The organism is Candidatus Pelagadaptatus aseana (assembly GCF_040362265.1).
In the GTDB taxonomy this organism is placed as follows: domain Bacteria; phylum Pseudomonadota; class Gammaproteobacteria; order Pseudomonadales; family Cellvibrionaceae; genus Pelagadaptatus; species Pelagadaptatus aseana.
The window spans coordinates 323,348-438,690 of record NZ_BAABNJ010000002.1 but is presented as its reverse complement, the minus strand read 5'-3'; the positions used below and the strand labels follow the sequence as shown (position 1 = coordinate 438,690).

The following is a 115,343-nucleotide window of genomic DNA, read 5'->3' as shown; positions in this document are numbered from 1 at the left end:
TGCGGAGGACAGCAAACGACAGGCAATATTGGTGTAATAAACCTGGCCATCGTCCTCGTCTTCGAGCTTGTGCAAGCAGCACTTGCCGCACCCATCGCAGAGACTTTCCCACTCTTGCGCGGACATCTGGTCAAGAGTTTTGGTCTGCCAAAAAGGTTTTGCTGCCACAGCGGTCAGAACAGATTGATTTTGGTATTGTGGGCGTTGATGCGGCGCATTTCATCGTCTTTTGGCGGCGGCATCTGTAAGTAAAAGCCTGGATCCTCCAACTGTTCCAGCACCCGAGCTGCATCGGCCCTACCCAGCTTTTTCTCTGGCGTGAGCAACATGGTCATAACATGTTGCGGCTTGCCGAACTTGTCCAACAGAGCCTCTGGCACCTTGTCTAAACCCTCTTCCTTTTTTACGTAGAGATACATCTCATCTTCGTTAGGGCTTTTAAAAATATCGCAAATAACTTTCATAGCTTTCATTACTTCTTGATCACACTGTTTATCTCGGTGGCCAACGCATCCCCCATCAAAACCTGACGCCAGCCTTTGAGGTTATCCGGAAAACTCAAGCAGGATTGCTCAAGCGCAGCACGCACCATGAATTCAATGTCTTTTTTACGCAGTAATATCTCTGGCGGAACCCCCAGATCTTCAGCAAACTGCTGTTGCACTTTCTTCAAAGATTTGACCAGATCACCGGATTCCGGTGACAAAGGCCGTGGCAGCCGGTGAGGACAAAATTCCTGGGGTAATCGGTAGGCTTGATCAATAATTTCCAGCAACTCGTTACCATCGCTGTTGATAGTCCTCGGGGGCATCCCCTCGAGACGCTTCAAGTCTTTAATTTCTGTCGGTCGCAACCGCGCCATATCCCACAGAGTGCGCTCTTTGATCAGACGATTGCGTGGGATATTGCGATCACGGGCCTCACACTCTCGCCAGGAGGCCAGCATCTGCAAACAAGCCAGCTGTTGTCTGTTGAGCTTCCAGGCAGATTTTATCTTGGTGTAGTAGGTTTCCGGGTCCGGCTCTTGTTTGGCCGCGGTGATCACGCCCGCACACTCCTCCAAAACCCAGGTAAGACGCTGCTGCTCGGTCAATTTTTTTACCAGCAGGCCATAGATTACCGGCAGATAAGCCACATCCAGCGCGGCATAACTCATTTGGGAAACACTCAATGGACGCTGCAGCCAATCCGAGCGAGTTTCACTCTTGGCCACTTCAATACCGAGACTGGCTTCAACCAGACGGGCGTAGCCCATGGAAAACCCCAGCCCTGCAAACGCCGCGGCTATCTGTGTATCAAAAACAGGGGCAGGAACAACCCCAAGAAAAGATTGGAACACCTCCAGATCTTCCGAACAGGAGTGCATGACCTTGGTCACCCGCTCATCGCAAAGCAGGCGGGAAAAAGGCCCCAAATCATCAATAGCCAATGGATCAATCAGATAGCATCCCTGACCATCGCCCACCTGAAATAATGCCGCATTGGGGAAAAATGTGGTGGTACGCATAAACTCAGTATCCACCGCGATGGCCGCCTGCTGGCACCATTGGTCGCACAGTCGTGACAATTCGGCACCATCATCAATCCAGACGGGCTCGGTCGCGATCAAATTTTCTGTCTGCGCCATTACACCGCCCGCCTTGATGATAGTGCGTGAGCCAGAGTACCACCATCAATGTATTCCAGCTCTCCCCCGAGCGGAACGCCATGGGCAATTCGGCTGACATCAACCCCAAGGTGCTTGGCCTGCTCTGCTATGTAGTGCGCCGTGGCCTCACCTTCAACCGTCGGATTGGTGGCCAGAATAACCTCTTTGATTTCACCTTCCTGCAACCTGGCCAATAACACGTCGATGCCAATATCCGCCGGGCCAATACCATCAATAGGGGAAAGATGCCCCAACAGCACAAAATACAATCCCTGGTAGGTGCCGGCCTGCTCCAAAGCCAGCACATCGGACGGGTTTTCAACCACGCACAGCAAGCTATGGTCGCGGCGAGTATTGGCGCATAGACCACAGACTGGCTGCTCGGTCAAAGTCCGACAGCGGCTGCAACGCTCCACCCCGGCCACGGCTTTAGCCAAACTCTGGGACAGTCTTTGTGCCCCCTCACGGTCATGTTCCAAAAGCTGCAACGCCATGCGCTGCGCAGATTTTGGCCCAACACCGGGCAGGCATCTTAAGGCCGACATCAATTCATCAATCAGGGGACTAAACATGAACTACTCAGGTTTCGACATCACAAAAATTATTTAGAAAGGCATTTTAAAACCGGGAGGCATCTGCATACCCGCCGTCAGGCTGCCCATTTTTTCCTGAGTATTGGCCTCTACTTTGCGCACCGCATCGTTGACTGCAGCGGCCAGTAGGTCTTCCAAAATTTCTTTGTCTTCACTCAGCAAGCTGTCATCAATGGCAACACTGCGAACATCGTGACGGCCAGTCATAACCACTTTAACCATGCCCGCACCGGACTCACCCTGAACTTCAGCATTGGCCAATTCTTCCTGCATTTTCTGCATATTGGCCTGCATTTCCTGGGCCTGCTTCATCAAATCACCAAGACCGTTCATAACTACCTCTACTTCTCAACATTACATGAACCTCATATGTGTCATCCCGAACGCACGTGAGGGATCTTTCGCTTTGTTCTGGATGATAACCACACAATCCTTTACAGCGGTTCGACACTGTCCGTATCCAACTGACCATCAAACTCCGACAGTAATTGCTGCACAACCGGGTCATTCTCCAGTGATGCCAGTGCATCAGCATGGCGCTGCTGCTTAAGACGAATGGCATAACTCGCCGGGGTTTCCCCCTGCACTTGCCCAAGCTGGATTACCACCCGCACCGGTTGTTGAAAATAATCACTCAGCATATCCGACAAACGCTGTTGGTGGGACTCGTCATACAGGGTACTGCTGCCCTCATCCAACAGAAAATGCAGTTCACCTTCCTGACACCCCACCAACTGACAGTTAGACGCCGTGCTCTGCAACAACCCCCCGACACCAAGTCCCGCATACACCTGAATCCAGTTTTCCGGATTGAGTTCAGCCAGATCGATTTTGGCCACACTGACTGCGGCCGAGTGATGAGCTACTGGCGGTTCGGGCTTATCGGCTGAAGGACTGTTTTTTGACTCCAGACTAACATCCGCTGGTGTAACTTCCGGACTCACCGCTACAGGCTGCTCGCTAGCCGCTTCAACTTTCGGGGCAACTTCCTCTTCCCGGACAGCAGGTTTGATATCCCGAGCGGGCTGAAGCCCCAGCGAAGCCTTTAACTCATCGAGAGCCATAACCGGTTCGGCAACCGAAGCCTCAACACCTGTTGCAGGCTCTGCAGTTATGGGGGCTGGTTGAGCCGAAGCCGAACTGCGGGTGGCAGCAGGGGCTGCCCCTACTGCCGCTTCAGGCTTTTTTACCGGAGCAGGCTCCTCTTGTTCGGCGTACCCACCCCCGGTCTGTACTGGCGGCACAGGTGTCGATGCAGCAAGAGGTTCAGTTGGCACACTGTGAACGCCCTGAGGACGAAAAGCCAACATTCTCAGCAGCACCATCTCAAAGCCAGTGCGGCCATCAGGCGACAAAGGCAAATCTCTGCGTCCCAGCAATCCGGTTTGATAAAACAGCTGCACATCTTCCGGTGCCAGTGTCTGCGCCAGAGACAGTATCTGTTGTTGATCCCCTCGATGATTGTCGATGGCCTCAGGCAATGTCTGGGCAATGGCAATTCGATGCAGCACCGACAGCAGATCCGCCAGTGCCGCACTGTAATCCGGAGCGTGTTCTGACAGGTGAGCCACCGCATCGAGAACCTTCTTGCCATCGTGAGCTGCCAGCGCATTCAATACTTCAAACACCAGATTCTGATCGATGGTACCGAGCATGGCCACCACCTCGCTCTCGGCAACCTTGCCGCCGCCAAAGGCAATGGCCTGATCGGTCAGGCTCATGGCATCACGCATACTGCCATCGGCAGCACGGCCCAGCTGCCATAATGCCGACTCTTCGAAAGGCACCATCTCCTGCTCCAGCACGTATTTGAGATGGCCAACAATTCGCTCGGGCTCCATATTTTTCAAATGGAACTGTAAACAACGGGACAGGATGGTAACCGGCAACTTCTGAGGATCCGTGGTTGCCAGCAGGAATTTTACATGCGGAGGCGGTTCTTCCAGAGTTTTCAACAGAGCGTTAAAACTGTGCGCCGACAACATGTGCACTTCATCGATCAGATAAACCTTATAGCGTCCTCTGGTAGGCGCATACTGGACGTTCTCCAGTAATTCACGGGTGTCTTCAACCTTGGTTCTGGAAGCCGCATCCACTTCAATCAAATCGACAAAACGGCCTTCGTTGATCTCGACACAGGCCGAGCACTGACCACAGGGTTCAGAGCTGACACCGGTTTCACAGTTGAGGCACCGAGCCAGAATACGGGCAATGGTGGTTTTTCCGACACCGCGGGTACCGGTAAACAGGTAGGCATGGTGTAAACGGTTGTGATCCAGAGCGTTGACCAGCGCCTGAAGAACGTGCTGCTGCCCGACCAGCTCGCGAAAGCTGCGCGGCCGCCATTTGCGGGCAAGAACCTGATAACTCATGAAGGTGTAATCACTCGTAAAGTATCGAAATAGAAGTAACGATTAAAAGAATACGGAAATCTACGCGAAACGAGGATTATATAACAGGAGAAAAGAAGAATTCAGCCGAAACATCTGAAAAGAAAGACTGGTGGCGACCCTGCCAGCCACACCCCGGCACATGAACTCACTGTTACCGTTGCTCCCTTCCGGGCCTGGCGGGGTTCACAGCTAATCATTGCGAGGGGACCAGCAAGGTCACCATTGAAACTTGAATCCGCCAGCGCGGAATCAAGGAGGCGCGATTATTCCTGTTTCAATAACGATTTTCAACACGAAACCACAAAAACAGTGGATTATTTTGCTTTATAGGCCAAACCCGCTAGAATCGATCCTCCAAATAACTCGAGAAGCCTTGCATTAGCTTTTGAATTTATTTGATTTTTTCAATTTTTAAGCTATTTAAGTAAGTTGAAAAACAATTATAACGACAGAGGAAAGAGAGCATGAACCACAAACTCCTCACCCAAGGCCTGCTGGCCGCCAGCATTGCACTGGCAGCATCAGCTCAGGCTGCGGATGTTCGCATTAATGGATTTGCCTCTATTGCGGCAGGTAAATCCTTCAGTCAGGATACGTCAACCGGCACCCTGAATAATGGCGACAAAAGCACCTATCGCATTGACCCCACCAACGTCTCCAATGCCAACTCCGGTTACGACGACGATGTTAACTTCAATCCTGATTCCAACTATGGCATTCAGTTCAGTAGTGACCTCGGCAATGGCCTGTCTGTAACTGCACAGCTTACCGGTAAAGGCAGTAACGATTACGAAGCCGAGCTTGAGTGGGCATATGCCAGCTACGAATTAAATGATGAATGGACTGTACAAGGCGGTCGCATGCGCCTCCCTCTCTATCATTACTCAGATTTTCTCGATGTAGGCTATGCCTACCACTGGTTGCGCGCACCGGTAGACGTTTATGCGGAAGGTATCAGCATCTATCAGGGCCTGGCATTGCGCTATAACACCACTCTGGGCAACTGGGACTTCAGCTCCTCCCTGCATTACGGTAACGGTGGCAACGACGACTCCGATATCGGTGATTTGTATCTCGATGATTACTTCGGCCTGGTAATCAATGCCACTTATGACTGGTTGCAACTGCGTATTTCACAACATCGTGTTGAGCATTATGTTGATGGCCTCGCAGACATAGCTCCAGCAGCCAAGGCTGCTCAGTATGGTGCCAATACATTTTTAGCTACCGACGATGATCCAGCAGATATTATCTTTACCACAGCCGCAGCCTTTGCCCACTTTGACCAACTCTTCTTGGGCGCTGAGTTTACGGATCTGCAAATGCCTGACGATGAAAAACTTCTGGTAAGTGCCAACGCGCCATTCCAGACTGAAGAGCGTCAAGCTTACATGCTGACAGCAGGATATCGTATGGGCTCATTGACACCCCATGTGACCTATACCGAGCGTGTTGTTACCTTTGGCGATTCGCAACAACTCGGAGCAGCCAATAAAGAATTAGCATCCAGCTCGATCATTGTTGGCCTGCGCTGGGATTTCCACCCTGCCGCTGCCATCAAATTTGAATATGCTGACCGTTCTGACGATTCTGACGACGAGGTCAAAACTCTCCTGGGTAATTCCAACGAAGTCAGCAACTTCGCCATTGGCCTTGACGTAATTTTCTAATCACAGGAGAAAGCAACGATGAAAAAATCGAGTTTGAAAAAAATCCTTGCCGCCTCCCTGGCCGGAGCCAGTCTGCTGGTTTCTGTGTCTGCCTGGTCCGGTGTAGCCGTTATTGTTAACGCCAACAACAGCAACACCCTGTCGGCGGCCGACGTGACCCGTATCTTTCTGGGTAAAAAGAAAACTTTTCCAGATGGTTCCGAAGCCATCCCGATTGATCAGGCAGAAGGTTCGGCAACCCGTAGCGCTTTTATCAGCACCGCTCTGAAAAAGAACGACCAGCAGATCAAAGCGTACTGGGCTCAGCTTCTGTTCACCGGCAAAGGCACCCCGCCAAAAGAGGTGGGTGGCAGCGCCGAAGTGAAGAAACTGGTCGCAGAAAACCCGGCTCTGATTGGCTACATTGACTCTGGCGATGTAGACAGCAGCGTTAAAGTCGTTCACGAATTTTAATTCGTTACTGCAATGACTACAAAAAGGCACCTTCGGGTGCCTTTTTTATTTCTTGTAACAATCTCATCACGATATATTGCAGAGAGATCCCTCACCTTCGTTTATTGCCATGGACGGCATGTATGCCTGAAATGCAGGAGCATTTTCAGGTCGGGATGACAGGAGACGTTAGGGATGACAATGCATGGAAGGATGGACAATTTAAAAGTTATTTGCCAAATAACTTTTAGCCAGACGAGCCGCATTGCTGTCACCCGCAGCCACTTCCTGCAAAATAGATTGCGCCTTCACCGTATCACCGAGCTTGTGGTAGACCGTACCCAGCTTGTAGTTGGCATCCGCGACCTTATTGTGCTCAGGCCACTCACTCACCATCCGCGCGAACCACTCGCGAGACTTCTCGAGATCCCCCTTCAGCAGAGCCAATTCCCCCAGCCAGTACAAACTGTTTGCGGCGTAGCGCCCCTTGGGAAATTGCTGCAGGTATTGGTTCAGTGCCACCTCAGCTTTAGCGTAATCTTTCTGCTTGAGAATTAAATCGATGGCTGCACGATACTGTTGCGACTCTTGCGTACCGCTGGGCTCTGACGGCAACGACTGAGCCGAAGAGGTAACCGGAGTAGAGGTTGCAGTATTCACAGCAGAAGACTGTGTGGCAGATGCAGCCAGAGATTTACTCGCGTCGGAGAAAGCTCCTCCTGCAACTGCACTCAATCGCTTGTCCAGACTCAGATAATCATCCAGCCGCTGCTGCTTCAGACGCTTGATCTCATAGGTCTGCTCTTCAACCAGCCCTCGCAACTGAGACACTTCCTGCTGCAACATCTGCATCTGATAAAACATTTCTGCAGTACCACCAGCTGGCGCAGATGCAGTATCAGGTGACGCTTGCAGCGGCATCGCAGATACAACCGGATCCGAAATCAGTCGGTTATTGGATTCAACCACTTCCACCTGAGCGTTTACGCCAGGCACAACGAAAACCGCAGCCATAATGGCTGCGGATAAAAGGCTTTGCTTTTTCTTCATCTGGAGTTTACTTCAGTTCCACACGACGATTCATTTCGTGACTGGAAGAGCTGGCCAGACGCTCTTCGCCGTAGCTGATGGTTTCCAGATTAGAGGAATCAACACCTTGCAGAACCAGAAAATCACGTACGGCTTTGGCTCGACGCTCACCCAATGCCATGTTGTACTCACGGGTACCGCGCTCATCGGCATGGCCTTCCAGACGTACGGAACGAGGAGAAGCTTTCAACTGAGCAGCGTGAGCAGTCAGTGCGGCACGGGCCTCGGGCTTTAATACAGACTGATCAAAGTCAAAGTAGAAAACGGTATCCAGCTTGGCCATGGAATCATCCATAGAGGAGCCGCTTACCGCAGAGGAATCAACTGAAGAAGCAGTCGCTGAAGAATCAGTCGCCGCAGTGTCAGTGGTAGAAGTGCTGGAACAGCCAGCCAGTGCTGCCATAACAACAGCCAAACCCATACTTTGCTTCAATGCTTTGGTGAACATTATTCACTCCTGGTTATTAATAAAAACTTTCCAATTGCGGGCAACCCGCAACCCTAAAAAACACCGTACTTAGAAATAAGGTGACCAACTTGGTTCCCTCACATCCCCTTGTTTTGAGGGAAGCCGGAATTTAACGCCGGCATCCAGAGAAACTGCACCAAGTATACCTTTACCACGGTATTTCGTCGCATACATCAGCATAGCACCATTTGGCGCAATGGAAGGCGACTCATCAAGATGGGTTTCTGTCAGCACTCTTATCATGCCCGTTTTCATATCCTGTGCGGCAATATGAAAAACACCGTTAAGCCGATGCACCATCACCAGATGCTTACCATCCGGGGACAGTCTTGGACGAGCGTTATAGTCACCCTCAAAGGTTAAGCGTTCTGTACGCCCACTGGCAAGTGTAACTTGATAAATTTGCGGCTTTCCGCCTCTATCTGACGTAAAAATTACGCCTTTTCCATCCAAAGTCCAATTTGGCTCTGTATCAATGGCAAAGTGCCGGGTGATTCGGCTGAACTTTCTTGTCGCCAGATCCAACACATAGATTTCCGGGTTGCCGTCTTTTGATAACACCAACGCCATCTTTGATCCATCGGGTGACCAGGCGGGTGCACCATTAAGCCCCTTAAAATTGGTCAACTGCTCTCTTACACCAGAGGCCAGCTCTTGCCGAAAAATAGCCGGCCGGCCGGTTTCAAAAGACACATAAGCCACCTGCCTGCCATCCGGCGACCAGGCCGGTGACATAATAGGGTGTTTGGATTTCAACAGGACTCTTGGTCTGGCACCATCGGCATCCGCCATCATTAAGCGGTAACGCTCACTGGAGAAAGCCTCCACGTAAACAATCTTGGTAGAAAACGCACCGCGGATACCGGTAATGGTTTCGTACACGACGTCACTGACAAAATGGGCCATGTCACGTAACTGGGACAGCTCACCATCAACTCGCTTACGCAACAATTTCACCTGCGACAACACATCAAACAGCTCAAAGGTCAGTTGATACTCACCTTCCGGTGTTTGCTCCATATTCGCCAACAGCAAATATTCCGAACCGAGCATGCGCCAGTCGCGATAATAAACATCGGCTTCACGTCGTGGAAACGACAACATGTCACGTTTGGGAATGGTGCTGAATTGACCACTTCGCTGCAGATCACTCTCCACAATGCTATCCAGATTTTCCGGTAACGCCGCACCATCCCAACCAAAAGGCGCAATAGCAATACGTGTTGGGTTATCGACCCCCTGAGTAATCTCAATGGTCAACTCAGCTCTAAGCTGCGAGCTCAAGGTAAAGCACACCAAAACAAGTAACAGCTGCCACAGGCGAAACAATGGTAAATTCATAAGGCAATCAACATTTATTATCTGAATTCAAACTGGGTTAAAGCCGCAAATCCTGAGGATTAAACTTTAAGCGCAACTGACGAAAATAGCGATCAAACACATCCGCTGGAACATCACGCAACACCTCAAAGCGCCCGGCTTTTTTAACGGCCTGCTCGGCAGAGCGATCAAAAGCAGCATTACCACTGCTCTTCACCACTGCGACGTGAATCACTTCGCCGGTAGGAATCAACTGGATACTGAGCTCGCACACCATGCCTTTGCGCGCCGAAGGTGGACGACTCCAATTCTGCTCAATCATTGCTGCAATCAGACCGATGTAACTCTGGGCCTGTTGAGCCTGAGTTTCCGCCTGAAGCATGGCCTCCTCTTCGGCCAAGGCTTCAGCAAAGGCAGCTTCCTGAGCGATGCGTTGCTGCTCTGCCAGCTGCTGTTGTTCTAGCGCTCGCTGCTCTGCCAATTGTTGTTGGCGCGCAGCCTCAGCTGCGGCTTTTTCTTTGGCGGCCTTTTCTGCAGCCAGCTTCTTCTGTCGCGCCAACTCTTCGGTTCGCTTGCGTTTTTGCTCAGCAACGGCCCTCTGCTTTTGTTTTTCTCGATCGGCTCTCTGCTTGTCTCGAATGGCTTGCTGCCTTCTCTTTTCCGCCATATTAACCGTTTTCTTTTTCGGCGCAGGTTTTTCAGCTTTTGGCTTTATCTCGACCAGCTTTGCTTCGACGTATCGCGGCACCACTTGCGTCTGCTTGGGCGGCGCAGATTCCCAACCCCAAGCCACAACCACTAGCAGCACTACGTGCAATGCCACACTGATCAAAACCGCCGAACCATAGCCAGAAGCTGATGCAGAATAACGTTCCATGGGGTCGGTTGCAGTTACCATCAGATTTTTGGCGGCTCAGTCACCAGACCAACCGAAGGCGCCCCGGCAGACTGAAGCTGACTCATCAGCGTCACCACAACGCCGTAATCAACCTGGGTGTCGCCCCAGACCAGCACCGGGGTATTGGGCTTGGCCCGCAAAACCTTGGTTACCGTTTCAGAGATCTCACTCAATGGTCGGGCTTTGTTCTCATCTTTACCAAGATTGATGTAGTAGGTACCGTCTGCTTTTACAGAAACAATTAACGGCTCCTCCTCTTTATTGTCCATTGGCGCTGATGGAGCATCGGGTAAGTCCACCTTAACCCCCTGCATCAGCAAAGGCGCTGTCACCATAAACACCACCAGCAATACCAGCATCACATCAAGGTAGGGAACCACATTGATTTCCGCCATGGGCTTCTTTTTTACCTTGCGCTTGTACATCAAATCGCCCCTACCACTCAGGATTGCTTGGCGTGAACCTGACGATGCAGGATGGCCGAAAACTCTTCGGCAAAGGTTTCATAACGGCTGTATAAAGCATCTGCCCGCGCCGAAAAACGGTTGTAGGCCAATACCGCCGGAATAGCCGCAAACAACCCCATGGCCGTTGCAATCAGAGCTTCGGAAATACCTGGTGCCACGGTTGCCAGGGTTGCCTGCTGAGCATTGGCCAGACCACGGAAGGAATTCATAATCCCCCAAACGGTTCCGAACAAACCAATATAGGGGCTCACAGAAGCAACACTGGCCAGAAACGGCAAATTGGCTTCCAGCTTTTCCTCTTCCCGGTTCAAAGCAACCCGCATGGCTCGCTGGGTCCCCTCCATCACGGCATCGGGATCGGCGTTAACCTGCTGACGCAGGCGGGTAAACTCTTTAAAACCCGCCCTGAAAATATTTTCGGCGCCATCCACATCACCGGACACCGATCGACTGTTGGACTGACGGTACAATTGGTTGAGGTCACCGCCAGACCAGAAAGCACTTTCAAAGGCACTGAAATTGGATTTGGCCTGACTCTGGTAACGACCACGTTGAATGATCATCACCCAGGAAACAATCGACGCCAGAAATAATATCAGCATCACGGCCTGCACCAGCAGGCTGGCATTCATAATCAGACTGACAATCGAAAGAGAAGAATGTTCGGGCATTTTATTTCCTTTATGGTTGCTCTGGCATGCTCACTGAAAATACAGCCACTGCTTAAGCGTTTGCATGAGGCACAAAGCACCTCATCAATAACATCAAAATAAGTCTGGGTTATTACTGCTGGTCATCCATCACAGCGGCAACGGATTCTCTGACACTTTGGGGCAGAGGCGCGGGTTTCATCCCATCACTGTGAACACAAGCCACTTTGATTTCCCCCTCACACAACAGTTCCCTGTCACGCCAGATCTTTTGCTGAAATACCAGATAACTGCGAGCCAACTTACTGACCACAGCAGTAGCCGTCAAGCTGTCATCCAATAAAGCCGGCCGGCGATAATTGATATTGGCTGAATGCACCACCATCAATTTATCCTCTTCCATAAAAGCGGGTTTGTCGTAGCCCAGCGAGCGCATCAGTTCCGTGCGAGCGCGCTCCATATATTTGAGATAATTAACGTAGTAAACGATACCACCGGCATCGGTATCTTCGATGTACACCCGAACGGGCATGGAGAAATCAGAATCACTCATAATCGGAAAGTCGTCAGCATCAGATAAAACCGGGCAATAAACATCAACCGGTTATTTAGGGGCCTCAATACCAAAATGGTCGTAAGCCAGTTGGGTCACGATTCTACCGCGAGGTGTTCGCGACAAATACCCCTGCTGAATCAGGTAAGGCTCCAGAACATCTTCGATGGTATCTCGCTCTTCACTGATTGATGCCGCCAGACTTTCAACCCCCACTGGCCCGCCACCATAATTTTCGATCATGGCCAGAAGCAGACGCCTGTCCATGTGATCAAAACCTTTCTCATCCACATTGAGCATATTCAAAGCCTGATCCGCTGTGGCGGCAGTAATCTTTGCCCCCGCTTTAACCTCGGCATAATCGCGCACCCGACGCAGCAGTCGATTGGCAATTCGTGGCGTTCCCCGGGAGCGACGAGCTATTTCAAAAGCACCGCCCTCATCACAACTCATACCCTGCAACCCAGCCGAGCGGGAAACAATGCTGGTCAAATCGGCAACATTATAAAACTCGAGCCGCTGCACAATGCCGAAGCGATCGCGCAACGGGGATGTCAGCAAACCAGCACGAGTAGTAGCGCCCACCAGGGTAAAAGGCGGTAAATCCAGCTTTATTGAACGGGCGGCAGGCCCTTCACCGATCATGATATCCAGCTGAAAATCCTCCATGGCTGGGTATAGCACTTCTTCGACGTGAGGACTCAAGCGGTGAATTTCATCGATAAACAAAACATCCCCTGGCTCGAGATTGGTCATCAGGGCAGCCAGATCACCGGCCTTCTCCAGAACCGGACCGGAAGTGGTTTTAATATCAACGCCCATCTCATGAGCAATAATATTGGCGAGTGTGGTTTTACCCAGACCGGGAGGCCCGAACACCAAAGTATGATCCAAGGCTTCATCACGCCCTCTGGCAGCCTGAATAAAGATATCCATCTGCTCTCTGACGGCTGGCTGCCCGACGTAATCTGCCAGGGACTGAGGCCGCACCGCGCGATCCTGCACATCCTCCATAACGCGCGCCTCACCGGAAATAATGCGTTCTTGTGCCACCAGAGCGTCTTTTTCAATCATGACTTGCGATTACCTTACTGTTATCAGGCCGGAACGAGGCTTTTTAATGCCAGACGAATCAAATCTTCACTGCGGGTAACGTCATTATCTTTTAATACCCGGGCAATGACCTTGGCCGCCTCCACGGGTTTATAGCCCAGAGTTACCAGCGCGCTCTCTGCTTCCGCCGCAAAATCTACTGCGGGCTCATCCACCTTGGCCCCACTGGCCCGCTCCATAGCCGCCAGAGGCGAAGCGGCACTCTGCCACTCTTTCAGCTTGTCACGTAACTCTACGATCAAGCGCTCTGCGGTTTTCTTACCGACACCCGGCACCTTCACCAGAGCAGCCACATTATTATCCATCACACAGGTGACCAACTGATCGCTGTCCATTCCGGACATGATACCCAACGCCATTTTGGGGCCGACACCACTGACTTTAATCAGTGTCCGGAACAATTGGCGATCTTTTTTGGAAGAAAAACCGAACAGGGTCTGGGCTGTTTCACTGACGGCAAAATGGGTCAGCAGGGTCACCTGACCTCCCAGCTCTGGCAGCTGAAACAGCGTCGTCATGGGCACCAACACTTCGTAGCCCACGCCATTCACATCCACCAGTATTTCCGGTGCATTTTTCTCAAGGAGCTGCCCTTGGATTCTTCCGATCATAATGATTTCTCTTGTAATACCATCACACCATTCGCCCACGACGAAAGGTTCTGGCCTTGGCCACCTTTAGCAAATGCTGCTGACTGTTGGCGTGACACAGCGCCACCCCCAAAGCATCCGCTGCATCTTCCTGCGGCGTTGCCGGCAATTTCAACAGCGTTTTAACCATGTGCTGCATCTGGTGTTTTTCTGCGCCACCATTACCCACCACGGACTGCTTTACCTTGCGGGCTTCGTATTCGAATACGGGTAAATCCTGATTGACCGCCGCCACTACAGCCGCCCCCCGGGCCTGCCCCAGCTTTAACGCAGAGCCGGCGCTCTTGGCCATAAACACCTGTTCAACCGCCACCTCTTGAGGACAATATTCCTCGATAATCTCGGTAACAGAATCGAAAATGACTTTTAAGCGCTCCGGCAGAGACACTTCAGGAATGCGGATAACGCCACTGGCAACATACTCGTACTTGCTGCCGACACAATTGATAATACCGAAACCGGTTTTCAGTGAACCGGGATCAATCCCCAAAACCAAAGCCATCTATTTCACTCGCATGCCTGCTGATACCGCCTGAGTTTGCCCGTGTTCGCCCAGGAAAAGACCTGTTTTTTTATCCAGTACTTGAAGTTTAACCAAAAGAGGCCGGAGTAGCAAAGCCACTCCGGCCTCTTTTATAAAAGATCTGCGCCGCTGAAAACTTAAGCGACAGGCTCTTTCTTCTTGATGCGGATATTCAGTTCATTGAGCTGCTCTTTGTCCACCTGCCCCGGGGCGTCGGTCATGACACAGGCCGCGGTCTGGGTTTTCGGGAAGGCAATGACATCGCGAATGGAGCTCGAACCGGTCATCAGCATGATCAGACGATCCAGGCCGAAGGCCAAACCACCGTGTGGCGGCGCACCGTATTGCAAAGCATCCAACAGGAAGCCGAACTTCTCACGTTGCTCTTCTTCGCTGATACCCAGAACTTCAAATACAGCCTGCTGCATATCCTGATTGTGGATACGCACAGAACCGCCGCCCAGCTCGGTGCCATTCAGCACCATATCGTAAGCCAGAGACAGGGCTTCAGCCGGCTTGGCTTTCAGCTCTTCAGGGGTGCAGGCCGGTGCGGTAAACGGATGATGCAGAGCCGTCAGTTTGCCGTCGTCCAACTCTTCGAACATTGGGAAATCCACAACCCACAGTGGCGCCCACTCGCAGGTGTAAAGATCCAGGTCTTCACCCAGCTTGCAGCGCAACGCACCCAGCGCTTCACTGACCACCTTGGACTTGTCGGCACCGAAGAACACGATATCGCCATTGGCGGCACCGGTGCGCTCCATGATACCCATGGTCGCCTCTTCACCCAGAAACTTGATGATGGGCGACTGCAGACCTTCGATGCCCTTTTCAATTTCGTTGACCTTGATCCAGGCCAGACCTTTGGCACCGTAGATACCCACAAATTTGGTGTAGTCGTCGATTTGCTTACGGGAGATGGTCGCACCGCCGGTGACTTTCATTGCGGTTACGCGGCACTTTGGATCATTGGCCGGACCGGCGAAGACCTTGAAGTCGATGTCCTTGAGCAAATCCTTAATCTCAACCAGCTCTAGCGGAATACGCAGATCCGGCTTGTCGGAACCGTACTTTTCCATCGCCTCGGAGTAAGGCATACGCGGGAATTCACCCAGATCCACGCCCTTCAACTCAGAGAACAGCTTCTCAACCATGCCTTCGGTAACGGCCATAATCTGCTCGTCGTTCATAAACGAGGTTTCAATATCGATCTGGGTAAATTCCGGCTGACGATCTGCGCGCAAGTCTTCATCGCGGAAACACTTGGCGATCTGGTAGTAGCGGTCAAAGCCGGACACCATCAACAGCTGTTTGAACAACTGGGGAGACTGCGGCAGTGCAAAGAATTTGCCGTCGTGGGTGCGAGAAGGCACCAGGTAGTCACGAGCACCCTCGGGAGTGGCACGGGTCAGAATCGGGGTCTCAATATCGAGAAAACCGTTATCGTCCAGATAGTTGCGAATCTGGTTGGTCACCTTGGAACGGAAGCGCAGATTGTTCTGCATTTCCTGACGGCGCAGATCCACGTAACGGTACTTAAGACGCACATCCTCGCCCACATTATCGTCGTGCAGCGGGAAGGGAACAGTTTCCGCTTCGTTGAGAATATCCAGCTCAAGGCCGTAAACTTCAACCTCACCGGTAGCCATATTCGGGTTGACCGTGGCTTCACTGCGAGCGCGAACGCGACCTTTCACCTGCAACACATATTCACTGCGAACCTTGTCAGCCAATTCGAAGTTATCCTGAGCATCGGGATCAAATACCACCTGGACGATACCGTCACGGTCACGCAGGTCGATAAAGATAACCCCGCCGTGGTCACGACGACGATCCACCCAGCCACACAGGGTTACTTCCTGATCAATAAACGAAGCGTTCAGGGCACCACAGTACTCAGTGCGCATATTCTGTTCCTATTTTGTCTTTAAAGTTAATTCAACGAATGTCTCGGGCCGACCTTGTCCAGACGAGCAGTGATTCTTCAAGAACCTCAAGAATCAAAAGCGACAACCGATATAAGAGACAAGAGTCCCAACAATCAAAAGCCGGGCATTATACCCCAGCCAACCAAGCGGGATAAACCATCGCAGGGCCATTCTGGCGACTAATTGACCACGAAATTGCTATGCTTTAACCAACGCCAAGCCCAGAAGGAACCAGGATGCGAATCAGCAACCCTTTCGACATAGATACCGAGCTGGCAGAAGACTTTGCCACGGATTTCAATCAGCACTACGAACAGTGCGAATCTCTGCTGTTGCAACTGGAAAGCTCGCCTGCCGATGAAGAACTGATGCGCAGTCTGTTTCGCAGCGTTCACACCATCAAAGGCAATATGGGTTTAATCGGCCTGGTTGAGCTGGTGCCCATGCTGCAGGCGGTCGAAGATATTCTGGAACTGCTCAGATCCGGTCTGTTTTACTATGACGACCTGCTCAGCGATCTGATTCTGCTGTCTCTGGATAAAACCAAGTTATTGGTGGACGAAAACCTGTTCGACAGCCAGTGCGACATCACCCAGGAAGAGTTCGATCGCATTTGTGCCGCTATTGAGCGCATCTCCACCGTCGATCGCAGTGAGCGCAAGGTTGCCATGCAAAGCGCCCTGCATCAGCTTGATCCGAATATTCAACTGGACACGCCCCGAGAAGCCAAAGAGCATCAGGCAGAAACCGAAGAGTTTCTCGATTTTCTTGAGTCCCAAGGCATCGCGGTATCCAATGACATTCACTTTATCAGCCAACTGACTCCTGCCATTGAAGAGCGCTCAGCGTTTTGGACGGGGCACAGCTACCGGATAGCCCGTCTGTGCCTTCTGATCAACGAAGCGGGCGGCAACCCTGTTGATCCAGCCCAATTGGTCATGGCCACCCTGATGCACGACATCAGCATGGCCTTTCTGCCAATCAACCTGCTGCATAAAGAACTGCCCTACAGCGCCAATGATAAAAAAACCATGCACACCCATGTGCGCCTGAGTCATGAACTCTTGGCGAAAATGAAACTCTGGGAAGAAGCCGAAGAAATTGTGTTGCAACACCACGAGCGCTGTGATGGATCAGGCTACCCCAAGGGTCTGAAATCCGACGAGATCAGCCCCGGGGCCAAAATTCTGGCCATAGCCGATACGTTTGATGCCTGCTGCTATGCCCGCGCCTACAAGACCGAACAAAAACGACCGCTGGTACGAGCCATTCTGGAAATCAACCGCCACGCCGGCGGCGAGTTCGATGAGCACTGGGTTGAAGTCTTTAATCAAGTAATCAAAACCCATTTTGTTTCTCACTGACTGCCAACATCAAAAAAAACCTATAAAACAAGGTGTTTTTTCAGGTTTTCTATTGCTCACCCCCAATGAATCCTTTATATATATCGCCAGCTGCTCACTAAACACCCAGCCAGCTGCCTTGATGATCAGGTCGCACCCCCAAAATAACAATTTTAAAAAACAGGAAGAACACCATGGCCACTCGCAAAACACCTGCAAAGAAAGCCCCCGCCAAGAAAAAAGCCGCAGCCAAAGCTGCCCCAGCCAAGAAAGTTAAAGCCGTTCAGGAACGCTACACCAAGACTCAGATTGTCAGCCAAATTGCCGACAACACCGAACTGACCAAAAAACAGGTTCAGAGCGTGCTGGACGAACTCAATGACATCATTGAAGGCCACATCAAAAAGCGCTCCTGTGGTGAATTCGTTCTGCCCGGCATGATGAAAATCACCACCGTGAAAAAGCCTGCCCGACGTGCCCGCAAAGGCATCAACCCGTTCACCGGTGAAGAAACCACCTTCGCAGCCAAGCCCGCCTCTACTCAGGTTAAGGTTCGCCCGCTGAAAAAAATGAAAGACATGGCCCTGTAATGCCGACATCAGCATCGCAAAACAAAAGGCTCGCCTTCGGCGGGCCTTTTTTTATGCCAGATTGAGCATTTCCAACAACTGTTTTGGCAATTGAGCAAAACACCCCTGCTCCAGTTTTGTTCTATAAATAGCAGCTGACTTGAATAAATATAATTAGATCGAGGAACTTGCCATGATTCGCCTGCATGACATGATTGAGCGCGCAGCCCGCCTTAATCCCACCGGTATTGCCACCCACTATCAGACCCGCAGCCACAGCTGGAGTGAAACCCTTGAGCGCATCAGCCGTCTGGCAGCCGGTTTTGCATCATTCAAACCCGACGATGGCGATCGAGTGGCGATCCTCAGCCTCAACAATGACCGCTATTACGAGGCCATGTTTGCCACCTTCTGGGCCTCACTCTGCGTCGTCCCCATGAATACCCGCTGGGCACTGCCAGAAAACACCTATGCGCTGACAGACTCCGGCAGCCGAATCCTGTTATTTGATGACGCGTTTACCGAGCAGGCCAAACAACTCAATGAAGCCACTGAGCAGCTGATAGCACTGATTTATATCGGTGAGGGCAACTGTCCGGAATGGGCAACAGACTACGAACAGCTTATTGCCAGCAACCAGCCCCTTGCCCCCTCGAGTCGCGGTGGCGAAGCCATGGCAGGAATATTTTATACCGGCGGCACCACCGGATTCCCCAAAGGTGTTATGCAGTCCCATAGTGCCATCTGGAGCAGTGCTCTGGGCGCTTCAGAGCAGATTGGCATGCGTCGCGAGCAAAGCTATTTGCACACCGCTCCGATGTTCCATATGGCCGATCTATGCGGCAGCATGGGCGCCACTCTGGGTGCCGCTACTCACGTGGTACTGCAAGGCTTTGAACCCGGCGAAGTGTTAAAAACCATCAGCGAGCAGCAAATCACCCACACCCTGCTGGTTCCGGCCATGATCAAAATGACCCTGAATCATCCCGATGCCAGCACCGCCGATGTTTCGTCCCTGCAGACCATCATCTACGGCGCCTCACCCATGCCCGCAGAAACCCTCAAGCAGTGCATGCAAACCTGGCCCGAAGTCGGACTGGTTCAGGCCTACGGCCAGACCGAAATGGCGCCCATCGTGTCGCTGCTGTCGGCAGCAGACCACCGCACAGGAGGCGAGATTTTAAAGTCCGCTGGCCGACCCTCCAGCGTCACCGATGTTCGCATTGTCGATGAAGAGGGCAACGACTGTCCCATTAACCAGTCCGGCGAGATCGTTGCCCGCGGCCCCCACTGCATGCTCGGTTACTGGAACAAACCCGAAGAAACCGCAAAAGCCCTGCAGGACGGCTGGGTCTTCACCGGCGATGCCGGCATGCTCAATGAAGACGGCTATTTGTTTATCGTCGATCGGGTCAAGGATATGGTCATTACCGGTGGCGAGAACGTCTTTACCACCGAAGTGGAGAACGCCATTATCGGCCACGAAGCGGTGCAGGATGTGGCGGTTATTGGCATCCCACACGAGGAATGGGGCGAAGCTGTTCACGCGATTGTGATTTTGCACCCGGGCAAAGACGTCAGCGAAGCGGATCTGATTGCACACTGTCGCCAGCAAATTGCCGGTTACAAACTGCCCAAATCCATTACCTTCCGTGAAGAACCGCTGCCACTGTCAGGGGCGGGTAAAGTGCTCAAGACCGAGCTCAGAAAACCCTACTGGGGCGACAAGGCCCGTCAGGTGAACTGACCGGTTGAAGCCTGTCACCCTGAACACAGCCCTGTCATTCCGAATTCACCCTGTCATCCCGAACGCAAGTGAGGGATGACAACTTTTCAAGGAATGGCAAATTTTAGTAATCACAGGGTTTTGAAATATCAGATTACAACAACGGCTGAGCCATCAAAGCATAACTGGCGACAAGACCCACAAACCACACCAGGGAACGCAGAGTGCCCTTGTCCATCAGGTACAGTGCGATATACACTACTCGACTGACCAGAAAAATCGAACACCACATCTGCATGGTAGCCACATCGGCATCGGACCACAGCGCCAGCAGCGCACCGGCGGCAAACACCGGAAAGGCCTCGATGGTATTTTCATGGGCCGCTTTGGCACGGGCGCCAAAGCCTTCCAGGCTGGCCTGCTGACCACGAGGATTGCTGTTGTCATAGCCGCCAACAGCTCGCGCCTGAGCAAAAGCCAGCGGCATTTTGGAAATAAAAATCAATAAAGCGGCAGCAATCACGCTACCCACCACAAACTCCATATATCCCCCAAACGTATCAATGGTTGTTGGTATTATTCTGCGGCCACAAACATATCGCTGGCCAGTGCACTGCGCAAGCGCGACACCCGGCTGGCCAAATCTTCGTCCGAATAGGCCTTGGCATCTACCACCCCCCAAATGGGTTTGGGCCAGGCGGCATCGTCTTTGGTACGGGCTACGTGATGAATATGCAGCTGTGGCACCATATTACCCAGCGCGGCGATATTCATTTTGTCGGGTACAAACAGATCGGCCATAACTTCAGCCAGATAACAGGACTCCTTCATCAACTGCTCGCGGTCAATCAGAGACATGTGAAACACTTCACGCAACCCCTCTCGCTTGGGTACCAGAATGCACCACGGGTAGTTGGCGTCTTTGCTCAGCAACACCAGACACAAGGGAAACTCTCCCAGTACGACGGTGTCAGCCGCCAACTGTGAATCCAGCTCAAAGGCTTTCTGGACATCTAACTCAGACATGCTCAACTCCTGTTTTTGCTTTTATTTTGGGCAGATTAAAGAGGCTGTTTGATGGTTTTCGGCTTTCCCCAGCCCCACTTCCACCGTAGAATAGCGGCCTTAATTTTTTCTGGGGGCCCTGCCCCTATTACACCCCCATTCTAGCCCAGAGGCCAGACTTATCATGCGCGCAAGTCGTTTTCTTATTGCCACATTAAAAGAAACCCCATCCGATGCGGAGGTAATCAGCCATCAGCTGATGCTGCGCGCCGGCCTGATACGCAAACTGGCGTCCGGTCTCTACACCTGGTTACCGCTGGGCCTGAAAGTACTGCGCAAAGTAGAAAATATTATCCGCGAGGAAATGAACGCCGCCGAGGCACAGGAAGTGTTGATGCCGGTGGTACAACCTTCCGAGCTGTGGCACGAATCCGGCCGCTGGGAGCAATATGGCCCGGAACTGCTGCGCATCAAGGATCGCAAGGATACCGATTTCTGTCTGGGCCCAACCCACGAGGAAGTGATCACCGACCTGATTCGCAACGAAGTCAACAGCTATAAACAGCTGCCTGCCAACTTCTATCAGATCCAGACCAAGTTCCGCGATGAGATCCGTCCACGCTTTGGCATCATGCGCTCCCGTGAATTTATCATGAAGGACGCCTATTCATTCCACCTGGGTCAGGCCTGCCTGCAGGAAACCTATGAGCGCATGCACACCGCCTACTGCAATATCTTCACCCGCATTGGTCTGGACTTCCGTCCCGTACTGGCCGATACCGGCTCCATCGGCGGTTCCAGCTCCCACGAATTCCACGTATTGGCCCAGAGCGGCGAAGACGACATTGCCTTCAGTAGCAACAGCGACTTTGCCGCCAACGTAGAACTGGCTGCCGCGCTGGCCCCCGAAGGCGAACGTCCGGCACCGACTCAGGCCATGAGTGAGGTGGCCACCCCCGGTCAGCACACCATTGAAGAAGTCTCCAAATGCCTGGACGTCTCCCCAGCTCAGGTTCTCAAAACCCTGATCGTTCTGGGTGTAGCCGAAGAAGAAGGCGGCGAGCAGCCGTTGATCGCGCTGGTGGTTCGTGGTGATCACGAGCTTAACGAGATCAAAGCCGAGAAAATCGACGGCATTGCCGCGCCACTGGAATTTGCCTCCTCCGAACAAATCAAAGCCACCATTGGCTGTGATATCGGCTCGATCGGCCCGATTGGACTGAACATCCGCACCATCGTTGACCACAGTGCCGCCCACGTAGCGGACTTTGCCTGTGGTGCCAACAAAGACGGTTTCCATATCGAAGGCGTTAACTGGGGTCGCGATGTTGAACTGACCGAAACCGCCGATATCCGCAATGTTGTCGTGGGTGACCCAAGCCCCTGCGGTCAGGGCAGCATCGAAATCAAGCGGGGTATTGAAGTGGGTCATATCTTCCAGCTGGGCACCAAGTACAGCTCAGCCATGAAGGCATCGGTACTGGATGAAAACGGCAAGGATCAGGTAATGACCATGGGCTGTTACGGCATTGGCGTGACCCGCATTGTGGCCGCTGCCATCGAACAGAATCATGATGACAACGGCATTATCTGGCCCGCCGCGATTGCCCCTTTCCAGGTCGCTGTGGTGCCCATCAACCTCAATAAGTCCGAAGCGGTTCGCCAAGAATGCGAAAAGCTCTACGCCGAACTGACCGCCGCGGGCATTGACGTGCTGTATATGGACGAAGAAAAAGCCCGTCTGGGCGTGATGCTGGCCAATACCGAACTGATGGGCATCCCCCATCGCGTTGTGATTGGCGATCGCGGACTGGAAAAAGGCATGGCCGAGTACAAAGGTCGCGCTGACGAAGAGAAACAGGAACTGCCGGTTGCCGGACTGCTAGACTTTATCAAAGCACAAGTTTCCTGAGCCAACCCACTACACGTCATTGCGATGAGCGAAACGAAGAAGCAATCTGGTCACCAAACTGCCAAGTTCTGGAGATTGCCGCGTCGTTTTGCGACTCGCAATGACAGCATCATTAAATCAAAGGCGCCTATTCTGTGGCTTTTGTGTACCCTGCTCGCCATCACTTGCCACCCCTCTTCAGCCAATACCAACCCCGTCATCGACGATGAATTGCGCCAGCTGTTAAAAGATACCATCGCCCAAAGCGACAGCTTTGAAGACAAATACGACGCCGAAGTCTGGCTGGTATCCAAGCGGGAACCCCTCAAGCGTTTTATCAAAGACCCCAAAGAACGAATGGATCTGCTGCGTAAGATCCATCGCGCCGCCACCCAGGCAGACCTGTAACCGGAAATCGTGCTGGCTGTGATTGAAGTGGAAAGCGGCTTTAACCGCTTTGCCGTATCCCGGGTAGGTGCTCAGGGCATGATGCAGGTCATGCCCTTCTGGAAGCATGAAATTGGGCGACCGGAAGACAATCTGATCGATACCGATACCAATCTTCAATATGGCTGTACCATACTCAAGCACTATATGAAGCGTTCCAATGGTCGCTTAATGGACGCACTGGCCCGCTACAACGGCAGTTATGGCAAATACTGGTACCCACGCCGGGTCATGGACGCCTGGGAAAAGCACTGGCGCTAAACCAACTACAAACAACAATAACAAATGAAACCCGAAGTCAGCGTTACCATCACTCAAACCCTGTTACGCGCCATGGAAGCCGCCAATATTGAAGGCATCGATTCACTGCTGAGCGAGTTTGACCTTACCCCGGAATTTCTCAGCAATCCGGAAAATCGCGTCAGCTTCGAAATACAGAGCGCCATCTGGCAGCATGCGTTCAGCCAACGAGGTCCTGAATTCGCCATCACCTTTGCCGAGACCACCCAGATAGCCAGCTTTCACCTGATTGGCTACATCGCCATCAACAGTCAAACCATTGATGATGCACTGGCGGCCGCTGAGCAATTCCAGATGGCTGCAGGCCAAGGCGGCACATTGTCGCGAGAAAATCACAGCACAGGTATCGCCATCTGTTATCGACCCATAAACCCGGAACAGGTGACCACTGCCGAGCGCTGTCTGGCCATGCTGGCGGCCAATATACAACTCGGCCGCAGCCTGATTGGCGCCGATTATCGTCCCACGCGGGTTAACCTGACACTGGCAGAACCCGAGTCAGCGGACACCATCGAACGCTTCTTCCAATGTCCTGTGCATTACAGCCAACCTCAGGATCAAATGGTTCTGGACCAGAAGCTACTGCAACAACCCCTGCCCCACGCCAGTGTCGAATTGCTGAATGTCATGAAACTCCGAGCCGAGAAGGTGCTGGCAGGATTGGACAGCGACAACACCATGGCGGGCCGGGTCGCACAATTAATCAGCGCTTCCCTGCTTGGTCAGGAGCCGGACAAGAACACCATTGCCGGGCAGTTGCATATCAGCCCGCGCACTCTGCAGCGCAAACTGGCCAACGAACAAACCACCTATCAGCAGGTGCTGGATAACACCCGACACCAGCTGGCGTTGGATTATTTGAGTCAGCCTGAATTGAATATTACCGATATCGCCTATTTGCTCGGCTTTACCGAACCCAGCGCCTTTTATCGCGCGTTTAAAAAGTGGCAGGGGGTAACCCCGGGCAATTACCGGGATCAGCTTTAAATAAAAACCATTAATTGCGGTCAACAAAGCCGAAACCTGTTGAGTTGCCCCAGCAGGTTTCGTAGACTGCCAATCAGTTTATCGCGTCTTGTCGGGGTGCTCTGATATTCACTACCAGAGCTGAGATGGGCAATCTGGAAAAGCCCAAACCCGTAGTACCTGAACAGGTTAATACCTGCGTAGGAAACAAGCAGTTCTCACACTCGGACTCTGGCCCTTGTAACTAGCTACTTTTAATCCGGTAAAACCCGGTAAAAGTCACTAACTATAAACACCAGAAATCCGATTCTCGTCAGGGCGCATGTTATTCACTTTCTCCGGAGTGTAACCACATGCCCAAGTCCGACGCCCTCAAGCACCTCAGCAGCACCGCCAGTGTAGACGAACTGTCCACTCAGCCGCTGCCAAATTCCAAAAAATTCTACGTTGAAGGCAGCCGCCCGGATATCCGCGTGGCCATGCGCGAGGTGACTCAATCGCCCACGCATTTGCAAGACGGCTCTCTGGAAGAAAACCCGCCGGTTCGCATCTATGACACCTCCGGCCCCTACACCGATCCAGCCATTGCCATCGATGTGCGCAAAGGTTTGGCGCCCATGCGCGCCGACTGGATTTCCGAACGCGAGGACACGGTAGAGCTGGATCGCTTCACCTCTGAATATACCCGTCTGCGTGACCAGAACATCACACTGGACAATCTGCGCTTCAACCACATTCGTAAACCCCGTCGCGCCCTGCCCGGTCAAAATGTCACCCAGCTGCACTATGCACGCCAAGGCATCATTACCCCGGAGATGGAGTACATCGCCATCCGCGAAAATCTGGCGCTGGAAGAAAAGGCAATGGAAGAAGCCGCCAAGCAGCAGCATCCGGGCCAGAACTTCGGTGCCAATACCCCGAAATTCATTACCCCGGAATTTGTTCGCAGTGAAGTGGCCGCCGGTCGCGCGGTAATCCCGGCCAACATCAATCACCCGGAATCCGAGCCCATGATCATTGGCCGCAACTTTCTGGTGAAGATCAACGCCAATATCGGCAACAGCGCCGTGACCTCCTCCATCGAAGAAGAAGTAGAGAAAATGGTCTGGTCGACCCGCTGGGGTGGCGATACCGTGATGGACCTGTCCACCGGTGACAACATCCACGAAACCCGTGAGTGGATCGTTCGCAATTCCCCGGTACCCATTGGCACGGTGCCCATTTATCAGGCGCTGGAAAAGGTCAATGGTGTGGCCGAAGATCTGACCTGGGAGATCTTCCGCGACACATTGATTGAACAGTGTGAACAGGGCGTTGACTACTTCACCATTCACGCTGGCGTATTGCTGCGTTACGTGCCCATGACCGCCAAGCGCATTACCGGCATCGTTTCTCGTGGTGGCTCAATCATGGCCAAGTGGTGCCTGGCACACCACAAGGAAAATTTCCTCTACACCCACTTTGAAGACATCTGTGAAATTCTCAAAGCCTATGACGTCACCTTTTCTCTGGGCGACGGCCTGCGTCCCGGCTGTGTCGCTGACGCCAACGATGAAGCTCAGTTTGCCGAACTGCGCACCCTGGGTGAACTGACCAAGATTGCCTGGAAACACGACGTGCAGGTGTTTATTGAAGGCCCGGGTCACGTCCCCATGCACATGGTCAAAGAGAATATGGACGAGCAGCTCAAGCACTGTCACGAAGCGCCTTTCTACACCTTGGGGCCACTGGTGACCGACATTTCCCCCGGCTACGACCACTTTGCTTCGGGTATCGGTGCGGCGATGATCGGCTGGTACGGTTGCGCCATGCTCTGCTATGTGACCCCCAAAGAACATCTGGGTCTGCCCAACCGCGATGACGTAAAAGAAGGCATTATCACCTACAAGATCGCTGCCCACGCCGCGGATCTGGCCAAGGGTCACCCGGCCTCACAAATCCGCGATAACGCCCTGTCCAAGGCGCGGTTTGAATTCCGCTGGGAAGACCAGTTCAACCTGAGCCTCGACCCGGACCGCGCCCGTGAATTCCACGATGAAACCCTGCCCAAGGATGCCGCCAAGGTGGCTCACTTCTGCTCCATGTGCGGTCCCAAGTTCTGCTCCATGAAGATCACCCAGGAAGTGCGCGACTATGCTGCGGCCAACCCCGAATCGGTCAGTCCGGAAGTCATCGATGCGGCCGAAGGCATGGCCGAGATGTCGGAAAAATTCAAAGCCGAGGGCAGTGAAATTTATAAAGAAGTCTGAATGACATGAGTTCCACAGCATCAACCCCGGATCGTCCCATTGAGTCCATCGATCATGCCTCAATGAATATTGGCATTGTCGGTGCCGGCATTATGGGGCGCCTACTTGGGTGGCAGCTGCAAACCAGCGGCTATCAGGTCACCCTGTTTGATAAGGACCCGATCGATTGCGGTACCGCGGCGGCCTACACCGCCGCCGGCATGCTCGCCCCCTACAGCGAGCTCGAAAGCGCCGAAGATGTGGTCTATCAACTGGGGCAACGCAGTCTGGTATTGTGGCCACAATGGATCGAGCAACTTGAGGCGCAACACTATTTTCATCAGGCTGGCAGCCTGGTAGTTGCCCACCCTCAGGACACCGCCGACCTCGAGCACTTCAACCAGACACTGAAACACAAGCTGCCGGATCATCAAGACATTGCCTATCTGAACCAGCAACAGCTGCGTGAACTGGAGCCCGAGCTGGCCAGCCATTTCCAATCAGCGACCTCGTTGCAGGGCGAATCCTGGGTGTACACCAAAGAAATCATGGCCACCCTGGCCCACCGGCTCATGTCCGCCGGTGCCAACTGGTATGCAGAAACAACCGTGAGCCATGTAGAACCCGGCAGCATTACCACCGATTGCGGTTCATACCAGTTTGACTGCGTCATCGATTGTCGCGGCCTCGGCGCCAAACCCGATATTGCCAAATTGCGTGGCGTGCGCGGTGAAGTCATTCACGTGCAGGCGCCCGAGGTTAATCTCAAACGCATGGTGCGATTGATGCATCCACGCTATCGGCTGTATCTGGTTCCCCGGGACAACCACCACTACATTCTTGGCGCCACCCAGATTGAGAGCGAAGACACCAGCGGCATCAGTGTCCGCTCAGCTCTGGAATTGCTATCGGCCCTTTACGCCATCCACCCGGGGTTTGCCGAAGCCCGGGTGGTAGAAACTCTAACCAACTGTCGTCCGGCGCTGCTTGATAACCTGCCCGCCATCCACAAGCAGGATGGCCTGATTCAGGTTAATGGCCTCTATCGGCACGGCTATTTGTTGGCCCCGGCTCTGGCAGAGCAGGTTGTGGCCACTCTTGAAGGCAGCGGAAAAACGGCTCCGGATTTTTCCGAGATTTTTCACACGCTGTAACCGAACATCAGGAAATGCATTTGTGATTACGATACAACTCAACGGCGAAGCCAAACAAATTTCCGAGGCACAACCTCTGGATCAGGTGCTGAACGAACTGACCGGTTTGCCAGAGAATTTTGCCATCGCCGTTAACGAAGATTTTGTACCCCGCAGTCAATATCAGGCCATCGAGATAACAGAAGGCGACCACATTGAACTGCTTGTTCCCATGCAAGGAGGTTAGCCCGTGTGGAACCTTGCCGACAAAGAGATTGAGAGCCGCTTATTTATCGGCTCGGCGCTCTACCCTTCTCCCCAGATTATGACCGATGCCATCAAGGCCTCCGGTTCCGATGTGGTTACGGTGTCTCTGAGACGCCAGTCTCAGGACAGCGGTAACCAGAATATCTTCTGGGATTGCATAAAAGAACTGGATATCAATATCCTGCCCAATACCGCCGGCTGCCACTCCGTCAAAGAAGCCGTCACTACCGCCCAAATGGCCCGAGAACTGTTTGGCACCCACTGGATCAAGCTGGAAGTGATTGGCGATGAATACAGCCTGCAACCGGATCCCTTTGCCCTGCTGGAGGCAACCCGGGAATTAATCAGTCAGGGATTTGAAGTCTTCCCCTATTGCACCGACGATCTGGTGCTGTGTGAAAAGCTGGCAGAAGCCGGATGCCGCATCCTGATGCCCTGGGGCGCTCCCATTGGCACCGGCAAGGGACTGATCAATCCCTACGCCCTGAAAACCCTGCGCCAACGCATGCCTGACCTGACCCTGGTGGTCGATGCCGGTATCGGCGCCCCCTCCCACGCCGCTCTGGCACTGGAAATGGGCTACGATGCCGTATTGTTGAACACCGCCGTTGCCCAATCGCCGGACCCGGTTACCATGGCCCGTGGCTTCAAAGCCGCCGTGGCAGCTGGTCGCTACGCCTACGAAGCCGGCATCATGCCGGAAAAAGATCTGGCGCAACCCAGTACCCCAACCCTTGGTACCCCTTTCTGGCACCAGCACTCATAGATCACAGGCCATGACCACCTACAAGCCCGATGCCCGCTACCCGATTCAGACCCACTCGTTTGTTTCGAGAAAGACCAAACCCGTGGTACTGGCCATTGGCGGCAGTGACAGTGCCGGACTCGCCGGCATCCAGATGGACAGCCGCAGCTGTCACGCCATGGGCGTTCACTGCGCCACCGCCATTACCGCCGTGACGGCACAGAACAATCAATCCCTGATTGCCATCAACCCGGTAGACTCGGACATATTGGAACAGCAAATCGACGCTGCTCTGGCGCTCAAGCCCCAGGCCATAAAAATCGGTTTGCTGGCCAGCGTCAGCCAGGTGCAGATGCTGATTCGAAAACTGCCGCTGTTATCACTGCCGGTGGTATTTGATCCCGTGATCAAGACCAGCAGTGACGCGGAATTATTGAATGGCGAACTGATCGCATTCATCAAATCCCAGCTGATCCCCCTGTGTACCGTGGTGACACCGAACCTGCCGGAAGCCGAGCAACTGCTGGATCACCCCCCAAGTGCCCAAGCACTAAAATCCCTCGGGAGTCAGTGGGCCATAATCACCGGTGGCCACAGTCAGGATCAACAGGCGACTGAAGAGTGTTGTGGCCCCAATCATCAGTTTTGTTTGAGCCATTCGAAACTAGACAGTCGTCACCTGCGTGGCAGTGGTTGCGCCTTCGCCGCAACCCTGGCAGCCACACTTGCTCTGGGGTATGAAGTTCGCGACGGTCTGGTTATTACCAAAATGGCCCTGCAGCAAGGCATAGAACAGGCCAGCGGTGTCAACGACCAGAAAGGTTGCGTGGATGTGTCACAATTTCCCCACAGCCACTGGCCAGTCTTCAGTGACCAAGCCGCTTTAACCAACGCCAACGCCAGCGCACTCCAATTTCCTCCCTGCACAGGTAACGGCGAGCCGGACACGCTCGGACTCTACCCCATCGTCGACAGCGCCGACTGGCTGGCACGACTGCTGCCTCAGGGTATCACTACCGCACAACTTCGGGTTAAACACCTTGAAGGACAAGCTCTGGCCGACGAGATCGAACGGGCCGTGGCCATCGGCAAGCAATACAACTGCCGCCTGTTTATCAATGACTACTGGCAGCTGGCCATCGAAAAAGGCGCCTATGGCGTGCATCTGGGACAGGAAGATCTGGAGGTCGCCGACCTTGCAGCGATACATCAGGCAGGTCTGCGTCTGGGCCTGAGCAATCACTGCCACTTTGAAGTGGTGCGGGCACTGGCCGTCAAACCCTCCTATATCGCCTGCGGCCCCACCTTCGCCACCACCACCAAAGATATGCCCTGGGTCCCACACGGGCTTGAAGGTCTGCGGTATTGGGTTAACGCTTTGCCGGACTATCCATTGGTATCCATTGCCGGCATCAACGATCACAACATCCAAGATATTGCCGCCACCGGCGTTTCCGGTATTGCCATGATTACCGCCATCACTCTGGATGACAATCCCGAACAAAAAACTTCCGAGTTGATGGCGTTGATTAACGAGGCTCGCCTATGACTGATTTGAGCGAGCGGCAACAGCTGCGCTATCAGCGCCACTGCCAGTTACCGGGTTTTGGTGAAGCCGGCCAGCAGCGATTGCAACAATCCCATATCCTGATTATCGGCATGGGTGGACTGGGTTGCCCGGCCGCTTTGTATCTGGCGGCTGCCGGTGTCGGCAAACTGACTCTGGTGGATGGCGATCAGGTCAGTCTCTCCAACCTGCAGCGACAGGTTCTGTTTACCGAAGCAGACATCGGCCGCAGCAAAGTCGTTGCCGCCGCAGAGCGGCTGTCGGCGTTAAATTCCGACATCACCATTGAAGTCGTTGCATCCCACCTGACTCTGGACAACGCCCCGGCCCTGATCGAAGACTGTGATCTGGTGCTCGATTGCACCGACAATTTTCACAGCCGCTACCTGATCAACGACCTTTGTCACTTCTTTCAAACCCCTTGGCTTTACAGCAGTGTGCTGGGGTTCAATGGCCAACTGGCACTGTTTGATCCGGCTCATTCCTGTTTCCGCTGCCTGTTCCCCGAATTAAGCGAAGTGCCAGATTGCAATCAGGCCGGAGTACTGGGTGTCGTCCCGGGCACTCTGGGTAGCTTTCAAGCCTCTGAGGCCATTAACTATCTGGCGAATCTTAAGCCATACGACACCAATCGCCTGCAACAATATTCGGCTCTGGAAAACACTCTGCGCAGCATCAAACTGCACCAGTCCGACGAATGCCCCCTGTGCAGCCAGCAACAAACCTATAAAGATCTGATTGATGACTATCAACCGAGCTGCCAGTTGGTACCAGACGACCAGCTGATCTCCCCACAGCAACTCACACAATTTATCGCAACCCACCAGCCGCAACTGATTGATGTGCGATCCCCGGATGAACATCATCGGCACAATATTGGCGGTCGTAATATCCCCTTACCCCTTATGGATAAGACGGATGACCTGAATCCAGATACATGGTACCTTCTCTATTGTCAGAGCGGCGTACGCAGTCAAAAAGCCTTGCAGATATTGCTGGAGAAAGGTTATTCCCAGCTTCGATCCCTGCAAGGGGGTTTAGATGCCCTCCAAAAAGAACAATAAAAATAGATAGAGGGTTGGGTGAGGCGTCTCACTCAATTGGGATGCTATGGCATGGTCATACAGACAGCTGTGCGCTAAACAAATCACACTACTGCTCGTCACTTTGTTGATCTCACACGCTTCACAGGCAGATAGCTGCAGGGAAACCCGTGCAGAAAACGGCTCCGTGGATTTGCAGTGCCTGAATCAGGAAGCCTTTCTGGAACTTCAGGGTAACTGGTTACTGCAATTTGAAGCGGTCAACGGCGTCTACCAATACAACAATCTGGCACCGGTTCCGAAAGTCTGGGGACTGCTCCCAGGCAATGATGGCAAACATGCCAAAGGCAAAGGCACCTACCAACTGACCCTGATCAACCCGCCGCAAGATCAACAGCTCAGCCTGCTGCTGCCAAGGTTGTTTGCCGCACGTGATGTGCGCCTGCAATACCCGGACGGCTCTGAAAAGATCCTGTTACAGGCTGGTGATGTCGACGACACCAACAATTTTTTCCAGACCCCGGTTAAACACTACCCACTGCTGCTACCCTATCTGACATCAGGCACCAAACTGATTGTGACTCTGGGCAGTTACGAAGCCCATTTATCCGGTTTCAGGCAGGCCCCGACTCTGGCCCACGCAGCCCCACTCTACCATAAACAGTTCACCCAAAAGCTGGCCACCGCAGCCACGGCGACGTTACTGGTCATGTTCGCCATCACCAACCTGTTTCTCTGGGGCACCAAAAGTCAGGAAAAACTTGTGGTATTGCTAGCGATTGCGGGGATCTGTCTGAGCATCCGCCAAATCAATAACGCCGGTCTGGTCTATGATCTGTTGCCAAATCTGAGCATTGCCATCGATGCCTACGCTCATTGGCTGTCCTACCTGATTGGTACCATCAGTGCTCTGAGCTACATCTACACGCTGCATCGCGAGCGTATCCCCATGTGGCTGATCCGCACCATCATCGGAGTGCCAACCGCAGCGGTAGTCATTCTGCTCTACGGTGGCCTGGCAGCCATTGAGAGCATTGCCAACTTTCTCTACCCGGCCATTGTGGTACTGATCAGCACTTTTCTGGCCTACCAGATCCGCGCTTACTCACGGGACTCACTGGACGACATGCTGACACTTGGCAGTATGTTGCTGATCGTGGCCTGCCTGACCTTCGACATCGTCCACTACCACATGTACGGGGTAGACCTGATGATCCCTCTGGTGACTGTGGCCTGGATTATATTTATCGCCACCCAGACTTACCTGCTGTCACATCGGTATGCACTGACCTTCAGGAAAAACCTGAAACTCAATAATGAACTCACCGAGCTGAACATCAATCTCGAGCACCGAATTTCCGAACGCACGACCGAACTGGCCAGGAAAAATGAAGAGCTGGAGATCATGTCCAAAACCGATGCCCTGACCGGATTGGCCAACCGCTGGGTCGTGCGAGAGTTTGTCGACAGCGAGTTCACCCGGATGAAGCGCCGCTACAACTACTTATCGGCGGTGCTGCTCGACATCGATTTTTTCAAACAGGTAAACGATAAACACGGTCATTTAGCCGGCGATTTGGTGTTGCAAAAGATAGCCAGCTTACTGCAAAAGTCCGTCAGAAAAATGGATTTGGTGGCCCGCTGGGGCGGTGAAGAGTTTTGCATTATCTTTCCCTGCATTGACCAACAGGAGGCATTTCAAATCATGGAGCGCATCCGCAAATCGATTCAACGTACCACCACCGTGATCGACGACAATCTGTCTATCCATGTCACGGCCAGTGCTGGCATCGCCACCACCGACAAAGCCATCGCCTTTGATGAGCTACTTCACCACGCCGATGTGGCGCTCTACGAAGCCAAAGAACTTGGGCGCAACCAGACCCGGTTAAGTCAAGGGCAAACAGAATCACCGACATCACAACTGGAACTGGTATGACATTCTCGCGAGAACAATGGATTGAGAAGCTGCAATTACAGCCGCACGTTGAAGGGGGCTATTATCGGCGTACCTTTGAATCCAGCCATCGGCCGGTTCAAGCCACGCCAAATGGCTCGCGCTATGCCATGACCTCCATTTTCTATCTGCTGAGCGCGGACTCACCCGTGGGACACTTCCACCGCAACCAATCGGATATCATGCATGTTTTCCACTCCGGTGCCTCAATCACCTATTTCCTGATTTATCCGGATGGTGAATTACAGGTACGAACCCTCGGCAGCGACATAGACTCCGGTGAAGAGCTGCAATTTGTTGCCCCCGGGGGCGTCTGGAAGGCATCAACACTTAACCCCGGCCACGACTATGGGCTGCTCTCAGAAGTGGTCGTGCCCGGTTTTGACTTCGCTGACATGACACTCGGACAGGCCGCAATTCTGCAACGACGATTTCCCCAGCACTCTGAGCTGATACAGCGCTATTGCAAAAGCTGAGGTTGTTACAACCCCAAGCTATTCTCTGCTAACCGTTGGCGCACTGACGTACAAAGCGCACTCCAACAGTGCACTTTTTGACCTGCACAATATCCAGCGGTCGCCCCCATGCTATTTCAGATCACTGAAAAAGCCTTCACGTTTGAGACAAAACTGACATATTTCTGCGCGACTATAGCAACCGTTTCAAGTTGGCAAAACTATTGCTCTATAGAAAGTAAGTACGGCAGCCAAATCATCACTCGATGCGGGAGACCAGCACATGAGCGCACTGGAGAATCACTTACACAGCATTTCGAGCACGGAGTTTGAACCCCAGGGGCTGGCCTTTTTTGATCTGGATCGCACTCTGATCGCAGGGTTCTCGATCTTGGCGCTGGCGCTGGAGACGGCACGATTCGGCCTCAAGCAGGGTGAATTCAGGCAGACCACCAAGGTTATCAAGGACACCCTCAAGGCCCATATCGACGGCTCCAACAATTACGACCGTCTGGTGCGACGACTGGCCAAGGCACTGACCGGTGTTTCTGAAGAAACCCTCTATATGCTGGGACAAAAAGCCTACGAAAACACCCTGGCCAAGAGTCTCTACAACGAGGCCATTACCCTGATAGAAACCCATCGCCGCGCGGGCCACAAGTTGATTCTGGTCAGTGCCGCCAGTGACTATCAGGTTTCTCACATTGCCAGCGTACTGGGTTTTGATGACATCTGTTGTACCCACCTGGAGGTTCAGGAAGGCCACTTCACCGGTCAGGTGATCGCCCCCCTGTGCTATGGCAAAGGCAAGCTGATGGCCGCCCGCCGTATCGCCAAGAAATACGATACCGATCTCGAACAAGCCTGGTTTTATTCAGACTCCAAAGACGATATGCCCCTGCTGACCCAGGTTGGTTATCCCGTGGCAACCAACCCCTCGGAAAAACTCAAGGTGCATGCCCGCAATAAAGGATGGCCGATACTCAACTTCAAAAGCCGGGGTCTGCCAGATCTGGAAAGCTTGATCCGGACGGTCCTGACCACCGAAGCCATTATCGCCACCACCGCATGGGGTTTTATCAGTAAGCGTCTTGGCATTGAAAAAGACCGCCGGGCCAATGACATTACCCGGCTGGCGGGTGATATTGGCTGCAGCCTGGCGGGTATGAATCTGGAAGTCGAGGGCATTGAACACCTGTATCAGAATCGCCCCGCCATTTTTGTCTTCAACCATCAGAGCATGCTCGACACACTGGTATTGGCGCATCTGCTGCGCCGGGATGTGGTGGCCTACTGTAAGGCTGAAATGAGCAAAGTACCGGTCATAGGCCCCTTATTGCGACAGACGGATACCATCTTCGTCGATCGCGAGGGCGGGGATCAAAGGGAGATTTTTCAACGCTCGCTGGCGGTTTTAAAATCCGGCCGTTCACTGGTGATTGCCCCGGAAGGGACCCGCAGTACTCTGGGCGATATCCAACCCTTTAAGCAAGGGGCTTTTCTGTTGGCAAAAAAAGCCGGAGTCCCCATCGTTCCGATCGTTCTCCATAATGTAAAGGATGCCATGCCCAAGGGTGGCCTATTGATACGCCCTGCCGACATCAAGGTCACTGTGCTGCCACCGGTGGCACCGGAATCGCTGAAAAACGTCCGGCATACCTGTGCCGATATTGAACGCCAATATACCGAAGTGCTTGGACACTCCAAACAGGCCTGCCTGCCCAAAGGGCTGAATAAAGTTGCCGCCGAGAGCAGCGAAGGCACACAAGAACTCGACACTCCGGCGGTGGCCTGATAAGACTCTTCGATAGTCCCTTTTGGTATCTGTTATTTGGCAAGCCATCGCTCTACACTGGCAAGCTAGAAAACACGGATGCCAAAAGGAGAATAACAATGGCCACTGCAACCGAGATCAAAACAGACGGTTTTCAGAGCTTTGCTGAGTTTTACCCCTTCTATTTGCAGGAGCACTCAGACAAGACCTGCCGCCGCCTGCACTTTATTGGCAGCACTCTGGTGCTGGCATTGATCGCCTATGTCATTTTTACCAGCCAGCCTATTCTGCTTTGGGCCCTGCCTGTGATCGGCTATGGTTTCGCCTGGGTGGGCCACTTCATGTTCGAGAAAAACAAGCCAGCCACGTTTAAATACCCCATCTACAGCCTGATGGCTGACTGGGTGATGTATAAGGATATCCTGACGCGCAAAATCGAGTGGTAAGCTAATCAGCTGCGTTCAAATCTGCAGACGAAAAACCGCCTCAACGGGATCTGACCGAAGAGGCGGCCATATTCTTCATTTGCCACGACTCAAGCTGCGCCTGTAGCAGGGGATCCCGCCCCTCTAGAGCCAATGTCAGGAAAGCAAAATCGTCATAACCAAAGAACAGCTCACCATCCCAGACCATACTGGGAATACCAAATACGCCTAGCGCCACAGCCGATTCGGTTTGCTGCCTCAAGCTTTTCTTCGCCTCTTCAGACTGTGCAGCTGTTACAAGTTCTGCACCCTCAAGACCAATATCCTCTGCGAGCCGAGCAAGCACCTCAGCATCGCTGACATGTAATCGATCCACCCATACGGCCCTGAAAATTCGGTCAATTAACTGCCAGCGTTTATCCTCTGGAAAATCCAGCGAGGACATTCTCAGCGCCAACAGTGGATCAAACGGGTGATGCACCGGAGGTGACATAGGCACGCCCAGCAATGTGCATTTACGCAGTATATTTTTCAGCATCCAGTCGCGTTTGGCCGGAATTTCAGCCGGCCCAACATTGCCATGGGTATTTAATAACCCGGCAAATAAGATCGGAACCGGTCGAATAGTGACATCATGCTTCTCAATCAACTTATGCAATTGCGTCCATGCCAGATAGGCGTTGTTGGATACGTAATCAAAGTAAAAGGTAATTTCACGCATGGAGTATTCCTGACTGAGCATCTGCTTGGTATTGGCCCCAGTATATATTGCCAGATTGACTCGATAAGGCCGGAAAGCTGAACGGATTGTGCGGGTGGGTGGACAATGGGTTGTTTGGTAAACGATAAGAGTCCGGTTGAATAGGTAAAGCGGGATTTTTCTGGAGCTACAGGAGGGATGGACTCATAAAACGCTCGGGCGTTTTATGACCCTGCGGGCGCCGTTCGGCGGTCTAAATTGCTGCGCAATTTGTCGAACCGGAGGAATTTTTTAAATCTCTCTCGGCTGCGCCGTTAAACGAAAAAGCCCGGCTGACTAGGTAAAGCGGGATTTTTCTGGAGCTACAGGAGGGATGGACTCATAAAACGCTCGGGCGTTTTATGACCCTGCGGGCGCCGTTCGGCGGTCTAAATTGCTGCGCAATTTGTCGAACCGGAGGGATTTGTTAAATCTCTCTCGGCTGCGCCGTTAAACGAAAAAGCCCGGCTGATAGCCGGGCTTTTTCGTTTAAATGATGGCGGAGAAGGAGGGATTCGAACCCTCGATACCGTTTCCGATATATACCCTTAGCAGGGGCACGCCTTCAGCCACTCGGCCACTTCTCCGCAAATTGTTGTGAGAAATTCAATTAAATACTCTCTGACAACGGGGCGGGATAATACCACAAATATCTGAAAATCAAAGAGTTAGACGCAATTAATATTACATTCCCGGAAACAAAACGGCCCGCTGATTAGCGGGCCGTAAACAACTGATTAGAAATCAATCGTCTTGATGATCTTCGCTACCTTTTTCGCGCTGAATGCGCTGGTAGATCTCTTCGCGATGAACAGCGACATCTTTGGGGGCATTGACGCCAATGCGCACCTGGTTGCCCTTCACACCCAATACAGTGATGGTTACATCATCGCCAACCATCAGAGTTTCGCCAATTCGGCGAGTCAAAATAAGCATCGTATTTCTCCAGTAGACTCATCCCGTGAAAACAGACCTCATACTTCAGGTCCTCGGTATCTTCCCCTAACCCTTACCGTAAAAGGTATTGTACAGACCCCCCTATGAGGGATTTGTTCAACACCAGGAAAAATAAACCCGGAAATGTCTTTCCATTGATAAATATTATTATTCCACGATCCAGAGTATAGATCGCACTTTTATAAGCGACCAGCTGGCCGCCGATTACTCGGCGTCCAGATCAAAGGCCTTATGGAGACTACGTACGGCAAGCTCCAGATATTTTTCTTCAATGATCACACAGATCTTAATCTCGGAAGTGGTGATCATCTGAATATTGATGTTATCCGCTGCCAGGGCTTCGAACATTTTCGAAGCAACACCTGCGTGGGATCGCATACCCACACCCACAACAGACACCTTGGCAACACCATCGTCGGTCAAGACACCCGCAGCGCCGACTTCTTCGGCGACTTTTTCCAGAATGGCCTTAGCCTTTTCCATATCGTTACGATGGGTGGTAAAGGTCAGATCAGTTGTATTGTCATCAGAGATGTTCTGGACAATCACGTCCACTTCCACATTGGCGGCACCGATAGGCGCCAAAACGCGAGCTGCCACACCGGGAAGATCGGGAACACCTTTGATGGTCAATTTGGCTTCATCGCGGTTGAAAGCAATACCGGATACCAGTGGCTGTTCCATATCGGAATAATCCTCATCAAGAGTAATCAATGTTCCAGGGCCTTCCTGGAAACTGTGTAATACACGCAGCGGAACATTGTATTTGCCCGCAAATTCAACGGAGCGGATCTGCAGGACTTTAGAGCCCTGACTGGCCATCTCCAACATTTCTTCAAACGTAATTTTGTCCAGGCGACGAGCACCCTCACAAACCCGCGGGTCCGTGGTGTAAACACCGTCCACGTCAGTGTAGATCTGACACTCGTCGGCTTTAAGGGCCGCAGCCAATGCCACACCGGTGGTGTCGGAACCGCCACGTCCCAAGGTGGTGATATTGCCGTTTTCATCAACCCCCTGAAAACCAGCAACCACAACCACGCGTCCAGCATCCAGATCGGAGCGCATATTGCTGACATCGATATCCTGAATACGGGCTTTCATGTGGGAGTTATCGGTCAGGATTTTTACCTGGGAGCCGGTATAGGATCGGGCATCACAGCCGCGCTTTTTCAACGCCATACACAACAGGGCAATGGTCACCTGCTCACCGGTAGAGACCAACACGTCCATTTCACGGGGATCAGGTTTTTCCTGAATCTCATGAGCCAGACCGATCAATCGGTTGGTTTCTCCGCTCATGGCCGAAACCGCCACAACGATGTCGTGACCCTGCGCCCGGAAACCAGCAACTTTTTCAGCTACAGCTTCGATGCGCTCGATGGTGCCGACGGAAGTTCCGCCGTATTTTTGTACAAAAAGACTCATACCTGCTCTAAAATCCGGGTTTTATCCCCCGTTTAGGGGGGCTGAAAATCAGCGGCCAATTAAACACTAAATTGGCGCGAAAGTTAATGGTTAGTATTCTCGCCGGTTATCGCGCTAACGCGACGACACTCATCAGGCCAGTTGTTCGCCGACCCATGCTGCAACAGTGTCCAATGCACCAGGTAAGGCCGCCAAATCGGTACCGGCACCCTTGGCCTTGTCTGGTTTGCCACCGCCTTTACCACCAACCAGTGGCGCAAAGTATTTGATCAGATCACCGGCTTTCAGCTTGGCCTGCACGTCACTGGATACCGCGGCAATCAGATTGATCTTCTCGCCGGCGGGGCTGGCCAGCAGTACCACGCAATCCCCCAGTTTGTCTTTCAACTGAGCCACTGAATTGTCCAGAGACTTCATGTCAGCGCCATCCAACTGAGCCGCCAATACCTTGATGCCGGCAACGTCTTTGGCCTGATTAATCAGATCACCACTGGCGGCACTGGCCAGCTTGGCCTTGAGTTGCACCAGCTCTTTTTCCTGCTGTTTGCTCTGGGTAACCAACTGGCCAACTTTGTCGGCCAACAGCTCAGGGCGAGTTTTCAGCATGGCAGCCACTTGTTCCAACAGAGCCTGTTGCTCATCTGCCAGTGCCAGCGCCTTACTGCCCGTTACCGCTTCAATACGACGCACACCAGAAGCCACCCCGGCTTCGGAGGTAATGCGAATCTGACCGATATCACCGGTGCGCTCGGCGTGGGTACCACCACAGAGTTCAACCGAGAAGCCATCCCCCATGGACAACACGCGCACTTCGTCGCCATATTTTTCACCAAACAGCGCCATCGCGCCCTTGGCCTTGGCGGTTTCCATATCACAGACGGCGGTTTCGACTTCGGTATTGGCCATAATCTGCTGATTCACCATGGCTTCAATCTGTTTGATCTGTTCTGGCTTCACCGCCTCAAAGTGGGAGAAGTCAAAGCGCAGACGTTCAGAATCACACAGGGAGCCCTTCTGACTCACGTGATCGCCGAGAATATCGCGGAGCGCGGCATGCAACAGGTGCGTTGCCGAGTGATTCAAAGCGGTAGCCTGACGCACGTCGGCATCAATGGTCGCTTCCAGTGAGTCACCTACGTTGATGGTCCCAGACAACACCACACCTTCGTGCAGATGATTGGCAGCCTGTTTGACACAGTCACGCACCTCAAACCGCGAGTTCGCTGAAGTCAGATAACCACTGTCACCAACCTGACCGCCGGACTCGGCGTAGAAAGGGGTATTTTCCAGCACCACCGCACCCTGCTCACCCTCAACCAGGCTATCCACCTGTTCGCCGTCTTTCACCAGCGCCACAACCTTGGCCTGGGCGGTAGTGTCGGTATAGCCATCAAAGCGGGTTGCACCTTCCAACTTCAGGCTATTGGAGTAATCCACCTTAAAGGTACCCGCGGCACGAGCGCGGGCGCGCTGCTCTTCCATCGCGGCTTCATAGCCCTCTTCGTCGATGGTCAGCTCGCGCTCACGGGCGATATCCGCAGTCAGATCCAACGGGAAGCCGTAGGTATCGTATAAGGTGAACACCACATCGCCGGGAATCTCTTTACCGGACAGTTTCCTGATCTCGGATTCCAGAACCGCCATGCCCTTGTCCAGAGTCTTTTCAAACTGTTGCTCTTCGGTCAACAGGACTTTTTCAACCTGGGCCTGTTGTTCACGCAACTCGGGATACGCATCGCCCATTTCCACGGCCAGTGCCGCCGCCAGCTTGTGGAAAAACGGCTGCTTCTGACCCAACTTGTGACCGTGGCGGATGGCGCGGCGCATAATGCGACGCAGAACATACCCGCGGCCCTCATTGGATGGCATCACGCCATCAATCACCAGAAAAGCACAGGAACGGATGTGATCGGCAATCACGCGCAGGGATTTATTTTCCAGATCCGTGGCGCCAGTGGCTTCGGCGGAAGCTTTCAGCAGATTCTGGAAAAGATCGATTTCGTAGTTGGAGTGGACGTCCTGCATCACAGCGGCAATACGCTCCAGCCCCATACCGGTGTCAACGGAAGGTTTTGGCAGAGGCTCCATGGTGCCATCGGCACTGCGGTTGAACTGCATAAAAACGTTGTTCCAGATCTCGATAAAGCGATCGCCATCTTCCTCAGGCGATCCCGGAGGGCCACCCCAGATGTCTTCACCGTGATCGTAAAAAATTTCAGTACAGGGACCACAGGGACCGGTATCGCCCATGGCCCAGAAATTGTCTGACTGGTACTTGCCGCCCTTGTCGCCAATACGCACTATCTTGTCGGCGGGCACACCCACTTGCTTATGCCAGATATCGTAGGCCTCATCGTCCTCTTCGTAGACGGTGACCATCAGCTTCTCAACCGGAATATTGAGCCACTCTTTGGAGGTCAAAAATTCCCAGGCGTAGTTAATCGCACTCTCTTTGAAGTAGTCACCAAAACTGAAGTTACCCAGCATTTCGAAAAATGTATGATGACGCGCGGTGTAGCCAACATTTTCCAGATCGTTGTGCTTGCCACCGGCACGGACACAGCGCTGGGAGCTGGTGGCTCGGGTGTAAGGACGCTTGTCGTCGCCCAGAAATACGTCTTTAAACTGCACCATGCCCGCATTGGTAAACAGCAGGGTGGGATCGTTACCGGGTACCAGCGAACTGCTTGGCACAATGGCGTGACCCTTGGTCTCAAAAAACTTCAAAAAGGCTTCGCGTATTTCTGCGCTTTTCATAGGTTATTCCGTACAAATTTCGGTCAATTTAACGCTGTTTGGGATTCGCCGAAGACGTGATGCCTGCAGAGCCCCCAAAAAGCGCTCGATTATATAACAAAAAAAGGGCCAGAACAGCGCGCTGTTCTGGCCCTTTCCAAGTTTTTAGCGATGTAAACGCTGTTATCAACCAACCGGGATTACAAACCCAGTTCGGCCTCGGTAAACAGCTTACCGCCCAATATATGCAAGTGCAGATGGAACACGGTTTGTCCCACTTCTTCACCGTTATTGATCACCAGTCGGAAGGCGTCGCCAACATTGTGTTCACGGGCAATCTCGCCAGCCTTGACCATCAGCTTGCCCAGCAAGGCCTGATCTTCAGCGGTGGCATCCACCAATCGAGGAATCGGTTTGCGCGGAATCAGCAACAGATGCACCGGCGCTTTAGGGGCAATGTCCTTGATGCAGATACAGTCATCGTCTTCATAGACTTTATCGGCGGGAATTTCACCGTTCATGATGCGGGTAAAAATGGATGGTTCGGACATAACAGTCTCCGATCTGTGTTCCCTGTCATCTTGACGCGAAGCGGAAAGATCCTTCACTTCGTTCAGGATGACGTGGATGTCATTGAAATTTATTTCCGTAAAGCTTCTTTTTCTTCTTCGCTCATCTGCCGGGCTTCACCCTCAAGCATGACCGGAATGCCATCGCGAACCGGATAGGCCAGACCACTGGCAACACACAGCAGCTCCTGTTTTTCCTTATCATATTCAACAGGGGCTTTGCTCACCGGGCACACCAGCAGGCTCAATAATTTCTGATCAATCATATTCAGTCTCACAAATACTAACGACGGCGAGCTTACGCTAAGCCCGACAATTTTTCTATTTTCTCACGCTTTCCATCGGTGGTACCAGCAATTGCGGGTCAACTCTCTGGTCCATCCAATTCATACGCCAATCCAGGTGAGGCCCGGTTACCCGACCGGTGGCACCCACTTCTGCAATGGGGTCGCCCTGTTTTACTTCCTGACCTTCGGTTACCAATATTTTGCTCAAATGGATAAACGAAGAATTCAGACCCTGGCCATGATCAATGATCAGGGTTCCACCGGAAAAAAACATATTCTCATGCACCAGTGTGACCTTGCCACCCACGGGGGCTGTCACCACGGTGCCGGTTGGGGCGGCCACATCGACGCCAAAATGGGGGCGACGAGGCTGGCCGTTGTAGTAGCGCTGACTGCCATAGACACCGGTAATGGGCCCGGTTAAAGGCCACTCGAAGTTATCGCGATACTCCTGTCGCTGGGATATAACGGCTCTGGCCCGCTTGGTTTGAGCGATCTCTTTATAGATCCTGTCAAGATGCTGTTGATCCGGATTGACCGTGCGACTGGGAACCCCTTCCACGCGCTGAATTTTATACTGGCGCTGCACGACCACCTTGTTCAGACGGAAATCATTCCCCTGTGAATCGGTCAACACCAGTTCAACCGGAGACTTTGCATCGCGCCCGAGACCGAGCACAAAATAGCCATCGCTCGAAACCATGACATCATGCCCCAGAAAGGCAACCTTGGTACCGGGCGCGACCTGCCCAACCAAAACACTGCCCTGCTTCCATTGCCCTTGAATACTTCGCAGCGGACTGTCTTTGCCCACCGCATTAAACGTACTCAGGCACAGAGTTAAAAGAAGGGAGGTAATCACCACTCGATTCATCGCCAAACCTTATGTTTTGTAAAGAGCCCTGCCGATCAGGATTGGAAAAAGAGTAACATAGGGCAAACATTTAATGAGCCCAAATATTATTCCCATGTCTGACTTTACGCCTCCACCCGGTCTGCGCAACCCGCATGTGCAAAACATCATTGCCAGTACCGGCCCAAGACGATGGCTGGTACGCAGGCAAGCCAGAAGCCTGCTGAATCATTCTGAAGACGTCATCCTCAACTGCGGCAACGGCGTGCGCCTGCTTGGGCATATCAATCGCCATCCGCACGGCGCAAAATCCCTGATCACGCTGCTGCATGGCTGGGAGGGCAGCAGTGATTCCACCTATGTGCTATCGGCAGCACGACGCCTTTATGGCGAGGGGCACGATATTTTCCGGCTCAACTTTCGCGATCACGGCGACACCGAACACCTCAACCGGGAAATCTTCAACTCCACCCGCTTAAGCGATGTTACCGGCGCCATGGAAGACATCCAGAAGCGCTTCCACTACGAGCATTACTTCCTTTCGGGGTTTTCTCTGGGGGGAAATTTTACGCTCAGAACCACCATTGCCCAGCACCAGCACAACTATCGGATTGATCGCGCCGTTGCCATTTGCCCGGTCATCTGCCCACTCGATACCATGGACGCCCTGACCAATGGGCCGCGCATTTACGAGCGCCATTTTGTCAATCAATGGAAACGCTCGCTGAGCAATAAGACCGAACATTTTCCGGAATACACCTACCGCGATCAGTTGCCAGACATGAAAACCCTGGCACACATCAACGATTTCTTTATTCCGGGTTACACACCGTTTGACGACTGCGACAGCTACTTTGATGCCTACAGTCTCAAGCGCGAACAACTCAGTCAGATTGATATCCCGACAACCATCATCACCAGTGAGGACGACCCCATTGTGCGCCATCATATGCTGCCAAGGGAAAAACTCAGCCGTCACCTTTCCCTGGAAATTACCCGTTTTGGTTCGCACTGTGCCTACCTTAAAAATTACCGGCTGCACAGCTGGAGTGACGACCGCCTGTCGCAACTGCTGACCATAAGCCCTTAATGAAATAATGCTTTACATTGAATCCCAGAGGAGTATTTTTAAATACAGCAGGGAGCAATTTCTCACACCCAACAAGAAAACTACCTGCTAGTCATTACCCACACTTTAAGACCTAAAGGAAGCTGTATATGACCAAATCCCTAGCTGTATCTGATAATAATCAAACCCTGACCGACCACCTGCCAATCCTCTACGTACTCGACACCAACGTCCTCATTCACGACCCGACTGCCCTGCTTAATTTTGAAGAACACCACGTCATGATTCCCATGACGGTGCTCGAAGAGCTCGACAAGCTCAAGAGCGGGCGCAAGGCACAGGCGGCCGACTGCCGACAGGCCATCCGCGAAATCGACAAGATTCTCGGGAGGGCCGAACCGGAAGACATCGAGCAGGGGGTACCGATTCGACGAGGCGAAAAAAGCGAACCCTGCGGCCACCTCTCGATCCTCATGACCTCCCCTCCTGACAACGTCACCGTCCTCCCCAACCACCTCAACGACAACAAAATCATCAACGACCTCTGCCTCCTGCAACAGCACTACCCCGATCGAAAAGTCGTACTCGTCACCAAAGACATCAATATGCGCCTCAAAGCCCGCGGCTGCGGCATCGAATCAGAGGACTACCACAACGACCAACTGGTGACCGACATCGAGCTGCTCAACAAGGGCTATCTCGAAATCGAAGGTAACTTCTGGGATCTGGTCAACAAGGTGGATACCGAACAACAGCTGGGCCGCACCCTGCACTATCTGCCCAGAGAAGATCCCCTCAAGGAGATTCATCCCAACCAGTTCATCATTGACGATCTGGGGTTTGTCGGACGGGTATTGGAAGTCAACGATGACATCGTCACGGTTCTGCACGTGGACAAAAACAGTTTTATGGAACAGGAAGCCTGGGGACTGCAACCGCGCGATGTCTATCAGGCCATGGCCCTGAACCTGCTGCTCGATCCGGATATCCATCTGGTCAACCTGACCGGTTCGGCCGGCTCCGGTAAAACCATTCTGGCACTGGCAGCCACAATCGAAATGACGGTAGCCACCAAAATGTATCGTCGCATTATTGTGACGCGCAGCACTCAGGGGCTGGATGAAGACATTGGGTTTCTGCCGGGTACCGAGGAAGAAAAAATGGAACCCTGGCTGGGGGCCATTACCGACAACCTCGAGGCCCTGCACTGTGACGATGAAGACTGTTCAGGCAGTATCGATTACGTGCTCAATAAAGTACCGCTGCACTTCAAGTCTCTGAACTATATTCGCGGACGCAGTTTTCAGCACAGTCTGATCATCATCGACGAATCTCAGAACCTGACGCCTCATCAGATTAAGACCATCGTCACCCGCGCTGGCAACGGTTCCAAGGTCATCTGTCTTGGTAATCTGGCACAAATTGATACGCCCTATCTGAGTGCCACCAGTTCTGGTCTCACCTATCTGACGGAACGCTTCAAGGACTTTGCCCATGGCGGCAACATCAAACTCCAGGGTGTGCCACGATCGGTGCTGGCAGAGTACGCTGAGGAGTATTTGTAACTAACCCGGAACCGAGTAGGTGGCGACCACGTGCGCCACCGGCTTGTCCTCTTCTCCCACCGAGTAAAGGCTGATCTCACCAATGATCAGCCTTTTGCCCACCTTGATCAGATCACACACCGCCTTGACGCCATCGTCAGCCTTGGGCTTGCGCAAAAAATTGATATTGAGGCTGGTGGTTACAGACATAATCGACGTGTCGTTCAAACCCAGCGCCCCGATGATGGCGCCGTACATGGCCGCATCTGCCAGCCCCATCAAGGTCGGGCCGGATACCGTGCCACCCGGGCGCAACTGTTCCTCACCAATCTCTTGAATCATGGTGCAATGGCCGTTATCAACAGTCTTCACAATAAACCTGGCGTTGGTAAAAGTTTCTTGCATAAAGTCTGTTAATGCTTCAGGCGTAATCATATCTGTCTCTAACCTAACTCTCTCAAAACTTGTCCGGGGGGCACTGTGACCACCTGACGACAGGCGAAAATGCCCATCAACGCAATGGCCAGGCCACCCCCCAAAATACCAATGGGCCACAGGTACCAATGGGCGCTGAGCTCCATATCCAGAACCCCCGATTGTAGCGACAACAGCAGCACTTCAGAACCCAGTACCGCCATCAATCCCGCACACACGCCCAGCACACAAAACTCCACCCACAGGCTGCCCAGCAGACGATTGCGCGAACAACCCAGGGCACGTAACAACACCGTTTCCTGACGTCGCTCGTCCATACTGGCGACCACCGCCGCCCACATAACCAGTACGCCCCCCAGTAAAATCAGTACCAACACCAGCTCGACCCCGCCACTGACCTGCTCAACAATGGTTTGAATCTGCTCGATGACCCGGTCCATTTCGATCACCACAACGGTCGGAAACGCGCGCAACAAATCGTTCAATACCAGCTTCTGCTCACCGGTGAGGTAGACACTGGTCAAATAAGCGGGAAAATAATCCTCAAGTGCACTGGGAGAAAACAGGAAATAAAAATTCGGGTTCATGGAATCCCACTGCACTGTTCGAATGCTCGCCACCCGGGCAACCAGTTCAATACCGCCCACACTGAACGTCAACTCATCATCCAGCTTTAACCCCATCTGCTCCGCAGTCTCAGCCTCAACCGACACACCGTTTTCGCCCATGGACTGCCATTGATCCCACCACTGACCAGCGACCATGCGGTTATCGGCCCCCATAGATTCGCTCCAGCTAAGATTCACTTCCCGGCGCAGTGCCTCGGCTCGCTCACGAATCCCGGCATCCGGCTCAACACCGTTGATGTGGGTGACTCTGGCACGCAGCATCGGGTAAAAAGGCTGGGCCTCAATACCTTGTTGTTCGAACAGCTCTGCAATCGGGGTAATTTCGCCCTGTTCAATATTCAATAAAAAATGATTGGGAGTTCCCTCTGGCAATTGGGTTTGCCAGTCACCGATCAAGTTGGTGCGCAGTGCCGTCATGGACAGCAACAGCATGATCGCCAAAGCAAACACCAACATCTGGATCACACTAAACTGGCGATTGCGCTCCAGGGCTGAAATTCCCAAGCGCCAGATGCTACCAGCTCGGCTGCCAAGTCGACGACTGCCCCGCAATAACACCAGAGCCAACAGCACACTGACCAAAACCAGAGCCAATAACGCCAGCAACACCCCGCCCGTCAGGGCAATATGGCCACTGAACAGAAACACGAGCAAGGCAATGGCCATCAAACCAAACACAAACTGCAGATATTGATGTGCCAGAGATATCTGCATATCGCGGCGCAAAATGCGAATGGGCGGCACCAGAGGCAAACGCCACAGAGGGGGCACCACAAAGAAAAACAGACAGATAAACCCAGTTAACAAACCCAGGCCATAAGCCGACCAGTGAGCACTTAGCAGCTCGGCGGCAAACACACTGCCAATCACGGACGCCACCCACTGCTGCAGCAGCTCCCCCAGAGCCAACCCAACCAGAGACGAGCCCAATCCCAACAGCAGTAACTGGGTCATATACAAACGCCGAATTTTCCAGACACCACTACCCAGACTTTTTAGCAGGGCGATCTGCTCGACCTGCAATGCCGCAAAATGTCGAGCCGCAATGGCAATCGCAACGCCACTGAGGAGCACCCCCACCACTGCCGCAATCAACAGAAAGCTTCGCGCTGTAGACAGGGTTTTGGCCAAGCCCCGCTGTGAGGATTCCAAATCGATAATCTGTTGATGGACACTGAGCTCAGGTTCCAAATCAGCAAGATACGCTTGCAGATCAGAATCAGCGCCACTGAGTAACATGCGGTAGCGAATCCGGCTGCCAGGCTGAACCACATTGGTGGCTGCCAGATCCGCCTGATTGATCATCACCCGCGCACCAATCAGGGAAAAATTACTGCCACGGTCCGGCTCGGCAACAATGATTTTGCTGATGGTAAAACCCTGCTCACCCACCTGAATGGTGTCGCCCAGCTCAATGTTCAACAGCGGCAGAAGTCTTGAATCGACCCAGGCTTCACCCCGCTCAGGAATCCCCTCAGCTGGCTGCATCAATTGTTTGTCGGTGGTGAAAGCCTGATCGGCGAGGACCAGCTCTCCCGCCAGAGGATAGCCTTCCGATACCGCCTTGACCGCGGACAGATGCATCTCTTCACCGGCGAACACCATTGACGCAAACGATACGGTTTGAGCTGTATTCAGACCCGACTCGCCCGCCCGATCCAACCAGTTTTGTGCAATTGGCTGGCTGCTGCGGATCACCCGATCACCGCCCAAAAAGCTGTGACTCTGCTGTATCAGGGTATTTTCCAGCCGGCTCGTAAATACCGCAATGCAACTGACCACGGCCACCGAAAGAATCAGTGAGGCTGCCAGAATACGCACTTCTCCGGTGCGCAGGCTGCGCCAGAATTGCCGCCACGCCAACATCAGGCAACGGCTCCGGTGGTTTTGGTGGTATTAGTACTCACTACTTCACCGGCATCGAGCACCAACGTTTGCTGACAGCGATCAGCCAGACGTTGCTCATGAGTCACCAGCACCAGAGTAGTGCCGTGTTCACGATTGAGCTCAAACAGCAAATCAATGATGTGCGCCCCGGTTGCGGTATCGAGATTGCCGGTAGGCTCATCGGCAAACAGGATATCCGGGTGGCTGGCAAAGGCACGGGCGATGGCCACCCGCTGCTGTTCACCGCCGGACAATTGTTTGGGGAAATGACCCAAACGCTGCTTCAAGCCAACCCGGGTCAGAAAAAACTCCGCCTTGCCGCGGGCATCGTCTTCACCGTGCAACTCCAGTGGCATCATGACGTTTTCCAGAGCGGTCAGTCCCGGCAACAATTGAAACGACTGAAACACAAACCCCACATGACGGGCACGGACTTTGGCCCGCTGCTCCTCGGTCAGTTTGGTAATATCCTCACCCTGAAACAGCACCTTGCCTGACGAAGGACCATCCAATCCCGCCAGAATCCCCAGCAGGGTCGACTTGCCCGATCCGGAAGCGCCAACAATAGCGAGACTTTCTCCTTTGGCTACGGTCAACTCGACCTGATTGAGAATGGTTAGGGTGCCTGCGGCGGTTTCAACCTGCTTACAGAGATTTTCGGCGATTAACATAATTTATCCATAAACTGCTTGGAAGCCGGCTTCGACCGGCTATAGTTTTTGCAGTTTCGTTGCAGAAATAATGAGAGTCAAAATGGTTCACCAATCTTTACAAGCTGCTTTACACAAGTTGCCACAGACATTGTTTTCGTCGCGCCTTTGGCTGGTGTTGTTCACCCTGCTGTGCCTCTCATCCGTAGCGCAGGCAAAATCCAACATTCTGGTTCTGGGCGACAGTCTCAGTGCGGCCTACGGCATCGATCCGGAACAGGGCTGGGTGGCATTGATGGAGCAACGACTGAATCGCAAAGCCCGGCCCTATCAGGTGGTTAACGCCAGCATCAGTGGCGAGACATCGGGCGGAGGACTGAAACGGCTGCCAAAACTACTGGATACCCACAACCCTGATATTGTCATTATCGAGTTGGGAGCCAATGACGGATTACGGGGTTACCCCCTGAAACGCATGATCGGCAATCTGGAACAAATGATTCGATTGAGCCAGCAGCAAAATGCCCGCGTATTGCTGGCTGGCATGAAGATACCGCCAAATTATGGCCCGATTTACAGTCTGAAATTCGAGAAGGTATATCGACGACTGGAAGACCAGTACGACATCCCGTTAATCCCCTTTTTCCTGGACAATGTCGCGGGCAAGCGGGAGTTGATTCAGCGTGACGGACTGCATCCGACGGCCGAAGCGCAGCCCATTATTCTCGACAATGTCTGGCCTTACCTCGAACCACTGATGGATTAGCGAGACCGGGAGACCGGTTCGAGATACTCCACCATCAGCTGCAGGGATTGCTGACCACGAAACTCGTTGATATCCAATCGATAGGCGGCGCGCAACTGAGTCGCCCCCGGATTGGGCCACAGTTCCAGATCGACATTAAAGGCAATCGCATCCACAACCTCACCCGCTGGCTTGCCGTCATCCAATGGCTGCAACACCAGTTTCAAATGTTTTTCGCCCACCAGCCTTTGCTGCACAATAGCAAACTCGCCATCAAACACCGGTTCAGGAAAATGCTGCCCCCAGGGGCCGGCTTCACGCAGACTACAGGCCAGATCAAAATTGATTTGCTGTGGCGATAAACCACCATCGCTGAAAATCACCGCCTGCAGGTCATCTTCGCTCAACTGCTCGCGAACCACGCGATCAAAAGCCACTTGGAAAGCTTGGAAATTCTCTTGCTTGAGGCTCAATCCCGCAGCCATGGCGTGACCACCAAACTTGGTCAGTAAACCGGGGTTGGCACTGGCCACCGCATCCAGCGCATCGCGAATGTGCAGACCGGCGATTGAACGCGCGGAGCCCTTGATCTCGCCGTTATCAGCATCGGCAAAAGCAATCACCGGACGGTGGTACTGATCCTTGATGCGCGATGCCAGAATCCCGACTACGCCCTGATGCCAGCTCCCATCATAGAGACACAGTCCCCAGGGAATTTGACTCTCTTCCCCCAATGACAGCTTTTTCAGGTCCGCCATGGCCTCCTGCTGCATACTGCCCTCAATGGCGCGGCGATCCTTGTTCAGGCTATCGAGTTCAAATGCCATCTCCCGCGCCAATGAGTCGGAATCACACAATAAGCACTCAATCCCCAGAGACATATCGTCCAGGCGACCGGCGGCATTCAACCGCGGCCCCACGGCAAACCCCATATCCGAGGCCACCAGCCGATGCAATTGACGACCGGCAATATCCAGTAACGCTCGAATCCCCGGGCGCAACTGCCCCGCTCGCATCCTTTGCAATCCCTGATGCACCAGTATTCTGTTGTTGTGATCCAGCGCCACCACGTCCGCCACGGTACCCAGTGCCACCAAGTCCAGAAACTCACCCATATTGGGTTCTTTGATACCCTGCAGACTGAACCAACCGGCATCGCGCAATGCCGCGCGCAGAGCAATCATCAGGTAAAACACCACACCGACACCGGCCAGATTTTTACTGGGAAATTCACAGCCTCGTTGATTGGGATTGACAATGGCATCGGCGCTGGGGGTTTCGGCACCGGGTAAATGATGGTCGGTCACCAACACCTTGATGCCCGCTTCTTTGGCAAACGCTACGCCTTCAATGGAGGAGATGCCGTTATCCACCGTCATAATCAAATCCGGCGACCGACCTTTGGCCACTTCGACAATTTCCGGCGTCAGACCATAGCCATACTCAAAACGGTTGGGCACCAGATAATCCACATAGTGAGCCCCCATGGCCCGCAGCGCCAACATACTTAACGCACTGCTGGTGGCTCCATCGGCATCAAAGTCACCAACGATCAGAATCTTGCGCTGTTCGGTGACCGCATCCACCAGCAACGCCACCGCCTCATCCAGCCCCTTCATGGTGTCAGGTTTGAGCATGGCACCCAGGCCACGATTCAACTCCTGCTCACCCAAAACTCCACGTTGTGCATAGACAGCTTGCAAAATGGACGGGCAGTTTTGCTGTAATGATTCAGGAATTTCTATTGAAGGACGACGGCGAATTATTTTTTGCATAAGGTCAATTTAATTAAATGTATGGCAGCCCACCGTAGGTTTAATAATCCAGCTACGAAGTCCAATATTCAGGGAGTAAGGTGCTTTGCTTCAGGACCGTCTGCCGCATGGATGCGGCAGCCGAGCCTACAAGGAAGTATATACGGCGAGTCCTGAAACAAAGTACCTTGCTCCCGCCGCTGGCACCAAACCCGCTCCCCTAAAAACCAAAAAGCCCACGACATCAAATCGCAGGCTTTTCAAAAAGAATATATCGAACAAAAATTAAGCCCGAACATTCCCCGCAATATGCTGCTGAACCGTTTGCAGATCTTTCTCAAGCACCTCAAAGCGCTCTTCACGATCAAACAGGTCAGTCATATGGTGTGGCAGTGCCGGATCTTGATCCTGACCGGCTTTGCGAACCGCTTCCGGGAATTTCGCCGGATGCGCAGTCGACAGACAAATCATTGGAATATCCTGACGTCGACGAGTCTTACGCGCAGCCTCAACACCAATAGCCGTGTGTGGGTCCAGCAGGTATTCGGTGTTTTCGAACACATCGCGAATCACTTCGATGGTCTCTTCATCGCCCACACGGTAAGAACTGAACAATTCACGGGCCTTAACCAAAGCCGCATCACTCAAGGTCATGGAGCCAGACTTGAAGTCCTCCATCAATTGTTTGATGGACGCACCTTCGCGACCGTAGAGATCAAACAACAAACGCTCGAAGTTGCTGGACACCATAATGTCCATTGAAGGTGACAGGGAATGAATCAGCTCTTTCTTGCTGTGATCGTTATCGCTGATGCAGCGATGCAGAATGTCGTTGGCATTGGTGGCAATCACCAGCTGATCGATCGGCAAGCCCATCTGCTTGGCCAGGTAGCCGGCAAAAATATCGCCAAAGTTACCGGTCGGCACTGAGAAAGATACCGCACGCGCAGGGGCACCCAGTGCCAGAGCCGCGTAAAAGTAGTAAACGATCTGCGCCATGATCCGCGCCCAGTTAATCGAGTTGACCGCGACCAGCTGACGCCCCTCTGGCAGGAAGGACTGATCACCAAAACTGGCTTTCACCATATTTTGACAATCGTCGAAGTTGCCACCCAACGCAATATTGTGGACGTTGTTTTCCAGTACGGTGGTCATCTGACGACGCTGCACATCGGACACGCGATTATGAGGATGCAGAATAAAGATATCGATGTTGTCGCAGTGACGACAGCCCTCAATGGCCGCCGAACCGGTATCCCCGGAAGTGGCACCCATCACCACAACTTTCTGGTCGCGCTTCTTCAGTACGTAATCGAGCAGATTGCCCAGAAACTGCAGAGCAAAATCCTTAAACGCCAGAGTCGGCCCCTGGAACAATTCCAGAATCCACTCGTTGTGTGCCGTTTGCACCATAGGTGCAATGGCCGTGTGGCGGAAGGTGGCATAGGAATCGTCGATGATTTTTTTCAGGTCGGCGTCTGGCACCTCACCGGCAACAAACGGGGCAATAACCTTGAACGCCAGATCCTGATAGCTCAAGCCAGCCCAGGAAGCGATTTCTTCCTGAGAAAATTTTGGCAGAGTTTCCGGCACATACAGACCACCATCCGGGGCCAGGCCGGTCAAAACCACATCTTCAAATGACAGCGGCGCTGCTTCGCCACGGGTACTGATATATTTCACAACAACCTCAAATACTTAAATGCTTTTCGCTCAGGTCTCAATCCAAAGACTCAACCCGGATATGGGTCACACTGCCTTCGATGGTATCCAGAGCTTCAATATCACTGATGGCCGCCAACAACTGCTTCTCCTGAGCGCGATTGGTCAGCATGATAATGGAGGCCTGAGCACCTTCATTCTGAGGCTCACGCTGGATCACGGCCTCAATACTGATGCCCTTGTCACTCATTATCTGAGTAATTTTAGACAACACGCCCGGGCGATCTTCTGCAGTCATACGCAGATAATAGGCAGTGGTTACCTCTGACATAGGCAACATATTGAATTCTTGCAGAGCATCCGCCGCAAAGCCCAGATGGGCCTGATTAGGCTTGCCACCGGTAGCCAGCTCGCGAGCCAGATCAACAATATCCGCTACCACGGCGGACGCAGTGGGCTCGGCACCGGCGCCCGGACCATAGTAAAGGGTTGGACCAACCGCATCGCCCTTCACCAGAACCGCATTCATGACACCATCAACACTGGCGATCAGACGCTTCTCCGGGATCAACGTTGGGTGAACGCGCAAGACCACACCGTCTTCGGTTTTTGTGGCAATGCCGAGATGCTTGATTCGGTAACCCAGCTCGTTGGCGTAGGTGACGTCCTGAGGTTCAATTTTACTGATCCCCTCGGTAAAAATTTTGTCGAACTGCAGTGGCATACCAAAGGCAATGGATGCCAGAATCACCAGCTTGTGGGCGGCATCGATACCTTCCACATCAAAGGTGGGATCGGCTTCGGCATAACCCAGCTCTTGAGCTTCTTTGAGTACGTCCGCAAAGTCACGCCCCTTGTCGCGCATTTCCGTCAGGATAAAGTTACCGGTACCGTTGATAATGCCAGCCAGCCACTCGATCTTGTTGGCAGACAAACCTTCACGCAGAGCCTTGATAATGGGAATGCCACCAGCGACCGCGGCTTCATAGGCGATGGTAACCCCCTGAGCTTCAGCCTTGGCAAACAATTCGTTGCCGAACTCGGCAATCAGGGCCTTATTGGCGGTCACCACGTGCTTACCATTGGCAATGGCTTCTTCCACCAGCTGCTTGGCAACAGTAGTACCACCAATGAGTTCGACAACCACGGCCACTTCCGGGTTGCGAACCACATCAAAAATATCGCGGGTAACATTGGCACTGGAGGTGTCGCAGGCGGGATTGTCACGACGGGCGCCCACCTGCTCAATAATGATTTCGGTTCCGGCACGGGCACTGATTTCGGCGCTGTTGCGCCCCAAGACATTAAAGGTACCGCTACCAACGGTGCCCAACCCACAGATTCCAATCTTTACCGGTTTCAAGGTATTTCCCCCAGGCTAAAACAACTGGCCACAACCGGTATGATTGTGGCCATAAAACAGGGGGGTAACGATACTGACAGCCCCTTGGAGTGTCAATGACGCTCTGCCGCCGCCTGCGCCCGCGGCATACTGCCTCCACGGCAATAAAAAGCCGCAGCCATAGAGGGCTGCGGCGCAATTCAGGACAGGATCACAGGCCCAGAGCGCGAATCAATTCCGGAGCCGGAACGTAACCCGGCTGGAGGGTACCGTCAGCCAGAACAATGGCCGGGGTTCCGGTCACACCCAACTGGCTGCCGAGCTGATATTGCTCGATCACCGGATGATCGCTACACAGCTTGCTGTTGGCTTCTGAACCCTCTTTAAGAGCCGTCATAACTGCCAGCTTGTCGTCTGCACACCAGGCGGAAACCATCTTTTTGTAAGTTGCGCCACGGGTACCACCTTCCCGGGCATCACTCATCACGGCCGGATTACCCAATTCCCGGGTATAGGCCAGGTAGCGAACCTCAATACCGCTGGCATTCAGCTCGGGGACTTCACGATGAAGCTTGCGGCAGTAACCACAATCCACATCGGTAAACACATAAATATGGGCCTTGGTTTCGCCACTGGCGGGAAAGACAATCTGCTGATCAACCGGAATGGCATCCACCAGTTGTTTGCGGTTTGGACGCATCGCGGCTTCGCGCAAATCCACGATTCCCTTCTCAGGATCAATGCCATAGAGGGTACCGGTGAAAATAAACTTGGCGTCTTCACTGACGTACAACAACTGTGAACGTGGCGTTTCCACCTGCACAAAACCCGGTACAGGACTGGCCTCTACGGTGCCACCGGGCAACCCCAGCTCCTGCAGAATTCTGTCAGCAACGTCTTTGGTAACCGCTTCTGCCTGAGCGGTCAATGCCAGCAAACACGAACCGATCAATAGGCCGGTCTTTATAAACAACTTCATAACTTCCCCTAAAAATGGCTTTAACGCTTATTATCCGGGCCGAACTTTATCATTCTCGAAAAGAAAAGCACCGGAAAATTTCGACCCCACAAACCTCAAAGGTTCCCCTGATGACGCTATTCCCAACAAACGGCAGTTTTAGCCCCTTGGATGGTGTTGCTGATGCATGGATTTCATCCGCGCCTTGGCAACGTGGGTGTAAATCTGGGTGGTTGACAGGTCACTGTGTCCCAACAGCAGTTGCACAACCCGCAGGTCGGCTCCGTGATTGATCAAATGAGTGGCAAACGCATGGCGCAAGGTGTGCGGTGACAGAGGTTTATCAATGCCAGCCACCATCGCCCAGTGCTTGATACGATGCCAGAATGTCTGGCGTGTCATCTGCTGCCCACGGCTGCTGGGAAACAGCACATCAGTAGCGGATTTAGCCAATAACGGCCGAGCTTCTTTCATATACCGCAGCAACCAACTGCCCGCTTCTTCCCCCAGTGGCACCAGGCGCTCTTTGCCTCCTTTGCCAACCACTCTCACCACACCTTGGCGAAGGTTAACCTGATTGAGTGTCAAACCCACCAGCTCGCTGACCCGCAATCCACAGGCATAAAGCACTTCCAGCATGGTACGGTCACGCAGACCAATCGGCTCATCAATATCGGCAGCCGCCAGCAGTGTTTCAACATCAGACTCTGTCAGTGACTTGGGTATGGGTCGCCCGGGCTTGGGGTTTTCTACGGTAGCGGTGGGATCCTGAGGCATTCGCCCTTCACGTACCTGATAGGCATAAAACCCCCGGCAACAGGAAAGAAAACGCGCCGTTGATCGAGCGGATAATTTTTTGGCATGGCGGTCTGCCAGATGCTGCTGCAGACTGGCTGGCGTGATCTGCAACAAACTGAGCTTTTGTTGTTGCGCCCAAACAGCCAGAGCAGTCAAATCACGCCGATAGGAAGACAGTGAACTTTCGCTAAGGCCTTTTTCCAGCCAGAGCGCGTCAAGATAATTATCAATGGTCAGCTGATGTTCGGTTGAGAGTGCGGGTTTTTCTGTGGCCTTGTTCATGCCGCTATGGTGTCACAGTACAACGGCAAACGCACTCGCAGGACCCAGACCAATATTTCAGGGAGACGCCAGACTTTTTAACAGCTGTTCCAGCCGATCCTGATTAATCGGCTTGGTGAGAAATTCGTTCATACCACAATCAAAAGCCTTGTTGCGGTATTCTGTCATGGCGTGTGCGGTCAGGGCTGCGATGTATGTATCGTTGTGCGGGTGTGGCAGTTGACGAATTTTTCGCGCCGCATCAAAGCCATCCATTATCGGCATCTCACAATCCATTAAAATCAGGTCATAGCCTCGCTTGCTCCGGCTTAATAGTTCCACCGCCTGAGCGCCATCGTCACAGACATCGGCCTCGATACCGAATTTTTTCAACAGCCCCGCTGCCACCAACTGATTGACCTTGTCGTCCTCAACCACCAGAGTCTTCAAGCTATCCAGCGGTTTACCTGCTTCAGGAGGCGTCACAGATACAGAGGCTTCAACCGGCTTTAACGGCAAATCCAGAATAAAAGTCGTCCCCACTCCCGAGTGGGTCTCAAACGTCAGCTTGCCCGCCATCAACTTCACCAGTTCATGACAGATGGACAACCCCAAACCGGCGCCCTGCAAGGATTCACCCAAACGAACCGCCCTGACCTGAACAAATGGGTTAAATAAATCTCCCCGGATGTCGTCGTCGATACCGGGCCCGGTATCGGCCACCGCCAGCCTCAGACTCGATTTATCGCCCTCCACAACCCCGCTTACAGTCAATTCTACCGAGCCATCGTCAGTGTACTTTATGGCATTACTCAACAGACCCAACACAATCTGCTGCAACCTTTGATTGTCGATCAGGATTTTGGTCGGTACAGATTCTGCCACATCAAGCCGCACAGTCAGCGACTTGGTTGCGGCTACCGCCTGAGTCACGCGAATCAACTCCTGCAACAGGTCACGGATATCACAGGGCTGCTCATCGAGCTCCAGTACACCGTCCTGCAAATGAGACAAGTCGACAATGGCGGTGATCACCTGTAACAGATGACGCCCTGAATTTTCGATAGTGGTTACATAATTGCGCTGCTGCTCATCCAGATCGGTCATATTGAGCAATTCGGCAATTCCCAACACCCCATTGAGCGGGGTGCGCAGCTCATGACTGAGAATGCCCAGAAAATTCTTTTTGGCCGCATTAGCCGCCTCGGCCTTGAGCAGCCGCTCTTCGGTTTTGTGCAAATCCTGATTGATTAAGGTCTGATTCACCAGATCGGCCAACTCGTTGACCAATGATACTTCGTCCTGAGTCCAGCGCCGCTTGCACCCCACTTCTTCCACGCTGAACACCCCGACAACATCACTGCCTTTGCGAATGGGAACATCCAGCAAAGAACTGATAGACGACCGGCCAAGGTAGCCAGACATCTGCTCTTCCCGTGTTCTGGGATCATTTTGAGCGTCAAACACACTGAGACACCGGCCAGAAAACAGGTGTTTAAAGTAGTTGGCACATTCGGAGATCTGAATTACCTCACCACTGCTGTAGTCGCCCTCACGGCGGCGGTAGAGTTGCTCCAACACAAATTCATTACCACTCTCAGAGAGTCGCCACAGGCTTACGCGACTGGCTTCCAGCAGATCGGCCACTGGCTGCAAACATTCACGGGCGAAGCTATTGACGTCTCCCAGACGCAGGGCCTCACTGCACGCCAAATCAATCAGCAGTTCCTGAAAGCCTTTGTTTTTTTGCAACTGCTGTTGATGCTCGGTGGAATCAAAGGCGAACCCCACAATTTCCAACAATTGGCCAGCGTCATCAAACACTCCCTGCCCCCGCTCCCAGAGATAGCGAATCTCACCGGAGCGGGTATAGATACGATACTCAACACTGAACTGACCATCCGCCTCAAGACTGGCATTGACTTTTTCCCTGACATAGTCAGCGTCTTCCGGGTGGGTCAATTCAAAAAAGGTAATTTTTCGCTGCAGAAATTCACTGACCGTATAACCGATGAGATCAAACACCTGATCACCGATTTCTACGATCTGCCAGCGCTCGCCCTTAGCCAAGCGATAGGCAATGCCCGGCAACCCGGAGACCATTTGCGGAGAGAATGTATTCACACCAACCTGCTTGCATCAGCTCATACCCATAACAGTCTGGCACAAATAACAAAAAAGGCCCCGTTATCAGGGATAACGGGGCCTTTTTGAGACTGGATCTCAGAGTCAGTTGAACTTAGTTCAGCTTCTCTTTGATTCGAGCAGCCTTACCAGTCAGCTCGCGCAGGTAGTACAGCTTGGCCTGACGAACGTCACCACGACGCTTAACAGTGATGCTGTCAACCATAGGGCTGTGAGTCTGGAAAGTACGCTCAACGCCGATACCGTGAGAGATCTTACGCACGGTGAAAGCGGAGTTGATGCCACGGTTGCGAATACCGATTACCACACCTTCAAATGCCTGCAGACGCTCGCGGTTACCTTCTTTAACTTTTACCTGAACAACAACGGTGTCACCTGGAGAAAATTCTGGCAGGTCTTTTTTCAGTTGTTCGTTATCCAGTTCCTGGATGATTTTGTTGGTCATGTTTCTGCTCCTGGAGTCAGAGGTTAGTAGCTTCACAGCTATTAATGGGAACAATAGTCGCGCAACCCATGAAAGCCACGCCCCGTAAGTTCCCGGTTAAGTTACGTATCAGAACGTTTCTGATACTCATCAAGCAACTGCTGCTGCTCAACGGTTAATTCTTTGTTTTCCAGCAGATCCGGCCTTCTCTGCCAAGTTCTGCCCAGCGCTTGCTGTAAACGCCAGCGCCTGATGTGCTCGTGGTTCCCGGACAGCAGAACCGGTGGCACCTGACGACCTTCGTACACTTCCGGCCGGGTGTAGTGCGGGCAATCCAGCAGGCCATCGGTAAAGGAATCTTGCTCTGCCGATTGAGCGTGCCCCAGCGCACCGGGCAACAGACGAATCACACTGTCCATTACCACCATGGCCCCCAGCTCACCACCACTGAGGACGTAATCTCCGATGGAGATTTCAGCATCGACTTCCAGCTCTATCAGCCGCTCATCAATGCCTTCATAGCGCCCTGCAATCAGCACCAGATTGTGCTCCGCCTGCGCTAACTGTTCCGCCAGTGGCTGCCGCAATGGTTCGCCCTGGGGTGACAGGTAGACAACCTGACAAGTGGCATCGTCTTGCTCAGCCCACTGTCTGGCTGCAGCAATGGCATCTCGCAAAGGCTGAATCATCATCAGCATGCCGGGGCCACCACCGTAGGGTCTGTCATCCACTGTTTCGTGGCGATCGTGGGTAAATGATCTGGGATTCCAGATATTTATCTCAACCAAACCCTGTTTTACAGCCCGCCCCGTAACACCAAAGTCGGTAACGGCCTGAAACATCTCCGGAAATAAAGTGACTATTGCCAATTTCTTGGCCGCCACTTTACTGGAATCCTCCCCCTTGCCTGCACTGTTCATTGGCAACGAGTTAAAACTCGGGGTCCCAGTCTACGGTGATGCTTTGCTGCTCCAGATCAATTTTGACAACAAATTGGTCCGGAACGTAGGGAATCAAGCGCTCTTTCTGGTCAATGCTATTGGCATCACCCTTCACGACCAGCACATCATTGGCACCGGTCTCAAGCAGCCGGGTTACAGTACCCAGATCCTGATCATTCCCTTCAAATACAGTAACAACCCTTAAGCCCTGAAGCTGGTGCCAGTAGTAGTCACCCTCTTCCAGGTCAGGCATCTGCTGGCGCTCTACGGCCACGTCCACCTGACAGATTTCACGGGCTTCGTCGCGATCATCAATACCTTTGATGTGAACCACCAGGGCATCACCATGAGGCTTGAAATCGTCGATCTCTACCGATTTAACACCGTGGCGGGTCTTCAGCCACCAGGGGTTATAACTGCAAATATTTTCCCGCGGTTGTGTATCAGAGTGGACTTTCACCCAGCCCTTGACACCGAATACCGTGGTAATTCGCCCGACATTAATCAGATTGGAGCGCTTCTTGGCGCCTGATTCCGTCATCAGTTAATGCCTGCAGGGCGATTGCTACTTAAATTAAGCAGCTTCTTGATCTTTCAGCAGCTTGGCAACGCGCTCAGAGCACTTGGCACCCTGGTCTACCCAGAACTGAATGCGGTCGTTATCAACGCGCAGACGCTCTTCCTGACCACGAGCAACTGGGTTGAAGAAGCCAACGCGCTCGATAAAACGACCGTTACGGGAAGAACGGCTGTCAGTTACAGTCAGGTGGTAAAAAGGACGCTTCTTGGAGCCGCCACGAGCTAAACGAATGGTTACCATTATGTAATTCCTGGTTTGTCTACTTAATTAACGCCTTCTGATCCAACTGAAAGCGCAGAAAATTGGTTGTTTTACACAGGCATAGCCTGCGAAAGGCGCGGTATTTTAATGGAAGCACCTAAACTTGTCTAACACTAATTAAACAAAAAAGGGGCCGGAGCAGCCGTGCCACTCAGACCCCTTGATTAGCAACTGAATTTGCCGCCTATTTAAAGCCCGGTGGCAAACCACCTCCCGGGAACCCACCCGGAGGCATGCCGCCGGGAGGCATACCACCCGGGCCACCACCGCCCATCATGCCGCCCATGCCACGCATCATTTTGGCCATACCGCCACCTTTCATCTTCTTCATCATCTTGGCCATCTGCTTGTGCTGCTTCAACAAACGATTCAGATCCTGAATCTGGGTGCCCGACCCCTGGGTAATGCGACGCTTGCGTGAGCCGTTGAGAATATCCGGGTTGCGGCGTTCAGCCGGAGTCATGGAATCAATGATGACCTCCATGACCTTGAATTGCTTGGTCATATTGGCCTGCTCGGCCAGTTGCGCGACATTGCCCATGCCCGGCAATTTCTCCAGCATGGAAGTCATACCGCCCATATTCTGCATCTGTTGCAGCTGATCCTTGAGATCTTCCAGATCGAACTTTTTGCCCTTGACGACCTTTTTAACCAGCTTTTCAGCTTTCTGCTTATCGAGCTTCTGCTCGGCCTGCTCAATCAGAGACAGCAGGTCACCCATACCAAGTATGCGGGACGCAAGACGATCCGGGTGGAAAGGTTCCAGAGCATCGGTCTTTTCACCCATACCCATAAACTTGATGGGCTTGCCGGTCACATGGCGCACCGACAGGGCGGCGCCACCACGGGCATCACCGTCGGCCTTGGTCAGAATGACACCGGTCAATGGCAGAGCATCATTAAAGGCCTTGGCGGTATTGACCGCATCCTGACCAATCATGGCATCGATAACAAACAGGGTTTCGACCGGGTTAATCGCCTCGTGTAACCCCTTGATTTCATCCATCAGCTCGTCATCGATGTGCAGACGACCGGCGGTATCCACAATCACCACATCGGCAAACTGCTTGCGGGCATGCTCAATGGCGCCGTTGGCAATATCAACCGGCTTCTGATCCGGGGTAGATGGGAAGAAATCTGCACCCACTTCACCAGCCAGAGTTTCCAGCTGCTGAATAGCTGCCGGACGATAGATATCGGCGGAAACTACTACCACCTTTTTCTTTTCACGCTCTTTCAGAAAGCGCGCCAGCTTGGCGACAGAGGTGGTTTTACCGGCACCCTGCAAGCCCGCCATCAAAATCACCGCTGGAGGCTTGGCTGCCAGATCCAGTGATTCATTGGCCTCACCCATGACCTGAATCAGTTCAGCTTCAACAATCTTGATAAATTGCTGACCGGGATTGAGAGCCTTGGAAACTTCGGAGCCAATGGCACGCTTGCGCACCTGCTCAATAAAGGCTTTTACCACAGGCAGGGCAACATCCGCCTCCAGCAATGCCTTACGGACGTCGCGTAAGGTATCTTTAATGTTGGCTTCAGTAAGCTTGGCCTTGCCGGTTACCTTTTTAAGAGTACCCGTCAAGCGATCCTGTAAATTGTCAAACATGGAGAACGATCACTTCTACTACAGAATGGAAAGGCGCAAGTATAGCGAAATTGCGGGCCCCTTTAACAGCAAACAAGCAGCAATACGCACAAAACATCATCATTACCACCAGCTAATCGGTCAATTGCTTCTATTTATGGGCTTGCTGTGACAAACTCCCGACTCTTTCAAAGGTAATGAATTCACTCTTTCGCCGGCTTGCCATGATTACAGACATCACAACCCTGATAGCCACCATTGCCGCGATCCTGTTTTATCTGGGCGCTGCCGGATACATTATTCGCGCAGTGCGCCATCAGGAAACCATCAGCACCGCCAAAATGGCCGCACTGGGCCTTTGCCCCATTGGACTGCATGGATTCAGCCTGCAACAGACACTCTTTATTGAAGGTGGCGTGCAACTGGGCTTGCTGACGTCAGTATCGCTGATCGCTCTGGTCGTTAATCTGGTGGTACTGATCAGCGGCCTGAAAAAACCATTGCACGAGCTCTTTATAGTTCAGTTTCCTTTTTCAGCTCTGATCCTGCTCATCACCCTTTTATCGGGCCCCAGCGAAGTGGTCTACCGCGACATGCAGAGCACTACTATCGTCCATATCCTGCTATCGGTACTGGCCTACAGCCTGTTGATTATTGCCACTCTGCATGTGCTGGTTCTGGCCTATCAGAATCACCAGCTGCGCCATCACCATCTGACTGGCGTTGTGCGCCTGCTGCCACCACTGCAGACCATGGAATCCCTGCTGTTTGAACTGCTGTGGGTGGGTGAAATACTGCTGACGCTGGCCATTGCCACGGGCTTTCTGTTTCTCGACGACCTGTTTGCCCAGCAACTGGCTCATAAAACCGTCTTCTCTATTATTGCCTGGTGCATCTATGCCATCCTGCTGTGGGGCCGGCACACCAGAGGCTGGCGTGGCAACACCGCCCTGCGCTGGACTCTGGGTGGCTTCTGCGCGCTGATGCTGGCTTATTTCGGCAGCAAATTTGTTCTGGAAATACTGCTTTAAACAGCAAAAAAGGGGGCAAAAGCGCCCAAAACCAGCCAACTCAGACTATTGCGCACGCAGGGATTCTGCGCCACTATACGCGCTTTCCTAGGTCATACGGGTTTTCACCTCTTTGAACAGCATTCCCATTGAGTTCCTGTTTGGAATTCTCGCCATCCTGATTGTCCTGTCAGGTTTTTTCTCCAGTTCCGAAACCGGCATGATGTCCCTTAACCGGTATCGCCTGAAACATCTGGTAAAAAAGCAGCACAAGGGTGCCATGCGCGCCTCAAAATTGCTGGAACGCCCTGACCGACTGATCGGCGTCATCCTGATTGGCAACAATCTGGTTAATAACTTTGCCGCGGCCCTGACCACCGTTATCGCCATTCGACTGTATGGTGAAGGTGCCATCGCTCCGGCCAGTATCCTGTTAACACTGGCTGTGCTGATATTTTCCGAAGTAACCCCCAAGACCATTGCCGCGCTCTATCCGGAAAAAATCGCCTTTCCAGCCAGCCTTATCCTCAAGCCTCTGCTGATCATTCTGTATCCGGCGGTCTGGTTAGTGAACTCTCTCTCGAACGCACTAGCGAGATTATTCGGAGTCGATCCAAGCAAGGCCGCCAACAGCGAACACCTGAAACCGGAAGAGCTGCGCACCGTGGTGGACGAACACGGCGACCTGATCCCCGACCAGCATCAGGGCATGCTGCTCAACGTACTGGATCTTGAGAAAGCCACTGTCGAAGACATTATGATCCCCCGCAATGAAGTGATCGGCCTGGATCTGGAAGATGACATTCCCAAGTTGCTGAAACAGATTCGCAACAGCAATCACACCCGATTGCCCGTGTACGAAGGGGACATCAACAACATCATCGGTGTCTTACATCTGCGCAACGCCGCCCGTTTTATCCATGGCAGCGACGACTCAGTCACCCAGGAAGCCATCCGCCGTTTCACCCGCGCCCCCTACTTTGTGCCGGAATCCACACCGCTGCACACCCAGCTAATGAACTTCCAGAAGGAAAAACGGCGAATTGCCATCGTTGTTGATGAGTACGGCGACATTCAGGGCATTATTACCCTGGAAGACCTGCTGGAAGAAATTGTTGGCGATTTCACCACCAACACCTCGGAAGAGGAATCAGAGGAAATCAGCCCCCTGCCCAATGGCTGGCATCAGATTGAAGGCGGCACATCCATTCGCGACATCAATCGCCAGCTGCACTGGAACATGCCCACCGACGGCCCCAAGACGCTCAACGGTCTGATGATGGAGCATCTGGAAAACATTCCCTGTGGGCAGGTCAGCGCCCAGATTGGCAATTACCGGTTTGAAACTCTGGAACTGAGCGGCAAGATGATCGAGAAAGCCAAGGTTAGACCGGTTAAATAGACCGTCGAATACGCGACAAAAAAGGCGAGGCACTGAATAAAGCACCTCGCCTTTTTTGTGCATGTCATCCCGAATGAATATGAGGGATCTCTCAACAAGATTCTTCCGTCCTGCGGACGTCAGAATGACGCTATCAGCCAGTTACCGGGAATTAGTTACCGTAGCTCAACAAACGCTTGTAGCGTTTCTCCAACAGCTCATCAATAGGCTCGGCACACAGACGCCCCACCTGCTCCACCAAACGTCCCTTAAGAGTCTCAGCCATGGCATCCATATCCCGGTGGGCGCCACCCAGTGGCTCGGGAATGGTTTCATCGATAATCCCCAACTCCTCCAGAACACTGGAGGTCACACCCATGGCTTCAGCGGCCAGTGGCGCCTTGTCAACAGTCTTCCAGATGATGTTGGCACAGCCTTCCGGTGAAATCACAAAGTAGGTTGAGTATTGCAACATGTTGAGATGGTCACCCACACCAATACCCAGTGCACCACCGGACGAGCCTTCGCCAATCACGGTGCAGATCATTGGGGTGCGCAGCCGGGACATCACAGCCAGATTCTGAGCAATGGCTTCCGAGATACCTCGCTCTTCACTGTCGATACCAGGATAGGCCCCCGGGGTATCAATCAGGGTGACCACCGGCATCTTAAAGCGCTCAGCCATCTCCATCAGGCGCAAGGCTTTACGATAACCCTCAGGGCGTGGCATACCAAAGTTGCGGGCCACTTTTTCTTTAACGCTGCGACCCTTCTCCTGCCCAATTACCATTACAGGGGTGCCATCCAGTCTGGCGACACCACCAATAATGGCCTGATCATCACCAAAGTGGCGATCGCCATGAAGCTCATCAAAGTCGGTAAAAATGCGCTTGATATAGTCACCGGAAAACGGGCGCTGAGGGTGGCGAGCCACCTGAACAATCTGCCAGGGAGACAGATCGGTGTAGATGCTTTCGGTCAGCTTGATGCTCTTTTCACGCAGTTTGGCAATTTCTTCGGTGATATTGATATCGTTGTCATTACCCACCAACTGCAACTCTTCAATTTTTGCTTCCAGAGTGGCAATGGGTTGTTCGAACTCTAAATAATTGGGATTCATAGTATTGAAGATCCTGATCGCTTACGGCTCTACCAGCTGGCTTCTGCAGTCCATCAAAAGCCCATCAAAAAGTACATCGCGCCAAGGTAACACAATCACCTGACGATTGTGGGAAAGGCTCGTGAATGTCGGCAATCAGGTCCAGATTGCCAGTCAACAAGGCTTATTTCCCCATGAATTCGAGCGCTAAGATACGCGAAAATGACCAAGGAGTCGAGGCTCACAATCGTCCTCAGACGCCTATTTTATTGTCGATTTCTTCCCTGCAATCATTCGTGCATCAGTCTAATAAAGCAACTCTACGGCCTCGCGCCCAAGAAACTCTCGCAACTGTTCCAACAGCTCATCGACGGGCTCCACCCGCCAGCTCTGACCAAGTCGAATCTGGGCTTTGGCCCCCTGACGCTGATAACTTACCAACACCGGACAGCTACCACTGGCATAGGGTTTCAGGGCTGTCGACAATTGCTGCACGACCCCCTCTCCAACCTTGTCGCGGTCCACTGACAAACGCAGTCCTCTGGCCATTTCCGTGCGCGCATCATCCAGATTGCGCACCGACTCCGCCCGCATCTTCAAACCGCCACTGTACTCATCAAAACTGACCTGACCGGTTACCACCAACAAACCATCCTTGACCAGTTTCTCCCGGTACTCGGCGTAGGTATCGGTAAATACCGCCACTTCGATGCGTCCGGAACGGTCATCGAGGGTGACAAAGGCCATATTGTCACCCTTCTTGGTTTTCATCACCCGCAGCCCCACCACCAGACCAGCCACATTCTGACTGTTGCGATCGGCCTTGAGATCAACGATGCGGGATGACACCAGATGCTTGATTTCCTTGCGGTATTCATCGATTGGGTGACCGGTCAGATAGAGCCCCAGCGTGTCTTTTTCATAATTGAGGCGCTCTTTCATACTCCAGGTGCGCACCTGCCTGAAGTCAGCGTAAACATCCTCACCCTCCGCCGCCGTTGGCACCACATCGCCGAACAGGTCACTCATGCCGGCATTGGCATTGGCCGCGCTCTGCTCTGCCGCCTGAACGGCTTCTGCCATGGCCGAAGCCATCACCGAGCGGTCGTAATCGATATGGACCTTGGGACCCAGATTGTCCACGGCTCCGGAGCGAATCAGCGCTTCTAACGCCCTCTTGTTAACGCGACGGGGGTCAATGCGGGCACAGAAATCAAACAGGTCCTTAAAAGGCCCGTCTTTTCTGGCTTCGAGAATATTTTCAATGGGGCCTTCACCCAACCCTTTGATCGCGCCAAGACCGTAAATGATGTTGTCGTCGTCATCCACATTGAAGTGAAATTCGCCACTGTTGACGTCCGGAGGCAACAGCGTGAGCCCCATCTCACGCACCTCTTCAATAAAGGTTACGACCTTGTCGGTCTTATCCATATCCGATGACATGGTGGCCGCCATAAAGTGAGCCGGGTAGTGCGCCTTGAGCCAGGCGGTCTGGTAGGACACCACCGCGTAAGCTGCCGAGTGGGATTTGTTAAAACCATAACCGGCGAATTTTTCCACCAGATCGAAAATTTTCATCGCCAGCTCGGGATCCACTCCCTGACTGGCCGCGCCCTCTTCAAAGGTGGAGCGCTGCTTGGCCATTTCTTCTGGCTTTTTCTTACCCATGGCCCGGCGCAACAGATCAGCACCGCCGAGACTGTAGCCCGCCAGCTCCTGAGCGATCTGCATCACCTGCTCCTGATAGACGATAACGCCATAGGTGGGCTTGAGAATCGGCTCCAGTTTCTCGTGCTGGTATTTGGCGTCCGGATAGGCCACTTCGGCACGACCGTGCTTACGGTTTACGAAGTCATCCACCATCCCGGAATCCAACGGCCCCGGGCGGAACAGGGCCACCAGTGCGATCATGTCTTCGATATTATCCGGCTGCAGCCGCTTGATCAGATCCTTCATACCCCGGGATTCCAGCTGGAACACCGCCGTGGTTTCTGCCGCTTTCAGCAGTTTGAAGGTTTTGGGGTCATCCAGAGGAATGGCTTCAATCACCAGCGGCTCTTCACCCTGCTTGGCCCGCCGCTTATCGATCATGGCCTTGGCCCAATCGATGATGGTCAGAGTTCGCAGCCCCAGAAAGTCAAATTTCACCAGTCCCGCGTCTTCCACGTCCCCCTTGTCGTACTGGGTGACCAGGCCACTGCCGGTTTCATCACAGTAAAGCGGCGCAAAGTCCGTCAGTACCGTCGGAGCGATCACCACGCCCCCCGCATGCTTACCCAGATTCCGGGTCAAACCTTCCAGTTGCAGCGCCACACCCCAGATTTCCTGAGCTTCGGTATCGGTCTCCAGAAACTCCACCAACATGGGTTCTTCTTTCAACGCCTGATTCAGCGTCATACCCGGCGTCGGGGGGATCATCTTGGAAAGCTTATCGGCCAAGCCATAGGACTTGCCCTGTACCCGCGCCACGTCACGTACCACCGCCTTCGCGGCCATGGTTCCGAAGGTGACGATCTGGGATACGGCATCACGCCCATAGGTATCGGCGGTGTACTGAATCACCTGCTCGCGCTTATCCATGCAGAAATCGACATCGAAATCGGGCATGGATACCCGCTCCGGATTCAGAAATCGCTCAAACAGCAGATCGTATTCCAGCGGATCGAGATCGGTAATCTTCTGCACATAGGCCACCAGCGAGCCGGCACCGGAACCCCGCCCCGGTCCTACCGGAATATCGTGATCTTTGGCCCACTGAATAAAGTCCATTACGATCAGGAAATAGCCCGGGAATCCCATCTGCATAATGATGTTCAGCTCGAACTGCAGACGCTCAATGTACAACTGCTTGGTTGCCGGGAAATCCTTGGCGTTCACATCAAACAAAAACGCCAATCGTTCATCCAGTCCTTCGTAAGATATTTTCTGGAAGAATATATTGGTACGCAGCATATTGGCGTACTCGGGCTCGGATTCGCGTCCCTGCCACTTCTCGGCCATGGCCTTGCTGGCAAAATCCGACAGGGTGTCATAGGGAATGTTGTTCTGGAAAAACGGGTCCTGCTCAAAGTCATCCGGAATCGGATAATCCGGCAGATAGTAGGTACCCAGCTCGATATCCAGCGAACAGCGTTTGGCGACCTCAACGGTATTGGCCAGCGCCTCGGGAATATCACTGAACAGCTCCGCCATTTCTTCTGGCGAACGCAGGTATTGCTGCTCACTGTAACGCCGCTCACGACGGGGATCGTCCAGTGCCCGACCTTCACCAATACAGACCCGGGCTTCGTGGACTTCAAATTCTTCGGCTTTCAAAAAGCGCACATCGTTGGTGGCCACCACCGGACAATCACACTGTGCAGCCAGTTCAACAGCCTGATGCAGGTAGGTTTCGTCCTGCATCCGCCCGGTGCGTTGCAGCTCAAGGTAACAGCGATCAGGAAACAGCGTCATCCAGGATTCAAGTTGCTGCCTTGCGACATCCGGCTTGCCCTTGAGCAGGGTTTGCCCGACCTCGCCAATCTTCCCCCCCAGCAGAGCAATAACCCCGTCAGTCATGCCGGCGAACCAGCTTTTGTCGAGATAGCCGATCCCCTGCTGCTGGCCCTTCTGATAAGCCAGAGAAATCAGATTGGTGATGTTCTTGTATCCGGCCTGATTCATCGCCAACAAAGTGATCAGGTGGGGATGGTCATCATCGGAGTCCGGCTTGACCCAGAAATCACTGCCGGCAATGGGTTTGATACCCGCGCCTTGAGCCGCTTTGTAAAATTTGATCAGACCAAAGAAATTGCACTGATCGGTAATGGCACAGGCCGGCATGTTCATCTCTTGCAAAGCTCCGATCAGGGGTTTAACCCGAACCAGACTGTCGACCAGTGAAAACTCTGTATGAAGACGAAGATGGATAAATGAAGGGTTCATGCCGGTGCTTATTCAGAGGAAAAGAGACCTATTCTAGAGGGAAAAAACCGACCAGAGAAGCGCCTATATCAGCCCCGAAAATAAAGGCATAAGAAAGCCACCATTCGTTCAAATTAACAACAAGCCTGCCTAGACGTTAGTCCAATAGCTCACCGGGCAATCAAAAAGCTATAAACACCCTCCATTAAACATTCACCCCCATAACCCATAAATCCAACGAGGGATGTCATGAAAAGGCCAATACTACTGGCACTGTTATTAGTTACCGCATTCAGTTGCAATCTGTTTGCAGCTTCCACCATCAATATTGGCTTGAACTACCCCAAAACAGGCGCCTACCGCGACCAGGGGCTGGCACAAATACGTGGCGCCCTGCTGGCTGCAGAAGAAATCAATGCCCAGGGCGGGATTCTGGGACGCCCCATCAACCTGGTAACCAAAAACAGCGCATCTCAGGTAGACCGGGCGATCAACAATGTTCGCAGTCTGGCAACCCGTGACAAGGTCAAGATGGTCTTTGGCGGTTCATCCAGTGCCGTTGCCATTGCCGCAGGCAAAGAAGCCAAACGCCACAACCTGATCTACTTTGGCACCCTGACCTACTCCAATGCCACAACGGGTTCGGAGGGCCACCGCCATATGTTCAGGGAATCCTATAATGCCTGGATGGCCGCAAAAGTACTGTCCAAGTACCTCAACGACAATCACCGCAATGACCGTTTTTTTTACATAACCGCAGACTACACCTGGGGCTGGTCCACCGAGTCTTCCATGCGCAAATTCACCAACACCCAAAACCCTAAAATCCATCCGGGGGTTAAAACCAAATTTCCGAGGCCACCGGCACGCACCCTGCGCGAATCCCTGGTAGCCGCCGAACAAAGCGGTGCTGACGTGCTGGTTCTGGTGCAGTTTGGGTCGGATATGTCACTGGCACTGCAAATAGCCAATAAAATGGGGCTGAAGGAGAAAATGCAAATTGTGGTGCCCAGCCTGACTCTGGGCATGGCCAAAGAAGCCGGTCCCACAGCCATGCAGGGCGTTGTCGGCGCCATCCCCTGGAGTTGGCAAATCCCCCAGCAGCACGACTCCAATCGCGGCATGGAATTCGTCAATAGTTTTGCAGAGAAATACCAGACCTATCCGTCATCAGCTGCCGCATCGGCTTACAGCATCCTCTACCAGTACAAGGACGCCGTCGAACGGGCCCGCAGCTTCAGCACCGACAAGATCATCAAGCAGCTGGAAGGTCATCGCTACAGCCTGCTGAAAGACCAGCAGCAATGGCGCCAATTCGACCACCAGAATATTCAGACGGTCTACGCAGTCAAAGGCAAACTCCGCCAGGAAGTCATCAAAGACCGCTTTAACGAAGACTTCTTTGAGATCATTGATACCTTGCCCGGTGACCAAGCTGCCCGCACTCTGGAAGAGTGGCAGGCCGCACGAAAGTCCGCCAACAAACCTGAGCAACTGCTTTAACGCAGTGCAAAAAAAAAGCGAGTAAGGCAACCTTACTCGCTTTGGATTTCAACTGAGCCAGGCGCAACCCAGCCCGTAATCACTTTTTAAAGTCCAGCATCCGCTGCAGGGGCTTCATGGCACGTTCAGCCAGATCAGGGTCGACAAAGATTTCATTGGCGGCTGCCACAGCTTCATCCTTGAGACAGGCGGTGACATTATCCAGCGCATTCATGGCCATCCAAGGGCAGTTGGCACAACTGCGGCAAGTGGCACCGTTACCGGCAGTGGGCGCAATGTGAAATTCCTTGTCCGGACACAGCTGCTGCATTTTGTAGAAAATGCCCTGATCGGTGGCCACAATAAACTGCTGATTGTCCATTTCCTGAGCCGCCTTGATCAGCTGCGAGGTTGAACCGGCGACATCCGCCAACTGCACCACCGCATCGGGTGATTCCGGGTGAACCAGTACCGCAGCATCCGGATAGAGCAACTTCAGATCTTCAATGCCTTTGGCTTTAAATTCTTCGTGCACAATGCAGGCGCCGTCCCACAACAGCACATCAGCCCCCGTCTGTTTCTGTACATAGGTACCCAAATGCTTATCCGGCGCCCAGAGAATTTTTTCACCCTGACGATCCAGATGCTCCACGACTTCAAGGGCAATACTGGATGTCACCACCCAGTCGGCACGTGCCTTAACCGCCGCAGAGGTATTGGCATAGACCACTACGGTGCGATCGGGATGCTGATCACAGAAGTCTGAAAATTCTTTGGCGGGGCAACCGATATCCAGTGAACAGGTGGCCTCAATGGTAGGCATCAACACACGTTTTTCGGGTGTCAGAATCTTTGCGGTCTCACCCATAAATTTGACCCCGGCCACAATCAGGGTATCGGCCGGATGGTTTTTACCAAAGCGGGCCATTTCCAGTGAATCGGAGACACAACCGCCGGTTTCTTCAGCCAGCGCCTGAATCACCGGATCGGTGTAATAGTGGGCCACCAGAACCGCATTATGCTGCACCAGCAACTGCTTGATCTCAGCCTTATAGGCTTCAACTTCTTCATCACTCATCACCGTTGAAGGAACGGTGGCCAGATGCTCTCGAACAATGGCCTGAAGATCGTTTTGTGGCTCTGCTACTTCACTCATGGGGTATTACTTCACTATCAACTTTGGCTCTCGGGCATGCTGTATCATGCCCATCTATTGGCCCATTCTACCACACCCGGGCATATAGTTAATGGCCCGGGCTACTGCTGCTTTGGCAGCGCCCAACAAACTTTAAAAATCAACGAAGCGGAGCAACTGCTCCGGACAATCTTTAAAATTGCGCTTGTGATCAACCTTAAAAGAGTCCACTGCGCGCTCAGGTAAACTGGCATAACAGGCATTGATCGGGTGACCCGCATCCTGCACCTGCATTCCCACCATCAACGGAAAATTCAAACGCCGCGAGGTGGAGACGAAATAGCCCATCTGCAAAATAAAGGCGTGAACAAGTTGCTCGGGGAGCCGCTTTGTCACCCAGCCCATAAAGCCTTTCATAATCGGCAGTCCTGCAAACGCTTGCGGAGTCACCAACCGCCAGTCACGAATCAACCAGTCAAAAACTACGTCCTGATTCACCTTTAGGATCAATCGCTGCTGCTGTGTTTGCGGATCAGGATCACTCACTGCCACCTGATACTCTGTTACTGTCTCGTCACCACTCAGAGAGAGGTAGGCATGCACAACCAGCAGACACATCATATCGTGCAGGTGTGTACATTGTGTCGCCGCCGAGGTATAGCGCTTGATGACCAGCAAATCATCGCTGAGCGGACAACCTACCATCGATGTCACCACCTCCAGTGAACCGGGACAGGTGGTGGTGGGATAACGCAGCCATCTGGCCTGCACATCGGTGACCTGATGACCATCGTGACGAAGGCAAACCTCAAATGCATGGCAGTCATCTTCGAGTGCGCCTCGCACTTCACCGCTGACAACCGCAGAAATTCGGATGTGCCGACGAAAACAACCGGAGCCGTAGGTGGGGTCAAGGTATTTGGGGTCGCGATAGACTTCTTTTTTGACGTTCATAGATAACAGCACACAGCCAACTGAACACTTATTGTAACGACCGCCCCTTGACAGTGGGTCTCAAGCGTAGGAGCTTTTGACTACACACAGGAATTCATCACCATAAATTCAGACACCATAAATTCAGCCACCATGAACTCAGCCACAATAAAAAAAATCCAGCTGCACAGTGACGACCTGATATTTTCAGCCCTCAGTTGCGGCTCCGGCACTCCCGTATTTCTGCTGCACGGTTTTCCCGACACCCACCACAGCTGGCAGCCATTGATGGCCCCTCTGGCTGAGGCCGGCTTTCAGGTAATCGCCCCGGCCTGCCGCGGTTATGAACCCTGCTCCATTCCTGCCGACAAGGATTTCCGTCTGCAAATCCTTGGCCGGGATCTCCTCAACTGGATGGATGATCTTAATATTGATCGGGCACATTTTGTCGGTCACGACTGGGGATCCATCATTGTTCAGGTGGCCACACAACTGGAACCAAAGCGCTGTCTGTCTCTGACGACCATGGCCGTGCCACCGGCAAAGCGTTTCGTACAATCCACCCTGAGAAGTGCCACGCAATTGCGCAATTCATCCTACATGGGATTTTTTCAGCTGCGGGGAATTTCAGAGCGGCGCATTCATCGCAATCATTTTCAAATGCTTGATCGTCTCTGGCACAAATGGTCACCGAACCTTGATCAGGCCTGCGATAAAGTAAAACAGGCCTTTGCTCTTCCCGGAGTAACAACCGCAGCCCTGAGTTACTACCGTCAGGGGCTCAATCCGCTGACACTTCGCAGCAATCTGAAAATGTTTAACCGCCCCTTTACCGTGCCAACCCAGGCAATTTATGGCACCCGGGACGGCTGCATCGATCAACGAATTTTTCTCAACAGCCTCAAGCGCAAGGACTTTGCAAAACAACTGAAGATTTCCAAAGTCGAAAACGCCGGCCACTTTATGAATCTCGAGCAACCGGAGCAGGTCAGCCAACTGTTGCAGGGCTGGTTGCAACAACACAACCCGACAACGGAGTAACCTGCTTCAAGATTTGACCCGATACACCAACAGGTAAATCACCGGTAACACCACCAGTGTCAGAACCGTGGCGAAACTCAAACCAAAAATAAAGACAATCGCCTGAGAGGAAAAGAACGCATCGGTTACCAGCGGCAACATCCCCAGCACTGTGGTGGCTGCTGCCATCGACACTGGCCTCACCCGGCTGATGGCACTGTCGCGCACCGCATCAAAAACGGCCTGGCCTTTATCCAGCTCCACATTGATCTGATCCACCAGCACAATGCCATTCTTGATGACCATACCTATCAGACTGAGCATACCCAACAGTGCGGGGAACGTCAGTGGCATATTGGTAAGCAGCAAACCAAAGGCCACCCCGATAATCAGCAAGGGAACCGTCAACCAAATCACCAGAGATTGCCGGAAAGAATTAAACAGCACCAACGTCAGCAAAAACATCAGCAGCAATGCCACAGGCAGGGTGCCAAACGCCCCCTTGAGGGATTTCTGAGAGTTTTCAAACTCGCCACCCCACTCAAACTTGTAACCCGGTGGCAATTCGATTGCCTCGACACCCGGGCGCACACGCTGCAGCAGACCTTCTGCCGTAACACCACTGAACAAATCATTGGTCGCCATTACGGTCAGGGTGCGCTGTCGGTCTTTGCGTCGAATCACTGTCTCACTCCAGCGCAGATCAACGCGGTTGACCACCTGCTGAATCGGCACATAGGTCTGCAAAACCGGACTCCACAACCGTAGGGTGTGGATACTTTCAAAGTCCACCCGTTCTGCTTCGGGTAAGCGCACCATAATCGGTAACTTGCGAACGCCATCGCGATACAGGCCAACGGCCACACCGTTGAAAGCCAGCTTGATGGTACTGGCAATTTCTTCGTTACTGATACCCAGTCGACGGGCTTCGGCCTCATTGACGACCGGCACCAGTTCCTTGCCCTGACTCTTCCAGTTGGTCATCACACTACGTGCCAGAGGGTCGGCCCGCATCACCGCTGCGGCCTCTTCGCCAAGGCGTCTCAACACCTGAATATCCGGCCCGATAAAGCGCGCTTCGATCTTGGCTTTGGTCGATGGACCGAATTCCATGCGCTTTAACTGCTGTGTCACCATGGGGTGGTTGGCCGCAATTTCGCTTTCAAGTAACTGCATAAAGGGCAACACATTGTCCTGGCTGTCGAGTCGAATCTGCAGCTGGGCAAATTCCTCGTAACTTTGCTCACTCAGGTAAGTGAAATTGAAACGGGGTGCGCCGCGACCAATGCTGGCCGACACAAATTCCACCTGTTCCTGAGACAACACAAACTTTTCAATCTCATTGACTCTGGCAACCGTGGCACGAATATCGGTGCCCTGGGGCATCCACAGATCCACATAGAACATGGGCGTACTGTTGGGAGGAAAAAAGGCCTTTTTAATAAAACCAAAACCCACCGTGGCAATAAGCAACAAAGCCAGCATCATCACCACTATCCGTGCTTTGTTGGCCAGCGACCAGTCGAGTACCTGATGGTACAGAGCCAGCAACGCCCCTTCATGGGGCTGACCATCAGCCACCTGCTGTTGTTGCTGCTTGGTCAGCAACAGATCAACGAGAAACGGCGTCAGCGTAATGGCCGTAATCCAGCTAAGCGCCAGCGAATAGGTCAACACCCAGAACATATCCTTCATGATTTGCCCCGTATCAGTCTGGGACAAGCCAAAGGGGGTAAACGCCAGAATGGCAATAAAGGTAGAGGCCAGTAAGGGCCACTTGGTCTGTTTGACGATGGCAAAACAGGCCTGACGGTGGGTCATGCCGCGAGCCATACCCACCAGCACACCTTCCACCACAACAATGGCATTATCCACCAGCATACCCAGCGCGATAATCAATGCCCCCAGCGACAGGCGGTGCAACTGGATATCACGCAGATCCATGATCATAAAAGTGCCAAGCATGGTCAGCAGCAACACCACGCCGACAATCAGACCGCTGCGCCAACCCATAGTCAGCAGCAGCGCGGCAATCACAATCACAACCGCCATCAGCAAACTGATCAAAAAACCGTTGATGGCAGACTTAACTTCCTCGGGTTGATCGTAGAGCGCCTGCAAAGAAATGCCCGCAGGTTTTTTCTGCTCCAGCTGTTGCAGTCGCAGACTCAGGCGGTCACCCACCTCAACCACATTGACACCATCGGCGAACGAAATAGCCAGCGCAATGGCATGTTGCGAGTTCATCCGAATCAGATGGCTTGGCACCTCCTGAAAACCGCGGTGAATCGTCGCTACATCGGACAAGCGAATCAGATTACCGCTGTCGCGGCCGTGGATCACCGGATCGGACTGGGCATCCAGCCCCCCCAGACGAATGTGTAAAACCTGGCCATCAATGGTAGCCCGACCGCTGTCGAGCACCGCATTTTGTTGATTGAGAAAACCAACCACCCGATGCATATCGAGATTCAATGCCGCCAGTTTTTTCAGGGAAATTTCTACAAAAATCTGTTCCTGCTGTTGACCGAACAAAGCCACTCGACCGACGCCCTCAACCAGTTCGAGATCCCTCTGGATTTCTTCTACATAGCGCTTCAACTCGCTGTAGCTGTAGTTATCCCCCGTCACCATCAAGGTGACGCCATAGACATCGCCGTAATCATCATAGACAACACTCGGGTGGGCTCCCTGCGGCAACTGTGGCTGGACGTCAGACACCTTGCGCCGCAATCGATCCCACAGCTGATCCACGTCATCCAGAGCGGTGGTTTCATCCATCGCCACTTTGATTTGTGATAGCCCCGATTTGGACGACGAGGTAATGGTATCCACCTCGGGAATTTGCCGGATCACCTGCTCCAGCTGATGGGTCAGTTCCTGCTCCACTTCCTCGGCCGTTGCTCCGGGATAAGCCGTAACAATCAGCGCATCCTTAACCTTGAATGGCGGGTCTTCAAGGCGTCCGAGATCCAGAAAGGACATGACCCCACCCACGGTCAGAAAAATCAGAACCATCCAACTGATGGTGCGGTTTTTTACAAAATACTCAGCTGCCCCCATGGCTCTACTGCTCCTGATCCGAGGTATCTGCTGATTCGGTGCTATCTGCCGTTTCCGAATCCGTGGTTGATGTGATTTGCGGCGATGCCCCAGATACCTGAACCAACTGCCCGGGGCTCAGCTTCTCCCAACCGGAGCGAACAATGTAATCGCCGGGAGCCAGACCACTATCGATCAACACCCCCTGTTGGGTCACCTGCCGGACCCTCACGGAGACCGGATCAACCACCCCGTCGACGTAGCGCCAGACCACAAACTGTTCGGTTTGCTGGTTAGCGCTTTGAGCCTGCAAAGCGGTCGTCGGCACCATCACGCCCTGATCGGTGGGCACATTCAACTGCGCCATATCCACATCAATGGTGACCGGCAGGCCCGGCGGGAAATCCTGTTTGCCTGCCGGCATGGTTAACCAATATTGAAACGCCTGGGTTTCGGGACTTCTGGCCATCGAGTTTTTCAGATAACTCATGGTGTAAGGCTGATCGAAACCGGCAAAGGCCACCTCGTAACGGAGATTACTACGCATCTGCCCCGGCTTGAGTCGGCCGGGCATGTCGTCGGGCAAGTTCACCAGCACATCGATCCGATCATTGCGGTAGAGATTCAATACCGCTTCGCCGGCGCGCACCGATTCAAATCGCTCCTTGTGGACTTCCGCCACCACTCCGGTGAATGGTGCCAGCACCCGGGTGTAAGTGAGGGCATTGCGCGCCAGTTCCAAATTGGCTTTAGCCAACTTGTGTGCCGCCTTTAATTCGTCCAGCTGAGCCTCGGCAATACTGGCCGCACCCTTAAGCCCCTGAGCCCGCTGCAATTGCCGATAACTCAATTGGTACCGGGCTTCGGCATCACCCAGTGCCTGCTGCTGAATGGCATCATCGAGCTCGGCCAACAATTGCCCTTGCTGCACCAGATCGCCGCTGTGTACCGCAAGAGAATCAATCTTGCCATCAAGGCGAAACGCCACGCGGGTCAGATCCGCCGGAACCACACTGCCGTGAATGACCCTTTTGGGCTCCTGCACAACCGGTCCTATCTGATGCAACACGACGGTTTCCGGCAATGACGAAAACCCATCATCATCGCTGCAGCCAGCCAGCAGATTCAGTAATAGCGCGCCCAGCATCAAAACGCTGGTCCGGGGTAAACGCTCAGGAGTTAACCATTCCAATGACATGCTCATGTTACAGTCCCCCCTGACGAATCCAGGCCCTGACTTTCTGACCTTCAGACAGAGAGCCAACCCCTGCCACAACCACTTTGCTGCCTGCAGCCAAACCTGAGGTAACAACGTTGTCAGGGCTGATGACCACTCTGGCTTTAGTCAGGGTCATGGTCTCGGTATCCACAATCCAGACACTGGCGTTATCACCTTCTCGTTCAAATAAGGCCTTGGCGGGTAACGCCCAAACATTTTCTTCCAGCTTGGGGTGACTCATCCGTACCTGTGTCGACATACCCGGTCTGGCTGAAAAGTTTTCCGGTCGCGGCATCGACAGCGTCACCGGGTAACTGTTGGTCTCGGTATCGGGTTGCAGGCTGACCTCATCCAGAGACGCAGGCAACGCCTCTGCGGAAAGCATGTTGAAAGAAACCGAAAAGGTCGGCGCGACGGCATCTACCAGCAGCGGCTGATAGTGTTGCGGCAGCTGAAAGTGAACCTCCAGAGTAGAGATATCCTGAATATTCAGCACCGGCACACCGGGGGCGAGCACTTCCGATGGCTCTGCGTAGGTAAAGGCAATATCCCCGCTAAAAGGCGCAAGCAAGCGGGTAAAGGACAGTTGTTCACGGGCCTGCTCCAGACTCGCCGCAGCCGTGGAGAAACGGGTTTGTGATTGATCCAGCTGATCTTCGCTGATCAACTTGCGTTCAAACAGTTTTCTGGCGCGCTGCGCTCGCACTTCAGCCAATTGGTATTCCGCCTCACGGGCATCGACTGCCAACTTGAAGTCGGTGTTATCGAGCTCCGCCAGCAATTCACCTTCCGTCACCGCCTGTCCCATTCTGACATGCAACGCCTGCAGCTGTCCGGGCACACGGAAAGCCAACAGTGCCGATTCACCTGCGGCAACCTGCCCGGCAAAATCCGGCAAGGTTCGCGTAGAAGAACCGCCAACTTCAATTACTTTAACCGGTGTAGCGGCACCCTTGTCGACTGGAGATGCCTGGACAACCCCCATAAAACTCAGCAACAGCACAGACAACCAGACAGTCATACCAAGCCATATTTTTATAGTAATTTTGAGCATTCAGACCTCAAATCCGTTACGTCCGATAATTAAAGTCAATTACCGGGCAAGAAAAGACACTTTACGGAAATTAAAACAGTGATAAAATTTTAACACTGTTAAATTTTAGGGCAACCTCAATGTCGAGCCTTCGAACCAACAACATGGAAAAGCGTCGCGAGCGGATCCTGTCAGAAGCGCGCGCCATTATTGCCCAGCAGGGGTTTGACGCCCTAAACATTCGGGATCTGGCAGAATCCGCCGGGGTAACGGTTCCCACCATCTACAACCTGATTGGCAACAAAGAAGCCCTGCTCAATTGCCTGATGCTGGAGTGCCTCGACAGTTTTGCCGAGCGAATTGCTGAATACGAGGATCTCAGCATCAGGGACAATCCCCAAATCGCTACAGACACCCTTTTGAGTTTATTCAACGAGGACGAAGATTATTTCCGCAGTGCCGCACTGGCTTGTGAAAAGCTCGACGGCCAGCACGACATGCACGGCCTCACCGGCTTGTTGCGTAAACCACTGGAAAAGCTGGTACTTTCACGCCATAAAAAGTCAATCCAGGAAGGCTTACTGCTCGGAGACATACCCGCCGACATCATGGTCAATCAAATGATTACCGTATTCCAACCCCCCTTTCGCGAGTGGGTTCACAAGGTCATTGATTTACAGGAACTGCACCGCCTTTGCTTGCTCGGCAACTATATTTCACTGGCAGCCGATGCCTGCCCCGAATTCAAAACAGAATTGTTACAACGCATTAAAGCGTTGCAAATTTAAGCACCAGATTAAGGATTCTCAATCCATGAAACTTGCAACTGAAAAACTCTACGCGTCACTCAAGCCCGAACAACTGGATCCCTACCTGTTCCGCAGCCCGGCAGCTGACTCCCCGCTGCCCAATCTGTTTGGCGGTCAGGTTATGGCGCAATCTCTAAATGCCGCCATCCAGACGGTTCCGGAAGACAGGATGATGCACTCGATGCACGCGTATTTTCTGCGCCCCGGAAAACCCAACACCCCCATAATTTTTGATGTGGACCCGATCCGCGACGGTGGCAGTTTTACCACCCGCCGAGTTGTGGCAAAACAAAATGGCAAGGCCATTTTCAATACCAGTATTTCTTTTATGGCTGAAGAAGAAGGCTTCGAGCACCAAATGGATATGCCCGACGTCCCTGCACCCGATTCTCTGCCCACCGATGAGGAAAGAAAAGCAGCCTTTCAAAAAGCCAACCCGGATTTCAAAGGTCTGCCCAACGTGGATAAATTCAATGTCTTTGAGATACGCACCAATGGCAAACTGCTGATGGAAGCGGCCGGAGAGAAGCGCGATCCTCAGTTAGGTTTCTGGTTCAAAACTGTCGAGCCACTGGCCAACGATCCCATCATCCACCAGACCCTGTTGGCTTACGCCTCAGACTTTCGCCTGATGGGTACCTCCCTGCTGCCCCACGGTGTCAATTTCTATACCACCAACATGCAGGCCGCCAGTCTCGATCACGCCCTCTGGATTCATCGTGACTTTAAAGCGGACGAATGGATTTACTACGACATATCCGGCCCCAACGCCCAAGGCGGGCGCGGCCTCAATTTTGGTCGTTTTTTCTCCCATGACGGCACCCTGATCGCCTCAACTGCACAGGAAGGGTTAATTCGCCTGCGCTAACCGGCGTTCAGGTAACTGGCGTGAAAGCGAATGTGGTCTTCAATAAACGACGCAATAAAAAAGTAACTGTGATCGTAACCCGGCTGCATTCGCACCTGCATGTCGTAACCCGTCGCTTGACCAGCTTGCACCAACAACTCGGTTTTTAACTGCTCGGTTAAAAAGTTATCGGCATCGCCCTGATCCACCAGCAAAGGCAATGTCTTCTCAGCACGGGCCAGTAATTCACAGGCGTCATAGGCTTTCCAACGCTCGCGATCGGCACCGAGATAATTACCCAGCGCCTTCTCACCCCACGGACACTGCAATGGTGAGCAGATGGGTGAAAAAGCCGACACCGATTGATAAGCCTGAGGATTTTTCAGGGCAATGGTAAGTGCACCGTGACCACCCATCGAATGCCCCATGATGCTGGCTTGCGCCGGATTAATGGGCAAGCTGCCGAGCAGGCCAGGCAATTCCTCAACCACATAGGAATACATTTGGTAATGATGTTGCCAGGGCGCTTCGGTGGCATCCACATAGAATCCGGCGCCTAGGCCAAAATCGTACGCCCCTTCCGGGTCATCCGGAACTGCCTCGCCTCTGGGGCTGGTATCGGGTGCCACTATCGCTACACCGGCAGCCTCGGCAAACTGTTGGGCACCGGCTTTGGTCACAAAGTTTTCATCGGTGCAGGTGAGCCCGGACAACCAGTAGATCACCGGCACCTTTGCAGATGCCGAGCGCGATGGCAGAAAAACCGAAAAATGCATGTCGCAATCAAGCACCACTGAGCGGTGCCTGAAGCGCAATTGTTGCCCACCAAAACAGCGGTGCGCATCGATCTGCTCAAACCCTATTGATGACGACATCAGTAGAGTACCACCGAGCGAATACTGTCACCGGCGTGCATCAGATCAAACGCCTTATTGATGTCATCCAGTGGCATGGTGTGTGTGATCAAGTCATCGATATTGATTTTGCCTTCCATATACCAATCGACAATCTTTGGCACATCGGTGCGTCCGCGCGCACCGCCAAAAGCCGTTCCTCGCCAGGAGCGACCGGTCACCAATTGAAAGGGTCTGGTGGAAATTTCCTGGCCGGCGCCGGCCACACCAATAATGCAACTCTCACCCCATCCTTTGTGACAGCATTCCAGTGCATCTCGCATTACCTTGACGTTACCAATGCATTCAAAGCTGTAATCAACACCACCGCCAGTCATATCCACAATATGACCCACCAGATTTTCTACCTCGCGGGGGTTCACAAAATCGGTCATGCCAAATTGCCGACCCAACGCCTCTTTATCCGGATTGCTGTCCACCCCGATAATGCGAGTAGCCCCAACCATTCTGGCACCCTGAATCACATTCAGACCGATCCCTCCCAAACCAAACACCGCCACCGTGGAACCCGGTTCTACTTTCATGGTGAAGGCAACAGCACCAATGCCGGTGGTCACGCCACAGCCGATGTAACAGATTTTATCGAAGGGTGCGTCTTCTCTTACCTTGGCCACGGCAATTTCCGGCAATACGGTGAAATTGGAAAATGTAGAGCACCCCATATAATGCAACAGGGGTTCACCATCGAGACTGAAGCGACTGGTCCCGTCGGGCATCACCCCCTGCCCCTGAGTAGTGCGAATGGATTGACACAAATTGGTCTTTGGATTGAGACAGAAATTACACTCTCGACACTCCGGGGTGTAGAGCGGGATCACATGATCACCAGGCTTAACACTCTTCACGCCCGGCCCCACGTCCACTACCACACCGGCACCCTCATGCCCCAGAATGGCCGGGAATGCCCCTTCGGGATCATCTCCGGAGAGGGTAAAGGCGTCCGTGTGACATACGCCAGTGGCCTTGATTTCGACCAATACCTCACCGGCTTTCGGACCGGCCAGGTCCACATCACATATTTCCAGTGGTTTGCCGGCACCAAAGGCCACGGCTGCACGTGTTTTCATTTCAATACCCCATTGCTGTTTGCAAGTCTTTGGAGCACCAGTATAGTCGCCGTAGCAGCAGTCGGACTAGATTCAATCATACAGACGTCGATTTATTACGATGACCACAAACACACACTCAGACACTCATATGGAGCAGATGCGCCAGGCTTTCGATCGGCAGGTGGGCATGCCCGATGACGAGTGGCTGCAACTTGAACCACTGGTAAACGTTCGCGAAGTACCCGCCAAGTACACACTTCAGAAAATTGGCTCGGTGGCGACCCACCATTATTTTGTGGTCAAGGGACTGGTTCGGTTTTATTACATCACTCCTGAAGGCAAGGAACTCAACAAGGGATTTTACGGTGAGGACTACATTGCCGGCAGCCTCAGCGCCATGATCATGGAAGAACCCAATCGCTTTGCCATTGAAACGCTGGAGCCGAGCATTGTCATCGACCTGCCACTGAAACAAATTCACGCAGTATCCGGCCCGGGTACCGCCTGGGAAAGGCTGGTCAATCACTGCTGCCAGTTGATGCTGGTTCGCAATGAACGACGCGAAGCCGAATTATTAACCCTCACCGCCAAACAGCGCTTCCTGCAATTTGTGCGCAATTTTCCGGGATACCTTGAACGCATCCCGCAATACCATATCGCTTCCTATCTTGGCATTACACCGGTCGCCCTGTCGAAATACAAAAAACAGTGGCTGGCAGATAAAGAAAACTAGAAGTCTTCTGACTGGGCCAGACAGTGTCCGTCGCGATCGCGAAAATACCTGCGACTTGCTGAAAAGCTCTGGCCCATGGCATATTAAACCGGCAAGTCGGAATCAAAGACGTTGACTGCACCCTCGCCGACAGGAACTCAATGGCCACTTATTTCCAGAGCAAAACTAAGTGCAACACCAGCACAACCATTGCAGGGCTCAGTAAAAAACTGGCGCTCCTGTTGTTGCTGTTTTGCAGTCACAGCTCGGCGGCAGAACTGAATGCCCATTTCCGCTCCGTACCCCCCGATATGTTCTTCAAGGGCAATCAACCCGCAGGCCCTATTAAAGAAATTGCCGAGCTGGCTCTCAGCAGGGCTGGCCACAGCATCCACTGGCAGGCCGTTCCCTGGAAGCGGACCCAGTTTATGGCCAGAGCCGGCAATACCGATTTACTGGTCCGCCATTCCATGACGCCCGAACGCGAACAGTATCTGGCCCCGATTCTTATCGGCTATGAATTACGCAACGTGCTGTTTGTCAAAGCGCCCGGGAAAACTATTCGGGTAAAGCACTTTAAAGACCTTAAGCAATACCGGATTGGTCAGCGGCGGGGGCATTTCTACGCCAGAGATTTCAATGATGCCAACAATCTCAATCGAGAATTGGTCAATAACCACGAGCAACTGGTGCGAATGCTACAAGCCGGCCGAATTGATCTGGCCGTCATCAATGATTCCGAGCAGGGTGACCTTGAAGCCTTGCTCGCCATTGACGGCAGTGCCATCGCCGAATACAAGATATCCTATTTCAATGGCCGCTACTGCTCTATCCCTTTGAAATCTCCGGCCTATGCATTTTTTGACGACATCAATCGGGAATTTTTTGCGATGCGCGCTTCCGGCGAGATTACCGAAATCATGCAACGCCATGGCGCCGAACCCTTTATTCAGGACTTCTCCACCCCCGAAAGCAAAGCCCAACAGGCTCTGGCTCATTCAGATACGTAGCGCAACCGGTAATTGAACTGCGGGCCGACACTTCTTTTTGAGAACCGGGCTTTACAGGTTTCATAACCCTCACAAAACACATTGGCCTTGGTACCGCCGCTGAATGTGATATCCACTTCGACGGCAGCGGGGCAATTATTGGTCACAAGGAACTCCCAGTATCCTTGCCCCTGCCATCCCACTGACGCACAGACATCCACCGGTGGCAATACATAGGTCTTCGGATTTTCACGGGCCTGCTCGCGCAACTGCTGCTCATTGTCACGCTGCAGTTGCTGCTCCAGCGCCTGCTGATGTCTTCGTTTGCAGGCAACCGCCTGCTCAAAACAAACCGTCGATTTACAATAGTTGTCCCTGCCGCACTGACGATTACAGACCTGCTGCTGCGCGTAACAGGCATCCTGCTGAACCGAACTATTGCCAAAGGTCTGATAGTCCGGTGACTGCGCTATCGCGGTGTGTGCATGCAAAACCATCGACACCAGAATCAACACCCTCATAAAACCATCGGCAAATCGCGCCATAAAACAGCCTCTATTGTCATGATCCAGCAGTGCTCCCACCGCCGTAAAAATTATACTTGAGCGATACGCTCAAATTTATACTTCTTTACCAGGGCCAGCTTGTCGATGCCTCTGGTGGTACTTAGTATTGGATATCGTTTGAACAATAATAAGCAGGCACAGGGCTATGATTTCATTTCAACTCAATGGGCAACCCGTCACCACGGATGCTGCACCCGATACCCCTCTATTGTGGGTGATTCGAGATTTGTTTCAACTCAAGGGATCAAAATTCGGTTGCGGCATGGGACTCTGTGGCGCCTGCACCATGCACCTTGATGGTGAAGCCGTGCGCACCTGCGTTCTGCCGATAGCCGCCATTGCCGGCAAACAGATTACAACCATTGAAGGATTGAGCCCGGAGGGCAGCCTTCACAAGGTTCAACAAGCCTGGATCGATCACAGCGTGGCCCAGTGCGGTTATTGCCAGAGCGGTCAGATCATGAGTGCTGCCGCGCTGTTGGCCAACAACAGCAATCCCAGTGACAGTGAGATTGATCAAGCCATGCAGGGTAATATCTGTCGGTGCGGTACCTACCCGCGCATCAAGCAGGCCATCAAAGACGCAGCCAGCGAACTGAACAGCAGTGTTTCCTATTACGAGCCCGACAATACTCCGCTGCGTCATTCTCAGGAGGCCATCTCATGAGCGAAATGACAACTTCACGCCGCAGTTTCTTGAAATTGATCAGCGCCGCTGGCGGTGGTCTGGTCATGGGCGTACCCCTGTCCGGATGCGCGAGCAATATCACAGCCAGATCACACGAACCCGGTGAATATCACCACGACGCTTTCCTGCAGATTACCCCCAGCAGCGCGATTCACTTTTACATGCCACGCTCGGAAATGGGTCAAGGCATCTATCACGGCCTGACCACCCTGATTGCCGAAGAGCTCAACACCTCTCCGGAACTGATTACGGTGCACAATGCCCCGGCCGGCGATGCCTTTGCCAATCCGGCCTATGGCGTACAGGCCACCGGTGGCAGTACCAGTATGAAACAACACTTTTTGCCCCTGCGTCAGACCGCTGCCAATGCCAGAGCGGCCCTGTTGAACGCAGCCAGCAAAAAACTGGGCGAACCTGTAGACCAGCTGTCTCTGATCGATGGCAAAATCGTAACCCGATCTTCTACTAAGCCGGCTGAATACCCATTCGGCGATTTTGTCGAGCAGGCCAATCAACTGCCCACTCCCAAAGACACGCCGCTGAAACCGGCCTCGCAATTCCGTTTTATCGGCAAGGACCGCCCCAGAATCGACGGTCAACTGAAGTCCACAGGCCAGGCCAAATTTGGTATCGATGCGGACTTCCCCGGCCTGAAACGTGCCGCAGTCAAGCTTTGCCCGGTACACGGGGGCCAGGTTAAAAACTACGACGACAGTCAGGCCAAAACCATGGCCGGCGTGCTGCAGGTAGTCAACTTCGGGCAGGGAGTGGCCGTTATCGCAGACCACTACTGGCAGGCCAAACAGGCCGTAGCCCAACTGCAAATTGAGTGGCAGATGCCGGAACTGGCAAAGATCTCCACGGCAGAGCTGCAACAAACCCTGAAGCAAACCCTGAGCGACGAGGAGGGTCAGGAAGCTCGTAAAGTCGGTGACGGCCGAACCGCGCTGAGTAAATCTGCCAAAACGTTCGCAGCCGAATACTGGGCACCCTATATCGCGCACGCCACCATGGAACCCATGAACTGTACCGTCCACCTTCAGGAGCAGCGTTGTGATGTCTGGGTAGGCAGCCAGGCGCCTCAGGCAGCGCAGGCAACGGTTGCTCAAATCGTCGGGCTCGATCGCGAGCAGGTTGAAGTCCACTCCATGTTTCTTGGCGGTGGTTTCGGACGCCGCTCCAATCTGGATTATATTGAACAGGCGGCGGTTATCGCCAAGCTGTCGGGCTTACCAGTACAACTGGTCTGGAGCCGCGAAGATGATATGCAAAACGACTACTACCGCCCCGCGTCACTGGCCCACTTCGAAGCCGGCATCAATGATCAGGGCAAACTGGAAGTACTCAGTGCCAAGCGTGCCGGCCCCAATGTCATGCCCTACACGCTGGAAGAATTCGTACCCACTGTGGCGCCTCAATTTCTCGCCGGCAACCTGGCCAAATGGGCTGGCAAGCAAACCCACGGTCTGATGAAAAACTGGGTGGTGGATGAGTCCAGCGTCGAAGGTTTGGTGGATGACTATCAGGTGGCCAACAAGGAGTGCCGTCACATCACCGTTGACCCGGGTTTGACCACCGGCGCCTGGCGCGCGGTAGGCCATTCCTTCAGCGCCTTCTTTATTGAAAGTTTTATGGATGAAATTGCTCACGGCTCCAATCAGGACCCACTGCAATTCCGACTTGACCACAGTCAACACGACCCGCGCTTTACCCGAACGTTGCAACTGGCGGCAGAAAAGGCCAACTGGGGCTCGGCGCAACATCCCGGAGCCGCACAAGGCATAGCCGTTCACAGTTCCTTTGATTCAGTGTCAGCACAGGTGGCTGAAGTCACCGTAGAGAACGGGAAGATAAACATTCATCGCATCGTTTGCGCCATTGACTGCGGCACCGTGGTTAATCCCGACATCGTCATTGCCCAAATGGAAAGCTGCATTAACTTCGGCCTGACCGCCGCACTCTACAGCCAAATTGATCTGGTCAATGGCGCCGTACAACAGAGCAACTTTCACGATTACCCGATGCTGCGCATGACCGAAGCACCCACCATTGAAGTGCACATTGTGCCGTCCAATGAGCCGCCAACCGGAGTCGGTGAGCCCGGACTGCCACCGGTGGCACCGGCGGTGGCCAACGCCATTTTTGCCGCCACCGGTAAACGACTGCGATCCCTGCCGCTAACCTTGGGTTAATTGTCACAGAGCCTTGAATCCGGTTGCGCCTACTCGGCAGCAGAACGGATCAAGGCCTTTGATAACTTGACTGAGCGCAGGATGGAATCGCGGTGGATGCGCTCATCAGTCGCGTGAATGGTTTTGGTGAGTGCCATGGGCAAACTGAAGCTGTGGAAGCGATAGATATTCGGTGCCAGATCGACGTAGTGAGGGCTGTCGGTGGTAGCGGTCAACATCGATGGTGCCACCAGCGCTTGCGGGTAGGCTGAATTAATGGCGCGCTTAACACGCTGATAGCCCACCCCATTGATATCAGCAACCGGAGGACCTTTCTTCCAAGGGGCCGATACAATCTCAATCTGATCGTCTGCAATAATGTCACGAACATCTTGAATCAAACGCTCCTCGGTGACACCGGGAAGCAAACGAAAATTTACTTTTGCTTCCGCCTGCTGGGAAATAACATTTTCCTTGATTCCGGCATCGAACATGGTGACAGCGGTGGTTGTTCTGATCAGTGCGTTCGAGGCTGGATCGTCAGCCAAGGCACTTAACAACATGGGTTCTGTCAACCATTGCTGCTCCAGCATAAAGCCTTTCACCCCGCCCAGTTCCTGACCAATGGTTTTCAGCAGATCGGTAATGGGGGCAACCAATTGCGCTTCAAAGGGGTTGTCATGCAGAGCCTGTACGGCATTGGCCAATCGGACAATGGCGTTATCCTTAACCGGCATTGAAGAATGCCCGCCCTGTCCTTTCGCTTTCAATGTCAGGGTGACATAGGTTTTCTCAGCCAGCCCGATCATGGCCACGTCCCTGCCGGGCACAAACGGATTATCCTGAAGCACCATGCCACCTTCGGCAATCATATATTCCAGTTGTCGGTAACGGCCATTCAAGTGCTTAACAATATTGGCCGCACCCTCGGCCCCGCCAATTTCTTCATCATGCGCAAGTGAAAACAACAGGGTGCGCTGTGGTTGAAACCCTTCTTCCAGCAGCGCTTCCATGGCTTCCAGCGTCGCAATCACCGAGGCTTTATCATCAATCGCCCCGCGACCCCACAGATGGTCATCGGCCAGAACACCTGAGAAAGGCGGCTGCGACCAGTCCTTCTCAGTACCGGGCTCGATAGGAACAACGTCGTAGTGAGCATCAAACAGCACCGGATTGAGCGATGGCTCACGCCCCTGCCAGGTAACCACCAGGCTGTAATCGGCAATGGTATCGACCTGCAACTGTGAAAAAACCCGGGGATAGGTATCCTGCATAAAAGTCAAAAACTCGGTAAAAAACCGATAGTCGATTTTACTGCGATCCTGATAACTGATGGTGGGTATGCGTATGGCTGCAGACAGGTTCTGGATGACTCTCGGGGCCAGGGGCAGCGGATCTTTTACCGCAGCGAATGTTTGCAAGGGCAGCAATAACAGAGCCACCAAAAAGCCGGAAATTGTTTTCATCGTCATTATTTTTATGGGTAAATGAAAAATCAGGATACAACAAAAAACGGCAGCCACGAATGACTGCCGATTTAAGTTTTGCAAACTGACTAGTATCAGAATCGACTGCTATTTTTTGCCTTCGAGTTTCCTCAGGCGTTTTTCCAGCATCATATTTGGCACTGAAATATTGGCCGCACTTAACGATGAGCCAGGCTGGAATGGGTACTTATCCAGTGTGGCAACAAAATCCCGAATCTTCTGCTGCACCGGTACAAACAACCACATATTGTCGGCGTACCAGCGAATATAGAAGGAAGATTCCAGATTCGCTTTCTGGAAAGGATCCGCCTTGAGGTTGTTGATCACCGGCCAGTTCGGGGTAATCCGATAGGTGGTGGCAATGTCACCTTCCATGGTGGCAAAGGTGGCTTTGAAATCATTCCAACGCACCGCGTTCAACTCCTGATTGGCAGAGAAGTAGAAGATGGTATCGCGTGGAGACTCTTTGGCCTTGCCAGTGATATAAGGCAGCAGGTTATAACCGTCGGGGTGAACCTTGAAGGTTTTGCCGTTGGCTTTGTGGCCTTTTTTCAGCTTCGCAACAATGTTGCTGTCGCCGGCGGCCGCAAGCAGAGTTGGCATCCAGTCTTCATGTGAGGTGATGCCATTAATTTTGGTACCCGCTTTCACCTTGCCAGGCCAGCGCATAAATTGTGGCACCCGGAAACCACCCTCGTTAGTGGTACCTTTTTCACCATGAAACGGGGTAGTACCACCATCAGGCCAACTGAAAGTTTCCGCACCGTTATCGGTGCTGTACAGCACGATGGTGTTATCGGCAATTTTCAGATCATCGAGTTTATCCAGCAGTTCGCCCACTTCCCAGTCGTGCTCCAACATACCGTCGGCGTAAAGGCCAATACCGGATTTACCGTCCCACTTGGGCGCCAGGCGAGTCCAGACATGCATGCGGGTGGAGTTAAACCAGACAAAGAAAGGCTTCTTGGCCTGATGAGCCTTGTCGATAAACTTCAGGGTTGCGTTGAGGAATTCTTCCTGAGCCGTTTCCATACGCTTGCGGGTCATAGGGCCAGTGTCATTAATTTTGCCGTCGGCAAAACTGTGCAGCACACCGCGCGGGCCGTACTTTTTACGAAATTCCGCATCTTTGGGGTAGTAGTAAGTCTCTGGCTCTTCCTCGGCGTTGAGGTGATAGAGATTGCCGAAGAACTCGTCAAAACCGTGATTGGTTGGCAGGTGATTGTCCTGATCGCCAAAGTGGTTCTTACCGAATTGCCCGGTCATATAGCCGCGCTCTTTTAACAGGTCGGCAATGGTTGGGGTCCAGTCTGGAATGCCGTGGGGCGAGCCCGGCATACCAATGGTCAGCATTCCCGTGCGCACCGGGTGCTGGCCCATCATAAAAGCGGCGCGACCGGCGGTACAACTCTGCTGGACATAGTGATCGGTAAACAGCGCGCCCTCGTTGGCAATGCGGTCAATATTCGGAGTTTGATAGCCCATCATGCCGTGGTTGATGGCACTCAGGTTATAGAAACCAATGTCATCACCCCAGATGGCGAGGATATTGGGCTTGCTTTTATTGGTGGTCGCCAGCGCAGCCGTTGAGGCCACCAGCCCCACAATGACGCCTAAAACCACAGTTAACGAACGAACGAATACTCTCATTTCCCTTGCTCCTGAACGGTCAAATAACCGACGAATTGATTGAACATCAACAGAAGCCTAGTCCAACTTCAGGGGTTGGCAAATATCTTTACAATAGAATTGAGGAGGGCTATTAAACCCTATAAATACAGGCTATTACTTCTGTGTGGAACGACTATTTCTGGCGCTTTTTTTTGCTTTTGCAGACTTTTGCGGTCTGGCCTTTTCCAGCCACAGCAGTGTTTCCATATAAGCCACAAAACGGTTGAGATAGTGCGGGGACAAATCGCGCATATTGGACAATGAACGTATCGCCAGATAATGGGGATTGAGCGGCCCGGCGTTTTCCGGCCCTTCGTTGATTGAGCGCATCACCAGTTTTTCGGCATTGAGTTTGGCCCAGGATTCACGCAGAGGGGTGAGCGCTTTCAACTCGCGGGGGGTCGACTCCGGTTTGTCGCTGACCGGCGCCAAATCCGGCTGAGCAACATCGGTGGGAGAGACCGATGCTTCAACCCCATGGGCCTCTTCCATGGCATTCAAGCGACTCAGATCTTCTATCAGAGATTTAAACACTGATGGGGATTCCAGCTGTTTCTGATAAAGCCCGTTCATCAACTTCTGCAATCGCTTGAATTCGCAGTGATCAAAATACTGTCGAGCCAGCGGCAGTGAATCCGGAAACTCATCGGCAACCACTTTCAGATTGGCCTGCGCTTCGCTCTGGGAATTCAAAAAGTCATCGCGCAATTCCGTCAGGGCCTTTTTCAGTTTCTGGATCAACACCAGAGACACCGCCTCGCGCTGGCCGTTCAGCTTCGCCACCAGAGATTCGATAAACCCAAACCGCACCGGGTCGAATTGATCAAAACAACGTTCGCGCAGTCGCTCCAACAATTGTTGGGCATTGTCGGAAGCCAGATCCCGGATCGCCACTTCCAGCAGGTTGGCGAGGTCTCTATCGACGCTGTCTCGGTTATCAGTCATTCACGCTTACTCGCTGCCAACACCAGCATTTTGGGCCTTCATCGGCACAGGAGAAATCTCTACCCGGCGATTCTGGGAGCGGCTCAGGGCATCGACATTGGCCACCACAGGGCGCTGGGAACCAAACGCCGCGGCAAACACCTGTTCGGGTGCCATGCCCTCTTCAATCAACACCCGGGTCACCGTCAAAGCCCGCTGGGCTGACAGTTCCCAGTTATCGGCAAACCGCTGATTGTCCCTGCGCACAGGAAGATCGTCGGTGAAACCACTGACCATCAGAATTTCTTCACGTTGACTCAGATACACAGTCAATGGCGTGACCAGATCGCGTAACAATTGTCGACCCTCACGCTGTAATCGATCGGAGTTGAGTGCAAACAGAACACTGCCACTGATGCCAATTTTGCCATCACGCAGGGTGATGCTGCCTGACGCCAGTGGATCGGCAAGCGCCTCCTCGAGAGCCATGCGCCGCTGTTGTTCCTGTTGCCGCTTGAGGGTCTCTTCTTCCAGAGTCTTTGCCAACTCCAGCTGATAACCGATCACCCACACCAGCAGGAGTACAAATACCCCGACCAGCCCCGACATCAGATCGCCAAAAATCGCCCAAACGGGTGTCGACTGAGTGCTGTCTTCGATTTCTGCCATGGCGATTATACCGCTTCAGCTTCCGCAGCCCGACTGAGCTTGCGGATTTCTTCAAATACTTCTTTTTGCGACAACATACTGTGATCGATAATTTCTCGGGCCTGAGCCACGTAGTAACCCAACTGCTCGTCACTGCGGGCGTTGGATTTTTCCAGAGACTCCTCAATGCCCTTGAGGTTATCAATCAGGGCCTGACTGGAATCATTGAAGACATTCACAGCCACACCAAAAGATTCGCCGAGGCTGGCCAGCTCCGCCGCACTGCCGGAAAAGTGATCAACCACTTCGTTAATGCGCCCAACCTCAGTCTGCATCTGCTCGCTGAATCGTTCACCCACCTTCTCCAGCATTTCGGTGGAGGAGTTCACCAGCAACTCAGCAGCCTGATTTTGAGCCAGAGACGCCTGTTCCATGGAGGCGGACAACGCCGATAGCTCTTCCATGATCTTTTGGCGCTCCTGCAACAGACTGTTGTCGCGCTCGATATTTTTGGAAATCTCACTGCGCAGATGACCGATCACTTCGGCCGCCGCTTTGGGGGTTTCCGACGCGGTTTCGATCAGGTGGGACATGGGCTCTTCCAGTGCGCGGCCCAGATCACTCAAGTGTGCTGTCACCGCCTCCTGCAGCTCGCCCAGACGGGCTACCGCCGCGTCACCACGGCGCTGTTCCTCATCGCGCAACCCGCTAAGCTGTTCCTGCACGGCGTTGGCCATTTGTTGCAGGCGTTGCTGCGAAGACTCGGCCCACTGCTGTTCACCTTCAATTCGGGCTTGCACCAATTGCTCAGAAGTCAGCAGCAATCGGGTAATTTCACCCAGCAGGTTTTGCGACAGCGCCTCGCTCTTACCCGACACCGATGTCAGCAACTGAGTGGAGGATTGTTCAAAAGCCTGCAGGGTTTGTTCACTGCGTGCCTCGTAGTTTTCGGTTAACTGCCGGACACCCGCATTGACCTGATCCGTTACCGCCACCAACTGCTGATCTGCGGTGTGGGTCAGTTGCTTATGGGTCTGTTCGACATTGCTGCGAATTTCACGACTGATGTCATCCATGACCGCTTTGACTACCGGAGTGACGGCCTCACCGGTCAGACGGCCACTAGCAGCAATCGACTCACGCAAAGCCTGCCCCACCTCAGTGGCCAGGTCGGTGTAAACCTTCTGGGTACTGTGATGAAAATCCTGCTGGGAATTCTGCAGTTGCCCACCGAGACGATCACCCATGGTATCGAGCTTGTCTGCCACCTCGGCCAGCTTGTCAGCCACACGAGGCAAGGCATCCACCTGGGACTGGAGGTTATCAAAGGCCTGCTGCTGGCTGTAAACCAGAGAGAACTGGCGAAACACCGTGGCAATATCACCATCGAGAATACGCACCTGCTGCTGCCGTTCACGCCGGCACAAAGCCGCGGCCAATCCCAGCAAGGCTGAACCGGCAACACCGGCCACGGAGGTACCAAAAGCCAACCCAAGGCCCTTGATGGGGGCGGCCAGACCCTCGCGAATGGCCTGCAATTCGGCAGAGCCCTCCAGCGCCACAACCGCACCTTTTAAGGTATCAACCATACCCACAAACGTGCCCAGCAAACCCAACATAACCAGCAAGCCGGTAATAAACGGGGTCAGACTTGGCGCCGGCAGAGCCACCTTTTCACCTTCGATCCGATGCCTTACCGGGGTCTGCAGTGACAGCGGCAGCGTCTCCAGCCAGACCGCCAGATCATCCACACCTTGAGTCCGCGCCCGAGTCAGGGACGCGCCCAGACATGCGGTATGGTTACGAAACTGACGCAGCTCCAAGAAGCCCACCAGATAGGCCACACCAATCGCCAGAGTAATAACCAACGCAAATAGATCGCTGCTGGCAAACACCCAGCTCATCCAGATAATGGCGGCCGCTCCCAGCGCAAACACTGCCGCGAACCATGATTGTGTCAACAAATGCCTTGCCATGTTTGTTACTCTACCTCGTACTCGACGGCTTCCATCAACCCGATCACGGGCAACAGCCGAACTTCCAGTTCTGCAAACAGCAGTTCCTGCATGTCGTTTATAAAATGCTCAATCCAGGGGCCATCCACCGCCACGGGGTCCCCCCCGGATTCACAATATTCCTGATACAAATGTTCAAATCGCTTACCCAGCAAGCGGGGAATCACACCAAACAACTCCTTGGCGTGAGGCACCAGACTCTCTCCCAGTGCGGCATCAATCGCCGCCAGTTGCGCCATCTCCGCGGACGCCCCGGCCACCTGTGCACGAACACCGGACCACAGGGGCAAGATGCGATAATCCATTTCCCGTTGCACCGCTATATAAAAACGCTGAAACGGCTCAACTTCGGGTTTGCCTTCACTGAATTTCAATGGCGGCAGTTTGATGCGGCTGGGCTTGTCCTGCGGGTTAAAGGCCTTATCAACAACCTCTTCAATCGCCTCGCGAGCGGCCGTAAAGTCCTGACGAATACTCACCAGAACCTGATTATCTTCCCCCGCCTGAAAATCCACATTGCGGTGGGCCTGGGCAATATTGATCGAATCAGACAAACCGATCAGTCGGCTCATGCGCTCGGCAAAGTTATCGCTGGATAATTCTGCATCGGTCAGTTGCATACTGGTCAAAAAGCGAACCAGAACCGTTCCCGACAGGGCCGCTTTATTTGGAGGGGCATTCATGGCATTCGTATTCCAGCTTCTCTTATTGCACCAGCATCCAGACTATGCCACCTGCAAGTCGGTCAACTTATTTCTGACAGGGTCATCCAGCGCTTCAGACTTGCGGGTCTCGGCACTCATATTGACCGCAACGGATTCCAGCGTGGCACAGACCACCCCCTTCTGGCAGAGCGTCTGCCATATCACAAACGAACTGCCACCAATTTTCTTTACCCCGGTTTCAATTGAAATCCCGGCTCCGGCAAACACTTCAGCCTGATAATTGATGGTTGCCTGCACAATAGAAAAAAAGCCCTGAGTTACCGGAAGCATCCGCAGAGATCGAAACAAATCCTGCCGCCGTGCGTCAAACCAGCCATATATCAGCACATTATCCACGTGGCCCGCATCATTTTCGTCCATCGAGGTCGGCGTATAGTCAAACTTGAGCATCTTCTACTTTCTTTTTAAATCCGTATAAAAAGCTGCCCCGGTCACTGTCAAGCAATCAGGATTGTCATCAAAACTTACAGGATTGTTGCAAACGGGCGAATCAAAACAGCACAGGTGCCGAACGGCCAGATTAAAAAAACATTTAAAATCAGACAATTAGAGTTCTGAATCCATCAATGGCCGGCATTATAACAGCCACCAGACGGGCATAGAAGAAGCCCGGGAGTGAGCCCCGGGCGAAAGACAATAAAGACATGCAATTGCCGGCTTATCCGCAAAAAATGTTTCTCCCGACCAGACCGAACAATGCAGTCCGGCGGGAGCCGGACACTCAGATCATCAGAATATCGCAATCGAGCTTTCCGACAATTTTTTCAACCGTGTTGCCACGCAGGCGCCCTTTGAAACCCTGACGACGCTGACTGGCGATCAACACCAGATCAATGCCCTGCTCTGTAGCCACATCGCGGATAACATCTTCCGGGTCACCCACCTTGATATGTACCCGATCGGCATCGATACCGGCGGCTTTTGCCAATTGACCGCGATCGGGAAAGTCCATGGAGTCGGAGTAGGCATTCACCACATGAATCTCTGAGCCAAAGATTTGCGCCGTTCTCTGGGTCATGGCCAGCACCGCGGCATTGCGACTGTCGTACTGGGGGTCCTGAGACTTGACCGACGCCAGAATTTTACCCCGTGAAGCATCGTCACTGTCGACAGCCAACATGACCGGCACCCGGGTTTTGCGCAGAAATTTCCAGCGTTCATCGCTGAGCATAGAAGCCCTCAAGGTACCGTAAAACGGCACAAACGCCAGTGTTATGCCGTATTCCTCCACCGCATCCACCAGACTCTGAGCCCAATCAGAACTCCAGGACACCAGCAAGCGGTTTTTAATGCCCAATTCATCGATGTCCGACTTAAAGGTATGAATCCAGTCAAAATCCCGGGTAATGGTGGTCTGATGCAACTCTCTTTCAACGTATTCCAGATTGGCCATGACCTGAATAATCACTTCCAGATCAATGGCCTTGCCAGCCTCACTGGTCAATCGTTTGATGCGCTCCAACCCCGGATGAGTATCCCTGTTTGAGCTTACGACCACCAAAATTTTTTCAGCAACAGTCACCTTATTTCTCCCTATCAATCCCGCCATTAGTGGCGAATAACCGAAAGTCTGGCACAGACTCCACTGTAAATACGTTGATCAGAGCGCAAACAACGAAAAAATGTCTTTAATTCACCACTGGGAATATCCGGTGCTCTTGCCAATCGCGATTCTGGCTCAGTTCGAGGTTCTTTCTTGAGGCAAAATTGGATAGAATTTCGCCTTTTTAACGACGCCGATTTCCATGCGCGACTCTTCACTCAGAATCACCGAAATTTTTTACTCACTGCAGGGTGAGGCCCGCACCTCGGGCCTGCCTACGGTGTTTGTGCGCCTGACCGGCTGCCCACTGCGCTGTAACTATTGCGATTCGGAATACGCCTTCTTTGGCGGAGACCGCATGGAGCTGGCAGAGATTCTGGCTCAGGTGGCCAGTTATAAACCACGCCACGTCTGCGTCACCGGTGGCGAACCGCTGGCACAACCCAACTGCCTGCCATTGCTGGAAACCCTCTGTGATCAGGGCTATGAAGTTTCATTGGAAACCAGTGGCGCCATCAGCATTGAATCGGTGGATACCCGAGTCAGTCGGGTGGTGGACCTGAAAACCCCGGATTCTGGCGAGAGCAGCCGCAACCTCTGGGAGAATATTGGTTTTTTGACCCCTAACGATCAGGTCAAGTTCGTTATCTGCAGCCGCGCCGATTACGAATGGGCACGCCTGAAGCTGGATGAATGCGGACTGCACGACAAGGTCAACGACGTCTTGTTTTCTCCCTGCGCCGGACGGGTTAACCCCACCGAACTGGCCGACTGGATTGTGGCGGATAATCTGCCTGTACGTTTTCAGATGCAGTTACACAAAATCCTTTGGGCTGACGAGCCCGGCCGATAAACCATCAATCCGCTGTCTACCCTGACAGCAAGCGAGATAATCCATGAGCAAACCCAAGGCAGTCGTACTGGTATCCGGCGGACTGGACTCCACCACCGTACTGGCCATGGCCCAACAACAGGGCTTTGATTGCTACACCATCAGCTTTGATTACGGACAGCGCCATCGCGCCGAACTCAATTCGGCCGCCAATATCGCCAAGGTGATGGGGGCACTGTCCCACAAAGTCATCAGCCTCGATCTCCGAGCGATTGGTGGCTCCGCCCTGACCGATGACTCTCTGGACGTACCTGAAACCGAGACAAAAGAAGGGGATATTCCCATTACCTACGTGCCGGCCCGCAATACCGTCTTTATGTCCATTGCACTGGGCTGGGCCGAGGTACTGGGAGCGCAGGACATCTTTGTCGGTGTCAACGCGGTGGACTATTCCGGCTACCCGGACTGCCGCCCGGAGTACATCGAAGCGTTCGAAGCCATGGCCAACCTCGCCACCCGCGCCGGTGTTGAGGGCAACAGGCTCACCATTCACGCCCCACTGATGAAAATGGGCAAGGATGACATTGTGCAATGGGGGACAGCCAATGGCGTCGATTACAGCCTGACCGTGTCGTGCTATCAGGCCAATGACGAAGGACGTGCCTGTGGCAAATGTGACAGTTGCAGACTGCGTCGCGATGGCTTTATTCAAGCCGGTTTACAGGACCCTACCCGCTACCAATAAGGTCAATTTGGGCAACCCTTAAACCAATTACACAAGCCTTATCCAACCCCTGAAAAAAGTGTCATTTATCCTAAAAAAAGGGTTGTCTTTTAAAAATAGATCATTAATATACGCAGCTCCTTCGGGGCGACAGCCAAACGGCTTTCCACGAAGGCGCAGGCAGCGAAAACTGCAGGCATTTGGGTCGTTAGCTCAGTCGGTAGAGCAGTTGGCTTTTAACCAATTGGTCACTGGTTCGAATCCAGTACGACCCACCATATTAAACAAAAAAGGCTCGCCATTGGCGGGCCTTTTTTGTTTAACCTTGCGACACACTGATTCGCTCTTCAAAGTGCGGTTCGACCAATTGTGTCCCAGACACAATTGAGACGCCAACGGCGCCCCGCAGGGGTAAAAGCGCCAGAGGCAATGGCGCTTTTATCTATCCAGTACGACAACTCGCCGCCACAACCTTCAGATCCTTCGCTACAGCTCAGGATGACAATGAAATATATCCCACGGGCCTTTCTCGTTTAACCTGCGGAAACACGGCGACCCTCCAATCCCATCCCCACCCTAAAAATCTAAAGTTCACCAATGCATTATAAAAAGGCAATATAGATCGGTCTGAGTCCCAAAGAGATCGCCCCCATGAACGCCTTTCGCTTTACCACCACCAAATCCCTGATTAATGCAGCCGGCAGCCTGCAATCTCTGGCGGAGCAGTGCCAACTGCTGAAAATCAAACGGCCGTTAATCGTGACCGATCAGGGCATTGTCAGCGTCAAGTTGCTGGATAAGCTCGAGGCGGCACTGGCAGGCAGCAACCTAGACTATCGCTGCTACACCGATGTCATCGCCGATCCTCCGGAGCGGATTGTTGAAGAAGCTCTGGCACTGGCACAACAACATCAGGCCGATGGCATTATCGGCTATGGCGGTGGCAGCTCCATGGACACGGCCAAATTGATCGCCCTGCTGGCCTGTTCCGGAAAAGCTCTGGCCGATGTCTATGGCGTCGACCAGGCCAAAGGCCCGAGACTGCCTTTGATTTTGATCCCGACTACCGCCGGCACCGGCTCGGAAGTTACCGCCGTAGCCATTGTAACCACCGGAGAAACCACCAAGGCCGGAGTCGTTTCCCCCATCCTGTTGCCCGACATCGCCCTGCTGGATGCCGAACTGACGTTGGGCTTGCCACCCCATGTGACCGCCGCAACGGGAATCGATGCCATGGTGCACGCCATTGAGGCCTACACCAGCATCCACAAGAAGAACCCCTACTCGGATATGCTGGCCCGAGAAGCGCTGGCATTGATGTCACAAAATATTGCGACCGCCACCCACACTGGAACCAATCTCGAAGCCAGACAAAATATGCTGCTCGGCGCCTGCCTGGCCGGTCAGGCCTTCGCCAATGCCCCGGTTGCCGCTGTTCATGCGCTGGCCTACCCACTGGGCGGTCACTTCCATATTCCCCACGGCTTGAGTAACTCCCTGGTATTGCCCCATGTGTTGCGCTTTAACGCGACAGTGGCCGCAGAGCAATACGCCGAACTGTTCGATGTTATTAGGCCCGACAATAAGCTGTTGGACGCCACCAGCAAAGCACTGGCGTTTATCGAGTATTTTGAAAAGCTGATAAGTACTTTGGAACTGCCTAAGCGACTGCGCGATGCCGGCGTCACCGAAGCCTCACTGACCACTCTGGCCAGTGACGCCATGCTGCAGCAGCGCTTGCTGATCAACAATCCACGCGAAGTCACTGAAGCCGATGCACTGCGCATCTATCAGACGGCTTTTTAAGTTTTACGACCGAGACCCCATCATGACCGACGTATTAACCCGCAAAGATTTCAAATTTTTTCTGCCCATCACCACCCGCTGGATGGACAACGACATCTACGGTCACGTGAACAACGTCACCTACTACTCTTACTTTGACACCGTCGCCAACACCTACCTGATTGAACAAGGTGGACTGGACATCCACAATGGCGACACCATCGCCTTTGTAGTGAACTCCCAGTGCAATTACCACAGCGCCGTCACCTACCCGGAAAAACTGGAGGGCGCACTGCGCATCAATCGTCTGGGTAACAGTTCGGTGGAATACGGTATCGGAATTTTCAGACAAGGCGCTGACGAGGCCTCAGCCAACGGCACCTTTACCCACGTTTTTGTAAAGCGCAGCGATCAACGCCCGACACCCATCCCGGATAAATTGCGCGCAGCTCTGGAACAATTACTGGTCTGATTTAGACAGACTGTTAACCTCAGAACCTGTTGCCCTCAGAAAAATAGCCCCTGAGCAGTTTCAGTCAAACAGAGAAATTCAGTGGCCGCAGGATAATGGGTATCGCTTATTATCCCTGCGAGCGTATTTGTTCAAGTCGTTGCAACAACCAACTGGCACTGCTTACTTCCGGTTGTCCCGGACAACGAATCGCATAGGGTTTACCACTCCAGGAGCTCTTGCTGGCCAAGCGCTCAATGAAGGTCTCACTGTCACTGATGTATCGACTGCCACGCTTGAGTTTCAGGCGCAAATGGTCAGCCGCAGCCTCGGCATCGTGCTCGGAATTATTGCGCACAAACACGCATTGGCTCTGCTCAATGGCTGCGATCAACTGATGAATTTCCTGACGCTCGCTGTCAGTCAAACTGCACGCCACGGCACTACTGGAAACCGCCAGCAAAACAACGGCGATGGCACCCCATCGCGACCTTGATTGATACATCATAATTGCTCCTGTGCCGCCAGTGTCGGCGCCACCGGTCCGGTGTTGCCATCTTCCGGCTTTAAGCGCACTCTGGCCACAATAGCCAGATGATCCGACATGATCTTGTCACTGTGATGGTAATCCACAAACTCCAGTTCCGGGCTGAGTAAAATCCAGTCCAGACGGCGATCACCATAGGTCACCAGCGATGTTGAATCAGGCTCAAACGTGTGAACACTGGCCCCCTGCGACAACGTCTTCAACGTCAGCTCTGAACCCAACCAGTCACTGTTGAAATCACCCATCAGAATTCTGGGGTTGTTGCGATCTTTCAAAGTATCGGTCAACTCCTGAATCTGTTGCTCACGCACACTGCTACGGGAAAAATCCAGATGCACCGAAACCACATCCACATTCACGGTATCGCCATCAGGCAAAAGCCAGCGCACTTCAGCCAGAGTAAAGCCTTTATCGGGGCTCGGAAAAGCCGAAGAAAATACCGCACCAAAGCTTTCCTTGACCGGCAATTTGGATAACACCCCACTGCCATACTGCCCCCAGGGCTGGTCCACATAGTCGCTGCGAATACTGTGGGCATAGCCTGCCGTTGCCGCCAGATAGTCATTGTGACTGAAGTTGCCACTCCAGGACGACGGGCCGTCAAGTTCCTGCAGGGCCACAAGATCGGCATTGGTTGATTCCAGAAAATTCGAGATTTCAGAGAGGTTGGAGGTAATTTCTTCACCGGAAAGAAACACCTGACTGAAACTGTCGGCTCGGCCATGGGCCATATTCAGACTCACCAGCGTCAGGCTATCCTGACCCATTACCGGTTCCTGTTGTGACAAGAAAATCGTGTGTTTGGAGACCAGACGAGCAGATGAGCTGGACACCGAACAACCGACCACCAGCAAGGCAAACAACCCGGCCAGAAGCACTCTATTGGTGTATGTAGAAGTCAAACGAAGCATGGCTATCCTGTTAAAAACCCAGGGCAAGGCTGGTGAACACGCCAAACCCAACCTCTGTTTGAGTCAGTTTTATACAGCAAGTTCCGGAAAACCCAAAACCGGCCAAGGTCACAACTGAAGCCCATTAACTGGGCCAGCCATTCCTCCAGGATACAAACCACCAGATAATTCACACAGCCAAAATTTCCTTGCCCTATTATTCTGTTTGTTATGTACCACAACCAACATGACACCACTTGTCAAAGAGTATGGAACCCGCAGTGAATCGCTCCCGGCAGTTGCTTCAAAATCAATGCTTTTATCTGTTACTGGTATTTTGCTTCAGCGCCATCCATGCCGACTCGTCCCATGCCGCGCAAAGCATGAAAGTCTCTACCACACGCTATTCGGATGATCACCATCAGCAGTTCTCGTTTACCGTGTACCGTGAGGGGGATAAGTCAGTCACCTTAATCAGTTCTGAAAGCTCCAGGAAATTACCCGACCGGAGTCAATTGATCAGCTTTAATGCCGGTGAAGATCTTTTCTTTTTCTATGGTGACAATACCCGATGCGAACAATTCAAAGGGGACAGTTTCAGCCGTGCGGCGGGCACAACCATGATGAATCTGATCGATCATTTTGACGTCAGCATTTCCTCACCCAAAGTCGAAAAGCTGGATGAATTCAAAAACCAAACAATACTGGGGTATCCGGTCAGAGAATCCCATTGGCGACTGTCATTTTCCATCACCTACCAATTACTGTTCAAACAGCTTAACTGGCATGTCACCCGGGACTACACACTCTGGCAAACCGATCATCAGAAACTGCCGCTGGATCCGCTGGTGGTGCAACCCACTTTTCCCAAAACCGGGTTTGAGTTGATTGACGCGCTGGTTGAGCAGGCGCTGGAGAACAGCCCCGGTTTTGCGTTGAAATCCGAATTCACGCAAACCATTGATGCCAGTGTCGGTAAACCACCCAAACTTCGGGTCGTACAACAGGTTGAAGCCATCCGCGATGATGACACCTTCCCCGACATAAAAGGGCCTCACGAACACGACTGCCGAGTGCTGTCAGACAAGGAATACAAAACCGAAGGTCAGGATATTTTATGGATGCTGTATGGCAAGCCGATCCAGTAATGGATCACAAACCTGCCAGAGCGAAAACGATCAGAGTTTATCCATCAGACTGTAAAACAACATGCCAGCCACCAGTCCCGGCCAGCGCAGCATGGTACCTCCGGGAAATGTCGGGGTTGGCACACTGGCCATCACATCGAAACGCTCGGCGGTACCACTGATGGCCTCGGCCAGCAATTTACCCCCCATAATGGCAATGGGCACACCGTGACCGGAATAGCCCTGAGCAAAAAACTGATTGGGCGCCAGACGCCCGAAGTGCGGCATACGATTGAGGGTAATGGCCAGAGTGCCACCCCAGCCATAGTCTATTTTGGTACCTTCCAACTGCGGATAAACACGCAACATGTACTTGCGCACAAAGCTGGAAATATCGTCGGGGAACTTACTGGTGTAGTTCTCACCCCCACCAAACAGTAACCGGTTATCGCCGGACAGTTTCCAGTAATTGATTACAAACAGGGTATCGGAAACACAGGCATCGTTCTGAATCAGCTCGCGCGCCAGATCTTCTCCCAGCGGCTCGGTGGCCAGAACAAAATTATTGATGGGCATGATTTTACCCGCCATGCGTTTTTCCAGCTTACCCAGATAACCGTTACAGGCCAGCACCAGAAACTTGGCCTTTACCTGACCCTGTTCGGTTTTAACCGTCACCGGATCCTGATCGTTGTAACTTTCAACCCGGGAATTTTCAAAAATCCTGACCCCGGCCTTATCCGCCGCCGCCGCCAACCCCAAGGCAAAATTAAGCGGGTGCAAGTGCAGCGCACCCTCGTCCATGGTGCCGGCAAAATACCGCTCACTGCCAACCAACTGACGCGTTTCGGCCTCATCGACGTAGCGGATTTTGTCGTAACCATAGCGGTTTTGCAGCATCTCTGCCTCTTCGCGCATCCACTCTTCGTGGCGTGGTTTGGCCGCCACGTGCAGATTGCCCCGCTTCAGATCACAGGCAATATCGTGTTTGTTGATCAGACTTTCTACGGTATTGACTGCCTCAAGACTGTAATCCCACAGCACCTTGGCCCGCTCAAAACCGACCATTTCTTCAAGCTCTTCCTGTCCCTGACGCTGACCGGTACCCACGTGCCCGCCATTGCGACCGGAGGCTCCCCAACCCACGCGTTCGGCTTCCAGCAAACAGACACTGTAGCCTTTTTCGGCCAGATGCAGGGCGGCAGACAACCCGGTGTAACCCCCACCGACAATGCAAACATCCGCCTGCTGCTTACCCTGCAGCGTGGGGAAATCTTTAATCGGGTTGGCACTGGCGGCGTAGTAGGAATCGGTGTGCTGGCTGCGCGACTGCATGAAAAATCTCTTTCTTCCGGGGTTAAATTACAAGTTTGGTTCAACAGTATTTATTGTCAAAAAAGCTCAAGACAAAAAGCAATATTTGCTGTCTGTGGATTGTTACAATAACCGCAAATAACGGGAACGGGCATTGACGATTTTGCGAAGTTTAGTTTCCTAAAACAGCAACCCCTGTAATTAACTCGAACGATTCAGTATGACCCAACCCATATCCATCCAATGCCAGGACAACACTGAACTGGGCGCCACTTTTTTTCAGATCGACAACACCACAGCCAAAGGCTGCCTCATCGTTGGCAATGCACTCGGCGTGCCTCAGGGCTTCTATAAGGGTTTTGCCGAGTTTGCCAACAAACAGGGCTACCACTGCCTGACCTTCGATTATCGGGGAACGGGTCAGTCACAGAACATCGCCAAGCGCGACATCCAGCTGCATCACTGGGGCACTCTGGATATTGACGCCGCCATAGCCAAAGCCACGGAGCTTTGCGACACAGCGCATCCGAAGCTGCACTATATCGGCCACAGCATCGGTGGCCAGCTGCTGGGACTGGCGCCGAATGCGACACAGCTGAACAGCATAACCCTCGCCGCGGCCAGCCAACCTCACTGGAGTCGAGGCAATCTGGCCTACAAAACTCAGCTGGCTCTGGTTGGCCATATGATGCTGCCTCTGGGATCTATTGGCAGGGAGGAATTCCCCTGTGACAAACTGGGCATTGCCAGTATGAACATACCGGCCAACTGCGCCCGCTCCTGGGGCCGCTGGATTCGCAAACGGGATTATCTGTTTCACCCCAAATTCAAACTCGATACTCAGGGTTATCAAGCCCTAACCCAGCCATTGCTGGCCTGGACCGTCAGTGATGACGCCATGGCCCCCTACCAAGCCATTGAAGCGCTGCGTCAGCGCTACCCCAATACCGAATCCGAACACCGCATAGCCGATGCCGGTTCTCTGGGGCTGGGTGTTATCGGCCACATGGGGTTCTTCCGCCGCAACGCCGAACAAACCCTGTGGCAACAAACCTTTGACTGGATCAATCAGCACTAGGCGTTTTTAGCCAGCCACTTTTCGATCATGGCAGCGGCCTGCTGCCACCCAGTCTCGATCACCAGCCAGTGGGTCTGATCTTCCAGCACGTTGAAGTCGGCCCCGTATTTCTTCGCGACTTTGCCAATCGCCTTAAGCGGGATCAGGCAATCTCTGCCGCCGGCCAGCACCAGCGCCGGGCAGGTCACATTGGCCTCGTCCACCCGGGTGGTGTGATTGCGATCCAGAAAAGGCAGTGCGATTTCCACCACCGCCCGGCCGGAATCATAGACAACCTGATCGTAGTAATGCTGGCGCTGCTCCTGTGGAATCAACTGCAGGGACGAATAAACCATACTCGCAAAACTGGGACGATGAGGCTTGCGCCAAAAGCCCCACTGGCGAATCAATCCGGCAAAACTTTTTATGCCACCCCAACTCAACGCCGGAATGTCGCTGGGCGGTGCCGGCGCACACAGGATCATGCCCGCTAACACTCCCTTTTGAGCGAGCAGCTGAACTATCATGCCCCCCATCGAGTGGCCTATGGCAATGGGCTTTTCGTCCAGCGTGGCAATTAACTGGCACAAATCTTCGACATAATCAGCCAAACTGGTGTTACCCAGCCGCGGATCGGGGGTATCCGAAGGGCTGATGTCATGGTAGCGCAACGTTGGCGCGATACAGTGGTAACCCTGCTCCTGCAGATGATTTTTCAGGGGCTCCCAGATCCAACCTCCGCCCCACATGCCATGTACCATCAATATTGTTTTTGACACAGTTCCCCCCCAGAATCATCTATACTTTTTTATCCAACGTACCGTTAAAAAATGTTCATCGACCGAATTCATCGCTACGGTCGCAATCAAGGTCGATTATGCGCGCAATGAGCACACAGCAAATCATGAGCCCTGTTCACAGAAAGCAAAAGACTGGCAAACTCTGCCACCTCAGGCAAGCACTGATCGCAGCCCTGCTGGTACTGCCCCTGAATGATGCACTGGCAAATACCCCAGACAACCCGGCGGCTGCAGAAAATACCCTAGGGCAAGCAGAGATAAGCGATCAGGCCCTGCAAGGCTACCGCGATGGCATCACCGATCTGGAAGCGGAGTACGGCCCATACCACGGCCAGCTGTCCCAACAGCTGATGAGTCTGGGGCAGCAGTATCGCCAGCAGGGTTTGTTGGACGTTGCCCGCGAAGCCTTGCAACGTGCCATGCACATCAGTCGAATCAACTCCGGTCTCTACAGCCTGGAACAGGCCCCGATCCTAAAAGAGCTGGCGCAAGTCAATGATCTGCGCCGCGACTGGGACAGTCTGGATGCCAATCAGCACTACATGTACTGGATTCACAAACGCAATTACGGCGAAAACGATCCGCGCATGCTGCCAGTGCTTAATGAATTGGGCCGCTGGCACCTGCAGGCCTACGAAGATCACCACAATGAGGGCAACGCCGAGCACTTGTTGCGCGCCCACGATTACCACCGTCAGGCCATTGGTATTGTCAGCAGCCACTATGGTGATCTTGACCCGCAGCTGCTGGACTATTTAAACAGCTACACCGCCATCAATTATTATCTGGCCTCACACCAAATGACCCTCTATCAGGAGGTGGATCGCACCGACAGTGCACGCAATCTGGATATGGATAACGAAGACCGCAGACGCCTGATCCAGTACATCAACAACAGTTATCGCAATGGCAAAAAATCCATTGATCAAACCATCCGGATCCATCAACACAATGAGCAAGCCAGCTTGGTCGATAAGATCAATGCCGAATTGGCCATGGCGGACTGGAATCTTTTGTTCGGCCGCTGGCACACCGCCACAGAACTCTATAAAGGCATCTACAACCAGTTGAAAACCTCCCTGACGCCCAAACTGGATGCGGACAACCTGTTCGCCAAACCCGTGCCACTGCCCAGGCTGCCAGATTATGATGACGCGGAACACACCCATCAAAGCAGCGGCTCAAGTAAGGACGTATCTCCCTATATCGTCGCCACCTTTGATGTCAGCGCCAGAGGCAGTGCCAGAAATATTGAATTTGTGGATGAATATCCCAAAGAAAACACTCAGAATCGGATCGATGTTCGTCGTACTTTAAAAGCATCCAAATTTCGTCCTCGTTTGGAAGGGGGAGAACCGGTGCAGACCGAGCGCTTTACACAAAAATTTGTGTTTCGTTAATGATCCGGGCAAAACCGCGCCACTCATGCCCCTGCTTGACTGAACCAATTCGTTCCAGAGATCTCTAAGCTGATTAGCGACACACACTATAAAAACTCAAACAGAGAACACAAAGGTTTCCAGACAACATGCGTCTAATCCTCGCCGCTTTAATTGCCCTGTCGCTGATCGCCTGCAAGGAACAATCTTCCAGCAGTTCATCAAGCTCGAGCAGCAGTTCGTCCAGCAGCCCCTCCGGCAGCAGCAGCCCTTCGGGATCGGCGGCCCCAACCACGTCGTCGGGCTCGGCAACATCGATGCCCTCCACGTCAGGCAGCTCATCAACTAGAAGCACAGGTTCCCAAACTGCGTCGGGCTCCGAAACCCCTTCCGGCAGTCAAACCTCAACCGGGACTCAAAAATCACCCGGGCTCTATGGAGAATCAACCAGCGACGGCGAACCCAACCAGGATCAATCCGGGGGCAATAATCAGGAACCTGCTCCCGATTTCAGCGACTCACCGATTCCCTCTGAAACCGCTGACAACAATGAGCCCACCGAGATTGATTTTTCCGAGGAATCCCAATCAGCCTCATCGCAGCAGTCTGCCAGCGATGGCAGCGGCGCAAGCCAACCGACCCTGACCGCCGAAGAAGAACAGGCCCGACTGGAAGAGCTGCTGAACGCCTCGATTGGCAGTTACGACGGCATGATTCAGAGAGAGCAGGATTACATTCACGACCGCGCCCGCCAACGGCAGCAGGCTAAAGCCGAGGATGTGATCAGCGGCACGCCCTACGATGACCCCAACCTCAGTGACACAGAATCCGGGCAGCCAGTGGATACCGGTGATGGCAGTGCACCTGCAACAGCTAATCCACCCGCTACAACCAACAACGAGACGATCGCCGAGCGCTCTGGCAGCCGGGAAAACACTCAGGGCCAGCGCTCACCGCCGCCAGCCGATATTCCCGATGGCAGTGACGATGATGTGGTTGCCCGCCAGATTCGCGAAGCAGCCGAGCAGGAAACCGATCCGGTTCTCAGGGAAAAACTCTGGGAAGAATACCGCCAGTACAAAAACAGCCAATAAGAGGGATTCGCGTGAACAGTCACAATGGCACAAGGATGCCCATTGCAACCGTCCGATCTTCACTGCTGCTGGCCGCTCTGAGCCTGTTACTGTCAGCTTGCAGCAGCACCACCGTGGTGAAAACCACTCAGCCAATCGCCATTGAGCAGCAACAAACCGCCATTGCCGAAGCCGAACTGCTGGATGTGGGCATCAAGTTGTTCGATCCCAATCTGGAGCAACTCGATCGCGACGATGAAACCCTGACCTTCGCTGAAATCCGCAACGCCGAATCCCGCTTTTTGCCGATGCAATTGATGTCTTCCCTGCAAGCCAGTGCGGCCTGGGGCGCCGTGCGAGTGGTGCCCATCACCCAGAATAGTTCCGACGTCACCGTTTCCGGCAAAATCCTCCACTCCGATGGCGAACAATTGTCACTGGAAATCAGCGTCAGCGATGCCACCGGCCGCCATTGGTTTACCCGGGATTATGAGGAGCGGGCCAGTAAATACGCGTACCGTAAAACCCGGCCAGGGACTCCGGTGATCGAGCCTTTTCAAAACCTTTATCACCGCATTGCCAACGACATGCTGCAGTACCGCCGCGACAATTTTGATGGCAACGCCCTGCGCGGGATTCGCACCACCGGAGAATTACGTTTTGCTCAGGAGTTTTCACCCGCGGCGTTTGGTGGCCATGTGCGCAACAGCAATGGCAAATACACCATCCAGAGACTCCCGGCCAACAACGATCCCATGATGCAGCGCATTCGCATGATTCGCGAACGGGACTACCTGTTTATCGATACCATGCAGGGTTACTACGACAACTTCACCCAGGAGATGTACGACCCCTATCAGGAATGGCGCGGCATGAGTTACAAAGAAGCCGTGGCCATGCGCAAACTCAAGAGTCAGGCGCGCACCGATACCATTATGGGCATCGCCGCCATCATCGCCGGCATCGCCGGTGCCGCCAGTGACAGTTCTGCCGCCAGAGCCAGCAGCGGTGTGGCCATTGCCGGTGGCGGTTTCCTGATCAAAAGCGGCTACGACAAACGCGCTGAAGCCGAAATGCATCTCGAAGCCCTGATGGAATTGGGTGAATCACTGGAAGCGGAAATGGAGCCACAGGTCATTGAACTGGAAGATCGCACCATCACCCTGAGCGGTACGGTCGACAATCAGTACAAACAATGGCGCGAGCTGTTAAAAGACCTGTACGATGTTGAAACCGGAAGCTGAAACCACCAGCTGACACCAATCACCCACTGCGCCTTTAAACACAATTATTGCCCTGAACAACCCTATGACCGACACACCCGACAGCAAGTGGGAAACCGAGACCCCGACTGAGGATCATCACCCATGGTGGCAGCGCCATCAGAAAGAATTACTGCTATTTACCATTCTGGTGCTGGTGTTGCTGATCATCGCACTGTGGTTGCCCAATAAAATTTCCGCCCCCTTACCCGCTGCCGATTCCGAATCGAGCAACGCCAGTGCCGCATCGTCATCCACTGCCCCGGCATCGCCTGCAACCACAACCGGGCTGGAATCCCCGTGGCAGGATGCGCAAACTACCAAAGCCCGACGTCAGGCTCAGGAAATTCTGGCCAAGTTAATGGACCGGCAGGCCAAGTTGGAAAAAATGTCGGTACAACTCTGGGCAGACCAAGCTTTTGCCTCGGCCCAGAGTCACGCGGAGCAGGCTGATCAGCTTTATCGCCAACGCCAGTTTATTGAAGCCCAGCAACATTATCAGCAGGCTCTGACCAGCTTTGATGACATTCTTGCCGCCGCCGACAGTCATTTTCAACAGGCCTTGGCCATGGGTCAGCAGACACTCGCCGAACATCAGCCCAAACAGGCACTGGAAGCAATGACCCTGGCCAGCGCCATCCAGCCCGACAACCCAGATGCCCAACAGGGTCTGCAACGGGCACAGAATTTACCTGAGGTCATGAGTTTGCTGGCACAATCGCGCAGCCTGCAACAAACCCTGCAACTCGATGAAGCACTGACCGCGATTGAACAGGCACGGGAGCTGGACAACAAAGACCCCAAAGTTCAGCAACAGCACAGCGACATCACCGAAGCCATCAATCAGAGGGATTTCAAACTCGCCATGGGGCGCGGTTACAACGCCCTGCATAACAAGCAATACGGTGATGCCACCAAGGCTTTTCTGCTGGCGCAGCGCCTGCAGCCAGAATCCAGCGCGCCAAAGTCCGGCTTGCAGCAAGTCGCCGACCAGAAACAACAGTTGAATCTTAATCGCTATTTCAATCGCGCCCAGCAATTGGAAAATAAGGAGCGCTGGCAAGAGGCCAAGGACAATTACGATCTGGCGTTGAAGACGGACCAGAGTCTGATTCAGGCCAAAGTAGGATCACTGCGCACCGGCGCCCGAGCCACACTGCACCAGCAATTGCAGCAATTGATTGATGCGCCGCTGCGACTGTCCAACGACAGTGTTTACCAACAGGCCCAGACAACCCTGAAAGATGCCCGGGCGATCCGTAATCCCGGCCCGATTCTGCAAGCGCAGATCAATACTCTGCAACAAATCATTGCCACGGCCAGACAACCTGTCAGCGTCACCCTGCACTCGGATAACGCCACCGAGGTCACGGTCTACAAGGTGGGTAAACTGGGGCAATTCGCCGAGCAACAGCTGCAATTGATTCCCGGTAAATACGTTGCCGTGGGCAGTCGTCTTGGCTACCGGGATGTTCGACAGGAATTTGTCATTACCCCTGACGGTTTGGCGGCGGCAGTGACCATTCAGTGCACCGAAAAAATAGCCCTCGACAGTTAACCTCCGGACAGGTAACGCAACCCTACATGGACACAAACAACAAACGCCCATCCCCCTTTGAGACGCCCCTGCCCGAGAGCGACAAAAGCCCCCGTCGTCGCAGCAACTTTGCCTTGGCAGTTACCGGCATGATCGCCATCGGTCTGCTGATCATTGCCTATCTGATGCTGGCACGCACCGTCAGCATCAGCGCCAATGCCCCCAACCTGTTTGTGCAAAGTGACAGCCTTCTGGAAGTCAATCTGGGGGATCGTCTGTTGCTGTTACCGGGAAAACACCGCATCGAAATCAGCGCACCGGGCTATCGCAACCAAAGCCTTGAGATCGAACTGACCACCGCTGAAAAAAACTGGCATCAACAGCTGCAATTGCAACCGCTGCCCGGCAAGCTCACCGTTCACAGCAAGGTAGCCGCGGAAATATTTCTCAATGATCAGGCCGTGGGCCAAAGCGGTGAAAAACTGGATGGCATTGAAGCCGGATCCTATCAAATGAGGGTGGTGGCACCGCGCTATAAACCCCTATTACAGAGTCTGACCATTGAGGGTAAAGGCCAACACCAGAAACTTGAGATTACCCTGACTCCGGATTGGGTTAATGCCGCCCTCCAGTCCAACCCCAGCGGCGCTGATGTCCGTGTTGATGGTGAGCTGCAGGGGCAAACCCCCATCGAACTGCAGCTGCTCAGTGGTATTCGGCAAATTCAGGTCAGCAAACCCGGTTTCAGCGACTGGTTGCAAACCCTGAACATCAGCACCGATAAAGCTCTGGTGCTGCCGCCGATAGATCTCAATCCGGCCAGCGCCCAACTGCCCATCCGCTCTTCTCCGACGGGCGCTCAGGTAACCATCAATGGCGTCTATCAGGGTGAAACACCCCTGACTGCGGCGGTTGACCCCGGCGCCACGGTCGATGTTATGCTCATCAAAGCCGGTTTCAAAACCCTGCGTCGAACCCTGACACTGTCGCAGAACAATAACGAGCAGCAACCCTTGCAATTGACACTGGCGCCGATTCTGGGACGCATCAACCTCAATATCGTCCCCATCGGTGCCCGCGTGAACGTCAACGGTCAAACCCAACAGGCGACAACAACCGATCAGGATCAGGCTCGCTATTCACTGCGGTTACCGGCAGCGCCACAAAATATTCAGATCAGCCACCCCGGTTTTGCCAGCCAGACCCTGCGCCTGACCCCAAGACCGGACATGGCCCAGCACCTCAACGTCTCACTGTTAACCAACGCCCAGTCGCGCTGGCAAAATATTCCGCAAACCACCACAACGGCCACCGGTCAGGCCATCGCCCTGTACCGACCCGATGCCACCTTTATGATGGGAGCCAGCCGTCGCGAACAGGGTCGCCGCGCCAACGAAACCCAATATCAGGTCAAAATTGACCGGCCCTTCTACGCCTCACCGAAGCACGTCAGCAATCAGGATTTTCGCCAGTTTGAACGCTATCACTCCTCGGGCAATGTCAAAGGGGTCAGCCTCAATGGCGAGCAGCAACCGGTCGTTAAAATAAGCTGGAGCAAAGCCGCGCAATTCTGCAACTGGCTTTCCGCACAGGAAGGGCTGCAGCCGGTGTACCAATTCCAAGACGGCAAATTGACCGACAGCAATCCGGACCACAATGGCTATCGTCTGCCCACTGAAGCCGAGTGGGCCTGGCTGGCGCGCTATGAAAATGGGCGGATGCGCACCTACCCTTGGGCCGGTACCGGCCTGAGCCCTCCCAATCACAGCGGCAATTTTGCTGACACCAAAGCCTTGCCACTGGCGGGCGGTGCGCTTCCACGCTATGTCGACAAGTATCCGGTGACCGCACCCGTTGCCAGTTACCCTGCCAACCATCTCGGTGTCTACGACCTGGCCGGCAATGTCTCCGAGTGGCTGCACGATTTCTATGGCATCAAAACCGGACTATCACTCAAAGCCAGCCCCAACCCGTCAGGCCCCGCCAGTGGTGATCATCACGTTATTCGCGGTTCCAGCTGGAAAAGCGCGAGCATCAGTGAGTTGCGTCTGGCCTGGCGCGACAGCGGCAG

The 115,343-nt window shown here is 53.2% G+C and carries 104 protein-coding genes, 2 tRNA genes, 1 other RNA gene, 1 pseudogene and 1 riboswitch (2 of these 109 running past the window's edge); of the genes and pseudogenes, 43 read left to right on the top strand and 65 right to left on the bottom strand.

Annotated features, from left to right (window positions below; genetic code table 11):
* From ACPXV9_RS04590 to ffs, 7 genes are all read right to left on the bottom strand, one after another.
* Nucleotides 1–168, bottom strand: partial view of a YcgN family cysteine cluster protein gene (locus ACPXV9_RS04590; protein ID WP_423894983.1) — the 5' portion only. Its footprint begins 276 nt before the window's first position; only the first 168 of its 444 coding nucleotides appear in the window; it begins with the start codon at nt 166–168; its stop codon lies beyond the left edge, outside the window.
* A gap of 5 nt (nt 169–173) precedes the next feature.
* The gene (locus ACPXV9_RS04585; RefSeq protein ID WP_423894981.1) at nt 174–464 is read right to left on the bottom strand and encodes a YcgL domain-containing protein; all 291 of its coding nucleotides are present in this window, start codon (nt 462–464) and stop codon (nt 174–176) included.
* An 8-nt stretch (nt 465–472) separates the two neighbouring features.
* Nucleotides 473–1,627: a ribonuclease D gene (gene rnd / locus ACPXV9_RS04580; RefSeq protein WP_423894979.1), complete on the bottom strand. Its 1,155-nt coding sequence runs from the start codon at nt 1,625–1,627 to the stop codon at nt 473–475.
* The gene (gene recR / locus ACPXV9_RS04575) at nt 1,627–2,220 is read right to left on the bottom strand and encodes a recombination mediator RecR (RefSeq protein WP_423894977.1); all 594 of its coding nucleotides are present in this window, start codon (nt 2,218–2,220) and stop codon (nt 1,627–1,629) included. The genes rnd and recR overlap by 1 nt, the downstream gene beginning before the upstream one ends.
* A 33-nt stretch (nt 2,221–2,253) precedes the next feature.
* Nucleotides 2,254–2,574 carry a YbaB/EbfC family nucleoid-associated protein gene (locus ACPXV9_RS04570; protein ID WP_423894975.1) on the bottom strand — a complete coding sequence of 107 codons (321 nt, stop codon included), beginning with the start codon at nt 2,572–2,574 and terminating at the stop codon, nt 2,254–2,256.
* Between the two features lie 101 nt (nt 2,575–2,675).
* On the bottom strand, nt 2,676–4,613 hold the full coding sequence (dnaX, locus tag ACPXV9_RS04565; protein WP_423894974.1) for a DNA polymerase III subunit gamma/tau: 1,938 nt from the start codon (nt 4,611–4,613) through the stop codon (nt 2,676–2,678).
* Between the two features lie 137 nt (nt 4,614–4,750).
* Nucleotides 4,751–4,847, bottom strand: an RNA gene (gene ffs / locus ACPXV9_RS04560) — signal recognition particle sRNA small type.
* Between the two features lie 251 nt (nt 4,848–5,098).
* On the opposite strand from ffs, the gene ACPXV9_RS04555 reads away from it, so the two are divergent.
* Nucleotides 5,099–6,304, top strand: a complete 1,206-nt coding sequence (locus tag ACPXV9_RS04555) for a hypothetical protein (protein ID WP_423894973.1) — start codon at nt 5,099–5,101, stop codon at nt 6,302–6,304.
* A gap of 18 nt (nt 6,305–6,322) precedes the next feature.
* Nucleotides 6,323–6,757, top strand: coding sequence for a phosphate ABC transporter substrate-binding protein (locus ACPXV9_RS04550; protein ID WP_423894971.1), 435 nt, complete (start codon nt 6,323–6,325; stop codon nt 6,755–6,757).
* A 201-nt stretch (nt 6,758–6,958) separates the two neighbouring features.
* Here ACPXV9_RS04550 and ybgF read toward each other — a convergent pair whose 3' ends face one another.
* The 11 genes from ybgF to aspS all read right to left on the bottom strand — a co-directional run bounded on the left by ybgF (nt 6,959) and on the right by aspS (nt 16,375).
* On the bottom strand, nt 6,959–7,786 hold the full coding sequence (gene ybgF, locus ACPXV9_RS04545; RefSeq protein ID WP_423894969.1) for a tol-pal system protein YbgF: 828 nt from the start codon (nt 7,784–7,786) through the stop codon (nt 6,959–6,961).
* Nucleotides 7,787–7,793: 7 nt separating this feature from the next.
* Nucleotides 7,794–8,273 carry an OmpA family protein gene (locus ACPXV9_RS04540; protein WP_423894967.1) on the bottom strand — a complete coding sequence of 160 codons (480 nt, stop codon included), beginning with the start codon at nt 8,271–8,273 and terminating at the stop codon, nt 7,794–7,796.
* A gap of 69 nt (nt 8,274–8,342) precedes the next feature.
* Nucleotides 8,343–9,635 (bottom strand): Tol-Pal system beta propeller repeat protein TolB, encoded by a 1,293-nt coding sequence (gene tolB, locus ACPXV9_RS04535; RefSeq protein ID WP_423894966.1) that lies wholly within the window; start codon nt 9,633–9,635, stop codon nt 8,343–8,345.
* Between the two features lie 37 nt (nt 9,636–9,672).
* Nucleotides 9,673–10,491, bottom strand: a complete 819-nt coding sequence (tolA, locus tag ACPXV9_RS04530; protein ID WP_423894964.1) for a cell envelope integrity protein TolA — start codon at nt 10,489–10,491, stop codon at nt 9,673–9,675.
* Nucleotides 10,492–10,511: 20 nt separating this feature from the next.
* Nucleotides 10,512–10,937, bottom strand: coding sequence for a protein TolR (gene tolR / locus ACPXV9_RS04525; RefSeq protein ID WP_423894963.1), 426 nt, complete (start codon nt 10,935–10,937; stop codon nt 10,512–10,514).
* Between the two features lie 17 nt (nt 10,938–10,954).
* Nucleotides 10,955–11,650, bottom strand: coding sequence for a protein TolQ (tolQ, locus tag ACPXV9_RS04520; RefSeq protein WP_423894962.1), 696 nt, complete (start codon nt 11,648–11,650; stop codon nt 10,955–10,957).
* Nucleotides 11,651–11,762: 112 nt separating this feature from the next.
* Nucleotides 11,763–12,182, bottom strand: a complete 420-nt coding sequence (gene ybgC / locus ACPXV9_RS04515) for a tol-pal system-associated acyl-CoA thioesterase (protein WP_423894960.1) — start codon at nt 12,180–12,182, stop codon at nt 11,763–11,765.
* Nucleotides 12,183–12,233: 51 nt separating this feature from the next.
* Nucleotides 12,234–13,238, bottom strand: coding sequence for a Holliday junction branch migration DNA helicase RuvB (ruvB, locus tag ACPXV9_RS04510; protein WP_423895041.1), 1,005 nt, complete (start codon nt 13,236–13,238; stop codon nt 12,234–12,236).
* Nucleotides 13,239–13,279: 41 nt separating this feature from the next.
* A complete protein-coding gene (gene ruvA / locus ACPXV9_RS04505; protein WP_423894959.1) occupies nt 13,280–13,906 on the bottom strand; it encodes a Holliday junction branch migration protein RuvA in 627 nt (208 codons plus the stop codon).
* Between the two features lie 22 nt (nt 13,907–13,928).
* Nucleotides 13,929–14,447: a crossover junction endodeoxyribonuclease RuvC gene (gene ruvC, locus ACPXV9_RS04500; RefSeq protein WP_423894957.1), complete on the bottom strand. Its 519-nt coding sequence runs from the start codon at nt 14,445–14,447 to the stop codon at nt 13,929–13,931.
* Between the two features lie 158 nt (nt 14,448–14,605).
* A complete protein-coding gene (gene aspS / locus ACPXV9_RS04495; protein ID WP_423894955.1) occupies nt 14,606–16,375 on the bottom strand; it encodes an aspartate--tRNA ligase in 1,770 nt (589 codons plus the stop codon).
* 257 nt (nt 16,376–16,632) lie between these two features.
* Here aspS and ACPXV9_RS04490 point away from each other — a divergent pair, with 257 nt between their 5' ends.
* The 3 genes from ACPXV9_RS04490 (at nt 16,633) to ACPXV9_RS04480 (ending at nt 20,055) form a co-directional block, all read left to right on the top strand.
* Nucleotides 16,633–17,760, top strand: a complete 1,128-nt coding sequence (locus tag ACPXV9_RS04490; RefSeq protein WP_423894953.1) for an HD domain-containing phosphohydrolase — start codon at nt 16,633–16,635, stop codon at nt 17,758–17,760.
* A gap of 173 nt (nt 17,761–17,933) precedes the next feature.
* A complete protein-coding gene (locus ACPXV9_RS04485; RefSeq protein ID WP_423894952.1) occupies nt 17,934–18,329 on the top strand; it encodes an HU family DNA-binding protein in 396 nt (131 codons plus the stop codon).
* A 172-nt stretch (nt 18,330–18,501) separates the two neighbouring features.
* Nucleotides 18,502–20,055, top strand: a complete 1,554-nt coding sequence (locus tag ACPXV9_RS04480) for an acyl-CoA synthetase (protein ID WP_423894950.1) — start codon at nt 18,502–18,504, stop codon at nt 20,053–20,055.
* 133 nt (nt 20,056–20,188) lie between these two features.
* Here the strand turns inward: ACPXV9_RS04480 and ACPXV9_RS04475 are convergent, their stop codons facing one another.
* Together ACPXV9_RS04475 and ACPXV9_RS04470 are read right to left on the bottom strand one after the other, a co-directional pair.
* The gene (locus ACPXV9_RS04475) at nt 20,189–20,578 is read right to left on the bottom strand and encodes an MAPEG family protein (protein ID WP_423894948.1); all 390 of its coding nucleotides are present in this window, start codon (nt 20,576–20,578) and stop codon (nt 20,189–20,191) included.
* Between the two features lie 32 nt (nt 20,579–20,610).
* Nucleotides 20,611–21,060, bottom strand: coding sequence for an HIT domain-containing protein (locus ACPXV9_RS04470; protein WP_423894947.1), 450 nt, complete (start codon nt 21,058–21,060; stop codon nt 20,611–20,613).
* A 163-nt stretch (nt 21,061–21,223) separates the two neighbouring features.
* Between ACPXV9_RS04470 and ACPXV9_RS04465 the strand changes: the two genes are divergently transcribed.
* The 13 genes and pseudogenes from ACPXV9_RS04465 (at nt 21,224) to ACPXV9_RS04405 (ending at nt 36,258) form a co-directional block, all read left to right on the top strand.
* Nucleotides 21,224–22,951: a proline--tRNA ligase gene (locus ACPXV9_RS04465; protein ID WP_423894945.1), complete on the top strand. Its 1,728-nt coding sequence runs from the start codon at nt 21,224–21,226 to the stop codon at nt 22,949–22,951.
* A 108-nt stretch (nt 22,952–23,059) separates the two neighbouring features.
* Nucleotides 23,060–23,638: pseudogene (locus tag ACPXV9_RS04460) on the top strand (lytic transglycosylase domain-containing protein).
* 24 nt (nt 23,639–23,662) lie between these two features.
* Nucleotides 23,663–24,664 carry an AraC family transcriptional regulator gene (locus ACPXV9_RS04455; RefSeq protein ID WP_423894943.1) on the top strand — a complete coding sequence of 334 codons (1,002 nt, stop codon included), beginning with the start codon at nt 23,663–23,665 and terminating at the stop codon, nt 24,662–24,664.
* Nucleotides 24,665–24,746: 82 nt separating this feature from the next.
* A riboswitch (TPP riboswitch) is annotated at nt 24,747–24,867 on the top strand.
* A gap of 129 nt (nt 24,868–24,996) precedes the next feature.
* Nucleotides 24,997–26,892: a phosphomethylpyrimidine synthase ThiC gene (gene thiC / locus ACPXV9_RS04450; RefSeq protein WP_423894941.1), complete on the top strand. Its 1,896-nt coding sequence runs from the start codon at nt 24,997–24,999 to the stop codon at nt 26,890–26,892.
* A 5-nt stretch (nt 26,893–26,897) separates the two neighbouring features.
* Entirely contained in the window at nt 26,898–28,025 is a 1,128-nt protein-coding gene (gene thiO, locus ACPXV9_RS04445; protein WP_423894940.1) for a glycine oxidase ThiO, read from the top strand.
* Between the two features lie 22 nt (nt 28,026–28,047).
* Nucleotides 28,048–28,251 carry a sulfur carrier protein ThiS gene (gene thiS, locus ACPXV9_RS04440; protein ID WP_423894939.1) on the top strand — a complete coding sequence of 68 codons (204 nt, stop codon included), beginning with the start codon at nt 28,048–28,050 and terminating at the stop codon, nt 28,249–28,251.
* 3 nt (nt 28,252–28,254) lie between these two features.
* Complete coding sequence (locus ACPXV9_RS04435) at nt 28,255–29,037, top strand: thiazole synthase (RefSeq protein WP_423894937.1); 783 nt, start codon at nt 28,255–28,257, stop codon at nt 29,035–29,037.
* 10 nt (nt 29,038–29,047) lie between these two features.
* Nucleotides 29,048–30,565, top strand: a complete 1,518-nt coding sequence (thiE, locus tag ACPXV9_RS04430) for a thiamine phosphate synthase (protein WP_423894935.1) — start codon at nt 29,048–29,050, stop codon at nt 30,563–30,565.
* Complete coding sequence (locus ACPXV9_RS04425; protein WP_423894933.1) at nt 30,562–31,647, top strand: ThiF family adenylyltransferase; 1,086 nt, start codon at nt 30,562–30,564, stop codon at nt 31,645–31,647. The genes thiE and ACPXV9_RS04425 overlap by 4 nt, the downstream gene beginning before the upstream one ends.
* Before the next feature lie 166 nt (nt 31,648–31,813).
* Nucleotides 31,814–33,565 carry a GGDEF domain-containing protein gene (locus ACPXV9_RS04420; protein ID WP_423894931.1) on the top strand — a complete coding sequence of 584 codons (1,752 nt, stop codon included), beginning with the start codon at nt 31,814–31,816 and terminating at the stop codon, nt 33,563–33,565.
* Nucleotides 33,562–34,059, top strand: a complete 498-nt coding sequence (locus ACPXV9_RS04415; RefSeq protein WP_423894929.1) for a cupin domain-containing protein — start codon at nt 33,562–33,564, stop codon at nt 34,057–34,059. The genes ACPXV9_RS04420 and ACPXV9_RS04415 overlap by 4 nt, the downstream gene beginning before the upstream one ends.
* A gap of 262 nt (nt 34,060–34,321) precedes the next feature.
* Entirely contained in the window at nt 34,322–35,833 is a 1,512-nt protein-coding gene (locus tag ACPXV9_RS04410) for an HAD-IB family hydrolase (protein WP_423894927.1), read from the top strand.
* A gap of 98 nt (nt 35,834–35,931) precedes the next feature.
* Entirely contained in the window at nt 35,932–36,258 is a 327-nt protein-coding gene (locus ACPXV9_RS04405) for an Mpo1-like protein (RefSeq protein WP_423894926.1), read from the top strand.
* A 40-nt stretch (nt 36,259–36,298) separates the two neighbouring features.
* Here the strand turns inward: ACPXV9_RS04405 and ACPXV9_RS04400 are convergent, their stop codons facing one another.
* The 8 genes from ACPXV9_RS04400 to ACPXV9_RS04365 all read right to left on the bottom strand — a co-directional run bounded on the left by ACPXV9_RS04400 (nt 36,299) and on the right by ACPXV9_RS04365 (nt 43,827).
* Nucleotides 36,299–36,958: a 2-hydroxychromene-2-carboxylate isomerase gene (locus ACPXV9_RS04400; protein ID WP_423894924.1), complete on the bottom strand. Its 660-nt coding sequence runs from the start codon at nt 36,956–36,958 to the stop codon at nt 36,299–36,301.
* 515 nt (nt 36,959–37,473) lie between these two features.
* Nucleotides 37,474–37,563, bottom strand: a tRNA-Ser gene (locus tag ACPXV9_RS04395).
* A 157-nt stretch (nt 37,564–37,720) separates the two neighbouring features.
* Nucleotides 37,721–37,912, bottom strand: coding sequence for a carbon storage regulator CsrA (gene csrA, locus ACPXV9_RS04390; RefSeq protein WP_423894922.1), 192 nt, complete (start codon nt 37,910–37,912; stop codon nt 37,721–37,723).
* 225 nt (nt 37,913–38,137) lie between these two features.
* The gene (locus tag ACPXV9_RS04385) at nt 38,138–39,361 is read right to left on the bottom strand and encodes an aspartate kinase (RefSeq protein ID WP_423894920.1); all 1,224 of its coding nucleotides are present in this window, start codon (nt 39,359–39,361) and stop codon (nt 38,138–38,140) included.
* Between the two features lie 132 nt (nt 39,362–39,493).
* Nucleotides 39,494–42,118: an alanine--tRNA ligase gene (alaS, locus tag ACPXV9_RS04380; protein ID WP_423894919.1), complete on the bottom strand. Its 2,625-nt coding sequence runs from the start codon at nt 42,116–42,118 to the stop codon at nt 39,494–39,496.
* A gap of 179 nt (nt 42,119–42,297) precedes the next feature.
* On the bottom strand, nt 42,298–42,648 hold the full coding sequence (locus ACPXV9_RS04375) for a histidine triad nucleotide-binding protein (protein WP_423894917.1): 351 nt from the start codon (nt 42,646–42,648) through the stop codon (nt 42,298–42,300).
* Nucleotides 42,649–42,737: 89 nt separating this feature from the next.
* Nucleotides 42,738–42,932, bottom strand: coding sequence for a Trm112 family protein (locus ACPXV9_RS04370; RefSeq protein WP_423894916.1), 195 nt, complete (start codon nt 42,930–42,932; stop codon nt 42,738–42,740).
* Between the two features lie 55 nt (nt 42,933–42,987).
* Nucleotides 42,988–43,827 carry a M23 family metallopeptidase gene (locus ACPXV9_RS04365; protein WP_423894915.1) on the bottom strand — a complete coding sequence of 280 codons (840 nt, stop codon included), beginning with the start codon at nt 43,825–43,827 and terminating at the stop codon, nt 42,988–42,990.
* A gap of 73 nt (nt 43,828–43,900) precedes the next feature.
* On the opposite strand from ACPXV9_RS04365, the gene ACPXV9_RS04360 reads away from it, so the two are divergent.
* On the top strand, nt 43,901–44,896 hold the full coding sequence (locus ACPXV9_RS04360) for a YheT family hydrolase (protein WP_423894914.1): 996 nt from the start codon (nt 43,901–43,903) through the stop codon (nt 44,894–44,896).
* A 128-nt stretch (nt 44,897–45,024) separates the two neighbouring features.
* Nucleotides 45,025–46,440: a PhoH family protein gene (locus tag ACPXV9_RS04355; protein ID WP_423894912.1), complete on the top strand. Its 1,416-nt coding sequence runs from the start codon at nt 45,025–45,027 to the stop codon at nt 46,438–46,440.
* On the opposite strand, the gene ACPXV9_RS04350 is transcribed toward ACPXV9_RS04355, so the two are convergent.
* The 3 genes from ACPXV9_RS04350 to ACPXV9_RS04340 are packed head-to-tail and all read right to left on the bottom strand — an operon-like array spanning nt 46,441 to nt 50,041.
* Nucleotides 46,441–46,854 (bottom strand): PaaI family thioesterase, encoded by a 414-nt coding sequence (locus ACPXV9_RS04350; RefSeq protein ID WP_423894910.1) that lies wholly within the window; start codon nt 46,852–46,854, stop codon nt 46,441–46,443.
* An 8-nt stretch (nt 46,855–46,862) separates the two neighbouring features.
* Nucleotides 46,863–49,349 carry an ABC transporter permease gene (locus tag ACPXV9_RS04345; RefSeq protein ID WP_423894908.1) on the bottom strand — a complete coding sequence of 829 codons (2,487 nt, stop codon included), beginning with the start codon at nt 49,347–49,349 and terminating at the stop codon, nt 46,863–46,865.
* Nucleotides 49,349–50,041 carry an ABC transporter ATP-binding protein gene (locus tag ACPXV9_RS04340; protein WP_423894906.1) on the bottom strand — a complete coding sequence of 231 codons (693 nt, stop codon included), beginning with the start codon at nt 50,039–50,041 and terminating at the stop codon, nt 49,349–49,351. Before ACPXV9_RS04340 ends, ACPXV9_RS04345 begins: the two co-directional genes overlap by 1 nt.
* A gap of 82 nt (nt 50,042–50,123) precedes the next feature.
* On the opposite strand from ACPXV9_RS04340, the gene ACPXV9_RS04335 reads away from it, so the two are divergent.
* A complete protein-coding gene (locus ACPXV9_RS04335) occupies nt 50,124–50,786 on the top strand; it encodes an arylesterase (protein WP_423894904.1) in 663 nt (220 codons plus the stop codon).
* Here ACPXV9_RS04335 and recJ read toward each other — a convergent pair.
* The 11 genes from recJ to ffh all read right to left on the bottom strand — a co-directional run bounded on the left by recJ (nt 50,783) and on the right by ffh (nt 63,500).
* The gene (recJ, locus tag ACPXV9_RS04330) at nt 50,783–52,540 is read right to left on the bottom strand and encodes a single-stranded-DNA-specific exonuclease RecJ (RefSeq protein ID WP_423894902.1); all 1,758 of its coding nucleotides are present in this window, start codon (nt 52,538–52,540) and stop codon (nt 50,783–50,785) included. The two genes, ACPXV9_RS04335 and recJ, sit on opposite strands and share 4 nt — an antisense overlap.
* A gap of 264 nt (nt 52,541–52,804) precedes the next feature.
* Nucleotides 52,805–54,202, bottom strand: coding sequence for a threonine synthase (thrC, locus tag ACPXV9_RS04325; protein WP_423894900.1), 1,398 nt, complete (start codon nt 54,200–54,202; stop codon nt 52,805–52,807).
* Nucleotides 54,203–54,239: 37 nt separating this feature from the next.
* Nucleotides 54,240–55,544 carry a homoserine dehydrogenase gene (locus ACPXV9_RS04320; protein WP_423894898.1) on the bottom strand — a complete coding sequence of 435 codons (1,305 nt, stop codon included), beginning with the start codon at nt 55,542–55,544 and terminating at the stop codon, nt 54,240–54,242.
* Nucleotides 55,545–55,734: 190 nt separating this feature from the next.
* Nucleotides 55,735–56,502, bottom strand: a complete 768-nt coding sequence (locus ACPXV9_RS04315) for a DsbC family protein (RefSeq protein ID WP_423894896.1) — start codon at nt 56,500–56,502, stop codon at nt 55,735–55,737.
* A 138-nt stretch (nt 56,503–56,640) separates the two neighbouring features.
* Nucleotides 56,641–57,561 carry a site-specific tyrosine recombinase XerD gene (xerD, locus tag ACPXV9_RS04310; RefSeq protein ID WP_423894894.1) on the bottom strand — a complete coding sequence of 307 codons (921 nt, stop codon included), beginning with the start codon at nt 57,559–57,561 and terminating at the stop codon, nt 56,641–56,643.
* A gap of 57 nt (nt 57,562–57,618) precedes the next feature.
* The gene (locus ACPXV9_RS04305) at nt 57,619–59,664 is read right to left on the bottom strand and encodes a response regulator (RefSeq protein WP_423894892.1); all 2,046 of its coding nucleotides are present in this window, start codon (nt 59,662–59,664) and stop codon (nt 57,619–57,621) included.
* Between the two features lie 115 nt (nt 59,665–59,779).
* Nucleotides 59,780–60,130, bottom strand: a complete 351-nt coding sequence (rplS, locus tag ACPXV9_RS04300; RefSeq protein WP_423894890.1) for a 50S ribosomal protein L19 — start codon at nt 60,128–60,130, stop codon at nt 59,780–59,782.
* Between the two features lie 101 nt (nt 60,131–60,231).
* Nucleotides 60,232–61,029, bottom strand: coding sequence for a tRNA (guanosine(37)-N1)-methyltransferase TrmD (gene trmD, locus ACPXV9_RS04295; RefSeq protein WP_423894888.1), 798 nt, complete (start codon nt 61,027–61,029; stop codon nt 60,232–60,234).
* 10 nt (nt 61,030–61,039) lie between these two features.
* Complete coding sequence (gene rimM / locus ACPXV9_RS04290; protein WP_423894887.1) at nt 61,040–61,591, bottom strand: ribosome maturation factor RimM; 552 nt, start codon at nt 61,589–61,591, stop codon at nt 61,040–61,042.
* 33 nt (nt 61,592–61,624) lie between these two features.
* Entirely contained in the window at nt 61,625–61,870 is a 246-nt protein-coding gene (gene rpsP, locus ACPXV9_RS04285) for a 30S ribosomal protein S16 (protein ID WP_423894884.1), read from the bottom strand.
* 205 nt (nt 61,871–62,075) lie between these two features.
* Entirely contained in the window at nt 62,076–63,500 is a 1,425-nt protein-coding gene (ffh, locus tag ACPXV9_RS04280) for a signal recognition particle protein (RefSeq protein ID WP_423894883.1), read from the bottom strand.
* A gap of 176 nt (nt 63,501–63,676) precedes the next feature.
* On the opposite strand from ffh, the gene ACPXV9_RS04275 reads away from it, so the two are divergent.
* Both ACPXV9_RS04275 and ACPXV9_RS04270 read left to right on the top strand, forming a co-directional pair.
* Complete coding sequence (locus tag ACPXV9_RS04275; protein WP_423894881.1) at nt 63,677–64,510, top strand: cytochrome C assembly family protein; 834 nt, start codon at nt 63,677–63,679, stop codon at nt 64,508–64,510.
* 112 nt (nt 64,511–64,622) lie between these two features.
* Nucleotides 64,623–65,891, top strand: coding sequence for an HlyC/CorC family transporter (locus ACPXV9_RS04270; protein WP_423894879.1), 1,269 nt, complete (start codon nt 64,623–64,625; stop codon nt 65,889–65,891).
* Nucleotides 65,892–66,042: 151 nt separating this feature from the next.
* Here ACPXV9_RS04270 and ACPXV9_RS04265 read toward each other — a convergent pair whose 3' ends face one another.
* Complete coding sequence (locus ACPXV9_RS04265) at nt 66,043–66,990, bottom strand: acetyl-CoA carboxylase carboxyltransferase subunit alpha (protein ID WP_423894878.1); 948 nt, start codon at nt 66,988–66,990, stop codon at nt 66,043–66,045.
* 285 nt (nt 66,991–67,275) lie between these two features.
* Nucleotides 67,276–70,893 carry a DNA polymerase III subunit alpha gene (dnaE, locus tag ACPXV9_RS04260; protein ID WP_423894876.1) on the bottom strand — a complete coding sequence of 1,206 codons (3,618 nt, stop codon included), beginning with the start codon at nt 70,891–70,893 and terminating at the stop codon, nt 67,276–67,278.
* A gap of 228 nt (nt 70,894–71,121) precedes the next feature.
* Between dnaE and ACPXV9_RS04255 the strand changes: the two genes are divergently transcribed.
* The gene (locus ACPXV9_RS04255) at nt 71,122–72,375 is read left to right on the top strand and encodes an ABC transporter substrate-binding protein (protein WP_423894874.1); all 1,254 of its coding nucleotides are present in this window, start codon (nt 71,122–71,124) and stop codon (nt 72,373–72,375) included.
* Nucleotides 72,376–72,454: 79 nt separating this feature from the next.
* Here ACPXV9_RS04255 and nadA read toward each other — a convergent pair whose 3' ends face one another.
* Nucleotides 72,455–73,510, bottom strand: coding sequence for a quinolinate synthase NadA (gene nadA, locus ACPXV9_RS04250; RefSeq protein ID WP_423894872.1), 1,056 nt, complete (start codon nt 73,508–73,510; stop codon nt 72,455–72,457).
* A 132-nt stretch (nt 73,511–73,642) separates the two neighbouring features.
* Entirely contained in the window at nt 73,643–74,443 is an 801-nt protein-coding gene (locus ACPXV9_RS04245; protein WP_423894870.1) for a DUF2889 domain-containing protein, read from the bottom strand.
* A gap of 132 nt (nt 74,444–74,575) precedes the next feature.
* Here ACPXV9_RS04245 and ACPXV9_RS04240 point away from each other — a divergent pair, with 132 nt between their 5' ends.
* Nucleotides 74,576–75,463 (top strand): alpha/beta fold hydrolase, encoded by an 888-nt coding sequence (locus ACPXV9_RS04240; protein WP_423894868.1) that lies wholly within the window; start codon nt 74,576–74,578, stop codon nt 75,461–75,463.
* Between the two features lie 6 nt (nt 75,464–75,469).
* On the opposite strand, the gene ACPXV9_RS04235 is transcribed toward ACPXV9_RS04240, so the two are convergent.
* From ACPXV9_RS04235 to ACPXV9_RS04225, 3 genes are read right to left on the bottom strand one after another with little or no spacing between them, the layout of a single operon-like run.
* A complete protein-coding gene (locus tag ACPXV9_RS04235; RefSeq protein ID WP_423894867.1) occupies nt 75,470–78,505 on the bottom strand; it encodes an efflux RND transporter permease subunit in 3,036 nt (1,011 codons plus the stop codon).
* A gap of 4 nt (nt 78,506–78,509) precedes the next feature.
* Nucleotides 78,510–79,688: an efflux RND transporter periplasmic adaptor subunit gene (locus ACPXV9_RS04230; RefSeq protein ID WP_423894865.1), complete on the bottom strand. Its 1,179-nt coding sequence runs from the start codon at nt 79,686–79,688 to the stop codon at nt 78,510–78,512.
* Nucleotide 79,689: 1 nt separating this feature from the next.
* Nucleotides 79,690–80,757 (bottom strand): efflux RND transporter periplasmic adaptor subunit, encoded by a 1,068-nt coding sequence (locus tag ACPXV9_RS04225; RefSeq protein WP_423894864.1) that lies wholly within the window; start codon nt 80,755–80,757, stop codon nt 79,690–79,692.
* 119 nt (nt 80,758–80,876) lie between these two features.
* Between ACPXV9_RS04225 and ACPXV9_RS04220 the strand changes: the two genes are divergently transcribed.
* Nucleotides 80,877–81,524, top strand: coding sequence for a TetR/AcrR family transcriptional regulator (locus ACPXV9_RS04220; protein WP_423894862.1), 648 nt, complete (start codon nt 80,877–80,879; stop codon nt 81,522–81,524).
* A 25-nt stretch (nt 81,525–81,549) separates the two neighbouring features.
* Nucleotides 81,550–82,413: an acyl-CoA thioesterase gene (locus ACPXV9_RS04215; RefSeq protein ID WP_423894860.1), complete on the top strand. Its 864-nt coding sequence runs from the start codon at nt 81,550–81,552 to the stop codon at nt 82,411–82,413.
* On the opposite strand, the gene fghA is transcribed toward ACPXV9_RS04215, so the two are convergent.
* Complete coding sequence (gene fghA / locus ACPXV9_RS04210) at nt 82,410–83,267, bottom strand: S-formylglutathione hydrolase (protein ID WP_423894859.1); 858 nt, start codon at nt 83,265–83,267, stop codon at nt 82,410–82,412. The two genes, ACPXV9_RS04215 and fghA, sit on opposite strands and share 4 nt — an antisense overlap.
* A complete protein-coding gene (locus ACPXV9_RS04205) occupies nt 83,267–84,373 on the bottom strand; it encodes an S-(hydroxymethyl)glutathione dehydrogenase/class III alcohol dehydrogenase (RefSeq protein WP_423894857.1) in 1,107 nt (368 codons plus the stop codon). Before ACPXV9_RS04205 ends, fghA begins: the two co-directional genes overlap by 1 nt.
* Nucleotides 84,374–84,503: 130 nt before the next feature.
* On the opposite strand from ACPXV9_RS04205, the gene ACPXV9_RS04200 reads away from it, so the two are divergent.
* Together ACPXV9_RS04200 and ACPXV9_RS04195 are read left to right on the top strand one after the other, a co-directional pair.
* Nucleotides 84,504–85,088, top strand: coding sequence for a Crp/Fnr family transcriptional regulator (locus ACPXV9_RS04200; RefSeq protein ID WP_423894855.1), 585 nt, complete (start codon nt 84,504–84,506; stop codon nt 85,086–85,088).
* Nucleotides 85,089–85,228: 140 nt separating this feature from the next.
* The gene (locus ACPXV9_RS04195) at nt 85,229–86,077 is read left to right on the top strand and encodes a substrate-binding periplasmic protein (protein WP_423894853.1); all 849 of its coding nucleotides are present in this window, start codon (nt 85,229–85,231) and stop codon (nt 86,075–86,077) included.
* Here ACPXV9_RS04195 and ACPXV9_RS04190 read toward each other — a convergent pair.
* Nucleotides 86,062–86,601 (bottom strand): hypothetical protein, encoded by a 540-nt coding sequence (locus ACPXV9_RS04190; RefSeq protein ID WP_423894851.1) that lies wholly within the window; start codon nt 86,599–86,601, stop codon nt 86,062–86,064. The two genes, ACPXV9_RS04195 and ACPXV9_RS04190, sit on opposite strands and share 16 nt — an antisense overlap.
* 166 nt (nt 86,602–86,767) lie before the next feature.
* Between ACPXV9_RS04190 and ACPXV9_RS04185 the strand changes: the two genes are divergently transcribed.
* Both ACPXV9_RS04185 and ACPXV9_RS04180 read left to right on the top strand, forming a co-directional pair.
* Nucleotides 86,768–87,289, top strand: a complete 522-nt coding sequence (locus ACPXV9_RS04185) for a (2Fe-2S)-binding protein (RefSeq protein WP_423894849.1) — start codon at nt 86,768–86,770, stop codon at nt 87,287–87,289.
* A complete protein-coding gene (locus ACPXV9_RS04180; protein WP_423894847.1) occupies nt 87,286–89,502 on the top strand; it encodes a molybdopterin cofactor-binding domain-containing protein in 2,217 nt (738 codons plus the stop codon). The genes ACPXV9_RS04185 and ACPXV9_RS04180 overlap by 4 nt, the downstream gene beginning before the upstream one ends.
* A 29-nt stretch (nt 89,503–89,531) precedes the next feature.
* Here ACPXV9_RS04180 and ACPXV9_RS04175 read toward each other — a convergent pair whose 3' ends face one another.
* The 8 genes from ACPXV9_RS04175 to ACPXV9_RS04140 form a co-directional block, all read right to left on the bottom strand.
* Nucleotides 89,532–90,947, bottom strand: coding sequence for a M20/M25/M40 family metallo-hydrolase (locus tag ACPXV9_RS04175; RefSeq protein ID WP_423894845.1), 1,416 nt, complete (start codon nt 90,945–90,947; stop codon nt 89,532–89,534).
* A gap of 108 nt (nt 90,948–91,055) precedes the next feature.
* Nucleotides 91,056–92,618, bottom strand: coding sequence for an arylsulfatase (locus ACPXV9_RS04170; protein ID WP_423894844.1), 1,563 nt, complete (start codon nt 92,616–92,618; stop codon nt 91,056–91,058).
* 135 nt (nt 92,619–92,753) lie between these two features.
* Nucleotides 92,754–93,584: a DUF2894 domain-containing protein gene (locus ACPXV9_RS04165; protein WP_423894842.1), complete on the bottom strand. Its 831-nt coding sequence runs from the start codon at nt 93,582–93,584 to the stop codon at nt 92,754–92,756.
* 6 nt (nt 93,585–93,590) lie between these two features.
* Entirely contained in the window at nt 93,591–94,232 is a 642-nt protein-coding gene (locus ACPXV9_RS04160) for an OmpA family protein (protein ID WP_423894841.1), read from the bottom strand.
* Between the two features lie 5 nt (nt 94,233–94,237).
* Nucleotides 94,238–96,175 (bottom strand): regulatory signaling modulator protein AmpE, encoded by a 1,938-nt coding sequence (gene ampE / locus ACPXV9_RS04155; RefSeq protein WP_423894839.1) that lies wholly within the window; start codon nt 96,173–96,175, stop codon nt 94,238–94,240.
* A gap of 17 nt (nt 96,176–96,192) precedes the next feature.
* Nucleotides 96,193–96,909: a DUF3348 family protein gene (locus ACPXV9_RS04150; protein WP_423894837.1), complete on the bottom strand. Its 717-nt coding sequence runs from the start codon at nt 96,907–96,909 to the stop codon at nt 96,193–96,195.
* A gap of 42 nt (nt 96,910–96,951) precedes the next feature.
* Complete coding sequence (locus ACPXV9_RS04145) at nt 96,952–97,341, bottom strand: acyl-CoA thioesterase (protein WP_423894835.1); 390 nt, start codon at nt 97,339–97,341, stop codon at nt 96,952–96,954.
* Between the two features lie 331 nt (nt 97,342–97,672).
* Complete coding sequence (locus tag ACPXV9_RS04140) at nt 97,673–98,473, bottom strand: universal stress protein (RefSeq protein ID WP_423894834.1); 801 nt, start codon at nt 98,471–98,473, stop codon at nt 97,673–97,675.
* A gap of 223 nt (nt 98,474–98,696) precedes the next feature.
* On the opposite strand from ACPXV9_RS04140, the gene queE reads away from it, so the two are divergent.
* The 5 genes from queE (at nt 98,697) to ACPXV9_RS04115 (ending at nt 102,307) form a co-directional block, all read left to right on the top strand.
* Nucleotides 98,697–99,347 (top strand): 7-carboxy-7-deazaguanine synthase QueE, encoded by a 651-nt coding sequence (gene queE / locus ACPXV9_RS04135; RefSeq protein ID WP_423894832.1) that lies wholly within the window; start codon nt 98,697–98,699, stop codon nt 99,345–99,347.
* 43 nt (nt 99,348–99,390) lie between these two features.
* Nucleotides 99,391–100,071 (top strand): 7-cyano-7-deazaguanine synthase QueC, encoded by a 681-nt coding sequence (queC, locus tag ACPXV9_RS04130; RefSeq protein ID WP_423894831.1) that lies wholly within the window; start codon nt 99,391–99,393, stop codon nt 100,069–100,071.
* Between the two features lie 181 nt (nt 100,072–100,252).
* Nucleotides 100,253–100,328: transfer RNA gene (locus ACPXV9_RS04125), tRNA-Lys, on the top strand.
* Between the two features lie 373 nt (nt 100,329–100,701).
* Nucleotides 100,702–101,856, top strand: coding sequence for an iron-containing alcohol dehydrogenase (locus tag ACPXV9_RS04120; protein ID WP_423894830.1), 1,155 nt, complete (start codon nt 100,702–100,704; stop codon nt 101,854–101,856).
* A 22-nt stretch (nt 101,857–101,878) separates the two neighbouring features.
* Nucleotides 101,879–102,307 carry an acyl-CoA thioesterase gene (locus ACPXV9_RS04115; RefSeq protein WP_423894828.1) on the top strand — a complete coding sequence of 143 codons (429 nt, stop codon included), beginning with the start codon at nt 101,879–101,881 and terminating at the stop codon, nt 102,305–102,307.
* A gap of 109 nt (nt 102,308–102,416) precedes the next feature.
* Here the strand turns inward: ACPXV9_RS04115 and ACPXV9_RS04110 are convergent, their stop codons facing one another.
* Nucleotides 102,417–102,794 (bottom strand): DUF5329 family protein, encoded by a 378-nt coding sequence (locus ACPXV9_RS04110; RefSeq protein WP_423894826.1) that lies wholly within the window; start codon nt 102,792–102,794, stop codon nt 102,417–102,419.
* A complete protein-coding gene (locus tag ACPXV9_RS04105; protein WP_423894825.1) occupies nt 102,791–103,744 on the bottom strand; it encodes an endonuclease/exonuclease/phosphatase family protein in 954 nt (317 codons plus the stop codon). The genes ACPXV9_RS04110 and ACPXV9_RS04105 overlap by 4 nt, the downstream gene beginning before the upstream one ends.
* 248 nt (nt 103,745–103,992) lie before the next feature.
* Between ACPXV9_RS04105 and ACPXV9_RS04100 the strand changes: the two genes are divergently transcribed.
* Nucleotides 103,993–104,871 (top strand): hypothetical protein, encoded by an 879-nt coding sequence (locus ACPXV9_RS04100; RefSeq protein ID WP_423894824.1) that lies wholly within the window; start codon nt 103,993–103,995, stop codon nt 104,869–104,871.
* A 30-nt stretch (nt 104,872–104,901) separates the two neighbouring features.
* On the opposite strand, the gene ACPXV9_RS04095 is transcribed toward ACPXV9_RS04100, so the two are convergent.
* Entirely contained in the window at nt 104,902–106,185 is a 1,284-nt protein-coding gene (locus ACPXV9_RS04095) for an NAD(P)/FAD-dependent oxidoreductase (protein ID WP_423894823.1), read from the bottom strand.
* Between the two features lie 199 nt (nt 106,186–106,384).
* Here ACPXV9_RS04095 and ACPXV9_RS04090 point away from each other — a divergent pair, with 199 nt between their 5' ends.
* Nucleotides 106,385–107,242 carry an alpha/beta fold hydrolase gene (locus ACPXV9_RS04090; RefSeq protein ID WP_423894821.1) on the top strand — a complete coding sequence of 286 codons (858 nt, stop codon included), beginning with the start codon at nt 106,385–106,387 and terminating at the stop codon, nt 107,240–107,242.
* Here ACPXV9_RS04090 and ACPXV9_RS04085 read toward each other — a convergent pair.
* Nucleotides 107,239–108,000 (bottom strand): alpha/beta hydrolase, encoded by a 762-nt coding sequence (locus ACPXV9_RS04085; RefSeq protein ID WP_423894820.1) that lies wholly within the window; start codon nt 107,998–108,000, stop codon nt 107,239–107,241. The two genes, ACPXV9_RS04090 and ACPXV9_RS04085, sit on opposite strands and share 4 nt — an antisense overlap.
* 125 nt (nt 108,001–108,125) lie before the next feature.
* Here ACPXV9_RS04085 and ACPXV9_RS04080 point away from each other — a divergent pair, with 125 nt between their 5' ends.
* Entirely contained in the window at nt 108,126–109,421 is a 1,296-nt protein-coding gene (locus tag ACPXV9_RS04080) for a hypothetical protein (RefSeq protein ID WP_423894818.1), read from the top strand.
* 73 nt (nt 109,422–109,494) lie between these two features.
* Here ACPXV9_RS04080 and ACPXV9_RS04075 read toward each other — a convergent pair whose 3' ends face one another.
* Entirely contained in the window at nt 109,495–109,728 is a 234-nt protein-coding gene (locus ACPXV9_RS04075) for a hypothetical protein (RefSeq protein ID WP_423894817.1), read from the bottom strand.
* On the opposite strand from ACPXV9_RS04075, the gene ACPXV9_RS04070 reads away from it, so the two are divergent.
* The 4 genes from ACPXV9_RS04070 to ACPXV9_RS04055 form a co-directional block, all read left to right on the top strand.
* Nucleotides 109,718–110,494, top strand: coding sequence for a hypothetical protein (locus ACPXV9_RS04070; protein ID WP_423894815.1), 777 nt, complete (start codon nt 109,718–109,720; stop codon nt 110,492–110,494). The two genes, ACPXV9_RS04075 and ACPXV9_RS04070, sit on opposite strands and share 11 nt — an antisense overlap.
* A gap of 35 nt (nt 110,495–110,529) precedes the next feature.
* Nucleotides 110,530–111,717 (top strand): hypothetical protein, encoded by a 1,188-nt coding sequence (locus ACPXV9_RS04065; RefSeq protein ID WP_423894814.1) that lies wholly within the window; start codon nt 110,530–110,532, stop codon nt 111,715–111,717.
* A gap of 64 nt (nt 111,718–111,781) precedes the next feature.
* Entirely contained in the window at nt 111,782–113,293 is a 1,512-nt protein-coding gene (locus ACPXV9_RS04060; protein WP_423894813.1) for a hypothetical protein, read from the top strand.
* Between the two features lie 26 nt (nt 113,294–113,319).
* Nucleotides 113,320–115,343, top strand: partial view of a PEGA domain-containing protein gene (locus tag ACPXV9_RS04055; protein WP_423894811.1) — the 5' portion only. It continues 61 nt past the right edge of the window; the window shows 2,024 of its 2,085 coding nt (coding positions 1–2,024); its start codon is at nt 113,320–113,322; the stop codon falls past the right edge of the window.

What these genes read in the sequence shown, in the direction of transcription:
- ACPXV9_RS04585 (WP_423894981.1), bottom strand. Translation starts at nt 464, where the DNA reads ATGAAAGTTATTTGCGATATTTTTAAAAGCCCTAACGAAGATGAGATG.
- rnd (WP_423894979.1), bottom strand. Translation starts at nt 1,627, where the DNA reads ATGGCGCAGACAGAAAATTTGATCGCGACCGAGCCCGTCTGGATTGAT.
- recR (WP_423894977.1), bottom strand. Translation starts at nt 2,220, where the DNA reads ATGTTTAGTCCCCTGATTGATGAATTGATGTCGGCCTTAAGATGCCTG.
- ACPXV9_RS04570 (WP_423894975.1), bottom strand. Translation starts at nt 2,574, where the DNA reads ATGAACGGTCTTGGTGATTTGATGAAGCAGGCCCAGGAAATGCAGGCC.
- dnaX (WP_423894974.1), bottom strand. Translation starts at nt 4,613, where the DNA reads ATGAGTTATCAGGTTCTTGCCCGCAAATGGCGGCCGCGCAGCTTTCGC.
- ACPXV9_RS04555 (WP_423894973.1), top strand. Translation starts at nt 5,099, where the DNA reads ATGAACCACAAACTCCTCACCCAAGGCCTGCTGGCCGCCAGCATTGCA.
- ACPXV9_RS04550 (WP_423894971.1), top strand. Translation starts at nt 6,323, where the DNA reads ATGAAAAAATCGAGTTTGAAAAAAATCCTTGCCGCCTCCCTGGCCGGA.
- ybgF (WP_423894969.1), bottom strand. Translation starts at nt 7,786, where the DNA reads ATGAAGAAAAAGCAAAGCCTTTTATCCGCAGCCATTATGGCTGCGGTT.
- ACPXV9_RS04540 (WP_423894967.1), bottom strand. Translation starts at nt 8,273, where the DNA reads ATGTTCACCAAAGCATTGAAGCAAAGTATGGGTTTGGCTGTTGTTATG.
- tolB (WP_423894966.1), bottom strand. Translation starts at nt 9,635, where the DNA reads ATGAATTTACCATTGTTTCGCCTGTGGCAGCTGTTACTTGTTTTGGTG.
- tolA (WP_423894964.1), bottom strand. Translation starts at nt 10,491, where the DNA reads ATGGAACGTTATTCTGCATCAGCTTCTGGCTATGGTTCGGCGGTTTTG.
- tolR (WP_423894963.1), bottom strand. Translation starts at nt 10,937, where the DNA reads ATGTACAAGCGCAAGGTAAAAAAGAAGCCCATGGCGGAAATCAATGTG.
- tolQ (WP_423894962.1), bottom strand. Translation starts at nt 11,650, where the DNA reads ATGCCCGAACATTCTTCTCTTTCGATTGTCAGTCTGATTATGAATGCC.
- ybgC (WP_423894960.1), bottom strand. Translation starts at nt 12,182, where the DNA reads ATGAGTGATTCTGATTTCTCCATGCCCGTTCGGGTGTACATCGAAGAT.
- ruvA (WP_423894959.1), bottom strand. Translation starts at nt 13,906, where the DNA reads ATGATCGGAAGAATCCAAGGGCAGCTCCTTGAGAAAAATGCACCGGAA.
- ruvC (WP_423894957.1), bottom strand. Translation starts at nt 14,447, where the DNA reads ATGGCTTTGGTTTTGGGGATTGATCCCGGTTCACTGAAAACCGGTTTC.
- aspS (WP_423894955.1), bottom strand. Translation starts at nt 16,375, where the DNA reads ATGCGCACTGAGTACTGTGGTGCCCTGAACGCTTCGTTTATTGATCAG.
- ACPXV9_RS04490 (WP_423894953.1), top strand. Translation starts at nt 16,633, where the DNA reads ATGCGAATCAGCAACCCTTTCGACATAGATACCGAGCTGGCAGAAGAC.
- ACPXV9_RS04485 (WP_423894952.1), top strand. Translation starts at nt 17,934, where the DNA reads ATGGCCACTCGCAAAACACCTGCAAAGAAAGCCCCCGCCAAGAAAAAA.
- ACPXV9_RS04480 (WP_423894950.1), top strand. Translation starts at nt 18,502, where the DNA reads ATGATTCGCCTGCATGACATGATTGAGCGCGCAGCCCGCCTTAATCCC.
- ACPXV9_RS04475 (WP_423894948.1), bottom strand. Translation starts at nt 20,578, where the DNA reads ATGGAGTTTGTGGTGGGTAGCGTGATTGCTGCCGCTTTATTGATTTTT.
- ACPXV9_RS04470 (WP_423894947.1), bottom strand. Translation starts at nt 21,060, where the DNA reads ATGTCTGAGTTAGATGTCCAGAAAGCCTTTGAGCTGGATTCACAGTTG.
- ACPXV9_RS04465 (WP_423894945.1), top strand. Translation starts at nt 21,224, where the DNA reads ATGCGCGCAAGTCGTTTTCTTATTGCCACATTAAAAGAAACCCCATCC.
- ACPXV9_RS04455 (WP_423894943.1), top strand. Translation starts at nt 23,663, where the DNA reads ATGAAACCCGAAGTCAGCGTTACCATCACTCAAACCCTGTTACGCGCC.
- thiC (WP_423894941.1), top strand. Translation starts at nt 24,997, where the DNA reads ATGCCCAAGTCCGACGCCCTCAAGCACCTCAGCAGCACCGCCAGTGTA.
- thiO (WP_423894940.1), top strand. Translation starts at nt 26,898, where the DNA reads ATGAGTTCCACAGCATCAACCCCGGATCGTCCCATTGAGTCCATCGAT.
- thiE (WP_423894935.1), top strand. Translation starts at nt 29,048, where the DNA reads ATGACCACCTACAAGCCCGATGCCCGCTACCCGATTCAGACCCACTCG.
- ACPXV9_RS04425 (WP_423894933.1), top strand. Translation starts at nt 30,562, where the DNA reads ATGACTGATTTGAGCGAGCGGCAACAGCTGCGCTATCAGCGCCACTGC.
- ACPXV9_RS04415 (WP_423894929.1), top strand. Translation starts at nt 33,562, where the DNA reads ATGACATTCTCGCGAGAACAATGGATTGAGAAGCTGCAATTACAGCCG.
- ACPXV9_RS04410 (WP_423894927.1), top strand. Translation starts at nt 34,322, where the DNA reads ATGAGCGCACTGGAGAATCACTTACACAGCATTTCGAGCACGGAGTTT.
- ACPXV9_RS04405 (WP_423894926.1), top strand. Translation starts at nt 35,932, where the DNA reads ATGGCCACTGCAACCGAGATCAAAACAGACGGTTTTCAGAGCTTTGCT.
- ACPXV9_RS04400 (WP_423894924.1), bottom strand. Translation starts at nt 36,958, where the DNA reads ATGCGTGAAATTACCTTTTACTTTGATTACGTATCCAACAACGCCTAT.
- csrA (WP_423894922.1), bottom strand. Translation starts at nt 37,912, where the DNA reads ATGCTTATTTTGACTCGCCGAATTGGCGAAACTCTGATGGTTGGCGAT.
- ACPXV9_RS04385 (WP_423894920.1), bottom strand. Translation starts at nt 39,361, where the DNA reads ATGAGTCTTTTTGTACAAAAATACGGCGGAACTTCCGTCGGCACCATC.
- alaS (WP_423894919.1), bottom strand. Translation starts at nt 42,118, where the DNA reads ATGAAAAGCGCAGAAATACGCGAAGCCTTTTTGAAGTTTTTTGAGACC.
- ACPXV9_RS04375 (WP_423894917.1), bottom strand. Translation starts at nt 42,648, where the DNA reads ATGTCCGAACCATCCATTTTTACCCGCATCATGAACGGTGAAATTCCC.
- ACPXV9_RS04370 (WP_423894916.1), bottom strand. Translation starts at nt 42,932, where the DNA reads ATGATTGATCAGAAATTATTGAGCCTGCTGGTGTGCCCGGTGAGCAAA.
- ACPXV9_RS04365 (WP_423894915.1), bottom strand. Translation starts at nt 43,827, where the DNA reads ATGAATCGAGTGGTGATTACCTCCCTTCTTTTAACTCTGTGCCTGAGT.
- ACPXV9_RS04360 (WP_423894914.1), top strand. Translation starts at nt 43,901, where the DNA reads ATGAGCCCAAATATTATTCCCATGTCTGACTTTACGCCTCCACCCGGT.
- ACPXV9_RS04355 (WP_423894912.1), top strand. Translation starts at nt 45,025, where the DNA reads ATGACCAAATCCCTAGCTGTATCTGATAATAATCAAACCCTGACCGAC.
- ACPXV9_RS04350 (WP_423894910.1), bottom strand. Translation starts at nt 46,854, where the DNA reads ATGATTACGCCTGAAGCATTAACAGACTTTATGCAAGAAACTTTTACC.
- ACPXV9_RS04345 (WP_423894908.1), bottom strand. Translation starts at nt 49,349, where the DNA reads ATGTTGGCGTGGCGGCAATTCTGGCGCAGCCTGCGCACCGGAGAAGTG.
- ACPXV9_RS04340 (WP_423894906.1), bottom strand. Translation starts at nt 50,041, where the DNA reads ATGTTAATCGCCGAAAATCTCTGTAAGCAGGTTGAAACCGCCGCAGGC.
- ACPXV9_RS04335 (WP_423894904.1), top strand. Translation starts at nt 50,124, where the DNA reads ATGGTTCACCAATCTTTACAAGCTGCTTTACACAAGTTGCCACAGACA.
- recJ (WP_423894902.1), bottom strand. Translation starts at nt 52,540, where the DNA reads ATGCAAAAAATAATTCGCCGTCGTCCTTCAATAGAAATTCCTGAATCA.
- ACPXV9_RS04315 (WP_423894896.1), bottom strand. Translation starts at nt 56,502, where the DNA reads ATGAAGTTGTTTATAAAGACCGGCCTATTGATCGGTTCGTGTTTGCTG.
- xerD (WP_423894894.1), bottom strand. Translation starts at nt 57,561, where the DNA reads ATGAACAAGGCCACAGAAAAACCCGCACTCTCAACCGAACATCAGCTG.
- rplS (WP_423894890.1), bottom strand. Translation starts at nt 60,130, where the DNA reads ATGACCAACAAAATCATCCAGGAACTGGATAACGAACAACTGAAAAAA.
- trmD (WP_423894888.1), bottom strand. Translation starts at nt 61,029, where the DNA reads ATGAACAGTGCAGGCAAGGGGGAGGATTCCAGTAAAGTGGCGGCCAAG.
- rimM (WP_423894887.1), bottom strand. Translation starts at nt 61,591, where the DNA reads ATGACGGAATCAGGCGCCAAGAAGCGCTCCAATCTGATTAATGTCGGG.
- rpsP (WP_423894884.1), bottom strand. Translation starts at nt 61,870, where the DNA reads ATGGTAACCATTCGTTTAGCTCGTGGCGGCTCCAAGAAGCGTCCTTTT.
- ffh (WP_423894883.1), bottom strand. Translation starts at nt 63,500, where the DNA reads ATGTTTGACAATTTACAGGATCGCTTGACGGGTACTCTTAAAAAGGTA.
- ACPXV9_RS04275 (WP_423894881.1), top strand. Translation starts at nt 63,677, where the DNA reads ATGAATTCACTCTTTCGCCGGCTTGCCATGATTACAGACATCACAACC.
- ACPXV9_RS04265 (WP_423894878.1), bottom strand. Translation starts at nt 66,990, where the DNA reads ATGAATCCCAATTATTTAGAGTTCGAACAACCCATTGCCACTCTGGAA.
- dnaE (WP_423894876.1), bottom strand. Translation starts at nt 70,893, where the DNA reads ATGAACCCTTCATTTATCCATCTTCGTCTTCATACAGAGTTTTCACTG.
- ACPXV9_RS04255 (WP_423894874.1), top strand. Translation starts at nt 71,122, where the DNA reads ATGAAAAGGCCAATACTACTGGCACTGTTATTAGTTACCGCATTCAGT.
- nadA (WP_423894872.1), bottom strand. Translation starts at nt 73,510, where the DNA reads ATGAGTGAAGTAGCAGAGCCACAAAACGATCTTCAGGCCATTGTTCGA.
- ACPXV9_RS04245 (WP_423894870.1), bottom strand. Translation starts at nt 74,443, where the DNA reads ATGAACGTCAAAAAAGAAGTCTATCGCGACCCCAAATACCTTGACCCC.
- ACPXV9_RS04240 (WP_423894868.1), top strand. Translation starts at nt 74,576, where the DNA reads ATGAACTCAGCCACAATAAAAAAAATCCAGCTGCACAGTGACGACCTG.
- ACPXV9_RS04235 (WP_423894867.1), bottom strand. Translation starts at nt 78,505, where the DNA reads ATGGGGGCAGCTGAGTATTTTGTAAAAAACCGCACCATCAGTTGGATG.
- ACPXV9_RS04230 (WP_423894865.1), bottom strand. Translation starts at nt 79,688, where the DNA reads ATGAGCATGTCATTGGAATGGTTAACTCCTGAGCGTTTACCCCGGACC.
- ACPXV9_RS04225 (WP_423894864.1), bottom strand. Translation starts at nt 80,757, where the DNA reads ATGCTCAAAATTACTATAAAAATATGGCTTGGTATGACTGTCTGGTTG.
- ACPXV9_RS04220 (WP_423894862.1), top strand. Translation starts at nt 80,877, where the DNA reads ATGTCGAGCCTTCGAACCAACAACATGGAAAAGCGTCGCGAGCGGATC.
- ACPXV9_RS04215 (WP_423894860.1), top strand. Translation starts at nt 81,550, where the DNA reads ATGAAACTTGCAACTGAAAAACTCTACGCGTCACTCAAGCCCGAACAA.
- fghA (WP_423894859.1), bottom strand. Translation starts at nt 83,267, where the DNA reads ATGTCGTCATCAATAGGGTTTGAGCAGATCGATGCGCACCGCTGTTTT.
- ACPXV9_RS04205 (WP_423894857.1), bottom strand. Translation starts at nt 84,373, where the DNA reads ATGAAAACACGTGCAGCCGTGGCCTTTGGTGCCGGCAAACCACTGGAA.
- ACPXV9_RS04200 (WP_423894855.1), top strand. Translation starts at nt 84,504, where the DNA reads ATGGAGCAGATGCGCCAGGCTTTCGATCGGCAGGTGGGCATGCCCGAT.
- ACPXV9_RS04195 (WP_423894853.1), top strand. Translation starts at nt 85,229, where the DNA reads ATGGCCACTTATTTCCAGAGCAAAACTAAGTGCAACACCAGCACAACC.
- ACPXV9_RS04190 (WP_423894851.1), bottom strand. Translation starts at nt 86,601, where the DNA reads ATGGCGCGATTTGCCGATGGTTTTATGAGGGTGTTGATTCTGGTGTCG.
- ACPXV9_RS04185 (WP_423894849.1), top strand. Translation starts at nt 86,768, where the DNA reads ATGATTTCATTTCAACTCAATGGGCAACCCGTCACCACGGATGCTGCA.
- ACPXV9_RS04180 (WP_423894847.1), top strand. Translation starts at nt 87,286, where the DNA reads ATGAGCGAAATGACAACTTCACGCCGCAGTTTCTTGAAATTGATCAGC.
- ACPXV9_RS04175 (WP_423894845.1), bottom strand. Translation starts at nt 90,947, where the DNA reads ATGAAAACAATTTCCGGCTTTTTGGTGGCTCTGTTATTGCTGCCCTTG.
- ACPXV9_RS04170 (WP_423894844.1), bottom strand. Translation starts at nt 92,618, where the DNA reads ATGAGAGTATTCGTTCGTTCGTTAACTGTGGTTTTAGGCGTCATTGTG.
- ACPXV9_RS04165 (WP_423894842.1), bottom strand. Translation starts at nt 93,584, where the DNA reads ATGACTGATAACCGAGACAGCGTCGATAGAGACCTCGCCAACCTGCTG.
- ACPXV9_RS04160 (WP_423894841.1), bottom strand. Translation starts at nt 94,232, where the DNA reads ATGGCAGAAATCGAAGACAGCACTCAGTCGACACCCGTTTGGGCGATT.
- ACPXV9_RS04150 (WP_423894837.1), bottom strand. Translation starts at nt 96,909, where the DNA reads ATGAATGCCCCTCCAAATAAAGCGGCCCTGTCGGGAACGGTTCTGGTT.
- ACPXV9_RS04145 (WP_423894835.1), bottom strand. Translation starts at nt 97,341, where the DNA reads ATGCTCAAGTTTGACTATACGCCGACCTCGATGGACGAAAATGATGCG.
- queE (WP_423894832.1), top strand. Translation starts at nt 98,697, where the DNA reads ATGCGCGACTCTTCACTCAGAATCACCGAAATTTTTTACTCACTGCAG.
- queC (WP_423894831.1), top strand. Translation starts at nt 99,391, where the DNA reads ATGAGCAAACCCAAGGCAGTCGTACTGGTATCCGGCGGACTGGACTCC.
- ACPXV9_RS04120 (WP_423894830.1), top strand. Translation starts at nt 100,702, where the DNA reads ATGAACGCCTTTCGCTTTACCACCACCAAATCCCTGATTAATGCAGCC.
- ACPXV9_RS04115 (WP_423894828.1), top strand. Translation starts at nt 101,879, where the DNA reads ATGACCGACGTATTAACCCGCAAAGATTTCAAATTTTTTCTGCCCATC.
- ACPXV9_RS04110 (WP_423894826.1), bottom strand. Translation starts at nt 102,794, where the DNA reads ATGATGTATCAATCAAGGTCGCGATGGGGTGCCATCGCCGTTGTTTTG.
- ACPXV9_RS04105 (WP_423894825.1), bottom strand. Translation starts at nt 103,744, where the DNA reads ATGCTTCGTTTGACTTCTACATACACCAATAGAGTGCTTCTGGCCGGG.
- ACPXV9_RS04100 (WP_423894824.1), top strand. Translation starts at nt 103,993, where the DNA reads ATGGAACCCGCAGTGAATCGCTCCCGGCAGTTGCTTCAAAATCAATGC.
- ACPXV9_RS04095 (WP_423894823.1), bottom strand. Translation starts at nt 106,185, where the DNA reads ATGCAGTCGCGCAGCCAGCACACCGATTCCTACTACGCCGCCAGTGCC.
- ACPXV9_RS04090 (WP_423894821.1), top strand. Translation starts at nt 106,385, where the DNA reads ATGACCCAACCCATATCCATCCAATGCCAGGACAACACTGAACTGGGC.
- ACPXV9_RS04080 (WP_423894818.1), top strand. Translation starts at nt 108,126, where the DNA reads ATGAGCCCTGTTCACAGAAAGCAAAAGACTGGCAAACTCTGCCACCTC.
- ACPXV9_RS04070 (WP_423894815.1), top strand. Translation starts at nt 109,718, where the DNA reads ATGCCCTCCACGTCAGGCAGCTCATCAACTAGAAGCACAGGTTCCCAA.
- ACPXV9_RS04065 (WP_423894814.1), top strand. Translation starts at nt 110,530, where the DNA reads ATGCCCATTGCAACCGTCCGATCTTCACTGCTGCTGGCCGCTCTGAGC.
- ACPXV9_RS04060 (WP_423894813.1), top strand. Translation starts at nt 111,782, where the DNA reads ATGACCGACACACCCGACAGCAAGTGGGAAACCGAGACCCCGACTGAG.